At 45.1% G+C, this 115,343-nt stretch carries 97 protein-coding genes and 1 riboswitch (2 of these 98 only partly in view); of the genes, 80 read left to right on the top strand and 17 right to left on the bottom strand.

The features are described from left to right. From HGO97_RS05640 to HGO97_RS05565, 16 genes are all read left to right on the top strand, one after another. Positions 1-857, top strand: the 3' portion of a protein-coding gene (locus HGO97_RS05640; RefSeq protein ID WP_216240209.1) for a CPBP family intramembrane glutamic endopeptidase. The gene continues 82 nt to the left of window position 1, outside the view; the window shows 857 of its 939 coding nt (coding positions 83-939); its start codon lies beyond the left edge, outside the window; its stop codon occupies positions 855-857. A 126-nt stretch (positions 858-983) separates the two neighbouring features. Beyond that, positions 984-1,322: a type II toxin-antitoxin system RelE/ParE family toxin gene (locus HGO97_RS05635; protein ID WP_216240208.1), complete on the top strand. Its 339-nt coding sequence runs from the start codon at positions 984-986 to the stop codon at positions 1,320-1,322. A 19-nt stretch (positions 1,323-1,341) separates the two neighbouring features. Continuing rightward, positions 1,342-1,641 carry a helix-turn-helix domain-containing protein gene (locus HGO97_RS23985; RefSeq protein ID WP_216240207.1) on the top strand — a complete coding sequence of 100 codons (300 nt, stop codon included), beginning with the start codon at positions 1,342-1,344 and terminating at the stop codon, positions 1,639-1,641. Between the two features lie 229 nt (positions 1,642-1,870). Beyond that, complete coding sequence (locus HGO97_RS05625; protein ID WP_216240205.1) at positions 1,871-2,269, top strand: hypothetical protein; 399 nt, start codon at positions 1,871-1,873, stop codon at positions 2,267-2,269. Between the two features lie 867 nt (positions 2,270-3,136). After that, positions 3,137-3,844, top strand: coding sequence for a LytR/AlgR family response regulator transcription factor (locus tag HGO97_RS05620; RefSeq protein ID WP_168866553.1), 708 nt, complete (start codon positions 3,137-3,139; stop codon positions 3,842-3,844). Next, positions 3,844-5,127, top strand: coding sequence for a sensor histidine kinase (locus HGO97_RS05615; protein ID WP_168866555.1), 1,284 nt, complete (start codon positions 3,844-3,846; stop codon positions 5,125-5,127). Before HGO97_RS05620 ends, HGO97_RS05615 begins: the two co-directional genes overlap by 1 nt. Further along, positions 5,124-5,543 (top strand): DUF3887 domain-containing protein, encoded by a 420-nt coding sequence (locus HGO97_RS05610; protein ID WP_168866552.1) that lies wholly within the window; start codon positions 5,124-5,126, stop codon positions 5,541-5,543. The genes HGO97_RS05615 and HGO97_RS05610 overlap by 4 nt, the downstream gene beginning before the upstream one ends. A gap of 18 nt (positions 5,544-5,561) precedes the next feature. Beyond that, entirely contained in the window at positions 5,562-6,590 is a 1,029-nt protein-coding gene (locus tag HGO97_RS05605; RefSeq protein WP_216240202.1) for a CPBP family intramembrane glutamic endopeptidase, read from the top strand. Positions 6,591-6,768: 178 nt separating this feature from the next. Continuing rightward, the gene (locus tag HGO97_RS05600; RefSeq protein ID WP_216240201.1) at positions 6,769-7,494 is read left to right on the top strand and encodes a hypothetical protein; all 726 of its coding nucleotides are present in this window, start codon (positions 6,769-6,771) and stop codon (positions 7,492-7,494) included. Positions 7,495-7,572: 78 nt separating this feature from the next. Then, complete coding sequence (locus HGO97_RS05595) at positions 7,573-8,328, top strand: ATP-binding protein (protein ID WP_216240199.1); 756 nt, start codon at positions 7,573-7,575, stop codon at positions 8,326-8,328. Between the two features lie 30 nt (positions 8,329-8,358). Continuing rightward, entirely contained in the window at positions 8,359-9,546 is a 1,188-nt protein-coding gene (locus tag HGO97_RS05590; protein WP_216240197.1) for a 2-hydroxyacyl-CoA dehydratase family protein, read from the top strand. Continuing rightward, on the top strand, positions 9,547-11,085 hold the full coding sequence (locus HGO97_RS05585; protein ID WP_216240196.1) for a 2-hydroxyacyl-CoA dehydratase family protein: 1,539 nt from the start codon (positions 9,547-9,549) through the stop codon (positions 11,083-11,085). It abuts the gene before it with no gap. Between the two features lie 18 nt (positions 11,086-11,103). Next, complete coding sequence (locus tag HGO97_RS05580) at positions 11,104-11,913, top strand: acyl-CoA dehydratase activase (protein WP_216240195.1); 810 nt, start codon at positions 11,104-11,106, stop codon at positions 11,911-11,913. A 2-nt stretch (positions 11,914-11,915) separates the two neighbouring features. Further along, positions 11,916-12,086 (top strand): hypothetical protein, encoded by a 171-nt coding sequence (locus HGO97_RS05575; RefSeq protein ID WP_216240194.1) that lies wholly within the window; start codon positions 11,916-11,918, stop codon positions 12,084-12,086. Positions 12,087-12,122: 36 nt separating this feature from the next. After that, positions 12,123-14,819, top strand: a complete 2,697-nt coding sequence (locus HGO97_RS05570) for an FAD-dependent oxidoreductase (RefSeq protein ID WP_216240193.1) — start codon at positions 12,123-12,125, stop codon at positions 14,817-14,819. A 62-nt stretch (positions 14,820-14,881) separates the two neighbouring features. Then, positions 14,882-15,256, top strand: coding sequence for a hydrogenase maturation nickel metallochaperone HypA (locus HGO97_RS05565; RefSeq protein ID WP_246597312.1), 375 nt, complete (start codon positions 14,882-14,884; stop codon positions 15,254-15,256). A gap of 254 nt (positions 15,257-15,510) precedes the next feature. Here HGO97_RS05565 and dltD read toward each other — a convergent pair whose 3' ends face one another. The 5 genes from dltD to HGO97_RS05540 all read right to left on the bottom strand — a co-directional run bounded on the left by dltD (position 15,511) and on the right by HGO97_RS05540 (position 20,507). Then, a complete protein-coding gene (dltD, locus tag HGO97_RS05560; RefSeq protein WP_216240192.1) occupies positions 15,511-16,674 on the bottom strand; it encodes a D-alanyl-lipoteichoic acid biosynthesis protein DltD in 1,164 nt (387 codons plus the stop codon). A 4-nt stretch (positions 16,675-16,678) separates the two neighbouring features. Continuing rightward, complete coding sequence (dltC, locus tag HGO97_RS05555; protein ID WP_216240191.1) at positions 16,679-16,909, bottom strand: D-alanine--poly(phosphoribitol) ligase subunit DltC; 231 nt, start codon at positions 16,907-16,909, stop codon at positions 16,679-16,681. 23 nt (positions 16,910-16,932) lie between these two features. After that, complete coding sequence (dltB, locus tag HGO97_RS05550; protein ID WP_216240190.1) at positions 16,933-18,087, bottom strand: D-alanyl-lipoteichoic acid biosynthesis protein DltB; 1,155 nt, start codon at positions 18,085-18,087, stop codon at positions 16,933-16,935. Continuing rightward, entirely contained in the window at positions 18,084-19,673 is a 1,590-nt protein-coding gene (gene dltA / locus HGO97_RS05545) for a D-alanine--poly(phosphoribitol) ligase subunit DltA (protein ID WP_216240189.1), read from the bottom strand. Before dltA ends, dltB begins: the two co-directional genes overlap by 4 nt. A gap of 279 nt (positions 19,674-19,952) precedes the next feature. Beyond that, positions 19,953-20,507: a TetR/AcrR family transcriptional regulator C-terminal domain-containing protein gene (locus tag HGO97_RS05540; protein ID WP_216240187.1), complete on the bottom strand. Its 555-nt coding sequence runs from the start codon at positions 20,505-20,507 to the stop codon at positions 19,953-19,955. Between the two features lie 296 nt (positions 20,508-20,803). Between HGO97_RS05540 and HGO97_RS05535 the strand changes: the two genes are divergently transcribed. Continuing rightward, on the top strand, positions 20,804-22,327 hold the full coding sequence (locus HGO97_RS05535; protein WP_216240185.1) for a DUF5060 domain-containing protein: 1,524 nt from the start codon (positions 20,804-20,806) through the stop codon (positions 22,325-22,327). A 153-nt stretch (positions 22,328-22,480) separates the two neighbouring features. Here HGO97_RS05535 and HGO97_RS05530 read toward each other — a convergent pair whose 3' ends face one another. Then, entirely contained in the window at positions 22,481-23,491 is a 1,011-nt protein-coding gene (locus tag HGO97_RS05530) for a LacI family DNA-binding transcriptional regulator (RefSeq protein ID WP_216240183.1), read from the bottom strand. 237 nt (positions 23,492-23,728) lie between these two features. Between HGO97_RS05530 and HGO97_RS05525 the strand changes: the two genes are divergently transcribed. The 4 genes from HGO97_RS05525 to glpK all read left to right on the top strand — a co-directional run bounded on the left by HGO97_RS05525 (position 23,729) and on the right by glpK (position 28,528). Beyond that, on the top strand, positions 23,729-25,129 hold the full coding sequence (locus HGO97_RS05525; protein ID WP_216240182.1) for an L-fucose/L-arabinose isomerase family protein: 1,401 nt from the start codon (positions 23,729-23,731) through the stop codon (positions 25,127-25,129). Positions 25,130-25,194: 65 nt separating this feature from the next. Next, positions 25,195-26,019, top strand: coding sequence for a transketolase (locus tag HGO97_RS05520; protein WP_216240181.1), 825 nt, complete (start codon positions 25,195-25,197; stop codon positions 26,017-26,019). Then, positions 26,019-26,951 (top strand): transketolase family protein, encoded by a 933-nt coding sequence (locus tag HGO97_RS05515; protein WP_216240180.1) that lies wholly within the window; start codon positions 26,019-26,021, stop codon positions 26,949-26,951. Before HGO97_RS05520 ends, HGO97_RS05515 begins: the two co-directional genes overlap by 1 nt. 98 nt (positions 26,952-27,049) lie before the next feature. Then, the gene (gene glpK, locus HGO97_RS05510; protein WP_216240179.1) at positions 27,050-28,528 is read left to right on the top strand and encodes a glycerol kinase GlpK; all 1,479 of its coding nucleotides are present in this window, start codon (positions 27,050-27,052) and stop codon (positions 28,526-28,528) included. Between the two features lie 154 nt (positions 28,529-28,682). On the opposite strand, the gene HGO97_RS05505 is transcribed toward glpK, so the two are convergent. The 6 genes from HGO97_RS05505 to HGO97_RS05480 form a co-directional block, all read right to left on the bottom strand. Then, on the bottom strand, positions 28,683-29,060 hold the full coding sequence (locus HGO97_RS05505) for a helix-turn-helix domain-containing protein (RefSeq protein WP_216240178.1): 378 nt from the start codon (positions 29,058-29,060) through the stop codon (positions 28,683-28,685). A gap of 162 nt (positions 29,061-29,222) precedes the next feature. Then, positions 29,223-30,659: a M20 family peptidase gene (locus HGO97_RS05500; protein ID WP_216240177.1), complete on the bottom strand. Its 1,437-nt coding sequence runs from the start codon at positions 30,657-30,659 to the stop codon at positions 29,223-29,225. Between the two features lie 28 nt (positions 30,660-30,687). Next, entirely contained in the window at positions 30,688-31,353 is a 666-nt protein-coding gene (locus HGO97_RS05495; protein WP_216240175.1) for a hypothetical protein, read from the bottom strand. 5 nt (positions 31,354-31,358) lie between these two features. Continuing rightward, on the bottom strand, positions 31,359-32,084 hold the full coding sequence (locus tag HGO97_RS05490; RefSeq protein WP_216240174.1) for a DUF5058 family protein: 726 nt from the start codon (positions 32,082-32,084) through the stop codon (positions 31,359-31,361). Between the two features lie 438 nt (positions 32,085-32,522). Continuing rightward, a complete protein-coding gene (locus HGO97_RS05485; protein WP_216240173.1) occupies positions 32,523-32,849 on the bottom strand; it encodes a branched-chain amino acid transporter permease in 327 nt (108 codons plus the stop codon). Further along, positions 32,846-33,532: an AzlC family ABC transporter permease gene (locus HGO97_RS05480; protein ID WP_216240260.1), complete on the bottom strand. Its 687-nt coding sequence runs from the start codon at positions 33,530-33,532 to the stop codon at positions 32,846-32,848. The genes HGO97_RS05485 and HGO97_RS05480 overlap by 4 nt, the downstream gene beginning before the upstream one ends. Before the next feature lie 157 nt (positions 33,533-33,689). On the opposite strand from HGO97_RS05480, the gene HGO97_RS05475 reads away from it, so the two are divergent. The 31 genes from HGO97_RS05475 (at position 33,690) to HGO97_RS05325 (ending at position 79,324) form a co-directional block, all read left to right on the top strand. Beyond that, positions 33,690-34,241, top strand: coding sequence for a helix-turn-helix domain-containing protein (locus HGO97_RS05475; RefSeq protein WP_216240171.1), 552 nt, complete (start codon positions 33,690-33,692; stop codon positions 34,239-34,241). 169 nt (positions 34,242-34,410) lie between these two features. Next, positions 34,411-35,271 (top strand): AraC family transcriptional regulator, encoded by an 861-nt coding sequence (locus HGO97_RS05470; RefSeq protein WP_216240169.1) that lies wholly within the window; start codon positions 34,411-34,413, stop codon positions 35,269-35,271. A 242-nt stretch (positions 35,272-35,513) separates the two neighbouring features. Then, the gene (locus tag HGO97_RS05465; protein ID WP_216240167.1) at positions 35,514-36,872 is read left to right on the top strand and encodes an MFS transporter; all 1,359 of its coding nucleotides are present in this window, start codon (positions 35,514-35,516) and stop codon (positions 36,870-36,872) included. Between the two features lie 119 nt (positions 36,873-36,991). After that, a complete protein-coding gene (locus tag HGO97_RS05460) occupies positions 36,992-38,173 on the top strand; it encodes a glycoside hydrolase family 5 protein (RefSeq protein WP_216240166.1) in 1,182 nt (393 codons plus the stop codon). 77 nt (positions 38,174-38,250) lie between these two features. Next, on the top strand, positions 38,251-39,897 hold the full coding sequence (locus HGO97_RS05455) for a glycoside hydrolase family 43 protein (RefSeq protein ID WP_216240165.1): 1,647 nt from the start codon (positions 38,251-38,253) through the stop codon (positions 39,895-39,897). Positions 39,898-40,127: 230 nt separating this feature from the next. Continuing rightward, positions 40,128-41,279, top strand: a complete 1,152-nt coding sequence (locus tag HGO97_RS05450) for a double-cubane-cluster-containing anaerobic reductase (protein ID WP_216240164.1) — start codon at positions 40,128-40,130, stop codon at positions 41,277-41,279. Between the two features lie 13 nt (positions 41,280-41,292). Further along, positions 41,293-42,066 (top strand): acyl-CoA dehydratase activase, encoded by a 774-nt coding sequence (locus tag HGO97_RS05445; protein WP_216240163.1) that lies wholly within the window; start codon positions 41,293-41,295, stop codon positions 42,064-42,066. Continuing rightward, positions 42,063-42,557, top strand: a complete 495-nt coding sequence (locus HGO97_RS05440) for a C-GCAxxG-C-C family protein (RefSeq protein WP_216240162.1) — start codon at positions 42,063-42,065, stop codon at positions 42,555-42,557. The genes HGO97_RS05445 and HGO97_RS05440 overlap by 4 nt, the downstream gene beginning before the upstream one ends. A 5-nt stretch (positions 42,558-42,562) precedes the next feature. Then, positions 42,563-43,483: a TDT family transporter gene (locus HGO97_RS05435; RefSeq protein WP_216240161.1), complete on the top strand. Its 921-nt coding sequence runs from the start codon at positions 42,563-42,565 to the stop codon at positions 43,481-43,483. 280 nt (positions 43,484-43,763) lie between these two features. Continuing rightward, complete coding sequence (locus HGO97_RS05430; protein ID WP_216240160.1) at positions 43,764-44,537, top strand: tyrosine-protein phosphatase; 774 nt, start codon at positions 43,764-43,766, stop codon at positions 44,535-44,537. 45 nt (positions 44,538-44,582) lie between these two features. After that, positions 44,583-45,686, top strand: a complete 1,104-nt coding sequence (locus HGO97_RS05425) for an AraC family transcriptional regulator (RefSeq protein WP_216240159.1) — start codon at positions 44,583-44,585, stop codon at positions 45,684-45,686. A 163-nt stretch (positions 45,687-45,849) separates the two neighbouring features. Continuing rightward, entirely contained in the window at positions 45,850-47,220 is a 1,371-nt protein-coding gene (locus HGO97_RS05420; protein ID WP_216240157.1) for an MFS transporter, read from the top strand. Positions 47,221-47,273: 53 nt separating this feature from the next. Further along, the gene (locus tag HGO97_RS05415) at positions 47,274-49,955 is read left to right on the top strand and encodes a family 78 glycoside hydrolase catalytic domain (protein WP_216240156.1); all 2,682 of its coding nucleotides are present in this window, start codon (positions 47,274-47,276) and stop codon (positions 49,953-49,955) included. 43 nt (positions 49,956-49,998) lie between these two features. Further along, positions 49,999-50,961: an alpha/beta hydrolase gene (locus tag HGO97_RS05410; protein ID WP_216240155.1), complete on the top strand. Its 963-nt coding sequence runs from the start codon at positions 49,999-50,001 to the stop codon at positions 50,959-50,961. 291 nt (positions 50,962-51,252) lie between these two features. Beyond that, positions 51,253-51,825 (top strand): RpiB/LacA/LacB family sugar-phosphate isomerase, encoded by a 573-nt coding sequence (locus tag HGO97_RS05405; protein ID WP_216240154.1) that lies wholly within the window; start codon positions 51,253-51,255, stop codon positions 51,823-51,825. 32 nt (positions 51,826-51,857) lie between these two features. After that, positions 51,858-54,518, top strand: coding sequence for a glycoside hydrolase family 3 protein (locus tag HGO97_RS05400; RefSeq protein WP_216240153.1), 2,661 nt, complete (start codon positions 51,858-51,860; stop codon positions 54,516-54,518). Positions 54,519-54,598: 80 nt separating this feature from the next. Further along, complete coding sequence (locus HGO97_RS05395; protein WP_216240152.1) at positions 54,599-55,816, top strand: AraC family transcriptional regulator; 1,218 nt, start codon at positions 54,599-54,601, stop codon at positions 55,814-55,816. Positions 55,817-56,035: 219 nt separating this feature from the next. Further along, complete coding sequence (locus tag HGO97_RS05390) at positions 56,036-58,531, top strand: glycoside hydrolase family 2 TIM barrel-domain containing protein (protein ID WP_216240151.1); 2,496 nt, start codon at positions 56,036-56,038, stop codon at positions 58,529-58,531. Between the two features lie 14 nt (positions 58,532-58,545). Further along, positions 58,546-60,141 carry a sulfatase-like hydrolase/transferase gene (locus HGO97_RS05385; protein ID WP_216240149.1) on the top strand — a complete coding sequence of 532 codons (1,596 nt, stop codon included), beginning with the start codon at positions 58,546-58,548 and terminating at the stop codon, positions 60,139-60,141. A 14-nt stretch (positions 60,142-60,155) separates the two neighbouring features. Next, positions 60,156-62,960 carry an alpha-L-rhamnosidase gene (locus HGO97_RS05380; protein ID WP_246597311.1) on the top strand — a complete coding sequence of 935 codons (2,805 nt, stop codon included), beginning with the start codon at positions 60,156-60,158 and terminating at the stop codon, positions 62,958-62,960. A gap of 1 nt (position 62,961) precedes the next feature. After that, positions 62,962-64,617, top strand: a complete 1,656-nt coding sequence (locus tag HGO97_RS05375; RefSeq protein ID WP_216240148.1) for a sulfatase-like hydrolase/transferase — start codon at positions 62,962-62,964, stop codon at positions 64,615-64,617. Continuing rightward, positions 64,598-66,430, top strand: a complete 1,833-nt coding sequence (locus HGO97_RS05370) for a family 43 glycosylhydrolase (RefSeq protein WP_216240146.1) — start codon at positions 64,598-64,600, stop codon at positions 66,428-66,430. Before HGO97_RS05375 ends, HGO97_RS05370 begins: the two co-directional genes overlap by 20 nt. Before the next feature lie 45 nt (positions 66,431-66,475). Further along, positions 66,476-67,798: an MFS transporter gene (locus HGO97_RS05365; protein ID WP_216240144.1), complete on the top strand. Its 1,323-nt coding sequence runs from the start codon at positions 66,476-66,478 to the stop codon at positions 67,796-67,798. Between the two features lie 486 nt (positions 67,799-68,284). Further along, positions 68,285-69,109: an SGNH/GDSL hydrolase family protein gene (locus HGO97_RS05360; RefSeq protein WP_216240142.1), complete on the top strand. Its 825-nt coding sequence runs from the start codon at positions 68,285-68,287 to the stop codon at positions 69,107-69,109. A 59-nt stretch (positions 69,110-69,168) separates the two neighbouring features. Next, positions 69,169-71,082: an FAD-dependent oxidoreductase gene (locus HGO97_RS05355; RefSeq protein WP_216240141.1), complete on the top strand. Its 1,914-nt coding sequence runs from the start codon at positions 69,169-69,171 to the stop codon at positions 71,080-71,082. Continuing rightward, entirely contained in the window at positions 71,082-71,894 is an 813-nt protein-coding gene (locus HGO97_RS05350) for a succinate dehydrogenase/fumarate reductase iron-sulfur subunit (RefSeq protein ID WP_216240139.1), read from the top strand. The genes HGO97_RS05355 and HGO97_RS05350 overlap by 1 nt, the downstream gene beginning before the upstream one ends. Further along, positions 71,875-73,683, top strand: coding sequence for an FAD-dependent oxidoreductase (locus HGO97_RS05345; RefSeq protein WP_216240138.1), 1,809 nt, complete (start codon positions 71,875-71,877; stop codon positions 73,681-73,683). Before HGO97_RS05350 ends, HGO97_RS05345 begins: the two co-directional genes overlap by 20 nt. Then, positions 73,667-74,458 carry a (Fe-S)-binding protein gene (locus tag HGO97_RS05340; protein ID WP_216240137.1) on the top strand — a complete coding sequence of 264 codons (792 nt, stop codon included), beginning with the start codon at positions 73,667-73,669 and terminating at the stop codon, positions 74,456-74,458. The genes HGO97_RS05345 and HGO97_RS05340 overlap by 17 nt, the downstream gene beginning before the upstream one ends. Positions 74,459-74,588: 130 nt before the next feature. Then, a complete protein-coding gene (locus HGO97_RS05335) occupies positions 74,589-75,968 on the top strand; it encodes an MFS transporter (RefSeq protein ID WP_216240136.1) in 1,380 nt (459 codons plus the stop codon). After that, entirely contained in the window at positions 75,968-77,497 is a 1,530-nt protein-coding gene (locus tag HGO97_RS05330; protein ID WP_216240135.1) for a sialate O-acetylesterase, read from the top strand. The genes HGO97_RS05335 and HGO97_RS05330 overlap by 1 nt, the downstream gene beginning before the upstream one ends. A gap of 78 nt (positions 77,498-77,575) precedes the next feature. Then, positions 77,576-79,324 carry a sulfatase gene (locus HGO97_RS05325; RefSeq protein ID WP_216240134.1) on the top strand — a complete coding sequence of 583 codons (1,749 nt, stop codon included), beginning with the start codon at positions 77,576-77,578 and terminating at the stop codon, positions 79,322-79,324. A 97-nt stretch (positions 79,325-79,421) separates the two neighbouring features. On the opposite strand, the gene HGO97_RS05320 is transcribed toward HGO97_RS05325, so the two are convergent. The 4 genes from HGO97_RS05320 to HGO97_RS05305 all read right to left on the bottom strand — a co-directional run bounded on the left by HGO97_RS05320 (position 79,422) and on the right by HGO97_RS05305 (position 82,921). Then, positions 79,422-80,303, bottom strand: coding sequence for an Rpn family recombination-promoting nuclease/putative transposase (locus HGO97_RS05320; RefSeq protein ID WP_216240133.1), 882 nt, complete (start codon positions 80,301-80,303; stop codon positions 79,422-79,424). A gap of 334 nt (positions 80,304-80,637) precedes the next feature. Continuing rightward, a complete protein-coding gene (locus HGO97_RS05315; protein WP_216240131.1) occupies positions 80,638-81,750 on the bottom strand; it encodes an anaerobic sulfatase maturase in 1,113 nt (370 codons plus the stop codon). A gap of 11 nt (positions 81,751-81,761) precedes the next feature. After that, on the bottom strand, positions 81,762-82,340 hold the full coding sequence (locus tag HGO97_RS05310) for a chromate transporter (RefSeq protein ID WP_216240129.1): 579 nt from the start codon (positions 82,338-82,340) through the stop codon (positions 81,762-81,764). Then, positions 82,337-82,921, bottom strand: coding sequence for a chromate transporter (locus HGO97_RS05305; RefSeq protein ID WP_216240127.1), 585 nt, complete (start codon positions 82,919-82,921; stop codon positions 82,337-82,339). Before HGO97_RS05305 ends, HGO97_RS05310 begins: the two co-directional genes overlap by 4 nt. A 180-nt stretch (positions 82,922-83,101) precedes the next feature. On the opposite strand from HGO97_RS05305, the gene HGO97_RS05300 reads away from it, so the two are divergent. The 20 genes from HGO97_RS05300 (at position 83,102) to HGO97_RS05205 (ending at position 105,435) form a co-directional block, all read left to right on the top strand. After that, positions 83,102-83,965, top strand: coding sequence for a LysR family transcriptional regulator (locus HGO97_RS05300; RefSeq protein WP_216240125.1), 864 nt, complete (start codon positions 83,102-83,104; stop codon positions 83,963-83,965). 218 nt (positions 83,966-84,183) lie between these two features. After that, positions 84,184-84,870, top strand: a complete 687-nt coding sequence (locus HGO97_RS05295) for a transaldolase family protein (protein WP_216240123.1) — start codon at positions 84,184-84,186, stop codon at positions 84,868-84,870. Positions 84,871-84,924: 54 nt separating this feature from the next. Continuing rightward, entirely contained in the window at positions 84,925-85,782 is an 858-nt protein-coding gene (locus HGO97_RS05290) for an NAD(P)-dependent oxidoreductase (RefSeq protein WP_216240122.1), read from the top strand. Between the two features lie 28 nt (positions 85,783-85,810). Beyond that, entirely contained in the window at positions 85,811-86,476 is a 666-nt protein-coding gene (locus tag HGO97_RS05285; protein ID WP_216240120.1) for a DUF4867 family protein, read from the top strand. Between the two features lie 198 nt (positions 86,477-86,674). Beyond that, complete coding sequence (locus tag HGO97_RS05280) at positions 86,675-88,411, top strand: solute:sodium symporter family transporter (RefSeq protein WP_216240118.1); 1,737 nt, start codon at positions 86,675-86,677, stop codon at positions 88,409-88,411. A gap of 14 nt (positions 88,412-88,425) precedes the next feature. After that, positions 88,426-90,435: an alpha-glucosidase gene (locus HGO97_RS05275; protein WP_216240116.1), complete on the top strand. Its 2,010-nt coding sequence runs from the start codon at positions 88,426-88,428 to the stop codon at positions 90,433-90,435. Continuing rightward, complete coding sequence (locus tag HGO97_RS05270; protein WP_216240114.1) at positions 90,432-91,184, top strand: sulfite exporter TauE/SafE family protein; 753 nt, start codon at positions 90,432-90,434, stop codon at positions 91,182-91,184. Before HGO97_RS05275 ends, HGO97_RS05270 begins: the two co-directional genes overlap by 4 nt. A 15-nt stretch (positions 91,185-91,199) precedes the next feature. Then, complete coding sequence (locus tag HGO97_RS05265; RefSeq protein WP_216240111.1) at positions 91,200-92,333, top strand: glycerol dehydrogenase; 1,134 nt, start codon at positions 91,200-91,202, stop codon at positions 92,331-92,333. A 22-nt stretch (positions 92,334-92,355) separates the two neighbouring features. Next, the gene (gene dhaK / locus HGO97_RS05260; RefSeq protein ID WP_216240108.1) at positions 92,356-94,122 is read left to right on the top strand and encodes a dihydroxyacetone kinase subunit DhaK; all 1,767 of its coding nucleotides are present in this window, start codon (positions 92,356-92,358) and stop codon (positions 94,120-94,122) included. A 29-nt stretch (positions 94,123-94,151) separates the two neighbouring features. Then, positions 94,152-95,492, top strand: a complete 1,341-nt coding sequence (locus HGO97_RS05255) for a fucose isomerase (RefSeq protein WP_216240105.1) — start codon at positions 94,152-94,154, stop codon at positions 95,490-95,492. 71 nt (positions 95,493-95,563) lie between these two features. Then, on the top strand, positions 95,564-96,514 hold the full coding sequence (gene hpfH / locus HGO97_RS05250; RefSeq protein ID WP_216240103.1) for a (2S)-3-sulfopropanediol dehydratase activating enzyme: 951 nt from the start codon (positions 95,564-95,566) through the stop codon (positions 96,512-96,514). A gap of 44 nt (positions 96,515-96,558) precedes the next feature. Beyond that, positions 96,559-99,078 (top strand): (2S)-3-sulfopropanediol dehydratase, encoded by a 2,520-nt coding sequence (gene hpfG / locus HGO97_RS05245; protein ID WP_216240101.1) that lies wholly within the window; start codon positions 96,559-96,561, stop codon positions 99,076-99,078. A gap of 56 nt (positions 99,079-99,134) precedes the next feature. Then, positions 99,135-100,283 carry an iron-containing alcohol dehydrogenase gene (locus tag HGO97_RS05240; protein WP_216240099.1) on the top strand — a complete coding sequence of 383 codons (1,149 nt, stop codon included), beginning with the start codon at positions 99,135-99,137 and terminating at the stop codon, positions 100,281-100,283. A gap of 184 nt (positions 100,284-100,467) precedes the next feature. Then, positions 100,468-101,703: an ROK family transcriptional regulator gene (locus HGO97_RS05235; RefSeq protein WP_216240097.1), complete on the top strand. Its 1,236-nt coding sequence runs from the start codon at positions 100,468-100,470 to the stop codon at positions 101,701-101,703. Between the two features lie 252 nt (positions 101,704-101,955). After that, positions 101,956-102,120: a hypothetical protein gene (locus tag HGO97_RS05230; protein WP_216240095.1), complete on the top strand. Its 165-nt coding sequence runs from the start codon at positions 101,956-101,958 to the stop codon at positions 102,118-102,120. Continuing rightward, the gene (locus HGO97_RS05225) at positions 102,113-102,424 is read left to right on the top strand and encodes a type II toxin-antitoxin system RelE/ParE family toxin (RefSeq protein ID WP_216240093.1); all 312 of its coding nucleotides are present in this window, start codon (positions 102,113-102,115) and stop codon (positions 102,422-102,424) included. Before HGO97_RS05230 ends, HGO97_RS05225 begins: the two co-directional genes overlap by 8 nt. A 453-nt stretch (positions 102,425-102,877) precedes the next feature. Next, positions 102,878-103,081 carry a helix-turn-helix domain-containing protein gene (locus HGO97_RS05220; protein ID WP_216240091.1) on the top strand — a complete coding sequence of 68 codons (204 nt, stop codon included), beginning with the start codon at positions 102,878-102,880 and terminating at the stop codon, positions 103,079-103,081. A gap of 103 nt (positions 103,082-103,184) precedes the next feature. Then, positions 103,185-103,308, top strand: a riboswitch (FMN riboswitch). Positions 103,309-103,505: 197 nt separating this feature from the next. Continuing rightward, complete coding sequence (locus tag HGO97_RS05215; RefSeq protein WP_216240089.1) at positions 103,506-104,132, top strand: ECF transporter S component; 627 nt, start codon at positions 103,506-103,508, stop codon at positions 104,130-104,132. A gap of 212 nt (positions 104,133-104,344) precedes the next feature. Beyond that, positions 104,345-104,797 carry a LytTR family DNA-binding domain-containing protein gene (locus HGO97_RS05210; RefSeq protein ID WP_216240087.1) on the top strand — a complete coding sequence of 151 codons (453 nt, stop codon included), beginning with the start codon at positions 104,345-104,347 and terminating at the stop codon, positions 104,795-104,797. Continuing rightward, a complete protein-coding gene (locus HGO97_RS05205) occupies positions 104,794-105,435 on the top strand; it encodes a DUF4318 domain-containing protein (RefSeq protein WP_216240085.1) in 642 nt (213 codons plus the stop codon). The genes HGO97_RS05210 and HGO97_RS05205 overlap by 4 nt, the downstream gene beginning before the upstream one ends. A 131-nt stretch (positions 105,436-105,566) precedes the next feature. Here the strand turns inward: HGO97_RS05205 and HGO97_RS05200 are convergent, their stop codons facing one another. Further along, complete coding sequence (locus HGO97_RS05200) at positions 105,567-106,916, bottom strand: MATE family efflux transporter (protein ID WP_216240084.1); 1,350 nt, start codon at positions 106,914-106,916, stop codon at positions 105,567-105,569. A gap of 241 nt (positions 106,917-107,157) precedes the next feature. On the opposite strand from HGO97_RS05200, the gene HGO97_RS05195 reads away from it, so the two are divergent. From HGO97_RS05195 to HGO97_RS05160, 8 genes are all read left to right on the top strand, one after another. Beyond that, entirely contained in the window at positions 107,158-107,634 is a 477-nt protein-coding gene (locus HGO97_RS05195) for a pyridoxamine 5'-phosphate oxidase family protein (RefSeq protein ID WP_216240082.1), read from the top strand. Between the two features lie 157 nt (positions 107,635-107,791). Beyond that, positions 107,792-108,214, top strand: coding sequence for a bacteriohemerythrin (locus HGO97_RS05190; RefSeq protein WP_216240079.1), 423 nt, complete (start codon positions 107,792-107,794; stop codon positions 108,212-108,214). 217 nt (positions 108,215-108,431) lie between these two features. Continuing rightward, positions 108,432-109,199, top strand: coding sequence for an ABC transporter ATP-binding protein (locus HGO97_RS05185; RefSeq protein ID WP_216240077.1), 768 nt, complete (start codon positions 108,432-108,434; stop codon positions 109,197-109,199). Between the two features lie 18 nt (positions 109,200-109,217). Continuing rightward, complete coding sequence (locus HGO97_RS05180) at positions 109,218-111,857, top strand: extracellular solute-binding protein (RefSeq protein WP_216240075.1); 2,640 nt, start codon at positions 109,218-109,220, stop codon at positions 111,855-111,857. A gap of 114 nt (positions 111,858-111,971) precedes the next feature. Then, on the top strand, positions 111,972-113,066 hold the full coding sequence (locus HGO97_RS05175; protein WP_216240073.1) for a 2-aminoethylphosphonate--pyruvate transaminase: 1,095 nt from the start codon (positions 111,972-111,974) through the stop codon (positions 113,064-113,066). A 61-nt stretch (positions 113,067-113,127) separates the two neighbouring features. Beyond that, positions 113,128-113,901 carry a phosphonoacetaldehyde hydrolase gene (phnX, locus tag HGO97_RS05170; RefSeq protein WP_216240072.1) on the top strand — a complete coding sequence of 258 codons (774 nt, stop codon included), beginning with the start codon at positions 113,128-113,130 and terminating at the stop codon, positions 113,899-113,901. Between the two features lie 63 nt (positions 113,902-113,964). After that, positions 113,965-114,627 carry a LemA family protein gene (locus tag HGO97_RS05165; protein ID WP_216240071.1) on the top strand — a complete coding sequence of 221 codons (663 nt, stop codon included), beginning with the start codon at positions 113,965-113,967 and terminating at the stop codon, positions 114,625-114,627. Between the two features lie 239 nt (positions 114,628-114,866). Beyond that, positions 114,867-115,343 carry the 5' portion of a cell wall hydrolase gene (locus tag HGO97_RS05160; protein ID WP_216240070.1) on the top strand. The gene runs 228 nt beyond the window's last position, so the window shows 477 of its 705 coding nt (coding positions 1-477); it begins with the start codon at positions 114,867-114,869; the stop codon falls past the right edge of the window.

Raw genomic sequence — 115,343 nt, 5'->3', positions numbered from 1 at the left:
TTGGTATCTTAATTCATTTCAAGATATATAGCGACATAAGCATGATTTCCAAATATATGATGTTAACACCGGCTGCCGGTGTTGCAATAGGGAAGATGGCATCGAGCAAACAGGAGAAAACAATCCGCAGCTTTTATCTTGTTCTCATTATAACACTGGCGGCGGCTACATGTATTATGCTTGTGGGGATTTTGGGTGACGTGAAGGATACGGTGCTGACAATAGCTTTAGTTGGTGTATTGGTCATTTCTTCTTTGATTCTTTTAAGTCATGGGTGGGAGTCGTGTCCCGAGTTAGATCTGGGACGGAATGGGCGAAAAGGAGCGAAGTATTTACTCCTTTATACAGTGGTCTCAACCATTGCAATCAGTGTCATGCAGCGTGGTAATTTAGATTATAGTAAACTATTTTTCAGCCTTTTAGTCTTAGTTCCCTCCTTTTTGTTTCAGGGGGCGCTATTCTTAGGGGAAGAGTTGGGATGGCGCGGATATTTGCAGCCATTTTTACAGAAAAGAATTGGAAAGCGTATGGGGGTAATAGCAACGGGAATCATCTGGGAGTTATGGCATATTCCGTTTTTCTATGCAGGAAAGTGGGATTGGAGAATCACTGCAATCCGCTTTATATTAGTAATGGCACTTTCAATATTCCTAGGTTACGTTTATATGAAAACCCAAAATATCTGGATACCTGCAATGATCCATTGTGCTCATAATACGATTTTTTCTTTTATGTCGGTAGATATCACTCGTTTTGTAGTCGGGAATATTATTCTGTCGTGTATTTGGGGGATGTTTCTGTTTACAAGTGAATATCACAGAGAAGCAGGGGAGAAACATACCATTTTTCGAAATTAATGTGAACACAGAACAAGCAAAGCAGTCTGCGCTTATTTACCGCTATCTTTCCTCATTTAATTGATTGATATTACAACATAAAAGTTGTATGATGCAAATGGGAATGGCAATCGCAGTGGTAAATAAATGATAATACATAGTTATACTTCATCAGGTGGTAAAGATTATATTTTAGACTATATAAGAGGCTTGCTTAGGGATGAAAAGATTGATGGTTTTTCAGTTTTGGAAGAATTAGAAAATGACCATTTAGATTCATTAGTGGTAAAGCCCTGGAGGGGCAAAGTTTGGGAAGTTTATTTTAGAAAGCATAATAGAATCTTTTATATCACAGTAGACAGGCAGAATGTCTATCTTCTGCATGCCTGTAAGAAGCAAAAGAATAAGACAGAGAAAAAGGACGAAAATGTGATAATAAAACGAGCCAAGGATTTAGAAAAAGTTTTGCATAAGAGGTTCTTATAATGAAATGGAGGGAATAAACGTGCCATATACAAAAATCAATGTGAACAAATGTATAGAAGAGGAAAAGAAAAGAGATAAAGACTTTGCTGATGCATGGGAGAAGAGCCGTCCTGAGTATAAACTGTTAGGTGAATTTATCAGGCTCAGGAATGAACAGCACATGACTCAGGCCATGCTGGCAAAGGAATCAGGCAGCAGACAACAGGTAATATCACGGATTGAAAAGAGGGAAAGCAATCCCACGTTGAAAACGTTCTGCAGGTTATTGGACATACTTGGATATGAACTACGCATTGTAAAAAAGCAGCAAAATGGTTAAATATATTAGGTAAAAGAGCGGATGATTGATATCCGCTCTATTCACTTAAATCTTGTATTTGCATTTTTTCTTATTTGAATGATTATTGTTGACAATTTGTCAGAAAAGTGAAACAATCTTTAGACAAGGAAGTGGTATGAATGCTTTTAATTCTTGAAAGCGTGATTTAACTAGAAAGTGTTATGTTTGGAATATTCATTCCAGATCATCGTAAAAAAACAGGCTGTTCGTGTCAGGAGCTTTTATTGCAGTGCTCCTCATTTTGACCAGTGTAATGCATAATAATGCGTTAATCTGGGCGCTGTTTATTGTGGGGCATATTATTTTACTGAATATATATTTCATAAGTTATTATAATTTAACAAATCAAATTGAAAAACAAGATTTAAAAACTTTATTAAGGGAGTATGTAAAAATACCGACTTGTCTTTATCTGTTCTTGATTCTGGCTGTTTTATATGCATTAATAGAGAAAACACATTCTGATGATTATCTCTCCGCTGCACTTATACTGCTGATAGTCTTTGCCTCGGGAATTTTTAATTTTGTAGAAAATAAAACAATTAATAAATTGTCTGATGGACAGATTAAAAAAATGGAACTGCAGGAATTAAGACAGTATATATAGAAAAAATGCTCTTGCAGGGGTATATTCTATTATTTTTTCTATATCAATAGGTACTCTTTATATTTGTATGCTTGATGATTCTATGAATGAAAATATCGTTGTATTAATATTCATTTTGGAACTGATAATAAATATGACAATTTATAAGGTATGTTATCATAAAGTAAAGGTCAGATTCTTGGCTGATGGTGAATACCAATATCCTAAATGGCAGCTGATTGTTCCTAAAAGAATTGGCATAGGAGTTACATTTAATTTTGAGTGTCCTTTCACTTATATTATACTGGGGATTGTGGTTGTAGTAGTCATAATATCACTCTTATAATTCATAAATGCAGAGGTGGTTACTAGAGCATATTAGAGCAGTCAAAAAAGTATTGAAGAATTTCAAAGGTAGGAAAAAATAATATGATAAAAGCAGTTTTCATGGATTATACAGGGACAATGGTGCAGGAATACGGCCGATTCTTGTGAGTAGAGAACAGGTACGGGAGTATCCGGAGTGACGGTGGTGCGGACACTGAATGAGATTGAATTGTAGAATATAACATGTGAATATCAGAGAGGAGCGGAGGGGAATTCTCCGCTTTACCCTATATCCAACTCTTAAAATTTAATAAACTGTCTGGATTCACTTGCACTGTTGTATTCAGGAAACGTAAAAATATCCCGGTAAGAATCAGGTTAAACGAATAGACCAATTCTTACTGGGATATTTTATTGGCAAGTCATAGTATAAAGGTTGTCATTTCGTTTTGTCATTTAATACCCTGTTTTTGTCAATCATGATTCCGATATTTACATTTCCCACAACTATGTTAAACTAAAAAACAAAGAAAAACAGCGTGAGGAAAGGGAGAAAAGTTTATGTACAGAGTCGCCGTATGCGATGATGATAAGACAACAACAGAGGAAACTGCGGCTTTGATTCGGGAGTGGGATTCTTCGATTTGGGTGGAGTGTTTTTATTCAGGGGAGGAGCTGCTGAAGGATTACAGTTCTTATCATGCAGTGTTTTTAGATATTGATATGGAGGGGATGAACGGGATAGAGACAGGGCTTCGGATACGTAAGCAGGATAAAGAGGTGAAGATCGTCTATCTGACTGCTTACCGTGATTATGTGGCTGGGGCGTTCAAGGTGCACGCATTTCAGTATCTGCTAAAGCCGGTGAACAGGCAGGAGGTCCGCCAGGTCTTAAAGGATATCTTTGATTATTTCTACCAGCCCAAAGGGGATGTTCTGGATTTCCAGACGGGGCAGGGCTTGTTATGCCTGCCGGTAGATCAGATCTATTATTTTGAATACCTGAGCCGGAAGGTGCAGATTGTTGCGGCGGACGGCAGATATACTATGCAGGAGAAGATCGGGAGTGTGGCGGAGCGGATGAAGCCCTTTGGATTCTCCATGCCGCATCAGAGCTTTGTGGTCAATATGCTGCATGTGAAAAATGTGCTTACAGGCAGAATCCTTCTGGATAATGGGATGGAGATTCCACTGGCACAGAAAAAGCAGAAGGTATGGAAGCAGGAGCTGCTTACCTATCTTGCAGGAAGATTGGAGGGGAACCGGTGATGGATACAGTAATTGCATATGTGATAACTATAATTGATATCGTGATTTTGATCGGCTGTGCACTGAGTATTATGCATGTGGTCCCCAGTAATGTGGAAGCAAAACGGTGGAAGAAAGTGATTGCCTGGATTATATATGGGGCTTTAACATGGATTCTTCCAGCGTTTGTCAAATGGGACCCGGCAACGGTAGTGGGACTGACCCTGTGGTCACTGCTGATGGCATATTTTCTCTATTTCCGCAATAGCCTGGGAATGGTGTGTCAGGTCATTTATAATGTCCTTCTGGTAGCGGCACAGTATCTGGGGAGTCTTGTGTCATCTGGCATTTATAGTGTATTCCCACTGGATAATCAGATTTTTTTCTACTTATTTATGATTTTGAGATGGATTTTTCAGATCGGTGCAACATTTATCTTATGGAAAGTGGTCCGAAAGCGGTTCACGGATATGGAACATATGAAAATGCGCGGAATGGTTCTTGTGCCCATATTCAGTCTTGCCCTGTTCTTTCTGTATGTGATCTCCGGCGAGGTATTTTTTGTCAGATACGGAACGGGATGGTTGATCGTGTTTACGGTACTGCTGGGGGTACTGAATCTGTACTGCCTTTATTTCTGGTATGATGTGGAGAAGAACCGGGAGTTCAAGCACAGGCTGGAGCTGATGCAGCAGCAGAAGGATATGACGGTTCAGTATTACGAGGAGATGGAGCGCAATTATAATGAATCCAGACGAATCATCCACGATATCAGGAATCATCTCCATGCGATCGAGCAGAAGTATAAGATTGAGGACCGGAAGTATATCGAGGATGTACACGATATGCTGAATTCTATGGGAATGAAGTTTTATACGGAAAATAAGATGCTCAACATCGTTTTGAATGATAAATTGAAGGCGATTCCCGTGGAGCAGGTGGACTGCAACCTGGGGGGCATCGGACTGGAGTTCATCTCCGATATCGATATTACAACGATCTTCGCCAATCTGCTGGTCAATGCGGTTGAAGCAGGGGCGGGACATAGGGACTTCTGGATAAAGATCCGGGGAGAGGCAATCCAGGATTTTACCATCGTGAAGATCAGCAATCCGCTTTTTGTGCCTTATAAAGAAGGCAGATCCGCCAAGGCCGGACATGAAGGAATCGGACTGCAGAATGTACGTCAGGCGGTGGAAAAGTATGACGGGCAGATGGAGATACAGGCAGATGGAGATATTTTTTCGGTAACAATATTGTTTGCAAATAAGAATGGAGAGACGAAATGGGAAGCTTTAAGATGATGATAAAAGTGGGATTCCTGGCAGTTGTGATTTTACTTAACATGGGACTGCTGGGATGTCAGAACAAGGAGACGGAGTTGTCGGATAAGTTCGATGAGGAGACAGTAAAAAGCGAGGCGATGAAGGCAATCGAGCTTTTTAATGAGAGAGATTATGAAGGAATCTGTGAAATGGGGACGGAAGAGTTTAAGGAAATTTTATCTGTAGAAGGATATCAGGAGCAGTGTGACCCATTCCTGGATAAAAGGGGAGCATTCAAAGAAATCGAGAAGACCGTAGTCATGGGGAGTAAGGATAAGAAAAGTGGAGCTGATTATGCGGGCATCGTGATGGTCGGTGCCTATGAGGATGGGAAGATTCAGTTTTCGATTGGATTTGATGAGGATATGAAGCTGATCCAGTTTTTGATTAAATAGTAGAGTGGAGGAATTGAAATGTTATCTAAGCTTGAGAAGAAGCAGTTATTGATCTATGTGATCGTGGCATATGGAGTCACGTTTCTGTTGGGGCTGGTGATGTGGTACGGGTTTGCATCGGGGGAGGATGTCAGTGTATTTCCGAATGCCCAGATGCTGTATCCGGCAGCAGGAGTCATGCTTGCATACCTGATTACGAAAAAAGGGGACGGCGGGATTCCGAAGAGGTTCTATCTTTCGTATCTGATCATCACGCTGCTGATGGTTCTGTGTGCAGTGGTCAGTGTATTTGCAGGCGATATGCAGTGGAATCTTTGCAGCCAGTTTATCCTGATTGCAGGCAGTATCGTGTGTGGAATCCTGATGCTGACAGAAAAAAAGGAAAAGCGTGCGGCTGTCGGACTGCGGTGGAAGAAGGGCAAAAGCTCAGTATTGTGTATCCTTTTGTTTGTGGGACTGTATTTACTGCGCACAGCAATTTCCTATGGTTTATCCGGGCAGCTCTGGGTGATGGGAGAAATCGCAAAAAATCCGACGACATGGATCCTGCTGTTTACCATACTGATCAACTTCTTCTTTGTATTTATTGCATTCTTCGGTGAAGAATACGGATGGAGATATTTTCTGCAGCCGCTTCTGCAGAGGCGTTTTGGAAAACGTGCGGGTGTGATTCTTCTGGGAGTTGTGTGGGGACTGTGGCATATGCCGGTGAACTTCTTCTATTATACGCCTGACAATGGGTTTTATGGGATGGTGGGACAGCAGATCACATGCATTACCCTGGGAATCTTCTTCGCGTACGCCTACATGAAGACGCAGAATATCTGGGTGCCTGTGATTCTGCATTTCCTGAATAATAATCTGGTTCCAATCGTGACAGGGACTTTCAGTGCAGAGGTCATCCATAACCAGAGTGTCGAGTGGGCGGCACTGATTCCGGCGCTGATAGTGAACGGTGTGATTTTTGGAGGTTTCATTCTGGCAAAGGTCTTCAGAAAAGAGGATGGTCAGGGAGAAAAACAGGAGAAAATCTCTGTGGAAATGTAGAGACTGTAAAGTTGAAATAAGGACAGATTAGAGTGAAAAAATATGGAACGAATCTATGAGAAAGTCCCAAAAAGGGACGAATTTGCAGATTCGTTCCTTTTTTGTGCAATTATCACGTGTTAGCATAAAATTAGAAGGTAAATTCGGTAAATATGCTTAAGATTATAAGGGGGCTGGAATGGAATTATATGACGGAATGATTCAGAAGACAAGGGAATATTTATCGGCAGATACTCCCCGTAATTATCTATATGATGAGAGAAAATGTTGGGGTGAGACGACGTCCGGAGAGATGATCATGCTGCGCGATGCAGCGTTCGAGCTGGGCGGTGGAAGCTGTGAATCGGTGAATTATACCTGTGTGACTTCGAATCAGGAACTGGTGAAGGAAAACGGAATCTTCCTATATGGACCGGAACTGAGAGAGCTTAGGGAAGACACTTCGTTTGCAAGAATCGTGTTCTTAAATGTGAAGGAGGATGCACTGGATGAGGCGGCGGGGGACGATGCGGCTTATCGGTTTATCCGGGAACTGGAGTATGTCAGGTATCATATTTTCCCAAAGGGATATATGGTCAGGACCTCTGCAAAGAACAGCCGGGAGCAGGCGAGAGTCAGCAGGGATGCCATAAAAGCAGGGATCAGTTTTGAACGGCTGGGCGATAGCTATATCCGGAAATATCTGGAGAACCCAAAGGTCAGAAAGGTGCAGGTGATTTTTCTTGTGGGAAAGGAAAAGCTGCAGCTATTTGTGGAAGAAGCTGTGAAGGCGGATACGGTGACGGAGGCGCTGAATCATATTTTAAAGGGGATGCCCATGAACTGCGGAAGCTGTGACTTGCAGGTGATCTGTAACGAAGTGGAAGGGATGCGCGCACTGCACCAGGGGAACAGGAACAGGTAAAAGAAAAGCAGGAATCAGTAAATGTAAAGCAGGAACAGGTAAAAGGAGAAGTGTGGACAACAGGGAAAGGAGAGTAATATGGAGGGAAATGCGAAGGTAATTGCCGTCACCGGGAAGGGCGGCGTAGGTAAGACATCTCTTGCGGCAGCGCTGGTTCGGAGCCTGACGGAGAAGTATAAGGAGGCAAAGATCCTGGCCATCGATGCGGACCCGGCTGTGGGGCTGGCAACGGCACTGGATGTAGAAGTGAAGGAGACGCTGGATGATATCCGTCTTGAGATCACGGAAGGGGTATCGGAAAAGCTGAAAGAGACACAGGATATTTTATCAGAGGCCAGATTTCGTCTGCTGGACATGATGGATGAAAAGGACGGATTTGCATTTGTTGCAATCGGGCGGCCGGAGTCTTCGGGATGTTATTGTGCAATCAATTCTTATCTGCGTGATGTCATTTCCATGCTGGCCGGGCAGTTTGATTATGTGGTAATTGACGGGGAGGCGGGAATCGAGCAGGTGAACCGGCGTGTCATGGAGCAGGTAACCCATCTTCTGCTAGTGACGGACCAGAGCAGGAAGGGAATGCAGGTGATCGAGACGATCAAAGAGGTAGCGGACCGGCTGGTGATGTACGATAAGCTGGGCGTGGCAGTGAATAGGATCACACAGACAGTGATTCCGATGGAAAGCCCGTTCCCGGAGGCACCGTTTATCCAGATCGGGAATGATGAGGCGCAGATCGTCAATGATATCCAGGGAAAGAGCGTATTTGAACTGCCTGCGGATTCAGAGCTGATGAAAGGGGCAGGACAGATTCTTGAGGCCCTGGAACTTTAAAATAAAAAAGAAAAGGAGGCGATTGAATTTATGAAAGATTTGAAACATCTGTATGAACTGGAGCAACAGCTGGAGGAGAGCAACAACGACCTTGTGAAGAAAGCATGCGGGGAAGGGAAGATTGCGGTGGGAGATGTGTGCAGCATGATCCCGGAAGTGCTCTTGAACCTGCCAGGCTGTTTTTCCGTGCGTCTGCGTGCACCGCGCACCGGGTCCATTGAGATCGGGACATATTATATGACCAGCCTGCTGTGCGAGTACTGCCGTGCCCTGGTGGAGCGTGCGGTGGAGGGAGGCTATAATTTCCTGGACTGTATCCTTGCGCCGGATGCCTGCGCGGCGATGAACCGCTGTGTGGAGAACATGGAGCTTTTAAAGACATGCGAGAAGGAGAAGTTTTTCATTACATATTCGGATGTGCCGATGAAGTCTGATGAGACGGCATTGAAGCACTATGTCAAGCAGATGCGCCTGCGGGTATTGGAGCCGCTTCATGATGTCTATGGAATCGACATTTCTGACGCAGCTCTTCTGGAAGCGGTAAAGCAGCATAACAGGATGTGCCGCCTGATCCGGGAACTGGGAGAGTTCCGAAAAGAAGAATGTCCGAGGATCACAGGGTACGAATTTTATGTATTCTGTCTTGCAACGTATTGCTGTCCAAAGGACGAATTGATCCCGATTCTGGAGGAGACGCTGGAAGAAGTGAAGAACCGGGAGCCGGATGAGGAGAAGCCATACAGGATCAGAGTCGTCCTGGCGGGTTCTGAGATCGATGATCTGGATTTCGTGAAGCTGATCGAGGACAACGGGGCCATGGTCGTGGCAGACAGACACTGCTTTGGGTCCTTCCCGGGACGTGACGAGATCGAGCTCCATGAGGGCGAGGATATGCTGACCCAGATCTGCCGTCATTATCTGGTGACAGGGCAGTGTCCGAGATTCATGAACACGGAGAAAATCAATGAGCGTAAGGAGTATGTAGACCAGCTTGCAAAAGAATACCATGCGGACGGAATCATTTACGAGCAGATGAAGTTCTGCGATTACTGGGGATACGAGAGAATGGCGGCAAGCTACATCATGCATGAAGAATACGGCTATCCGGTGCTTTCCATTGACAGGCCTTATGTGGTCGGCAGCTCAGGGCAGCTTCGGACCAGAGTCCAGGCCTTTGTGGAGAGTGTGGAAATCAAGAAGATACAGGGGGGAAGATAGATGGGCAAGAAAATTAACAGTGAAAAACTGGGCAGCCTTTACTATGGAAAAAAGACGAAAAAACGCCGTGAGTGGCGTGGTGTTTCCGATACATGGTATGACTATACCCGCTGGCTTCACAACTGGTCGGTGATGGCAAAGTTCATGGCAAAGCCTGCCAATCTGAAAGGATTTTTCCGTTACCGCTGGATGGGAAATTATCTGGCAGTGCCGGATTTTGTAGACCGCCACACAGAGGGCTTACGGGGACCGCAGCTGAGGATCGCGCACCAGGAATTCGACTTTATCGTGGAGCATGTGTGTGACACGATCGGCAATCTGTTCCGTGCGGACCCGAAATGCGGCAATGATGAGGAATTCAATAAGAAGATCGTTGTGTTTGATGAAAATATGATGTCCCAGATCATGAATGGTTTCCCGAACCTGCATATGGTCTGCCGGGAGATTCCAATCGTGTATACCCCTTCTACGGTTGCACAGGAGGGTGTTCTTCACTATATCGATGTGGCTGAGGAATTCGGGCTTCCATCTGACGTATGTCCGATGCCGGCCGCAGAATTGGGCTGTGCGATCGATGACGATTATCCGCTGGTCGGTGTCTGTGCGGTGAACTGCAACACGACCTGCGACGGAAGTCTGATGGGAAATGGAGTGGAGGCAAGAAGATTCGATATCCCGACCTTCCAGCTTGCAGTCCCAATCCGCCATATGCAGCAGAGTGTGCAGGAATATGGAGCGGAGGAGATTGCGAACTGTATCAAGTTCATCGAGGACCAGACCGGGGAGAAGTTCGACTGGGACCACTACTTCAAATGTATGGAGACATTTAACGAGGAGACGAAGCTGTTTCGGGAGTGGCTGGATATTTCCAGAACCAACCATCCGCAGGTCATCGGTAATAACGTGGCACTGTACCGGGATGCTTATTATCAGGTGGGTGGCGGAAGAGACCCGCGTTTCCTGGAAAATGACCAGAAGATTACGGATCTGGCTTACAAGGGATATGAGAAGAAGGTTTCCTGCGTATCAGAGGTGCGCCACCGGGCAGTCCTCTGGGGCGTGCAGGCACAGTATTACACGGCATTCCCGATCTGGCTGCAGAACTGCTGGGGCATCCTGCCTCTGATCGACATGCTGAGCCTGACGTCCACGGAGCTTTACAGCACTACGGATAAGCAGCAGGCGCTGTATGACATGGCAGATCTGTATATGAAGATGAATATGAGAAACCGTTCCAATGGCGGTTATGAAGTGGGCGTGGATGACCTGTGGAGGTTCTGTGAGGAATTTCATGCGGATATGGTCATCATGTATGAGCATATCGGATGCAAGGCGGTGGCCGGATATCACGGGATCTTTGAGGAGCAGGCAAGAGAGAGGGGCATCCATCTGATCTGGGTGACACATGGCCTGATGGACCCAAGAAAAGCAGGGCGCAAGGATATGCGAGATGAAGTGAACCGTTATATGAGGACGGTGCTTCGGGAAGAGCCGCTTGATCCATCTCTGGAGGAATTCCAGGATGATAATAACTGGTAGGAGAGGAGCTGACTGAGGATGAAGAAATATTTTGGCGGATGTGATGTGGGGTCTACCTACACAAAATGTGTCATATTGGATGAGGACGGAAAGATGGTCGCCCACACTACCATGAAAAGTAAGATGAATTCGGAGAAGAGCGCCAGGGCGGCCATGGAAGAGACGCTGGCACAGGTCCCTGACCTGAACTCCCCGGAAGATCTGGCTTATCTGATCGGAACCGGATATGGAAGGAATAAAGTACCTTTTGCCCAGGAAAATATCAGCGAGATCAGCTGTCATGCCATGGGCGTGCATGTGACAGACCCGAAGGTAAGGTCCATCATCGATATCGGCGGACAGGATATCAAAGGAATCGCAATCGATACGGATGGTACGGTGAAGAATTTTGCCATGAATGATAAATGTGCGGCAGGAACCGGACGTTTCTATGAGACCATGGCAAATGCATTCGAGATGTCCCTGCCGGAGTTCTCCAAGCTGTCCCTGACAGCAAAGAACGTCATTCCGATTACCGCGCAGTGCACGGTATTTGCGGAGAGTGAGGTCATTACCCTGGTAGGAGAAGGCAAGCCGACGGACGAGATCGCGGCAGGAATCCAGCGCTCCGTGGCGAAGAGATGCTTCATCATGGCAAAGAAGGCCGGGGCAACAGACAGTGTGACGCTGACCGGAGGATGTGCGAAGAATGACGGGCTGAAAAAGGCCATCGAGCAGGTACTGAAACTAAAGGTTGTGGATCTAAAGACTGACCCGCAGCTGATGGGAGCCCTTGGGGCGGCAGAGTATGCAAGACAGAAAGGTCTGGCGAAAGGGAAAGGAAGATGACGATGAAGAAACGTGTCTGTAAGATTTTAAAAACGGTAGTTGTCGTTTTTGCAGTGCTGTTCGGGCTGAGTGTGGTCGTTTATTATTTCAACCTGGATATGAAGATGGCAGCACAGCTGCAGAAGATCATGGATAAAGTATACGATAGAAGAAAGAGGGACCGCCGGCTGTAGAGGGTGAACAGCAGGGCAGAGGGAAGGAGTGGATATATGAGACCGCTGATTATGAAGCTGGCTACGAAGATCAGTGTCGAGGCCAAGTCTTATACGGGAATTACGGTCAATGACCCGGAATACAGGATTCTGGAGCCGGTCGTGACTGATGAGATGGCGGAGGTGGCGCTTGCCACAAGAGTCCGTAAGAATATGACGGTAGAGGAGATCGCCGCACGCTGTAAGAAGCCGCTGGAGGAGACGAAACGGATTCTGTGGGACCTGGCTGTGGCGGGTGTCATCCGGGTACATAATGAGAATGGCACGGATTATTATATGCTGCCGATCTGGGTGCCCGGCATCATGGAGATGATGGTAGCCAACCGGGAGCAGGCCGAGAAATATCCGGTGCTTGCAGAATGTTTTGAGGAATATACCCGCAGACGGACCAAGCTGCTGGGACCAAATGTCCCGGTCGGGAAAGGTCTGATGCGTGTCATTCCGGTGGAAGAAGCTATCAATGGAGAGAGCCATGCGGCAAGCTACGAGGAAGTGTCCTCTTATATTGAAAAAGCATGGCGCCTGTGCGTGTCTGACTGTACCTGCCGCCGTTCCCGCCGTCTGATGGGCGAGGGCTGCGGACATCTGGAGACTGACATGTGCATTCAGTTAGATGAGGGTGCGGATTATTTTATCAGGACCGGAGTGGGACGTGAGATTACAAAAGAGGAAGCCTATGAAATCCTGAAACGTGCCGAAGAAAATGGACTGGTGCATGAGATCCAGAACCTGGACGGCGAGGGCAAGACGGTAGCCATCTGTAACTGCTGTACCTGTTCCTGCTTCTCCTTACGTGTCGGGAAGTACTATATGTCACCGGATTTCAACCGTTCCAACTATGTTTCCAAGGTGGATGTGGAAAAGTGTGTGGCATGCGGACAGTGTGTGGAAAACTGTCAGGTCAACGCACTCCATCTGGGAAGAAAGCTGTGTACAAAGACACCAATCCCGGAGAAAGAAGTGGAAACTCCTCACGACCATGTGTGGATGCTGGATAAGAAGAGATGGAATCCGGAATTCCGTTATAACAGAGATGAGATCGATGAAAATGGAACCGCGCCGTGCAAGACGAACTGTCCGGCACATATTGCAGTGCAGGGATATATCAAGCTGGCGGCAAAGGGGCAGTATCTGGATGCATTGGAGCTGATCAAGAAGAACAATCCGTTCCCGGCAGTCTGCGGGCATATCTGCAACAGGCGGTGCGAGGATGCATGTTCCCGTGCAGATGTGGATGAGCCGGTAGCAATCGATGAGATCAAGAAGTTCATCGCAGAGCAGGAATTAAAGGCGGAGACTCGTTTTGTACCGAAGATGCAGAATCCACAGGGGAAAAAGTACGGAAAGAAAATCGCAGTTGTGGGCGGCGGACCTGGCGGATTGAGTTGTGCTTATTATCTGCAGCTGCGCGGATATGATGTAACTGTATTTGAGAAAAACGACCGTCTCGGCGGGATGCTGACTCTGGGAATCCCTGCCTTCCGTCTGGAAAAGGACGTTGTGGATGCGGAGATTGAAGTCTTACGTGAGATGGGCGTGGAGTTTCAGACTGGTGTCGAGGTCGGAAAGGATGTTACGATCCGGGAACTGAGGCAGCAGGGATTTGAGGCATTTTACCTGGCTGTGGGCGCACAGGGCGGCAGACGGCTTGGTGTGGACGGCGAGAATGCGCAGGGCGTGGTTTCCGGTGTGGAATTCCTGCGCAATGTAAATCTCGATGAGAACACAAAGCTGGAAGGCAGGACTGTTGTTGTGGGCGGCGGAAATGTGGCCATTGATGTGGCAAGGACCGCAGTCCGTGCAGGAAGCAGTGAGGTCGGGCTGTACTGTCTGGAGAGTGCAAAGGAGATGCCGGCACAGGCAGAAGAGCAGGAAGAAGCAAAGGAAGAAGGAATCTCTCTGAACTGCGGCTGGGGACCAAAGCAGATCCTGACCGAGAACGGAAAGGTGACAGGAATCGAATTCAAACGCTGTACTTCCGTATTTGATGAGAACCATCGTTTCCATCCACAGTATGATGAAAATGATACAATCACGGTGGAATGTGAGAATGTGCTTGTCTCCATCGGACAGTCCATCCAGTGGGGAACCATGCTGGACGGAACCCGCGTGCGGCTGAACCGCAATCAGACTGCTATGGCTGATGCAAGGACGTACCAGACAGGCGAGCCGGATATTTTCGTGGGCGGAGACGCCTATACGGGACCGAAGTTTGCCATCGATGCGATTGCAGCGGGAAAAGAAGCGGCAGAATCTATCCACCGCTTTGTACAGCCGGGACAGAGCCTGCTGATCGGGCGTCCGGCAGGAGCATATCATGAACTGGATAAGGAAAATGTGGACTGGGACAGCTTTGACCAGACTCCGAGACAGAGACCTGCAAAGCCGGACCCGGAGGAAGCAAAACATACGATGCGTGACCTGCGCGGAACCTTTACTGAGGAGCAGGTAAAGAAAGAGACAGAGCGCTGCCTGGGCTGCGGGGCTACTGTGGTGGATCAGAATGTGTGCGTGGGCTGTGGAATCTGTACGACCAAGTGCAAGTTCGATGCCATCCATCTGGAACGGCGGTATGACGGTCATGAGGTACCTTATGAGCAGCTGATCGTGGGACATATGGCCCCGACGCTGATGAAGAGAGGGGCGAAGATCGTCGCACGTCAGGCAAAGGAACTGGCGGGAAGGAAGAAGTAGATATAAAGAGCCCTTCTGCGCTGGAGAGCAGAGTAGAAGGAAGAGATGAATGGCAGCAGGATATGGGAATGGAGGAAAAGCGGATGCATGAATTGGGGATTGTACTCAGTATCGCAGATAAAGTGCTGGAGATTGCAAAGGAGAATGACTTGACGGAGATTAAGGCAATCACCATGCAGATCGGGGAGATCAGTTCAGTCATTCCCGATTATCTGCAGAAGTGCTTTCCGGCAGCAGTGGAGAGAAGTCCCTTGTTTGAGGGGACCGAATTGAAAATCGAGATTCTTCCGGCCCGGTATCTGTGTCATGTGTGCGGGGAATCCTTTAGCCTAGAGGAGTTCAAGGAGGCGGAAGGATGCCCGTACTGTAAGGAAAAGCAGCTTTTAGAGATGCTGACCGGGCGGGAGTGTTTTATTAAGAATATTGAGGCATATTAGAGAATTAGAATCTGGTCAGCAGGTGATTCCTGATAAAAGAACAATATCCCCATAGAAAACACGGATTACATGACCGTGCCTTCTACGGGGATATTTGCATTACGCAGTTTATATCTTCCGTTTAAAACTGACTATACACAAATGTAGGCGCAGTGGACAGGTTGGCATGTATCACATATAGATACATTGCCATCAGCAGGACATAGAATACGGCTACATACAGTGCAAATTGCAGTTTTGGATGTTGTTTTATTTTAGACGCCAAATTGGTAAAGTACTTCATCTACTTTCACCCAGCCTTTCCATCCAATATGGATTGTGTCTTCCATGAAATGATCGGTGTAATACTCTTCCGAGTAATCCACGACCTGTGTGCCTTTATAGGAATGTGCGATATCCCGCACATTTTTATAGAACTGCTCTAAATCATTTTTGGGGAATTCGGTATAATCATACCATCTTCCATTGACAGGGAGCAGGACCAGCATTGGTTCTATGTTCAGATCTTTACAGACATTGAGGAAACACTTCAGGTCCTCATATTCTGGGGAGGAAGCATAGCTGGAATTTCTACTGCTTCCTTTTCTGCTCTCAAGCTGGGGCTTTACCTTCCACTCGTAATATTTATCCGAAATCTGGAATTCATTATTGGAGGCAGCCTTTTGTCCATCTTTTAATGCCTGTGCTTCCAGGGTGTTCCAGTCAGGCGCTCCTGTATGGTATGCTTTTGTGGAGGGCTTGGCAATGCCGTTTGCCTCAGCGAGCATGAGAATACTCTGCTTTTGCTTTTCTTCCAGAAACCCCTTGTAGAGGAGAAAACGGAGCTTCTCCAGCGGATTACCGGACTTTTTTACAAGAAGATTGTCATATGAGATGATACGCTTCTGTGTTGGCCTGTCGGCGTCTAAGAGGCTTTCTGCACGTCGGGTGATGTATTCCTTTGTTTCTTTAGAAAGCTTAGAGTTCTGCAGCATGTCGATGTAAGAGCTCTCTGAAAAACGGGAAGCAAAGGCGGCCGGCTCAATCCCTGTTTTGCGGAACCATTGCGGGGATACAAGCAGTACGACCTTTCTTTTCTGCATTTGCGGCTCCAGTGCGGCTAATGTGATAGCATGTGAGAGGCACTGATAATGCCCGGTACCGATCAACATCATATTAAGCTGGTTGTTCTTGAATACATTTTGTGGATGATAGGGTGTTTTTTTACCATGTTTAAGTTCCGAGGATCCCATAACAACAAGTGTATTCTGATCGAGATTTTGCTTCATGACCTCAGGGGACTCGAATTTCTGTTTAGCGGTCCAATAGCCGAACTTTGGATTGTGGAAATTCAGGCTTCCTGATGCGTGGATATGCAGACCTAGGATCGTCCCCGCTGCCAGTACCAGCGCTGTCAGAAAGGCCGTTATCTTCTTCATAGAATCAGCTCCTTATTCGAATTGCTGCAATAATCTTATTGGCGGTATTCATGTCAGAGCGCTCTACCTCTGACGGTGGGATGATGATACCGAATTCTTCTTCGATGTCCACTAACAGTTCAGCAAATCCCAGGGAATCCAAAAGGTCCTCTTCAAATAAGTCCATATCAAGGTCTTCCCTTACAACATCATCCTCACAAATTCTTTCTAAAATGTCCAGTACTTTTTCTTCCATAATCATAATCTCCTTTATTTAATTTATTGAAGCATCAGTAGAAATCTCCCCGAAAAGATGTAGAAGCCGAACATGACGGCCTGCATCGTAATGAACCAGGAAATAATCTGATACCAAAGCTTTTTTTTATGTTTCTTGTAAAATTTACTTTTCTTTTGATAGATTTCGGTCCCTGCCAACAAGGTGCCATGGTAGAGTCCATATAATATGTAGGATAGTGTGAGCCCATGCCAACACCCCATGACCAGCATATTGACAAGAAATCCCACGGCAGCGCCGGTAAGCCTTGTCTTGAACCATTTCTTTTTGATGGATGTCATCATAAATCTTGAAAAGATAAAATCCCGGAACCAATGGGAAAGCGTAATGTGCCACCTATCCCAAAAATCCTTGATATCTTTACTGATGAACGGATAGCGGAAGTTGTCCGGGACACATACGCCCAGCATATATCCTGTTCCCACTGCCATCAGGGAGTATCCTGCAAAGTCGAAGAACATATTCAGCCCATAGCAATAGGCATAACCGATATTGGCGTACCATGCGGTTCCATAGGCTGCGGAATCCATCCATTTACCGAAGGCGCCTGCCAGGATAAACTTGTAGACCATTCCAAGCAGGATCTTCATCAGTCCATCTCCGACAAGGTTCAAATATTCACTTCGGCTCCATACCTTGATATAATCATCATGGTAACGTCTGCTCCGGTCAATCGGACCGGAGCTGACGGATGGGAAAAAGAGCAGAAAGCTCAGCGTTTCTACAAAAGAGACCTCGTGGATGACCCCGTCATAGATTTCAATGATCATCTGGACGATACGGAAGGTCAGGTAAGAGATTCCTAAAAATCCGAACCAGCTTAATTGAAACAAGCCGCTTATTTTATTTCCAACAAGAGGTAGAATCGTAAGAAGCACAAATAGATGATAAATCCAGGATTTACGCCCATAAGCTGTACGGAGATGCAGGTAAAGCTTGACCACTGCAATCTCTGCAAGCACAAAGAGTGACAAGTAGAATAGCTGTATAGGGGTGTCCTTTAAAACGGCAGTCACAAGTGCAGCGGATAAAAACAGGGTATAATACCGCAGTGGTTTTTCTAATATTCCAAGTATTACGGCTGGTATAAGTCCGAGGAGAAGCCAGCCGAAAAAGGTGAAATCACCGAAAAAAGTCACGTCGTTTCCCCTCCCAGCCTTTTCCGGTCAGCCTTCCCATTGACTGTCATGGGTATCTGTTCCAGGAAATGTATTTTCTTAGGAATCATATAATCCGGAAGAAATTGTTTCATTTCTTCTTTTAGCTTTTTTGCAGTCTTAAGACGGTTCTCTATCAGGCCTTCATAGACCAGATGGGCAGTCAGGCTTTTTACTTTTCCCTCCTGGATATTGGGAGTGACCACTACGTTTTTGACATCCGCAAGCTTTTGGATATTTTGTTCAATATCCTCCAGCTCGATGCGGTATCCGTGAAGCTTGATCTGAAGGTCAATGCGTCCCTGATAATAGAGCATTCCACCTTTGAGATATCCACAGTCTCCGGTCAAGTAACCGCGGATGGTCTGTCCATCACGTTCGCATTGGAAGAAGGACTTTTGGGTCTGCTCAGGAAGCTGATAGTAACCCGTACTTATGGTGTTCCCGAGAAGAACAATCTCACCGTTCGTTCCTTCTGGGACAGGGTGTCCCTGCTCATCCCAGATTTCGATGAGGGAACCCAGCTTGACTCTTCCGACAGGAAGGACGGGCTCGTTATCCAAAAGCTCCTTGGTAATTGTTACTTCGGTCAATGCTACGGTGGATTCTGTGGGACCATATGTATTGATGATCTTGCCTTTCGGGAAACGTTCCAGAAGCTGTCTTGCTGTGTGGTTCGTGAGCGTCTCTCCACAGAAGAGAAAAAGTCTTAAGTCGGGCATCAGTTCCCCACAAAAATAGGGGTCGGCCAAGCACATATCGGCAAAAGATGGAGTTGACACCCAAATTTGTGCATGTGATTTTCGAAGCGAATCAAGGAGCCACTTATAATCGGACTGTGTCTCTTTATTCAGTGTCCAGAGCGTTCCACCGCAGGCCAGACAGGTATATAGGTCCATGACGGAAAGGTCAAAGGAGAAGGGGGCCTGATTTAGGAAAACGGCTCCTGTTTTTTCCTGTGACGGGTATCCGAGTCCAGCGGACCAGTCAAGGAAATTCGAGAGGCATTCCGCTGAAATCTGTACTCCTTTTGGAGTGCCTGTACTTCCTGATGTAAAGATAATATAAAAGGTATCATTTCCTGTTACAGGAAATAATTCTTTGTCTTTGTGATCATAGAATGCTTCCATGCTGCTGGAAGCCGTATTGACATCGGATTTGCCTGTTATAATGGACTGTATTTTATCTTGGTTTAAAATGACTGGAGAAACAGTCTGAAAAATCTCTTCAGGTGTGCTGCCTGGATTGGTACCAGGGCATAGTATCAGGGGCGGATTGACCGTTTCCGCAATCTTCTGGACTCTCTGTGCCGGCACACTGATATCAATAGGACAGTACGCATGTCCAGCCTTTACGCAGGCAAGAAAGCAGACCAGCATGAGAGCTTCTTTATGTCCGTATACAATAATGGGGACCTTATGATTCTCACAATTGGATGCAATCCAGTGTGCAAGAGCTGTAGAATAGGTGTCCAGATTCCGGTAAGTCAGGACATCGCCGTCTGATATAATAGCAGCCTGGTCTGGTGCAGACCAGGCGTATGATTCAATTGTTTTTAAAATATCCATTGATTTCCTCACCTCTTTTATCTTATGAAGTACCCTCTAAAAACAAGAGAAATATTGCCAAATCCATCCTTGGCTTTCAGGCTGGAAATCATTTCTGAATATTTGGCATTTGAAAAGTATAGCATATAATTATTAAGAATTTATTTAGAGCATCGTTTCTTTTTCTAAAAAAATTATATAAATTCCCGAAAATTAAAAATAAGTCCCTTAAAAATCACAGAACCCTTTTAAGAAGTAAAAAGGATTCTGTGAGAGGTTCAATATGAAAAAAAGCTTGTTCTAGTTTCCGTCTGCAATCCAGGTATCTCTGAGATAGTCCGGCATGGCCTCATAAAAGATGTCAGCCATCTCTTCTGGCGCCAGAACATCCATATCGTTGAGCCATTCCTGTAAGATTCCGACACAGCCATGGCAGTAATGGCTGATGGTATAACGGTCACGTATGGTAAGCTCGGTCTGCCCGGTAGTTGTTAGATAGCATTTTTCTACAATACCAAAAGAATAGGAATATAAAAAGCCTGAGTGGGCATTCTGCCCGGAGGAACGGAAGGCCCGGCGGTAATATCGGGAATCCTCTGAGATGCCGATAAACATATTTAATAGGAATTCTTTCCAGTTCCGGCAGACTCTTTGTCCGATCAGACGATCGGCCAGAGCCATGGAATTAAAGTTCAGGACGTCATATTTGTCATGGAAATGACGGTAAAAGGTAGATTTCGAAACACGGCTCTGCTGGATGATCATTTCTACTGTGATTTTCTCAAAAGGGGTATGGTTCAGTAATTCGTTGAATGCATGAAAGATACGCTGTTTGGTGTAGGAATTGTGATTCATGGCGGCCTCCCAAGGACTGTTATTCGATGTGATTCTTCTTAAATTATAGGTGAAATAAAAGATTATGTAAATAAAATTATTGGAAATATTTACGGAAAAAAGAGAAAGTAAAAACCGAAATTAAGTAAAAATTAAGTAAAATCTACTTAAGTAGAGATTGAAGTTAAGGCATTCAAACAGTATACTACTTAATAATTACTATAATTCCATTTGGCAGATAGAAAATTTTATTTCCATTTGGGAGAATCAGGGATGAATAAACAATGTTTTAAGATGAATCAGAAAACGGAGGGCATATGATGAAGTGTTATGAAATGTTCGAACTTAAGTTGAACGGAGATGAGCCAGAGGGATCCTGGGCGGAAGTGGATTTAAAGGCAACCTTTGAGTGCGGAGATGAGAAGAGGACAGTGAAGGGTTTTTATGATGGAGACGGAGTCTATAAGATCAGGTTTCTTCCACAAAAAACAGGAATCTATCATTGGAAAGCAGAAGGAATTGTACAAGCAGAGGGACAAGAAGAATGTACAGCATCCAAAAAGAGCCATGGTATGGTGAAGGCTGTGGGAACTCATTTTGAATATGAGGATGGGACAAAGTACCTTCCTTTCGGAACAACTATTTATGCGTTTGCACATCAGAGTGAGAATATCATTGAGCAGACGATGGAATCACTTTCGAAAGCACCATTTAATAAAATCAGACACTGTATTTTCCCAAAGCATTACGATTATAATCATAATGATCCTAAGCTCTATCCATTTGAGAAGGATGAGGAGGGAAAATGGGATGTGCATCGCCCTTGCCTTTCTTACTGGACACATTTTGAGGACATTGTTACTAGGCTGGGAGAGATGGGCATTGAGACAGATATGATTCTGTTCCACGCATACGACCGCTGGGGATTTGCTTTCCTTAGTATGGAAGAATGCAAAGTCTACCTTGAATATGTGGTGCGCAGACTTGCAGCTTATCCGTATATTTGGTGGAGTATGGCGAATGAATATGATATTATGTTCAACCATACGATCGAGGATTGGTATGAGTTCGAACGGATCATCACAGAGGAAGATCCATATCATCATTTGTTGAGCAACCATAATTGTATGAAACTTTATGATTTCTCAAGACCAGCAGTGACTCATTGCTGTGTTCAGACGATTGCAATGTACAAGGCAGGGGAATGGCAGAAACGCTATCAGAAGCCTGTTGTGTATGATGAGTGCTGCTATGAGGGAGACCTGCAGCATGAGTGGGGCAATATTTCAGGCTTCGAAATGGTCAACCGTTTTTGGAGTGCCTGCGCAATGGGTGCTTATGTGACACATGGGGAGACATTTTTAGATGAAAATGATGTCCTGTGGTGGGCAAAGGGCGGCAAATTGAAGGGAGAAAGTCCGAAACGAATTGCGTTCCTGAAAGAAATTCTGTATGATCTGCCGTCTTATTTGACACCTTGGGATGAGCCGATCTGGGAAGATTTTTCCAATGCTACGGAGGAGAAAAAAGACGGGGATCAGGAAGACCCATTTTTCCATCTGATGAACTCTCTGGAAGGTGAAAATTTGGAAATTATTCAAATGAAAAGCGCACAGTTCTGCGGATGCTGTGGGGATGACGTGTTCCTGAAATACTATGCGAGACAGTGCGCGAGAGTATCTTCCATCCATCTTCCGAAGGACAAGGACAAAAAATACCGCATTGAGATAATCGACGTGTGGAACATGACCAGAGAGATTCTGATTCAAGAAGCGAGCGGGACGACAGAACTTAAGCTTCCGGGAAAAGAGGGAATTGCAGTGCTGGCGACACGTATTTAACTGTACTCTTGTAATTCCAGAACAAAATGGGCTATAATAAAAATCTCCCATACTAATTGGTGCGGCGTTAAGTATGCTGCGCTAATTGGTATGGGAGATTTTTATTGTTTAAGTTCCCTGTTTTTTGGCTGTTCAAAGGATTTTCCATCCGGTTTATGAAACAGAATTCCTCTCTATCAGTTGTGTCGCAATCTCAATCTTAACCGGCTTGGTCCCCTTTTCATTCAGTATTGTAATCAGCCTTCGCGCGGCCATTTCTCCCATATACTGTTTGGGGACATGTATGGTAGTCAGTGAGGGCTCGATGATACGGCTCAAGGGGATGTTATCGAATCCGACAATGGCAATATCATCAGGGATTGCATATCCGTATTCCTTCAGTGCCTTCATCGCTCCGACTGCTATCAGGTCATTGTCGGCAAAATAACAGGGAGCCAATTCCTCTCCATTTTCCAAAATCTCTCTCATATCCGCATAAGCGCCGTCGATGGACGGGGTAAGGGAGTGTACGATGCTTTTTGATGAGGCCATTCCATAGGATCGTACCGCCTTAAAAAATCCAGAGTTGCGTTCTGCAAAGTTCCCGATGGGATAGGAGGATTTTAAATATCCGGGTTGTTTTTTTGTCTTTTTGATCAGATGGCTTGCGGCCAGATAGGCTCCCTGGACATTATTGATCAAAACATAATTACAATCTACTGTCTCAAAATAGGTATCCAGGAGAACGAATGGAATCGGAAGCTTATTGAATATCTTTAAATCCTCGGGAGTCATCTCGGTTCCCAAAAGTACGATTCCGACACAGTCTGAATACTGAATCTCCTCCAACTGTTCTTCCACATCCCCTTCATCCCCGTAAATATAGCTGATCTTTACTTTATACCCAGATTCTTTACAGCCGAGCACGATTCCATCGGATAATTCGGAAAAGAAAGGGGTATCAGCCACAACGGCACCATGCTTTTTGTACAGCACAAAATAAATATTCCCGGTGACGCTGTGCTTATCGGATATTCGTGAGAAGTCATAGCCATATTCTACAGCGGCATCCATGACCAGCTTGCGTGTGGCGGTGCTCACGCCTGGCTTATGATTCAGAGCCATGGAGACAGCGGCAGCAGAAAGATTCAGTTTTTTAGCGAGTTCTTTTGCGGTGATTGTCATAAGAAAACTCCTTTACTCTTCAATATTAATATTTATCGATAGTTTCATTATGGACCCTGCTCTTAATTATTTCAATGATTAAGTTGAAAATTAAGTGAATTGTACTAAATAATTGGATGAAATTAAGAAAAATGAATTATATACTGCACTTAACAGGAAGAAAACAATGGTGTCAGGCAGAAGTCATGGCTGACAGACGAGGAAAGATACCTATATGAATACGAGGAGGAATTGGATATGAAAAAAATTAAGCTGGGTTTTGCCCCCACAAGGAGAAGTATCTTTAGTGCGCCGGATGCGGTTAAGTTCAGGGGATTGACCGCAAAGCGTCTGGAAGAACTGGGGATTGATTTTGTAGATATTACGGACATCAATGAGGAAGGTCTTCTGTATGATGATCAGGATGTGGAGAAGATCGCGGCCAAGTTCAAAGCCGAGGGAGTGGACGGCCTGATGCTGCCACATTGCAACTTCGGTACCGAATATGTCTGTGCAAGACTGGCGAAAATGCTGAATGTCCCGGTTCTTCTCTGGGGACCGTTAGATGAGCGCCCGGAACCGGATGGAACTAGATTACGTGATACCCAGTGCGGGCTGTTCGCAACAGGAAAGGTGTTGAGAAGATTCCAGATTCCATTTACATATCTGACCAATTGCCGTTTGAATGACCCTGTGTTTGAGCGCGGCGTCAGAGACTTCCTGGCAGTCTGCAACGTGGTAAAGACTTTCCGCAACATCCGCATCTTACAGATTTCCACAAGACCGTTCGATTTCTGGACCACTATGTGCAATGAGGGAGAGCTGCTGGAGAAATTCAATGTACAGCTTGCCCCGGTACCGATGACAGAGCTGGTCGAGGAAGTAAAGGCTGTCAAAGCAGAGAAGACAGAGCTTACAGCAATGATCGCATATATTAATGAGACGATGGAAGTGAAGATTGAACCACATCAGGTGGAAAATGTAGCCGCTCTTGCCGTTGCGATGAAACATCTGGTCACGAAATATGGCTGTCAGGCAGCAGCAATCCAGTGCTGGAACGCATTACAGACAGAGTTAGGCGTGATGCCGTGTGCGGCCAATGCCATTTTGAATGAAGAAGGAATCCCGGTTGTCTGCGAGACAGATATCCATGGTGCAATCACCGCATTAATGGTAGAGGCGGCAGGCATGGATGAAGCGAGAGGATTTTTCGCAGACTGGACCATCCGCCATCCGGACATCGAGAACGGGGAACTTCTGCAGCACTGCGGACCATGGCCGGTATCCGTGGCAAAAGAAAAACCGGAGCTTACTTACCCGCTGGCATTTGAGCATCCGGGTAGCCTGACCGCGGAAGCAAAACATGGGGATGTGACACTCTGCCGTTTTGACGGGGATAACGGAGAATACTCTCTGCTTCTTGGCAGGGCAAAAGGGGTGGACGGACCGAAGGGCATGGGAACCTATCTCTGGGTAGAGGTGGAGAACATCAAACGTCTGGAAGCGAAGATTGTAGAGGGACCTTACATCCATCACTGTGTGGGAATCCACAGAGATATTGTCCCGGTACTCTACGAGGCATGCAAATATATCGGCGTGAAACCGGATCTGTATGACCCAATCGAAGAAGAGGTAAAGGCATACCTCAGGGGCGAGTGATCAGGCATATGTAACATGGGTACCCACTGATAAAGTGTGAGACAGGAAGGAAAGGTGGAAATAGAATGAAGTTAAAAGCGTTGGCATACAAATTGAGACAGGATACCGTGGATCTGATCCGTGCCGGAAAAGCCGGGCATATCGGCGGAGACATGAGTGTCATGGAGATTCTGGTGGAGCTGTATTTTGACCAGATGAATATCAGTCCGGAGAACATGAATTCCCCGGAACGGGATCTCTTTGTTATGAGTAAGGGGCACTCGGTGGAGGCATATTATTCCGTGCTGGCCGAAAAAGGATTTTTCCCGAAGGATCAGTTACATAAAGAATTTAGCCAGTTCGGATCTAAATTTATCGGACATCCGAACAATAAACTGCCGGGAATCGAGATGAATTCCGGGTCCCTCGGACATGGACTTCCGGTCTGTGTCGGCATGGCGAAAGCGGGAAAAATGGATGGAAGACCTTACCGGGTCTATACCGTAATGGGTGACGGTGAGCTGGCAGAAGGCTCTGTGTGGGAAGGTGCGATGGCGGCAAGCCATTACAAACTGGATAACCTCTGTGCGGTTGTCGACAGGAACCGTCTGCAGATTTCCGGGAATACAGAGGATGTGATGGCACACGATGACCTGCATGAGAGATTCAGAAGCTTCGGCTGGCATGTGATCGATTTGGCTGACGGAAATAATATTGATGAATTGAAGGCGGCCTTCGAGGAGGCTAAAACAGTGAAGGGAAAACCGACGGTCCTGATTGCCAACACGGTGAAGGGAAAAGGTTCTTCTGTCATGGAAAATAAGGCATCCTGGCATCATAAAGTGCCGACAGATGAGGAGTATACACAGATCATGAAGGATCTGGAAATGGCAAAGGAGGCTTACAGATAATGGGAAAGACAGCAAATAAGCAGATGATTTGTGAAGTATTGATGGAGCATGCCGCGCAGGATAAAAGTATCGTGGCGTTATGCAGCGATTCCAGAGGAAGCGGCTCCTTTACCCCGTTTGCAGAGACCTATCCCGGGCAGTTCGTGGAGACCGGAATCGCAGAGCAGAACCTGGTCAGTATCGCGGCAGGGCTTGCAAAATGCGGCAAGAAGTCCTATGCAGTCTCTCCGGCCTGCTTTTTATCTACGAGAAGCTACGAGCAGTGCAAGGTAGATGTGGCATATTCCAACACCAATGTGAAGCTGATCGGAATCAGCGGCGGGGTCAGCTATGGCGCGCTGGGCATGAGCCACCATTCCGCTCAGGATATTGCGGCGATGAGCGCAATCCCGAATATGCGTGTCTATATCCCAAGTGATGCTTACCAGACGAAAGACCTGACAGAGGCATTGTTAGAAGATGAGAAGCCGGCTTATATCCGCGTGGGGCGAAATGCAGTGGACCCGGTCTATGAGGAAGGTCAGGTGCCGTTCGTGATGGATCAGGCAACTGTCGTCAAAGAGGGAGAAGATGCGGCAATCATTGCCTGCGGTGAGATGGTAAAACCGGCAAAAGACGCGGCAGAACTTCTGGCTTTGGAAGGAATCCATGTGACCGTGATCGATATGTACTGTGTGAAACCTCTGGATCAGGAGACCGTGATCAAAGCGGCTTCAAAGGTGAAAGGCATTGTGACTGTGGAGGAACATGCGCCATTCGGCGGACTGGGCTCTATGGTGTCACAGGTGGTGGCAGCCAACTGTCCGAAGAAGGTCCTGAATATGTCACTGCCGGATGCACCAGTGATTACGGGGACTTCACGGGAAGTATTTGACTATTACGGGTTAAACGCCAAGGGAATTGCAGATAAAGTAAGAGAAGTAATTGCGTAAAAAGAAACGCGTAAATAGAGAAGTTTACATAGAGAAGCGTAAATAGAGAAGCTTACGTAGAAAAGCAGAAGATGGTGTACGAGTACAGGAGGCATAACATGCAGGAGCAATATATCATCAGTATCGATCAGAGTACACAGGGCACAAAGGCTCTGTTGTTTGACGGGACAGGAAAATTACAGAACCGTTCGGACCTTCCCCACCGCCAGATCGTCAATGAGAGCGGCTGGGTCTCCCATGATCCGGAGGAAATCTATCACAATACTATCCGGGTCGTGCAGGATCTCCTGGAGAAGTCCGGGATCGACCGGAAAAAAGTAGCAGGAGTGGGGATCAGCAATCAGCGTGAGACCTCCCTTGCTTGGGATTTTGTGACCGGGAAACCGGTAGTAGATGCGATTGTCTGGCAGTGTGCACGGGCTGCAGCCATTTGCGAAAGCGTAGAAAACGCGGGATATGAAGAGTGGATTCGTGAGTATACTGGGCTGAAGCTTTCCCCATATTTTCCGGCAGCTAAGTTCGCATGGATTTTGGAAAATGTGGATGGAGCACGGGAAAAGGCTGACCGAAAGGAACTATGTCTGGGAACTGTGGATACATGGCTGATCTATAAGCTGACCGGGGGGAAATCCTTTAAAACTGATTATTCGAATGCATCCAGAACACAGCTATTCAATATACATACTCTTACTTGGGATAAAAAAATCTGTGAGATATTCGGAATCCCGACAGACTGCCTTGCTAAGGTGTGCGATTCTGACAGTTGCTTCGGCATGACAGATTTTGGCAGCGTGCTGCCTCATGAAGTCCCGATTCATGGAGTGCTGGGGGATTCACACGGAGCCTTATTCGGGCAGGGCTGTCTGCGTCCGGGAATGATGAAGACGACTTATGGTACTGGTTCTTCTATCATGATGAATACAGGAGAGCAGCCTGTCATGAGCACTCATGGGGTCGTGACTTCTCTGGCCTGGAAGATGAAGGGAAAAGTGAATTACGTACTGGAAGGCAATATCAACTACACGGGTGCTGTCATTAGCTGGCTTAAAGATGAAGTCCAATTGATCAGTTCTCCGGGAGAGACACAAAGCCTGTGCCTTGAGGCGGAGCAGGATGACGATTTGTATTTTGTCCCTGCATTTACCGGGCTTGGAGCTCCCTACTGGAACAGCCATGCAAAGGGAAGCTTAAGCGGGATCACCAGGACGACCAGACGGGCGGAAATCGTGCGGGCATGCACGGAATGCATCGCTTATCAGATCAGGGATATCGTACAGGCCATGAGCCAAGACGCAGGGCTGGATGCAGTGGAGCTCAGAGTGGACGGCGGTCCGACAAGAAATCAGTATCTCATGCAGTTCCAGAGCGATATCCTGGATGCGGACGTACTGGTGCCGGATGCGGAAGAACTGTCCGGGATCGGGGCAGCTTATGCGGCGGGAATTGCACTTGGAGTATATTCGGATGACGTGTTCGGGCAGATGAGAAGGACACGGTACAATCCCAAGATGGATGAAGAGCGGAGACAGAAGAAAATCAAAGGGTGGAACGAGGCCGTGGGGGCAGTTATAGGATAAATGACCGAGAGGATGCGAGGTCATTCTTTCCATTTTCAGGGGATATCTGGTAGTCATGATATCCCCTCTTTTTAAATTTTATTTCGCTGCTTTTCGTCCGGCACATGCCTGGCAGCCCAGATTCTTCTATTGTGAAGCAGGTGGTAAATTTCCTTTAAAGTAGAAATGCGATTCCGGCAATAATGGCAATCACAAGAAGAAAAACGCCTGCTCCGATCAGATATCTTTTTGTGGTGCTCATCTGATGAACCTGATCCAGGATTTCCGTAACCTCCGCGGACATATCCGTTCCGGCTTTGGAGTTGTGCTGTGAATAAATATCCATTGGATCCGTTTCTTTTCCTTTTAATAAGTAGTCTGTGGTAACTCCGAAAATCTCGCTCAGACGAATGATTTTTTCACTGTCCGGCAGAGTCTGGTCTGTCTCCCATTTTGAAACGGCCTGTCTTGTTACGTTCATCAGAGAAGCGAGTTCTTCCTGAGAAATTCCTTTTACATTTCTTAAATGAATCAGTTGTTTTGATACGCTCATATGTAAGTCCTCCTTCATATTTCAGTCGTCCCTGACTGTACCTAAATCATAGTCTTTCCTCTGGTTGCAAACCACCTACCGTACACACTCAATCAGGCAACTTAGAGTTGCAGGACCTTGAAATATAGCGTTTTTATGGCATTTCTCATAAGAAAACACAAGTTAACACTTCTGCATGAGCCGTACATAGAATTCCACTGTCTTCACGAGCGTCTCAATCGGCACCCGTTCGTTATTACCGTGTATCATGCCGCGTTCTTCCTTCGAAAGCTTCATTGCTGAGAACTTATACACCCGGTCCGTGATCCTACAGTAATGCCAGGAATCGCTGCAGGCCATCATCAAATACGGAGCTACAATGGCTTCGGTCCAGGTATCGGAAACTGCCTGGCAGAGGCGTTTGTATTCCTCGCAGTCTGTATCTGATTCTGTGGAAGGATTCCTGCCCTCGTATACGGTAACCTCGATGTTCGGATTATGGATCGTGCTTTCGAGATAATCTATTGCCGATTCTACGGTATCTTTTCCAAGGAGCCGGAGGTTCATTCCCACGGATGCTTTTGGTGGGATGACATTAAAGGCCTTGCCGCCTTCCATCTTGGTCATGGCGCAGGTAGTGCGCATCATGGCGTTGAGTTCCCCGCCGGAGGAACGGCAGATCTTATCGAACAGCCCCTCAAAACACCATAGGTTTGCGAAAATCAGCTTATATGTGAAACTAGAATATCTTCCCAGCGTATCCAGCATTTCTTTGACAGGTTTCGTGAGCTGGCGGGGGAAGGGGTGATTTTCCACTTCTGTGACTGCCTGTGCCAGCTCCCCGACAATCGTATGTACCGGAGGCATGGAGGCATGGCCGCCGCCGCTTTTGGCGTGGAATTCGATGTTGGTCAGCCCTTTTTCCGCAATCCCGATCAGGGCACATTCACGGTCTACCCCAGGGAATACATTTTCCACCACCGCGCCGCCTTCGTCTACAACAAGTGCAGGGCGGATGCCGCGTTTCTCGAATAAATCCACAATCGCAGGGCAGGATGGTCCGTTGATTTCTTCCTGTCCGGAAAAGGCAAAGTAGATGTCATTCTCTGGCTGGAATCCTTCCGAGATCAGTTTTTCCGCCGCTTCCATGATCCCGCATAAGGTTCCCTTCGTATCCAGCGTTCCGCGGCCCCAGAGAACGCCGTCCTCTATGACACCGTCAAAGGCAGGCTTCTCCCACTGGGACTCTTCGATGGGAACGACATCGTAATGGGACATCAGGACAACCGGAGCATCCTTACTTTTCCCTTTCCAGCAGTACAGGATTCCAGTCTCTCCTACGAATTCCCGTGAACAGATCTCATGGAGACGTGGAAAAAGCTGAGGGAGCAGGTTCTGAAATTTGGTAAACTCTTCCCTGTCGATTAAGGTGGGATCATTATAGGAAATGGTCTTACAGCGAATCATCTCTACCATATCCTTCACGATTTTTTCAGAATCCAGCGTCACCGCCTCACCGGACGGCTTGTATTCCTCTTTTGGAGTAAAGGACAATGCCCGGATAACGAGCACGGCCAAAAAAAGAATAATCAGAACCAATATAATCCATACAATCATCATAATGCACCTCCTGTTGGATGAGTAATTACTATAGTTTTCCTTTTTTATATAAAATCCTTGCCCCGCCGATTGCAATCAGTGCGCCGACCGGAACCAGAACACCTACGGAGCTGGAAAGGGAAGGTGCAATCAGGAAAAGGACCACCATAAAGACAAGTGGGGCAATGGAAATCTTCCAGTTCTTGCTTACATAGACAACCGCAAGACCTCCGAAGAGGGAAGGCAGAATGTTGTCAAATGCAGGTTTTAAAACAGGTGAGTTCAAGATCGGTGTCAATGGAACCAATAATGCAACCCCTATGGCGATAATCACGGTTGTTACGATAGAAGAGGTGGCAATCGCTATGGTAGAGACGACCTCGCCTTCCTCTGTGCCTGGCTTCACGTTCATATTCTCCATGGCAGTCAGGGCGGCAGGAACCTTTAAGTTCGTCAGGTTGCCTGTTACAAAAGCCAGGTAGGAGCCGGCCGTGCCAAGCATGGGGACGAAGGTCAGCACTTCAATCAGCCCTACTGTCCAGAAAATAGGCGCAACACCTAAAAGCCCTTTCAAAACAGGAGTAAAGCCCGGCCATGCGTCATAATAGATACAGGCCGCAATGGGGAATGAGAAAATCAAGACCAGTGCTGTCAGAATCCAGATCCGGCCGAAAAGGTGTGTCCTGTCCTCGTAAGAATAATTCTGTATTTTCATAACGATCAACCTCCTATCAATGGTGTAAGGAATACAGCAAAGACCATGGCTCCGAGCATACTGATGGGCAGCGCATAATTTTCCAGCCATTTCAGATTGCATTTTTTAATGAGCAGTCCGCAGATTCCCATCAGAAGCGCGGAAAACAGCAGAATAAAAATCGGAATCCAGCCCTTTAAGCCTGAACGGATATCTGCAAAGACCATCCCCAGGAATGCGGAAATCATTCCGAGGAACAGTGCCGTCATCATAATATCGCCCCATTTGCTGTCTTTGTCCTTGATTTTCATAAGGCCGCCCTGAATCTTGCGGATAAACAGCGGGACCCAGATCAATCCAGGAAAAATGCCGAGTGTCATGACCCAGGCGATAGCTGTATACACCTTAGGGTCCGTGACTGTCTCTGACAGTACGACATGTAAAGCATTCGCGGTGGTGGTAGCGGCCGGAAGTTCGTATGTAATGGCCCCGATTACGCTGAGACGGAGCCAGGGCAGCGGAAGCCCAAGGAACTTCGATAGTGTGATGACTCCGAGTAGAATGGATACGGCCGGTGCAAAGGTAAAGACGGCGGTGGAAATGATGGTCTGGCGAATCTTCGCCATATCCATGCCGAGGGTCTTGCCTCTTTTGTATGCCCGGACCAGAAAAAATAGCGACTGACAGATCACAAACAGAATGATGATGCCTGCCAGTATGAATAAAAAAGTGCTGCTGGGATTAAAACTCATGTTTCTCCTCCTTTTCCTGTAAAGACGCTAAATAGCCTGATGTGCATTTGAAGCCTTTATATGACGTGAAACTCTGGGGCATTTAGTGTGTTTAGAATAGTGTACTGACGCGTTGACAATGTAATGTCTAGTTTACTATATATTGTACCATGGATTCAGGGGAAATGGCAGTGATAATACGTAATACAGTTCAGGGATTGCTTGAAGCCGCAGTTTTCCATTCTTCGGATCAATATAAAAAAAGAGCCGATAACCACAACTTGTTTTGTGGGTTATCGGCTCTACGTCTCTGTGTCTGGCTCTTTAACGGACTTAACTTCCAAATCAAGCACACTTTTGGCCGGACGCATAAGACTGCCTCAACCGCTAATGCGTGTTTCCACAGGGCCGGAGTAAATCAATACAGCAATTTGACATTTACACACCCAAAGGGCAATACTATTGAAAACAGGTTTGCACCAAAACCATGTATAGGAGCGTACCTGCCCCAATACTCAGAAGAGTGTTCTTTTTCCATTTATGGAGAATAACGATAAACCCAATCGCCACCAATTCGGGCAGTCCATGAAATGGGGAGTATATGGCATCTTTCAAACAATATACGACAAGTAGTCCTATAACAGCATAAGGGAGAACCGTTCCCAAATATGTAATGTATGGCGGCGGAGTTTTTCCCTCCGGGAAAATTAGGAATGGAAGAAATCTTGTTAGCATAGTACCCAGTACAACAACTAAAATTGTAACTATTCCTTGAGCAGTTGTCATTGTTCCGCCTCCTTCATGTATTTCTTTTTGGTTAGTGTAAAGCATAGCACTATTAGAGCCATCGCCGGTAATATGAAGAGTTCACTACCAAAAAGCAACAGACAGATCAAAGTACAGCCAAGCCCAGTATAAGCGGGACGATGACTTTTGTTTTCTTCCCATTGATTGATGAACATGACAACAAATAACGCTGTCATAACAAACTCAATTCCCTTAGTATTGAAGTGAATGACATATCCCAAAAGTGCGCCCAAGGTTGCCCCGCAAACCCAATAAATTTGATTGAGAGCTGTTACAAAAAACATGAACCAGCCCTTGTCTATATCTGGGGGCGGTGTCACGGTGCAGTTGATTGTAAATGACTCATCGCACATCCCGTAAATCAGATAAAGTTTTTTCCAACCGACATTTTTATATTTTTCCAACATGGAGAGCCCATAAAATAGATGACGAGCATTTACCATCAATGTGAGGAAAAATGCGTATAGAGGATTAAAAGCTGACAGCAGCAAATTCACAGTGACAAATTCCATAGAACCGGCAAAAATAAAAAAACTCATTAACATTGGATAAACAAAGGAGAAACCTTTACTTTTCATAAGGAACCCGTAGGACATTCCCAGGAAAAGGAATCCAATACAAATTGGTATTGTATAAGGCAAGGCGGCCTTAAATGCTTTCATTTTCATTTGCTTTAGCTCCTTATAGTTCTTGATTTTCCGCCAAAAGTCCTCTATAATATTCTGTATTATAGTAGACAACTGTTTGATATACCGAACATGGTGTGTTTTATATTTTACAACTGTTCGATTTATCTGTCAAGTGGCGGGAGGAAATTTTATGGAGCTTGGGAAAATCATAGCGATAAATCTAAATGAATTAAGAACAGAACGGAACCTAACACTGGGCCAATTATCAAAAATTTCTGGAATAAGTAAGGCTATGCTATCCGATATAGAAAAAGGAAACAGTAATCCAACAATCAATACTCTTTGGAAAATTGCAAATGGATTGAATGTACCATATACAAGATTGATGGAGGGGATAGAGAAAGAGGCAACTGTTATCCGCAAATCGGAGCCAACGGTTCAAACTGGCGAAACAGATCATTATCGTATCTATTGCTATTTCACAAATACCCCTGTCCGAAACTTCGAATTGTTCTATGTAGAACTGGATGCACATTCGTCCAACGCGACTATCGGACATTCGGAAAAGGCACAGGAATATATCTACGTTATCCAAGGTGCGCTCGTTCTTCAGACTGAGATGGGGAATCATTTACTAAATGCAGGTGATGCCCTCGTTTTTGACTCGTCTATCAGACATACCTATATCAATAATCAGGACACGCTTCTTACTTTTATTGTTATAAACTACTATCCGAACTAATCTACTCTGGAGACTATGATCGTCTAAAAATCAAAGGGCGCGCAAAAACACTGCCCCTTGTCTAGAAGTTCCGGACACACGCATATAAACACCATCAGATTGATTTATTATACCATGAAGGCTCTTCTTTATAGAATTGAAATCTTGTGATAAACTGATAAAAAGATAAATGAAGCGTAAAGAGGTGAGACCGCTTATGGAACAATACCGACATGAATTTATAGATAAAAATGAGATGTTAGACCTCCATCTGGACTTTTTCATAGACCCGGGACAGACGGTTATCAACAAGCATTTTCACGACTGGATTGAGATCATCTATCTGACCCACGGGGATCTGGAAATACAAGTGAATAATAAGACGACCCAGCTTAAGGTCAATGATTTTGTCGTTATAAATCCCATGAGTATCCACTCGACGAGATGCATGGGCGGGAATACAGCAATTCTTCTACAGATACCGATTTCGTTTCTGGAGAAGTTCATGCCGGATATCCGGGATTACTCTTTTTGTGTGGATCTGGAGTCAAAGGATCCGAAGGTACAGACGAAGCTGGCGAATATCCGCAGTACGCTGCAGGATCTCTGGATCAATTATGAGTTTCAGGTGGAAGGTTATGTATTCCGCTGTTACAGCCTGATCTTTGAGATTATCTATATTCTGGTCCATTCTTTTTCTTATAAGGTAGACAGAAAAGAGCGTCAGAAGAATGAGAAGAATCTGGAACGGATCCAGACGATTATTGAGTATGTGGAGGAGCACTACCAGGAGCCAATCTCCATTCCGGAGATTGCAGGGCTGGTAGGGCTGAATGAGATTTATTTTTCCAGGTTTTTTAAGAACAATATGGGGATGACATTTCTGGAGTATCTGAATATGGTACGTCTGGAAAAGATTTATGTGGATCTGCTGAATACGAATATGCCAATCAAAGATATTCAGGAGAAACACGGGTTTTATAATGATAAGGTCTTCCGCAGGATGTTCAAGGAAGTGTATGGGTGTACACCGAGAGAAGCTCGCAAATAATAAGAATTGTTAACCGATACAGGGAAACACAATAGCAGGTCGATACTTAAAAAGTTAGTATCGACCTGTTTTTTCGTTTGTATAAATCCTTTTATTGCGGGAAATAAATTGCTAGAATATAACCATCAAAGGAATCACGACAGAACGGGCCCAAGAGAAAAAGATTCCTTCCGGTAACCGCTCAGACAGGCATATTTGCCTGACTGAGAAACAGATGAGAGGATCAAGGAGGATTGTTTTAAATGGAACAGGTAAAGAAAAAAGGATTATCCATTTTTGAGCGTTTTGCGTTTGGATGTGGGGATGCAGGCTGCAACATTATATATACAGCAATGACAGGTTTTCTGCTTCTGTACTATACAGATTATGCGGGCGTGAATGCAGGGGCAGTCGGTATCATTATGCTGGTGTCACGTATTTTCGACGGGATCAGTGATCTGATTATGGGAAATATCGTAGACAGGACGCATTCGAAGTTTGGAAAGGCGAGACCGTGGATTCTCAGGATGTGTATTCCATTTGCACTGGCAGGAGTGCTTTTGTTTTCCGTGCCGACGAGCTGGGCTTCCAACGCAAAGTTAGTGTACGTGTTCATTACATATAACCTGGTGTCTACTGTGATCTACACGGCGATCAACGTACCATATTCTTCACTGAACGCACTGATGACGCAGGACCCATACGAGAGAAGTGTACTGAGTGTATTCCGGAATCTGCTTGCAACGGCGGGGTCCCTTTTCATCAATACCTATACATTGAAGTTTGTAGAATTTTTCGGAGATAATGCGGCAGCATGGAGCAAGACGTTCGGCGTATTTGGGCTGATTTCAGTGATTCTGTTCCTGATCAACTTTGCAGGCTGCAAGGAGCGTGTAAAACCGGCAGTCAAAGATGGTGAAGAAAGAAATGTTCCAATCAAAGAGGGATTTATCTCACTGATCAAAAATAAATACTGGATCATCGTGACAATCATGCTGGCTCTGATTTTTATTGCCATGGCTCTGTACGGCGGTGCGACAGTCTACTTTGCAAAGGCAGTGCTGGGAGATAAGAACCTGGTGGCTCCGATTGGAAATGCAGTATATATTGCACAGATCGTGACGATGTTCATTGTTGCTTTCTTCATCAAAAGAATGGGAAAACGAAACGTCATGATTATCGGATGTATCCTGAGTATCATCGGTTTTGGCCTGATGCTTATGACAGATAATTATGCATTGATCATCGCATGCAGCGTTCTTCGAGGTGTTGCATCAGCATGCACGGGTGCTACCATGTGGGCAATGGTTTCCGATACCATCGATTATGGCGAGTGGAAGACAGGAAACCGTACAGAAGGGCTTGTCAACAGTGCGTGCAGCTTTGGCTATAAGATCGGAAACGGACTTGGCTCTGCAATCCTGGGCGGAATTATTTCCATGGGAGGTTATGTGGATTCCGCGACAGTACAGTCAGCGGGCGCAATTTTCTCTGTAAAGCTGGCGTTTGCAATCATCCCAATCGTGATTTACGCTGTGATTATCATCCTGCTCCAGGGATATAAGCTGGATAAGGAATTCGACGGAATCATCGAAGATTTAAAGAAGAGAGCAGAAGGCTAGGGAATAGAGATACGGAAATAGAGATTCGGATATAGAAGTTAAAATATAAAGATTTAGGTATAAAGCTTCAGATATAAAGGTTAGGATATCAAAGTTCGGATATATAGGAGAGGAAAATCATGTATATAAAAGGTGTGAATCTGGGAAACTGGCTTGTACTGGAAAAATGGATGAGCCCGGCTTTGTTCGAGGGAACGACTGCGGAAGATGAGTATTATCTTCCGCGGCAGCTTTCAAAAGAAGTCTATGAGGCGCGGATCAAAGTGCACCGCAGTGAATACATTACCGAGAGAGATTTTGCGATTATCAAGTCTTATGGAATGAATGCGGTGCGGATTCCGGTTCCGTACTTTATCTTCGGAGACTGTGAGCCATTCATCGGCTGTATCGGGGAACTGGATAAGGCGATGAACTGGGCAGAAAAGTATGGATTGAAAGTGCTGATCGACCTGCATACGGTTCCGGGCAGCCAGAATGGTTTTGATAATGGAGGGCTTTCCGGGGTGTGTAAATGGGCGCAGCAGGAGGAAAGTGTAGAGTTTACCTTAAATGTGCTGGAAAAGCTGTCTGAAAGATATGCGCATGCAGAAAGCCTCTGGGGAATCGAAATTGTCAATGAACCGCTGACAAAAGCGGCGTGGGATACATTCAATATTATGGAGCGTTACAAGGCAGTTGATCCTGAGATGGCAGCAGGCAGTGCCCCGGTGGAACTGGATTTTCTGAAAGATTTTTACGTGAAGGCTTATCGTAGAATGAGGAAATATCTGTCCGAGGAGAAGGTGATCGTGTTCCATGATGGATTTGATATCTATGCGTGGAAGGATTTTATGAGGGAAGAGGAGTTTAAAAATGTTGTTCTGGATACGCACCAGTATCTTATGATGGCAGAGAGTGACGGCTGCCCCCAGGAAAAAGAAGCTTATGTGGAATATATCCAGAAACATTATGAGACGGCCGTGGAGGAGATGCAGCAGTATTTCCCGGTGATCTGCGGGGAGTGGTGCCTCTTCAATTCCCAGGCCTGCGGATGTGATACAAAAGGCGGGCAGTCCGTGCTCAATGGCATCGAAGGGGCGCAGACAGAAGCATACAGCGAAGAAGAGAAAAAGGACATCTATCAGGCAGTCTCAGAGGCACAGCTTCGGGCATGGCACAAAGGCAGCGGGTATTTCTACTGGAATTATAAGCTGCTTCTGGATACGGTCAATGAAAATGGCTGGATCGGCTGGGATGCATGGGACTTTGGAAAATGTGTCGCTCATGGCTGGTTTCAGGACGAGATAGAGGAACAAAATTAGAATAGAGAAAAAAGAGGATGACAAAGTGGTAAAACGGACGATAGACGGCCGTTTAAGTAAAACTAGGAGGCATTGTTATGATTAAGAATCCAATTTTACCGGGATTCAACCCTGACCCGTGTATTTGCAGAAAAGGGGACGACTACTATCTGGCGGTCTCAACATTCGAGTGGTTTCCGGGAATCCCAGTCTATCATTCCAGAGACTTAAAGAACTGGGAATTATATACACATGTGTTAACAGATGATGTGAAGGTAGATCTGAAAAAGTTGCCGTCAGCAAAGGGAATCTGGGCACCATGTCTGACATACTGTGAGCAGGATGATTTATTTTATGTAGTGTATGGTGTCATGAATTCTATGAATGCAAGATATTTTGATGTTGACAATTTTGTCATCACGGCAAAGGATATCAAAGGTCCTTGGAGTGAACCGGTGTATCTCCATTCTTCTGGCTTTGATGCCTCTCTGTTTCATGATGATGACGGGAGAAAATGGGTGGTATCCCTGGAATGGGAGACAAGGGAAGGATATGAGAAGCCGGGGGCCATCTGTATGGTGGAGTATTCTCCAGAACAAAAAAGCATTGTCGGCTATCCAAAGAGAGTCTGGAACGGTGGTACAGACCGGGGGTGTATTGAAGCACCGCATCTGACGAAACGAGGAAATTACTATTACATTATGTGTGCAGAAGGTGGGACGGGATATAACCACTGTGTTACCATGGGACGGGCAGAGCATGTCTGGGGACCGTACGAGAAGGACCCAATGAATCCAATCGTGACCTCTGTACCGGGCGATTCTTATGAACGCCATGATCCAGATCATTTAAAGCCGAAATACTATAATCCAGAGTCAGTTCTGCAGAAATCAGGACATGGAAGCTATGTGGAGACACAAAAAGGGGAAGTTTATCTTGTGCATCTGACTTCCAGGCCCTTTGCCCCGGAATTGCGCTGTACACTGGGGCGTGAAACTGCAATTCAAAAGATGGTGTGGACAGAGGATGACTGGCTTAGAATGGCGGATGGAAGTAATCTGGCTAAACTAGAGGTGCAGGAGGCGGACCTTGAGGAATGCCCGATGCCGCAGATTCCTGATTTCGACGATTTTGACCGGGGGGAGCTTGGAAATTGGTATTATGCACCAAGAATCATGCCTCAGTCCTTTGCAGATGTGAAGGCAAGGCCCGGATATGTGAGAATCAGAGGCCAGGAGTCCAGAACTTCGTTAAATAAGGTCAGTATACTTGCCAGAAAACTGACCAGTGTATATGCTAAGATTACAACTAAAATGGAATTTAAGCCGGAAGTACATCAGCACAGTGCAGGATTGATTCTATATTATGACAATATGAATTATATCAACCTGCGGAAATATTACAGCGAGACATTGGGACAGAGCGCACTTTCCATCATCCATCTGGAAAATGGAGAGAAGACGGAATTTTTAAATACCAGGATTCCGGTGGAGGATGTACCAATTTACTTAAGACTAGAGATAAAAGGAAGACAGTCCTGGTTCGAATGGAGTTATGACGGGGAAAAGTATGAGCGGATCGGACGCATTTTCGATACCACAAAATTTTCGGATGAATACTGCAAATATGGAGAATTTACGGGTACTATGGTCGGTCTTACCTGTGCCGACCGAGTGAAGCATCAGCATTATGCAGATTTTGACTTTTTTGAATATGTGGCAGATGAGACAAAAGAAGTAGAATAGAGAGAATGTAAAGCAGCCAGGACAAAAAGTGTCCTGCTGCTTTTTATCTATGCAGTATAAAGAATTCGTTATATAGAAAATTTCCAATATATAGAAATCACCTATAAATCTCTGCTTATATTATGTTTATTGATTAGTGCTTCCGGGCGGACAATGATAAAATATAGACATGCTGTACCCGGGCGGCATCGCGGCACCGGGGCAAGAAGAAATTAATTGGAGGAAACAAAATGGAAGTAATCAAAGATCTGCCAGAGGTATTCGAGGAGTTTGCCGAGCAACGCAAAAATTCATTTCTAGCAGTTAAGCAGTTGAAAGAAAAAGGAATACCGATCGTAGGTGCATACTGTACCTATTTTCCACAGGAAATTGCAATGGCGATGGGGGCTGCCACAGTGGGCCTGTGTTCTACATCTGACGAGACGATTCCAGTAGCGGAGAGAGATCTGCCGAAGAACTTATGTCCGCTGATTAAGTCCAGTTATGGATTTGCAATCACAGACAAATGTCCATTCTTCTATTTTTCAGATGTAGTCGTAGGAGAGACTACATGTGACGGAAAAAAGAAAATGTATGAATACATGTCTGAGTTCAAGGATGTATTTATTATGGAACTTCCGAATAGCCAGAGAGAGGAAAGTCTGAAGCTGTGGAAGAGCGAGATCATCCGTTTCAAAGAATATCTGGAAAAGAAGTTTGATGTGGAAATCACAGAAGACCAGATTCGGGAGGCAATTAAGGTAAATAATGCAGGCAGACGTTCTCTTAAGAGACTGTATGAGGTGATGAGACATGATCCAGCGCCGATTAAGGGACATGATCTATTCAAGGTTCTCTATGGAAGTACTTTTAAGTTCGACAGAAGTGCGATTCCGGCAGAGGTGGATGCACTTGTGGATAAGATTGAAAAAGAGTATGCAGAAGGTGTTATGCAGGAGAAAAAGCCTCGTATTCTTGTGACAGGATGTCCAATCGGGGGTGCTACCGAGAAGGTCATCAAGGCAATCGAGGAGAATGGCGGTATCGTAGTAACCTATGAAAGCTGCAGTGGAGCAAAATCAATTGATAAGCTGGTAGATGAGGAGAATCCAGATGTATATGATGCACTGGCACAAAGATATCTGGAAATTGGATGTTCTGTCATGACTCCAAATCCGAACCGTCTGGAGCTGCTGGGCAGATTGATGGATGAATATCAGGTGGACGGTGTAATTGAAATGCTGCTCCAGGCATGCCATACATATGGAGTGGAATCACGGGGAATCCGCAAGTTTGTGAATGAGGAGAGAGGAATTCCATATATGAGTGTGGAGACGGATTATTCACAGGCTGATATCGGACAGCTCAATACAAGGATTGCAGCCTTTATCGAGATGTTATAGAAGGGTGAAAATCATGGATTATGTAGGAATTGATATAGGATCTACCGCGTCAAAGGTCGTAGCAAGAGGAAGCCGGGATTTTCACTTTACTCTGCCGACCGGATGGAACAGTAAGGAAACGGCACTGATAATCAGGGACAGGCTGTTAGAGGCGGGAATCGATGTCGGATCAGAGGCAACAAAGACAATCGCAACCGGTTATGGGCGTGTGGCAGTAGATTTTGCGGATTATGTCGTAACAGAAATTACATGCCATGCCAGAGGCGGCATCGAATTTGCCGGAAAAGACTGTGCAATTATTGACGTAGGCGGACAGGATACAAAGGTAATCCTCGTAAACCAGGGGATGGTCCAGGATTTCCTGATGAATGATAAGTGTTCTGCAGGGACGGGCAAGTTTTTGGAGATTATGGCGAACCGTCTTGGAATTACATTGCAGGAATTATTTGATATGGCGGCACAGGGAGAGGTGCTGCCGATTAGTTCCCTATGTACTGTTTTTGCAGAGTCTGAGATTATCAGTTATATCGGAGAAGGCAGAAAAAGAGAGGACATTGCTGCGGGCGTTGTAGATTCGGTGGCATCTAAGGTCGCACAGATGGCTCTAAGGCGTGAGCTTCCTGAGAAAATCATGCTGACCGGAGGGTTAAGCGGAAGTACTTATTTTGCAAAAATATTATCAGAAAAGATCGGGAGAAAAGTGCAGAATGCAGAGTACGGCAGATATGCCGGAGCGCTCGGAGCTTCGATCCTGGCAGAAGAAAAGACAAGGAGAAGACAGAAATGAACATTAAAAGAGAAGTAAGTGTAAATAAGGTAAAAAAAGATGCAGAGGAATCTTTTGGTGGATACTACTGCTGTGAGGCAGTGATGGCTTCCATCAGAGACAATTTTGAACTGGATGTGCCGAAAGAGGTAATCGCAATGTCAACGGGAATGGCAGTCGGTGCAGGAAAATCTGGCTGTATGTGTGGTGCATTAAATGGGGGTATCCTGGCATTAGGTATGCTGTTCGGAAGAACGGAGAAAAATGGCCCGACAGATCCACAGGCAGTGAAATGTATGGAACTGACGAATGAGCTTCATGCATGGTTTAAAGAAGCAACCGGGAAAAATTCCGTCTGCTGCCGTGTACTGACCAGAGAGTTTGATACCAGAAATGGAGAACATGCAGCACAGTGTGCACGCTTTACCGGGCTCTGTGCACAGAAGGTGGCAGAGATCATCATCCGTGAGATGGGACTTACCAATACTGACAATATGGCAGAAGAGGCATAGTAAAGATGAAAAATATCATACAGAAGGTTCCGCTGCCGTTATGCGGTGTGATGCTGGGAACGGCGGCACTTGGAAATCTGCTGCAGAGTTATTCGGAAGGAATCAGGTATTTCTGCGGGATAGCGGCAGCATTCCTGCTGATTCTGATCCTGCTGAAATTGATCCTTTTTCCGCAGGCATTTAAAGAAGATATGAAAAATCCGATCATGGCAAGTGTTGCAGGGACCTTTTCCATGGCACTGATGATCTTAAGTACCTATGTAAAGCCATTTATCGGAAAGGGCGCTTACTACATCTGGCTGTTTGCACTGGCACTCCATATCGTGCTGATCGTATTTTTTACAGTGCGGTTCATCGTACATATCCAGATGCCGAAGGTATTTGCAAGCTACTATATCGTGTATGTGGGAATTGCAGTGGCAGCGATCACAGCTCCGGCTTATGAAAAACTGGCGGTTGGAAGCGCTGCATTCTGGTTTGGATTCGTGTCACTGATTGTACTGCTGGTATTAGTCACATACAGATACGCAAAGTTCCGTCAGGTGCCGGAACCGGCAAAACCGCTGATCTGTATCTATGCGGCTCCGGCGAGCCTTTGTATCGCAGGATATGTGCAGTCTGTGGAAGTAAAGTCCAAAGGGCTTTTACTAGGAATGTTGGTCGCAGCATGTGTATTGTATGTGTTTGCGCTGGTGAATGCAATGAAGTATTTGAAGCTGCCGTTCTATCCAAGTTACGCATCCTTTACCTTCCCATTTGTGATCAGCGCGATTGCAGTAAAACAGGCGATGGCCTGCCTTGGAAAAATGGGGATGCAGATACCAGGGATGAGCGTGGTGGTGCTGATTGAGACGGTGATCGCGGTAGTACTGGTCGTGTATACGTATATCAGGTTTATGCAGAAGATATTTGACAGTGCGAAATAGAGACATAGAATAGATAGTTCAATGGAAAAAGAATAAAAATGAAGTAAGGACAGATATGATGGCTTGACAGGCTTATCAGATCTGTCCTATTTTAAATCCCTCTTTTAAATTCAGGAAAAGGCAGCAGCAACCAATATGCTGGTAAAAAGTATACAAATTAGTCAGATAAGTAACATTAGTGCTACTAATGTCAGTTAAAATATGTATAATATTAAAATAGAGCATAAAAAAATATAAAATAAATGAGTGTTAAGAGACTCTATGGAAAGGCGGTATTTTTATGGAACACCAATTTGAAAAGTTAGATAACTTCCGGGATTTAGGCGGGATTGTCACTGCAGACGGCAGAAAGGTAGCATCCAGAAGGCTGCTGCGTTCAGCGGAACTGACGAACCTGACGGATGGGGATATCCGACTGCTTAGTGATGAATATCATGTTGCCAATGTGGTAGACCTGCGGACAGAAAAAGAAAGAGAGACATCACCGGACCGCCTGATACCGGGAGCTGAGCACATCGTGCTGGATTTCTTCCCGGGGGAATCAGCGGCGAATGCAGACTGCAGTGAGGAGCAGATTGAAAAATTGAAGAGTGCAGAGCAGATGCATAAAAATATGATAGAGACTTATACCTCTTTTATACTGGACGAGCAGGTCAGAAAGTCCTTGTATGAATTCCTTATGCTGCTTCTGCGGACCAAAGAAGGTGCGACTCTGTTCCACTGTTTTGCCGGTAAGGACCGGACAGGGATTTCGGCGGCAGTCATTCTGACGGTGCTGGGAGTACCAAAGGAAGAGATTGTAAAAGATTACCTGCAGACAAATGTGCTGCGTGAAGAGATAAACCGTACAATCATAGAGTATATGAGGAATGAGGGTCAGCCGGAAAATGTACTGGAGGCGCTCCAGGCAGGGCTTTGTGTGGAGCAGAGATATCTGGAGACTGCTTTTGCAGCAGCCGACAGAGAGTATGGGTCCTTTGAAAACTATATTTCGAAAGGGATTGGACTTGAGCAGGGGGACTGGGAAAAGCTGCGCGTGATGTACCTGGAATAACTGATACGGAGAAACGATATTACATAAGAAGAAGGGGGGAGTAAGATGAAGGAAGTAACAAAACTTGCTTTGTTCAATACGATAGAAAAGGCGGCTGCAGTAAAGAAGTCCAGCAATGAACAGCAATTTCACCAGGAATATGTAAATTACAGTCCTGAGAAGAATAGAGGAGTTACTTACGAAACGAATGGGTATTCTTCAACGGAAGTTCTTTGGGATAAGGTTTTGAGAATCCCCTCTTCTTATTTTATGACAATTGAATCGTGCGCCCCAAAAGAAGAGGGCTACGAACTGTGTACCTATGTTCCAAGTAAACTTCCAATCCTGCAGAAATGCGGATTATTTGAAAGCCAGCAGGAAGATACCAGGCTGCATAGGCACGATTATTTTGAAATGATATATGTATACAAAGGGAAGCGGGCAACACAGGTTGAGGATCAGGAGGTTATTCTGAAAGAAAAAGAAATCTGTATTTTTGACATGCAGTGTGCACATCTGGATATTCGTATGAGAAGTGAAGGAACTGCATTTTACTGTTGCTTTACAAATAAGCTGATAGACAATTACTTTTTAGAACATCTGAACAACCGGCGCATCAGGGATTTTTTAGGAAGAAAGGATGCGGACAAGTCGGGGGCGAGTTATCTGAAATTGAAGGCAGATCCTAAAATGGCAGAGAAGATAGAACAGGATTTCGATGCAGTTTTTCAGGAGCTGGAAAAATCTGAGCCGGGGTATGACAGGATGGCACAGATTTATACAATGCGGATATTCAATAACCTGAACAGTGGTATGGAATCAGATGTGGTCGTATTCCCGAAAAGACTGCGTGGAACAAAACTGTTTCAGGCGGTATCCAGATATATCAGCAGCCATATTGCGGATGTCAGCCTGGAAAGCCTGTGCAGCCAGTTTCATTATCAGGCGGACTATTACAACAGGCTGATTAAGAAAAATACAGGTCTTACTTATTCAGAATATGTACATCAGTTCAGAATGGAAAAGGCAAAGAACCTTCTGGTCAACACCGAGATGACAGTACAGGAAATCATGCGGTACCTGGGATATTTAAGCCATGCATATTTTTACAAATCCTTTCAGCAGGAGACGGGGATGACACCTACAGAATATCGGAATCATAAAAAATGACACAAAAACTGCATATAGAGATATAAACGGAAAAGTAAAAAAGTCGTGATAGAGTCATGGCTTTTTTTATTTGTCGTATTATTGCGATTTAAAAGTTCATTGAAACGAGTATGATTGCAAATAAATAAAAGATGAAAAATGTTATGGAAGAGAGGAAATGAAAATGGAAAACACTCAAACAGAAGTGAAAGGTTTGGCAACCTGGCGTAAGCTTGCATATGGATTAGGTAATGCAGGAAATTGTTTTATATGGGTTGCTATATCAAGCTTTATCCTGATCTACTGTACCAATATTATAGGAATCGGTGCAGGGCTTGTAGGAACATTGCTTATGGTGGCAAAGGTATTTGATGGAATTACAGACATCTTTATGGGACGTATTATTGATCTTACAAAGAGCCGGCTTGGAAAGGCAAGATTCTGGTATTTTGTAAGCTGTCTGCCACTGGGAATCTGCATGTATTTAATTTTTAATGTACCGGGAAGATTTTCCAGTTCTGCAAAGTATACATATGTATTTATTATATATCTCCTGATTAGCGCTGTTTTTTATACGATGAATACAGTAGCATATTCCACTCTGGTTGCGCTGGTTACAAAAAGCCAAAAGGATCAGACGACGATGAGCAGTGCAAGTATGGTGTGTGGAATGGTAGGAAGTATTCTGATATCGAGTATCACACCGGGACTCGTGGAATCACTGGGGGGAGGTCAGCAAGGCTGGCATTATGTTTCGCTGATCTATTCTGTTATAGGCGTTTTGATCCTATTGATTCCATTCTTTACCTTAAAAGAATTACCGGAAGAGGAATTTGTAGAACAGAGTCAAAAGTCAGAAGTAAAGTTGACTTTTATTCAGACAATAGCGGAATTATTAAAGAACAAATATTTTATCATTATCCTGCTTTTATATCTTGTAGGTTATGCCAACACAGGACTCACCCAGACAATCGGTGTTTATTATGCAACTTATATTCTCGGGAACCCATCACTGCTTGGAATTTTGGGACTCTGTGGAATGATTCCCATGCTTGTAGGAATGCCATTTGCAGTAAAATTTGTAGGTAAAAAGGGAATGAGAAAGGCTTGTATCTTGGGAAATGTGGTGTCATTGGCTGGATGTGTGATTGCACTGCTGGGACAATTTGCAGGTTTTGGAGTTATTCTGGCAGGACTGATTATCAAAGGTGTCGGCATGCTGCCGGGTTCTGCTACATATCTGCCGTTCGTTGTTAAGGCAGATGAGTACAATTATTTAAAAACAGGACATCGTATTACAGGTTCTATGTTCTCCTGCTCCTCCGTAGGAATCAAAATAGGCACTGGACTCGGAACGGCTTTATGTGGATGGCTTCTCGAATGGAGCAGATTTGATGGCACGGCAGCAGTACAGTCTGGTATGGCAAATAGTGTGATTATTGCAATCTATCTTGTGGCGCCGATTATAACAACAGCAATTACAATTCTCTTGTATTATAAGATGGATGTCGATGCGCGCATTGAGAAGATGAGAACAATTAAGATAGCAGATTAAGATTCAGACAACATGGACAGGAAAATGAAAAGAGAGAGGAAAGGATGAAAAAAATGTTAAACTTAAAAAAATTAAAATGTTTACATATGGCGGAGCCAATAGGAATTGATGAGAATCCATATTTTTCATGGCAGATGGAAAGCGATGAGATGGGTGTGATGCAGGCCTCTTATCGGATGATTGTGACAAATGAATCTGGAAAAGTGGTGTGGGATACAGGTATAGTTTTATCAGACAGCTCTACCTATATCAGATATGAAGGTAATCCGCTTGAATCAAGTACAAGATATGACTGGCATGTGGAAGTGACGGATAATCATGGGAATCATGCGGCTGCGGATTCAGTTTTTGAGACAGCACTTCTCGATAAGAAGGAATGGAAAGCAAAATGGGTAAAATCGCCTCTTCCTACACGAGAGCGGGCAGCACATCTTGGAGAACAGCCGTGTGCTTCCCTGTTCAGAAAAGAATTTACTTTACAGAAAAGTGTAAAGAGGGCACGTTTATATGCTACCTGCCATGGAGTGTATCAGCTTACCGTGAATGGAATCCGGCCGGATGACCGTGAATTTGCACCGGAGTGTACTGTATACAGAGAGTATCTCTGCTATCAAACGTATGATGTCACTGAATTGCTTGAACTCGGACAAAATGTGATTGGCATGCATGTTGGAGATGGATGGTATCATGGCTTTATGACAAAGGCCGAGGATGAATCATATGATCCGGCACATGCAGTATTGTTACAGATGGACGTTGTCTATGAAGATGGCAGTATGGAAACGGTTCTTTCGGATAAAGGCATAAAGGTTGGGAAAAGCGCTGTATTATGTTCTGATTTATTTGCCGGCGAAATCTATGATGCGAACCAGATGCTATATGGCTGGGATAAGCCCGATGCAGATTCGAAAACAGATTTTGCAGAATGGGAGAATGCAATCGAGGCAGACTTTGGCTATGCGAATCTAAGAGCACAGCTTGGACAGCCTGTCCGTCCAGTTATGCTGCTTCCGGTAAAAGAAATCCTTGTTTCACCAAAGGGAGAAAAGATCATTGATTTTGGTCAAGTGATCGCGGGAAGAGTGCGCATGCATGTCAATGTACCGAAGGGGACTAAAATTGTGATCAGCCATACAGAAGGTCTGGACGCACAAGGTAACTTTTTTGATAATAATCCAACTGCAGACCAGCGGATTGAGTTTATTTCGGATGGCAGGGAGCAGGTCTATGAGCCTCATTTTACATTCCAGGGGTTCCGCTATATTACAGTATCGGGTGTGGATGAGCTTCGGGCAGAAGATTATACGGCAGTAGTATTAAGTTCAGAAAAGGACGATATTGGGACATTCTCCTGCTCAAATGTGGATGTGACCAGGCTTTATGAAAATACTCGCTGGTCCCAGAGGGCAAATATGCTGTCTATTCCGACAGACTGCCCGCAGCGTGAAAAAGCAGGATGGACAGGAGACATACAGGTGTATACGAAAACGGCACTTTTGAATGAGGATATCACTCCATTTTTAACAAGATGGCTTGAAAATCTGGCTGTGGAGCAGAAGGATAACGGATCTGTACCATTTGTCGTGCCTCTTGCAGGGGCTTATATCGGAATGTATAAGGGATATGAGCAGCAGTTTGGTACACCGGATGCGGTAAGCCCAGCAGGCTGGGGAGATGCTGCAGTATTAATTCCATATTATATGTATCAGGTAACAGGAAACACAGAAATTTTGAAAAAACAATATGATTCTATGAAGAAATGGTGTGATTTTGTGCTGGAAACTGCACGTAAGAACCGCCCAGAGGATAGTACTCTCTCGGATGAAATAGAGCAGTATCTGTGGAATACAGGGCATCATTATGGAGAACATCTGATTCCAAGTTATTCAAAGGATGGATATGGGGAGAAGACATTTGAAGCAATCCGGGTTTCTACAAAATATGTGGCGCCGATTTATTGTTACTATTCGTTGACAGGTATGTCCGAAACAGCAGAGATACTGGGATATAAAGAGGATGCGGCATATTACAGTGATAAGGCCGAAAAAGTAAGGGATGCTTTTTCAAAAGGTGTGATCGATGAGGAGGGGAATATGCCAGCCGAATTGATGGGAGCTTATGCAATGCCGATTTATTATGGCCTGGTACCAGAGAAACTTAAGGATCATTTTGCAGAGAAACTTGTGCAGATCCTGAATGAAAATAATGGCTGTCTGGATACAGGATTCCTTGGTATGCCGGCTTTACAGGATGCACTCTGTAAAATAGGCAGGACTGATCTGGCTTATGATCTGCTGTTTCAGGAGCAGGCACCATCCTGGCTGTATGAAGTCAGGCACGGGGCAACGACGATCTGGGAGAGCTGGTTTGCACTGGATGAGGATGGGACTCCGTTCTGTTCACAGTTGGGGGATTTTGTATTTACAATGAGTCTGAATCACTATGCATTCGGATGTGTGGATGACTGGATTTTCAGAAATGTAAATGGAATTGACAGACTGGAACCGGGATATAAGAAAATACTTATCCGTCCGCAGCTGGATGATCGATTATCATGGGCAAAAAGGTCGTTCAATTGTGAATTTGGAGATATTGTGACAGAGTGGGAGAAAAAAGCTGGAAAGTTCCAGATGAAAGTGTCTATACCGTGTAATACCACAGCCGTGATCGTGATGCCGGATGGTACAGAGTATGAAAAGGGAAGCGGGACATATGAGTTTTGCTGTGCCTGCTGATTGATGTAGAAAGAGAGTGAAGATAATGGATAAAATCACGGAGATGTTAACATTTAAACAGATACATGAGTTACCGGAGTTTGCAGGATGCGCAGATTATATCGTGCCTGTTGGAGGTGAGCAGGCGCAGCAGATGGCAAATACGCCGCTGTCCTTTTTTGCTCAGATTGGGTGGAGCCCGGAGGCAATGGCGTACGGGTTTGGAAGACTTCAGGAAATTTGTGCACAGGGCAAGCGCGTTTATTATCCTTTGTATGAAGGAAAAGATTTGGAGAAAGAGCCTGCACTAAGGGAAAGATTTCTGATTCACTTTCCAGTGGAAAAGAAAACCGGATTTGTGGTTACCTGTTCGGGCGGTGCATATATCGGAGCTGCGTCCATGATAGAAGGCTACCCTTCCTGTAAGGAAATCAACGATCTCGGATATCACGCATTTACAGTGAATTACAGAGCAGGGGTGAATGCCAAGGCACCCAATCCGATAGAGGATCTGGCTGTGGCAGTAAGGTATATTCTGGATCATGCAGAGGAGCTGAATGTGGACCCCGAGAATTATGCGGTTGCAGGATTCTCTGCAGGAGGTCATTTGGCAGGCTGCTTCGGAACAGAGGCTTTAGGATGGAAAAAATATAGTCTTCCAAAGCCTGCGGCAGTAATACTCGCTTACCCGGTCATTACAATGCAGCAATATACGCATGAGGACAGCCGGAAGAATTTCCTGCAGGAAAAAGCTGGTGATATTGCAATGCAGAAGAAATATTCAGTGGAGGAACAGGTAACAGATTCCTATCCACCAACTTATGTATGGCAGTGCGAAAGGGATAATACAGTACCAGTCGAAAATACACAATTATTGATACAGGTATTTGAGCAGTATCATGTACCACATGTATATCGTACCTTTGACAGTGAATGGCATGGCTGGGGATGTGGAAAAGGGACGCTGGCGGAAGGCTGGGTGAAGGAAGCAATACACTTCTGGGAAAAATACCGGCAGAAAGCATGATGAGAAGAAAAATGCAGAATTGCTATCGCAGCAGAACCAGATGTAAAAAGTAAATAATGCTTTTCACAGTATAATGAGTCCGGATAAATGAAGATAAACTTATCCGGGCTTATTATGTGTATCTGGCAGAAGTGATATAAATGGAGAAAAAGTGAAGTAAAGAAACACACATGCTCTAAAAGCAACAAACATGATATTTGCAAATCTGCAAATGCTTATAATAAAACCAGATAAATGTAACTAACTAATATTATGTGTTTTTGCAAGCTGGTAAAGAAGGAGTTAAAATCAATGAAGACAATCAAAGATAAGCAGATACTGGTGGGAGCAGATTTCGCAGGTTTTCCACTAAAAGAGGTGGTAGTAGAGCATTTGAAAAATAAAGGATGGAACGTAACAGACATAGGTGTCAGGAGTGCCGATGAAGAAGAGCCGGAGATGTTCCATAGGATCGGACTCAAAGTCGGGGCTAAGATCGCTGAGAAGGAATTTGAAAGAGCGCTTTTGTTTTGTGGAACCGGAATGGGAATTCATATTGCTGCCAGTAAATGCCCGGGTGTACATGCAGGTGTAGTGGAAAGCGTCCCGGCAGCGCTGCGGGCAATCACAGGAAACGGGGTGAATGTCCTGGCAATGGGAGCATTTTATGTAGCGCCGCAGATGGCAAAGGACATCGTAGATGTATATCTGAATGCGGAGCTTGGAAGTGGCTATGAGTGGTGGCCTAATTTTTACGAATTCCATAAGCTGGCAATTGACGAGCTGAATGAATTTGATTATGAGGAATTTAAAAAGAACGGATTCGAAATAAAGAGACTGGGTGATTATCCACTTTCCCTGATGGATAAGCCGGACAATCTTTAATAAATAGAGAATGAAAAAAGGAGGATTTATAAATGGGAATGGAAGAGTTTTTTGCACAACTGCCAAGAGGAAAAGAGGATAAACCGCTGTTACTGGAAATGGGACCGTCAGTCTATGATTTCCACGATATTGACGGGCTTTATTTTATGCTGGACCGAAATCTGTCGGGCTGCCTGATCATGATGTGGGCGAAGCCGATGAACCCGGAAGCTGCAGGCAGGATCACCCTTGATGGCAAGGAAATTCCACGCTATGTTATCAAACCGATGGCAGAAATGGGCGGTATGTGGATTCTGGGAATTCCGCTGCGCGGCATGGTGACTGAGTATAGCAGGGAATATAAGCTGCATGTAGAAGGATTTGAAGATACAGACGGAAATGAAATGAATCCGCAGGATTTTGTGGTGAAGGGCATTGATAAGACAGAGCCGGATGCAAAGTACGAGGAGCATGAAAAAATTGCACGCCAGGCGGCAGCCGAGGGAATCGTATTACTGGAAAATAAAAACGGTATCCTGCCTGTAAAGGAGGGAATCACCCTCAATCTGTTCGGCAAAGGTATCCACCAGTTTCGAAATGGGGCGGTAGGAGCCGGTAAGATCTCCCCGCGCTACAGCGTGAACCTTGCAGAGGCAATCCGTGAGAGCGAGTGTTTTTCGCTGAACGAAGAACTGGCAGAGTTCTACAGCTGCGATGAAGATGAAATCCCGGATGGTGAAATCCTTAAACGTGCAAAAGAGAAATCGAATCTGGCTGTCATGCTTCTGACAAGGGCTGCCGGAGAGAATATGGACCTTTCCACTGCAAAGGGGGAATATTATCTTTCTGAAAAGGAAGAGGCACTGCTTAATACACTGGCAAAGGAATTTGAACATACGGTTGTGATCTTAAATGTAGGGTATCCGATCGATGTCAGCTTTGTCACACGTTATGGAATCGATGCACTTTTGTACTCCGGATTCGGCGGCATGCTGGGAGGCCCTGCGATTCTTGATGTGCTGTCCGGAAAAGTGAATCCGTCCGGAAAACTGCCGGATACATGGGCAAAGGATTACTTCGATATTCCGGCAAGCCGCAATTTTTATGACTGTGTGGATAAGCCAAGGCTGAACGCGGAATGTGATACTTACCTGGATACATATTATGAAGAAGATATCTATGTGGGATACCGTTATTTCACCACATTTTCTAAAAAGGCCGCTTATCCCTTCGGCTTTGGGCTCAGTTACACGACATTTACTGTGGATGCACAAGTCATGGGATTTGACGGAGAGGAACTGAGATTACAGGTCAAGGTAAAGAACACTGGAAATGTTCCCGGAAAAGAAGTGGTACAGGTTTATGCAGGCAAACCGGATGGAAAGCTGGAAAAGCCGGAGCGGGAGCTGATATACTTTGAGAAGACGAGAGAGCTTGGACCATGTGAAGAGCAGGAGTTCCAGATTACGGTTCCGGCTAAGCATCTGAGTTCTTACAGTGAAAAAGCAGCGGCTTATATTGTCGAGGCGGGCACATACAATGTATATGTTGGAAACAGTGTAGAAGCTCCAGCATGTGGAAATTTTAAAGTGCCGGAAGAATTGCTTGTAAAACAGGTGGTGAACAGGATGGTTCCGCCGGAAGAGATTCGGGTGCTTTCGAAATATGCGCCAAAGGAAACCTGGCCGGGTGGAGAAAAATCAGGCGTATGCGAGGGAAAGACTACATTTAAGCCTTACACTTTGAGACAGGAATATCCTGTTGCCAGAACGGCAGATTCAAAAGGAGGATCAGATACCCTGCAGCAGGGGCATGTCACATTCGAGGATGTCAGAAAGGATCTGTCAAAGGCAGAGGCATTTGCCGCACAGATGAGCATAGAAGAGCTCGCACGTGTCTCCGTCTGCGGCTCCGCAGGCTGGGGGATGGAAGGAATCGGTGAAGCAGGACACGTTGTCGGAATCGAAGGGTATGATATGCCTGAGTTTTTGGTATCAGATGGGAACAGTGGTGTCAATCTGAACGTAAAGAATATCGGAATGCCTTCAGGAGTGACTCTGTGTGCGTCCTTTAACAAGGAACTCTCAGAGCAGGTTGGACGTGTGATTGGGGAAGAGGCAAAAGAACTTGGAATGCCAATGATTCTTGCACCAGCATTTAACATTCACAGGAATCCATTAAATGGCAGGCAGCCGGAATATTTTTCCGAAGATCCTTATCTGGCAGGTATGATGGCGGGATATTACTGCCGTGGAATGGAAGGGGCAGAGGTCGCATCCTGCATCAAGCATTTGATTGCCAATAACTGTGAGAGCAGCAGGAAGAGGAACCAGAGTATTGTGACAGAACGTGCAATCCGGGAGATTTATTTCCGTGCATTCGAGATTGCCATGGAGGTACATATGCCGGCGGCAGTGATGACTGCATATAATGCCTGCAACGGACAGCCGACCTCTACAGATGCGGACTTGATCCTGGGGCTTTTAAGGGAAGAAAATGGGTTCGATGGATTTGTCATGACAGACTGGACCTCCTATGATACGGCAGATATTGTAGAGATGGTGCAGGCGGGCAATTGCTGGATCACTCCGGGTTCTCTGGATGATACTTTCACGGCACAGATCGTGGAAGGGGTCAAAGATGGACGGATTGAGAAGGCTCGGCTTATAGAAAATGTAGCATGGATTATCCGCGTGATGGCGAAATTTGCATAAGATCTGTGAAAGATGAAAAGAGTTTACCTTTTTGCCGGGAGAAGATATAATAAAAGCATCTCAAAGTGGAGGTGACAGTGTTGAAATCGGAGTACTTTATTCTGGAAAAGCTGTACAATAATTGCGGGATACCAGTCTGTGTTTATGATGGGGAAGAATGCCTGGTACATTTCCCGAACAAAGATGAGGAAGCGGGACTTTTTCAGTATGACAGAATGTTTTTGCATGAGGTCTGCCGGGTGGCGGATGCGAAACAGCTCCCGACAATTTATGTAGAAGAGATGAAGATATTTTTCGGGACTTATATAGATCGAAAGGGATATTATCATATCTGGGGACCGGCTGCGCTTGAAAATCTGAACCAGGTGCAGTTAACAGGATATAAGCATAAGCATCATATTCTGGAGAAGGAATACGGTATTCTGAAGTCTTCACACGAGATTCTGTCCAATATCCTTACGATTGCCTATTTTTCCTATAAAGGAGAGGCAGTTGAGGAAACAGAAATTTTGTTGGAATGGAAGGATGGCGAAGAAAAATATGCCGTTGGTCCTGCTGACATAGAAAAACTGCAGCTGGAAAAGTCAGAAATGAACCGGATACACAACAGTATTGAGTATGAGAATAAGTTTGTCGGAATTGTGGAATCCGGGGATGTGGATGCCATGAAAAAGCTGATGCAGGTAAACAGCAGTGATGTCGAGGGTATCGGCGTTGTCGCAGAGAATGCATTGAAGCAGATGGAATATCTGTGTGTATCTTCTATTATGCTTGTATCCAGAGCTGCGATCCGTGGTGGGATGAACCCGGAGGAGTCTCACGACCTGTCTGATCTCTATCTGAGAAAGCTGGAAAAGTGTAAAACGGTAGAAGAGCTGGGCATGGTCGGAGCGAAGATGCAGCTGGATTATACGGAGCGCGTGAGAGCGGCACGGGAACGGAGAAAAGGGAATATCTATGTGGAAAGATGCAAGGATTATATAGGGGTTCACCTGCGTCAGCATTTCCAGATCCAGGAGCTGGCGGAGGATATTGGGGTGAACCGTTCCTATCTGTCCAGAGTCTTTACAGAGCAGGAGGGCATGTCGATCCGGGATTACATCGCAAGGGAAAGATGCAGACATGCGGCAAATATGCTGTGTTATACGGACTATAGTATCTCCATAATCGCAGAGTATTTCTGCTTTGCAACACAGAGCCACTTTGGAAAACAGTTTAAAAAGATATATGGGATGACGCCGAATGAATACCGGAAGAAGAAACGGTATATTGAAAGCTATAAACATATAGATAGATAAAAGACAATGAGGATGAAAATCTTACCGGGGATTTTCATCCTCATTTTTTTCCGGCGGGAGCATTTATTCATCCTCAGAAAAATGGAAATAGCGATTGTTCCACACATGTGCTAAAAATGTCACGTCCGTGATATTGAACCCCTTCAATTTCGCATAAGATAAACGCATACAATAAAACTGCAGCCCTTTACTATTTGGGGAAACGAAAGGAGAGCATATATGTTAAGAGAAAAGTGGAATACAGGCTGGAAGATCAGTAAATCGGGGGACAGCCCGATGATGGCTGCCGTATCAGGCATGCAGGGAGAGGAAGAAAGCCTGATTCTTCCGCACGATGCCATGATTCATGAAAAGAGAACGAAAGAAACAAAAAATCAGCATCAGACAGGATTTTATCCGGGTGGATGTTATACATATACAAAAACTTTTGATGTGCCGGGAGAGTGGAAAGAAAAGACAGTCAGGATTGAATTCGAAGGCGTTTATACCAATGCAAGAGTGTTTATCAATGGCGACTATGCGGGCGGACATCCATATGGCTACACAGAATTCAGCATCTGTGCCGATGATTTTTTGAATTATGGAAGCATGAATATGGTACAGGTTATAGCAAATAACAGCGCAGAGGAAAACAGCCGCTGGTATTCCGGCAGTGGAATCTACAGGAATGTCAATATCCTGGTCGGAAATCAGATCCACATCGAGGAAAATGGTGTAAGGATTTCTACACCAGAGATAGAAGAGGACCTGGCAGTGGCAGAAGTCGAAGTAGACATCCAGAATCAGGGAACTGAGAAAAAGCGGGTAGAGCTTCAACTTAGAATTACGGATAAAAATAATAACGTCGTCGGGCAGGAGAGGGTTCCAGTTACGATGTTTGCCGGAAGTAAGGAACATACAAGGAGCAGAATTCAGATCGAAAGCCCTCTTTTATGGAGCTGTGAGACACCAGATTTATACGAGTGCCATGCGGTGGTTATGGACGGTGATACAGTGGTGGATGAAACAAAAGAGACATTCGGTATCCGTACACTTTCCCTGACCGCGAAAAAAGGATTGCGCATCAATGGAAAAGAAGTGAAACTGCGCGGCTCCTGCATCCATCATGATAATGGTGTGATAGGAGCATGTACGCTGGAAAAGGCAGAGCAGCGCAGGATAAGACAACTGAAAGAAGCAGGCTTTAACTGTATCAGAAGTTCTCATCATCCTGCCAGCCGTGCTTTACTTGATGCCTGTGACCGGGAGGGAATCCTTGTATTAGATGAATTGTTTGACTGCTGGACCCGCTCAAAGAACAATAACGATTATGCGCAGTATTTTACAGAGTATTGGGAAAAAGACGCAGAGCATCTGGTAGCTAAGGATTATAACCATCCTTCTGTGATTATGTATATCTCAGGGAATGAGATTCAGGAAGCAGGGACTGCCAAAGGAGCACAGCTCAACAGGATCGTTACGGAAAAATTCCATTCACTGGATGCTGCCCGGTACGTGACTGTTGCAATCAACGGACTGCTTGCATGTATGGACCGCATGGGAGATATTATGTGCGATATTACAGGCATGACAATGGAACAGATGATGGCAATGCAGGCTCAGGCAGAAGCCCCGTCATCCGATGCAGGCAGTGATGCGGCAAATGGAAGTACAGATCTGATGAAAGGACCGATGGCAGATGCATTTGCGGCAAACCATATTCTGACAGAAACGTTGGAGGAATTCTCCAGTGTGACGGATCTGGTCGGCTATAATTACCTGACCTCCCGCCATGAGATGGAACACGAGTTATATCCGAACCGTGTAATTCTGGGGACAGAGACGCTTCCGTCAGATATCGTCAGACTGTGGAAGATCGTAAAGGAAAACCCACATGTAATCGGGGATATGACCTGGACAGGATACGATTATCTCGGCGAGGCAGGCTCCGGGGTATTCTATTATGACGGGCGTCAGGGCTTTATGCCGAACTGGCCGATCTCCGTTGCCTATATGGGGGATATTGACATTATTGGTTACAGAAGACCGATGAGCTATTTCAGAGAAATCGTGTTCGGGCTGCGCAAAGAACCATTTATTGCAGTGGAACGCCTGAATCATTATGGAGAAAAGCCGATCCAGTCTGCATGGATCTGGAAGGATGAGATTGCAAGCTGGACCTGGGATGGATACGAAGGAAAGCCGGCAGTTGTAAATGTATATTCCGATGCGGCGGAAGTGGAGTTATTCTTAAACGGAAAATCTCTTGGACGCAGACCGGCAGGCGAAGAAAATGACTATATGGCTTCTTTTGAGACGGTTTATGAAGCAGGAAAATTAGAAGCAGTCAACTACCGGAAAGGTACAGAAGCCGAGAAAAACTGTCTGATCAGCGCAGCAAGTGAAGTAGAACTCTGCGTGGAAGCTGACAATAGAGTGTTGAAGGCAGACGGTGCGGACCTTGCTTATCTGACTGTATCTTTGAAGGATGCACAGGGGAATCTGAACCTTCAGGCGGTCAAGGAGGTCACTGTTACCGTGGAAGGTGCGGGTACATTGCAGGGATTCGGAAGTGCCGATCCTGCTACGGAAAATTATTACGACAATACGACCTGGGAGACTTATGACGGATATCTGCTGGCTGTGGTACGCGCAGGGATGCAGGCAGGGGAGATCAGAGTAAGTTTTGAAGCACCTGGATGCGAGAAAAAAGAGGTAGTGCTTGAGGTTCAATAAGTGAGGAGAGACGGATGAGCAAAAGACCAAATATTATCTATCTATTAAACGACCATCAGGCATTTTATGGTCATGACAGGGATTTTGGACCAAAGATACAGCGCCCGTATTTTGAGCGGCTCGCCAGTGAAGGGATTGTTTTCAACAGGGCATATTGTGTTTACCCTCTCTGCGGTCCGGCACGCCGTTCTATGCTGTGCGGTCAGTACCCTCACAATCATGGAGAGTGCGGCAATGATAAGGACGTACCGTTTACGGACGATACGTATCTGGACATTTTGAAAAAGGAAGGATATCAAAGTTATTATTTTGGAAAATGGCATGCAGGCCCGGGAACTGCGTATGACCACGGGTGCGAGGGGTTCTGCCTTCCGGGCTACAATAATCCATATATTCAGCCGGAGTACGAGGTTTACCTGAAACGTAAGCATCTGGAATTCCCGAAGGTGCGAATTGAACACTCCTACTTTAAGCAGTTTAACCTGAAAGAATATTTGATGAGCCAGGGACAGCCAACAGATATGGTAGACGATGCCATGGAAAAATCCGTAAATGAAAATATGGTAAAACAGTTTGGTCCGGGTCAGACACCGGGTGAGCTTTATGAACAGAAGTATCTCTGGTCGAATGAGCCATGCAGCGGAATTATGCAGGGACCGAAGGAGGCGCATGAGTCCTTCTTTCTGGCAAGCCTCGCCTGTGACCAGCTGGAAAAGATCGCCCAGTCAGGGGATAACCGCCCGTTTGCACTCAGGGTGGATTTCTGGGGACCACACCATCCTTATTTTCCAACGCAGGAGTTTGCAGATATGTATGACTCAAAGGATATTCCTGAATACCCCAGTTTTTCCGAAAACGTATTTGACAATAAAAAGCCGGAAGTCTACCAGATGGAAACAAATGGAGGAATCAGTGAACACGACAGGCTGATCTATCCGAATCCCGTTCCGTGGGAGGTATGGCAGAAGGATCTTGCATTGGAGTATGCACAGACAACACTGGTAGATGAAGCAGGTGGTATGATTCTGGATAAATTAAAGGAGCTGGGGCTGGATGACAACACGCTGATCATCTGGACGACAGACCACGGTGATGCAATTGCAAGTCACGGAGGGCATTTTGATAAAGACTGCTATATGCCTGAAGAAATGCTGCGTGTTCCAATGGCAATGAAGTATCAGGGAGTGATTCCATTCGGACAGGTCAGCAACGAACTTGTCAGCAATCTGGATGTGGCACAGACAATGCTGGATGCGGCGGGGGCTGCTTTTACAACGCCCGTCGATGGCATTTCCCTCATGCCTGTTGCCAGTGGCAGAGAGAGGAATGTAAGAGAATATGTGGTCAGCGAAACTTATGGACATAAGTATCCACATTTGGGAAGGGCGCTGATGACGCAGCGGTATAAGTATGTCTACAATGAGGGACAGATCGAAGAACTGTATGATCTGGCCGTGGACCCATATGAACTACGCAATCTTTATGATGAGCCAGAATATCAGGAGTTAAAGGCGGATATGAGGGAGAAGCTGATTGAGTGGGGGAAAAAGTACAATGACCGTGATTTGCTGGAGAGCCTGAAGAAAGAAAATGCAGGTTCCCCTTCATGAGAACGTTATTACATATGGGAGGTAATAAAAGTATGTTAAATCTCTATGATTTAAAAACAGAATACAGAAAGAACCCTCTTGGAATCGATTTAGAAAGTCCGAGATTTTCATGGAAATTGAAATCAGACCAGAAAGATACAGTTCAGAGAAGCTATCAGATTGTAGTAAAATCCGAGGCAGAGACTGTATGGGATACCGGAAAAATCGAGAGTGACCAGTCGATCTGCATCCCATATCAGGGAAAAGCTTTTAGGAAAGGAACACGTTACACTGTGCAGGTGAATGTGGAGGATAACCATGGGGATACAGCAGTAGAATCTACCTGGTTTGAGACTGGTCTTATGGGATACCAGAACTTTGCAGCAAGCTGGATCACTCATGGGTTTGAGGATGGGCTGGAACCATGTGCTGTGTTTGTAAAGAAATTTTACACGGAAAAACAAGTCAAGTCCGCACGGATCTATGCTAGTGCATTAGGAATCTATGAGTTGGAATTAAATGGGGGAAAAGTCGGGGATGCCTACTTTGCCCCTGGATGGACGAGCTACCAGAAGCGGATTCAGTACCAGACTTATGATGTTACAGAGCAGTTAAAGAATGAAAATGAAATAAGAATGACCGTCGGAAACGGATGGTACAAGGGGATTCTGGGATTTTACAATCAGGGCGACCATTACGGAAAAAGAACGGCAGTAATTGCCCAGATAGAAATTCTGTATACAGATGGCAGCAGAGAGCAGATTGTTACGGATGAAAGCTGGATGAGCACGACAGGAGCCAGAAGATATAGTGAGATCTATCATGGGGAAGTCATTGATTACAGCAGAGAAAATGAAGAGTTAAGACCAGTCCAGCTGTATGACCAGGCAAAGGAAGTGCTGACAGCCCAGGAGGATGAACCGGTCAGGATTACAGAGCAGATTCCAGCAAAAGAGCTCATTGTCACTCCGAAAGGGGAGGTTGTCATCGACTTCGGACAGAATCTGACAGGAGTTGTTAAGGCGCATTTAAAGTACCCTAAGGGGACAAAGGTCACGATTCGCCATGCAGAAGCACTGGATGAAAATGGAAATTTCTATACTGTAAATCTTAGAACGGCGAAAGCAGAGGATACCTTTATCTGCAGTGGAAAAGAAGATGTGTTTATGCCGATTTTCACATTCCATGGCTTTCGGTATATTCAGATTCTGGGACTTGAAGAACTGCCGGGACCGGAAGACTTTACTGCCTGCGTGATCCATACAGCGTTGGAGCAGACCGGGGAGTTTTCCTGTTCGAATGATCTGGTCAACAGGTTATGGAAGAATATTGACTGGACCATGAGGAGCAATTATCTGGACATTCCCACAGACTGCCCGCAGCGTGACGAGAGACTGGGCTATACGGGAGATGCGCAGATGTTCATTTCTACAGCAGCCTGCCATAAGAATATCGCACTCTTTTTCCAGAAATGGCTGAGAGATCTGAAATACGAACAGTCACTTGGCATGGGGGTTCCTACATCGGTTCCCAATATTCTTGGACCGTCCGGCGGAATCGCGATCTGGCATGATGCCGCGACCGTGGTGCCATGGACGATGTATCAGGTGTACGGTGACATACGTTTTCTGGAAGAGCAGTTTGACAGCATGGTCTCCTGCGTTGAATATACGAAAAATACTGCCGGGGAGGATGGCCTGATCCATACAGGGCAGCAGCTTGGAGACTGGATCGCAATGGATATGGACAGAGGACCGTATATTCCGAGAGAAGGAGACGTATGGAATCTGGAACTGAATGAGAAGACAGGTTCAACAGATTTATATTACATAGCAAATATTTATTATGCTTATTCTGCATATATTACGGCCCAGTCAGCAAAAATCCTGGGAAAGGAAGCAGAATACCGGAGATACCAGGAATTGTATGAGTCTTTGACTACGAGGATACGTTCAGAGTATATGACATCAACTGGGCGTCTTGTAAGCGAGACACAGACAGGATGTGCCATGGCTCTGCATTTTGGGCTTGCACAGGGAAAAGAAAGAGAACGTGTGCTGGATACGCTTTTGAAGAACTTAAAGACCCACAAGAATCATCTGACGACCGGATTTGTGGGCACACAGTTCTTATGCAAGGTGTTATCGGAAAACGGTGCTCATGAAACTGCGGGAAGTGTTTTTCTGAAAGAGGACTGTCCTTCCTGGCTGTACAGCGTCAGGCTGGGAGCGACTACGGTGTGGGAATTATGGGACGGAGTGAAGCCGGACGGCAGCTTTAATAAGTATGAGATGAATTCTCTGAACCAGTATGCACTTGCTTCTATTGGAGACTGGATCTTCCATGATTTGTGCGGTCTTAAGATGATAGAGCCAGGGTATCAGAAATCCATGGTGAAACCAAGGCTGATCAAAGGAATCCCAGAGATGAAGGGAGAAATTGAGACTGTTTATGGAAAGCTGTCCTGTGAGATTTCCTGCATGGACCATAAGTACACCATTGATATATCCGTGCCGGAGAATACAACCGCTGTTATAAGCCTGCCTGAAAAGGAGGAGTTTACAGCAGGGTCAGGACATTATCACTATGAATATGAGACAGAAAGCTCCTTTGTAAAAGAGAAATATGATATGGAGAGCAAGTTCGGGGAAATTCTGGAGAATCCGATTGCACATCAGATGCTTACCCAGTATGCACCGGAGCTTATGGCAAATGAGATGTTCCTGCAGTTTGCGATGGAACATACGTTAAATGATATGAATGAGATGCTGCCGCCGGAGGCAATGCAGTTGATGCAGATGATACTGGCACAGTGCAATGCGGCTGAGAAAGGAGATTAGAGTGAGCAAAGAAGATCCTCGAAGAAGACCAAATATTATCATATTAAACCCGGATGAGATGCGCTCGGATTCCTTAGGGCATCTGGGCAATCCGGCAGCCCATACGCCGCGGATGGATGCCCTGGCGAGGGAGGAAGGCGTGTCATTTTCCAATGCATTTTGCCAGAACCCGGTGTGCGTTCCAAGCCGCTGCTCCTTTTTGACTGGTCTGTACCCGCATACCAGAGGACACCGTACCATGCGTCATCTTCTGCACCAAGAGGAGAAGAGCCTTTTTTCAGAGCTGAAAGATGCAGGGTATTATGTATGGATTAACGGACGTGGCGATCTGTATGCGGGACAAGTGGAGGGGCTGGATAAAAAACATGCAGATGAAGTCTATTTCTATGATAAAAATGAGAAAATCACGCCTGTGAATCCATTGACAATGAAACAGGTGGAGGCGCAGAAAAAGGAGAAAAGGAATCCTTACATGTGTTTCGAGGGAGTCGTTGAGATGGACGGAGGACCAGATGTGCCGCATACGTTGGGAGCCATAGATGCCATCCTGAATAGAACAGAACCAAATAAGCCGCTGTGTCTGTTTTTAGGATGGATGAATCCGCATCCGGAGTACCGGATCGAGAAAAAGTACCGTGATCTGATTGATGCGGACAAGATTCCTGACAGAATTGACTATCAAAGCTGTGTTGATAAATCGCTGATGCTGCAGAAAATCCATGAACTTTCTAAAACAGAAGATGTAACTGAGGAGGAGTGGAGAGAACTGAGAGCCGTCTATCTGGCACAGTGTGCAAAGGTGGATGAGATGGTCGGGATGGTGTGTGATGCCCTAAAAGAGGTGGGAGAGTATGATAATTCGGCTATTTTCATACTTTCTGACCACGGTGATTTTACCGGAGACTACAGTGTTGCAGAAAAGGCGCAGAATAGCTTTGAGAACTGTCTGGTCAAAGTCCCTCTTTTGATCAAGCCGCCAAAATGGGAAAAAGCAGATCCGGGTGTGAGTGAAAGTCTGACGGAACTGGTTGATTTTTACGCTACTGTGTTGGATTATGCGGGCGTAGAGCCGTCAGAGACACATTTTGGATATACCCTGCGTCCGGTTATTGAAGACAGGTCCATGCCAAACCGTCAGTATGTATTCTGTGAAGGTGGAAGAAATCCGGGAGAGACACATTGTGACGAGTGGCATTCAAAAGGCGGCAGGGGACCGGCAGTCGGCTCTTCCTTATATCCGAAGGTGACTGCTCAGAAGGATGATAACTGCCATGAGAAAGGTACGATGATTTTTGACGGAAGAATAAAATATATCCACCGTCCGTCAGGAAGAGACGAGCTTTACGATCTGTTTGAAGATCCGGGAGAATGCCGTAATATCATAGCTTCTGCGGATCAGGAGCTTTTGTACAGGCTGAAATCCAAGATGCTGGACTGGTATCAGCAGACCTGTGATATCGTTCCTAAAAAGCTTGATGAAAGAAATTCTTTTGAACAGACATGGACTTTTGTCAGAGGAATATGTCCTCCCGGAAAGGAAGAGAAGGTGAGGGAGTATCTTAAAACAGGTGTAGAGTGGCCGGATGCTCTCCGGTATTGTGTTGAATTATGGATGCAGATAGGAAAGGAAGGAAATTATGATGAAACATTATTGTAACCCAATGAATCTTGAGTATCGTTACCAGTTTTACAGGAAAATTGTACAGGGGCAGGAGCCGGAACCTTTTAAAGTATACAGGGAGGCTGCGGACCCGTCATTGATTTTGTTCAAGGACACCTATTTTTTGTTTCCGTCCATGACACTTGGCTTTTATACAAGTCAAGATCTATATGACTGGGAATTCCATGAATTCCTGGGAGATATTCCGATATATGATTATGCACCGGATGTCAGGGTAATGGGAGAGTATCTGTATTTTTCTGCATCTGGGATGGACAAGAATTGTTCTTTTTACAGGACGAAAGATCCCAGAACAGAGAAATTTGAAGAAATTCCCGGTACGTTTCCATTCTGGGATCCGGCACTTTTCGTGGACGATGACAAAAGAGTCTATTTTTACTGGGGATGCTCCAACCGGACACCAATCTATGGAGTGGAACTGAACCCCGAAACAATGGCCCCTCTTTCAAAGGAGCTGGAGTTGATTCATCCGCATCCGGAATGCCGGGGGTATGAACGGTTTGGTAATGATCATATCTCACCGAAGTCAGAGGAACAGATAGAAGCCGAGGTAGAGGCAATGTTAGCCGGTATAAAGCAGCAGGCAGCTGCCCAGGGGCGCGGTGAAGACATTGGTATGACGGAAGAAGAAGCCAGGGCGATGCTTAGGGCATATATGGGAAACAGTCCTTATATTGAAGGGGCCTGGATGACAAAACACGAGGGCAGATATTATCTGCAGTATGCGATACCAGGTACAGAATACAATGTTTATGGAGATGGTGTGTATGTCAGTGACCAGCCATTAGGACCTTTTAAGCCGGCAAGAAATAACCCATATTCCTATAAACCAGGCGGATTCATCACTGGCGCCGGACATGGGTCTACTTTAGAAGATAAGAAGGGGGCATTCTGGCATATAGCATCCATGAGGATCAGCCATAATGAAAACTTCGAGCGTCGTTTAGGGCTGTGGAAGGCAGGCTTTGATGAGGATGGCGAGTTATACTGCGATCAGCGCTTTGGTGACTGGCCGATTGCCATGGAAGGGAACGCTTTTGACGATCCTGACTATATGCTGCTTTCCTACGGGGCTTCCGTGAGCGTTTCTTCAGGAGAAGGGGAGAAAAATATCACAGATGAGGATATCCAGACATTCTGGAAAGCAGAGGAGAGCGAATCAGGGGCATGGGCAGTTGTCGATTTGGGGCAGCCGGAGCAGGTAGCGGCAGTCCAGATTAATTTTGCAGATGACGGGGTTCGTAAAGAACTGCCGGAGTCAACGGAGAGATTTTTGAATTTCTATGAAGAACGCTGGATCGATCCAAAGAAACAAAAGACCAGATGGCTTCTGGAAGGATCTTTGGATGGTCAAACATATGAAATACTGACTGACAAGAGGAATGTGGAGACAGACTACGCCCATGACTTTATTGAATTTGAACAAACAAAAGAATTGCGTTATATCCGATTGACAGTTGAGGCACTTCCTTATCAGCAGACGGCAACGGTATCAGGTATTCGTGTCTTTGGAAACGGAAAAGGGGCTCTGCCGCAGGGGGCACAGGATGTTCAGATAGAATATGATGGAAAAATGGACATGAAGGTGTGCTGGAATGCTGAAAATACAGTCGGAGCAGTTGTGCAATGGGGATATGCCCCAGAGAAGCTTTATCACAGCCGGATGGTCTATGGAAAGTGTGAGGCTTGTGTAGGCGCGATTGTAGAAGGCGAGCCTGTTTATGTAAGAGTGGATACCTTCAATAAAAAAGGGATTACAAAAGGAAATGTTATAACGGTGAATGAATAAGGCCGCATAGAGAGAAAATAAAGAAAGATCAGAGGGCACTTCATAATGAGTAAAAAGGAAAAGAACCCGGAAAAACTGGGAGTATTAAAGTTTTGGGGCTGGCAGATGCGTGCAGTGTCAGCGGGCAGCATTGTAGTTGTAATGGGGTATTTAAGTATTTTCTGTACCAATACGCTGATGATGTCTCCAGCGCTGGTTGGTACATTACTGATGGCTTCCAAGATATTTGATGGAGTTACAGATTTAATCGCCGGATATGTGATTGATAAGACGCATACAAAATTAGGAAAAGCAAGACCTTATGAATTTTGTGTGATCGGTGTCTGGCTCTGTACCTGGCTTTTATTTAACTGTTCGGAAGAATGGTCTATGACTGTCAAATCAATTTGGATCTTTGTGATGTATACTTTTGTAAATTCCGTATTTGCGACATTTTTGAGCACAAATCAGACGGCTTATATGGTACGTGCATTTGATACACAGTCCAAAATTGTAAAGGTGAATTCCTATGGTGGAATCGTAGTAACAATGGGATGTGCGGTTGTATCCATGTCATTCCCGGCATTGATGGCAAAGATGGCAACCTCAGCAGGCGGATGGTCTGAATTAGTCGGAATCTATGCACTCCCGCTGGCAGTGATTGGAATGGGGCGTTTCTTTTTTGTTAAAGAGACTGTGCAGGTAGAAGAGACTGCTGACAAGCTCAATCTTAAGAGTATGTTTAAAGTCTTAAAGACAAACAAGTACATATATGTTGCGTTTGCAATTGGTGCACTTTACAATCTGACACTCGGATTAAACGCGCAGACATACTACTTTACAGATGTTGTGGGTAATATTGGAAAATTGACGATGATTGCGGCGTTATCAATGCCAATGCTGATTGTCATGTTTATCTTCCCCATCATATTGAAAAAGCATTCCATTGCACAATTGATGGCTTTTGGCGGAGTAGTGGGAATTATCGGTGGAATCCTGAATTTTCTTGCAGGTTCCAATATGGCACTGCTTATGGCAGGTGGTGCGTGTATCGCCTTTGCAGGGCTTCCGATTGCCTATTTAAGCGGACTGTTGATTCTGGATTGTGCAGCCTTCAATGAAAAATGCGGAGAGCCGCGTATGGAAGGTGTGATGTCAGCGTTCCATAGTTTTGCGTCTAAGATTGGACAGGGAGTCGGTGCAGCTATGCTTGGAGGAATTTTAAGTGTCTCAGGATATAACGGCGCTGCAGCAGTACAGTCAGACAGTGCCCTTATGGGAATTCGTATTCTGTATGGTATTATTCCGGCCGTAATTTTTCTGCTTGTAGTACTGGCAGCAAGGTCCTATAAGCTGGATAAGGTCCTTAAAGGGGAAATTGCAGCCTAGACGTTGTACCAGTATTCCATCCGGCTGTTTGGTATCAGTGTAGAGGAATATGCAGGCATGATCACGCTTATCAGGAAGTATTGAAAAACTGGAATCATTATTTTTTCCAGCGCAATATCAGCTACTTTTTCAGGAGGCCGGTCGTATTCTGCGGAAAGAGCATTTGGAAATCGCCGGAAACCCATGGGGAAATCTTGGATATCGTGGAGAATTTAATGGAAATATTACAGATTATTTCTTTTTGTGGATTCCGGTTAAAAAATAGGCGTGGAGCATTTTTACAGCTCCACGCCTATTTTTTACTCTAATATGTTTTTCCTTAAGCGAAACTTTTACTACAGGTTTAAACCTGTCTAACGTGTTTTGGACAGAAAAAATTTATTAGCAAACGGGTGATAAAAAAGTAACGACTGCGCTATTTAACGCACCAGTCTGTCCTTATAATGTCAGCATAAATAATTTAAAGAGAAAGAGAGTGACAAGTGTATGGAAAGGAAAAAAAGTAAGAAAAAGATTGTTATCACTGTAATTGCAGTACTGATTCTGGCATTTATTCTGCTGAATATAGTTCTGCTCGGAGCAATGGGAGGTGCTGGTCCGTTCGCGTTTATCAAGAAGAACAAGTTGAAAAATCATCCGGGAAACGCACCGGTCTACCATCTGGAATCAGTGGAGGTGAAAGAGGACAGCCCGCTAAAAGGGAAGTCTCTCTGCTTTCTTGGTTCATCAGTCACATTGGGAGCACAGTCTTTGGATGTTTCCTTCGCGGATTACATAGGAAAAAAGGACGGCTGTAACTATGTAAAGGAAGCGGTAAGCGGAACAACACTGGTAGACAGTGGCTCTAACTCCTATATACAGAGAATGAAGAATAATATCAGTAAAGATGAAAAATTTGATGCATTTATTTGTCAATTATCTACGAATGACGCAAGTAAGAAAAAGGAACTGGGAACGATCAGCAGCTCGGAGAATCTGGAGGATTTTGATACCTCTACGGTTATTGGAGCAATGGAATATATCATAGTATATGCCCGGCAGACGTGGGACTGCCCCGTGATTTTCTATACGGGCACAAAGTATGACAGTGAGATGTATCAGCAGATGGTAGATGCACTGCTTAAACTGCAGGAGAAATACGATATTGGTGTGATTGATTTGTGGAATGATGCAGAGATGAACGCAGTATCTGATGAGGACTATGAACTTTATATGGCAGATTCCATCCACCCGACACAGGCAGGATACCGTGACTGGTGGACTCCTAAGATGGAAGAATACCTGTATTCATACTTAGCTGATCAGAAGTAATCATAGAAAGCTGGTCATGTATTTCAGAAAGAACAAAAATGAAAAAGGAGAAAAAACACATGGCAAAATCAAGAAGGGACTTCTTACAAGGCACTGCCAGCCGGGGGGACAGCTTTCGTGCAGAGCCCAAAACAGAAGCGGTCTGTTCTAAGAAAGCAGACGTGGAAAAGAAAAAGCAGGTCCAGTTCCACCATTGTGATGTGCTGGTCATTGGCGGCGGGATTGCCGGTATGGAGGCAGCACTGCGTGTAGTAGATCAGGGAAAGACAGCCATTATTGTCGATAAGGGTGTATTCGGGCATTCCGGGACATCGGGAATGAACTGGGGACATACTTATCAGAGCATGGAATTTGCCCCGGATGATGATGCAACGATTGCAAATACCATCGCAGTCATGGACATGGTCTGTGAGGGACTGCTCAACCAACCGTATTTCTATCATTTGCTGAAAGCGCATAAAGAAGAGAAAATCATTGCAAATGGACTGAAATATGGCAGCATCCCACTCTATAACGAGGACGGGACTGTTCTGAGCCATAATGAGGTGAATCCACAATTCCCCGTTACACATGACCAGGGATTCTGGCCGAGGATGATGGCACAGTGGTGTCAGCGAAACAGTAATGTGACGGAGATCATAGACCAGACTTACGTTGTTGATATCCTTCTCTCATCAAAAGGCCGTGCAGCCGGTGCTGTTGCAATTGATCTGGTTCACGGAACCCCGCACATATTCCGGTCAAAGGCAACGATCATGGCAACGGGGAGTTACTGCTGGATTACAGGATGGAACGGCATGGGGGCGGAGTCCATGGCTGGAAAAGAGAATACAGGAGACGGGATCGCGATGCTTTTAAGGCATGGAGTGCCTATGGCAGATATGGAGCAGTTCTGCGGAGATGCTTCACAGTGGACACCTGCGGGGGTACGCCAGACCATGGGAAACTTCAACTTTGACGGCAGCCAGACTCCGAAGGATATGATTTTCGATGCCAATATGGTGCCATGGTCTAAATTGCTGGAAGGGCACAGCCCTCTGGTAAATATGGGTGCATCCATGAGGATTTTCTATGGGCTGAGACTGAATGGGAGGACCACCGAAAACGGCGGATGTTACATTGATAAAGCATGTGCTCCTGTGGCGCCGCGTTATTTCCGAAGGGTGGAGGAACGGCAGAAGGAGCTGCTGGGATATGAGCTTCCTCAGTACGTGGAAGTCGTTCCGGAGACTTGGGACAGTGCGGGATGCCCGCGCCAGTTATCAGAAACATCCGAAACGATGATTCCGGGAATGTTCTTTGCAGGCGCGGCCCCCGGAGGAGTTGGCGGGATGACACAGGTGGCGGCACAGTCAGGCGGCTGGATCGCGGCAAACGGTGCCGTCAAGACAGCATCCCGGATTGAGATGCCGGATGTTCTGGACGAAGAAATCCAGGCAATTATTGAGAAAGCTTATGGCTATCTTGAGAAGAAGCCGGTGAATCCGATCCGTGCAAGCCAGGTCATGCATAAAATCCAGCAGACCTACTGGGACAGGACATACGGACCGCTTAAGGATGAAGCAAAAATATTAGCAATTATCAAGGAACTGAACCGTATCAAGGAGGAAGATCTGCCAAGGATGTGGACTGCAGATGACTCCTACCGGATGAACTGTGAATGGCGGGACTGCTTTGAGGCTGAGAACATGCTCTATTGTGCCCTTGGCGCGTCCTATGCCGGTCTGATGAGAAAAGAGAGCCGGGGATTCCATATGCGGACAGATTATCCAGACCCGGATAACCAGACGGGACTGCGCAATACAGTCGTCAAGTTAAATGAAAATGGAGAATGGGAGACAGAGTTTGCACCGAAATTTGACCAGCTGATTCCGTCCGCAGTTCTCGCACAGATGGTTCCGACAGATATCGGCCTGAACTCATTTGCGCCGGAACCAAAGAAAAATGCCGGGAAAGAAAAGGAGACAGAATAATGGGTGAGACAATTATTGCAAAGGTATTCCGCTATGATCCGTCTAAGGATAAAGCCCCCTACTATAAAGAATACACAGTGCCGTGGCAGGCAGATGAGAGCGGATTTATGACGGGGCTGCAGGTCCTGCATTACATATATGAAAACATAGAGCCGATCGCCTACGATTATAACTGCCGTGGCAGTATCTGTGGAAGATGCTCCATGGTGATCGATGGGAAACCGGGGCTGGCGTGTTACACAGCGCTGCAGCCGGGACATCATACATTTGAGCCTTTGGAAGGACAGCCGATTATCAGAGACCTTATGATTGACCGTAAGCCCGTCATGAAGAAATTCGTAGAGACAGAGGTTGCAAAGAAAACGTTGAATCCGGTCGAAAAATCCGAAGATATTGAGTATGACCTTTACTGGAATACCCTGGAACGTTTGAATAACTGCCGGGAGTGTATGCTGTGTTATGACGTATGCCCTGCACTTAAGATCAACGACCATGATTATATCGGACCAGGTGCGATGATGCAGGTCGCCTTCCGCCATCTTGACCCACATGATGAAGCAGACAGAGTACAACAGGCTGTTTTTTCCGGTTTGTGGAAATGTGTTCTGTGTGGAAGCTGTGAACTGGTCTGCCCGGCACAGATCCCACATGTGAAGTTACTTACGATACTGAGAGATGAGGCTAAGAAGCGGGGAATGAAACCAGAGGGAAGCGACAACTATAACTTCTGGAAGAATGATCCGACAGAAGATGGACAGGCAGAAGATAATCAGACAAGAGAGGAGGGAAGCAATGAATACGGTGAGATTTAGTGAAAATGTACTTTGCAGCGCGGAGAAGATCGTGAAGGAATGCATGGGAGCCGAGGAATCATTCTGTAAAAGCAGATGTCCGATGCATACGGATGTAAAAGAATATGTAAAGAAGATTGCAGACAGGGATTATGAGGGAGCAGTCAAAGTAATCCGGGAAAAATTGTTCCTTCCGGGTACCCTGGGCAGAATCTGCGCCCATCCATGTGAGGAAGCATGCAGAAGAGAAAAGGAATTCGGTCAGCCACTTTCCATAGCAGCCCTGAAACGATTTGCGGCAGATAAAGCGGATGAAGAATCTCTCTGGGATGTAACGACAGGTGAAGATACCGGAAAAAAGGTTGCTGTCATCGGTTCGGGTCCGGCAGGAGCACAGGCAGCTATCGATCTGAGGAAAGCCGGACATGAGGTAACAATCTATGAGAAGGAAGAAAAGACAGGAGGCATGCTGCGTCTTGGAATTCCAAAATACAGGCTCCCCAGAGAAATCGTAGAGAAGGAATACCGCTATCTGGACCGTCTGGGAATCAACTTTCAGATGGGAGTCACAGTAGGCAGAGATATTTCTCTGCGTGAGCTGCGTAAGCAGTATGATGCCGTCCTTTTGGCAAACGGTGCGCAGAAAGGGAGCATCGTAAAAGTACCCGGATATGATGCCGATGGAGTCTATACAGCAACAGAATTTCTCAAAGAAATCAGTCTTACAGACCGCTTTGACCGGGCAGGGGAGCGGATCGTCATTGTAGGGGGCGGGGATGTAGCTATGGACTGTGCACGTTCTGCCCTGCGTCTGGGAGCAGCAAAGGTATCTCAGTGTTCGCTGGAGAGCCTGGAAGAACTTCCTGCCTCTACAAAAGAGAAGGATCAGGCAGTGGAGGAAGGCGTACTCTGTAACTTCGGCTGGGGACCCGCAGAGATTCTTGCGGAAAATGGCACTGTGAGAGGCATCAGGCTGCAAAAGGTAAAGTCTGTATTTGACGAAGAAGGCAGATTTCATCCGCAATATGAAGAGGAAACAAAGGTGATAGAGGCAGATACGGTGATCATGGCAACAGGACAGCTTGTGGAGGATCTTACAGATGGAGCTGTGGCGCAGGGACAGGGCGGAAGATATCAGGTCGATCCCAGGACCCTGGCTGCGCAGACAGAAGGTGTATTTGCTGCAGGAGATGCTGCAGGCGGGAAAATCGTGATTGAAGCCATGGCATTGGGCAGAAAAGCTGCGATCAGTATAGATCGTTTTCTGAACGGACGTGATCTGGCAGAGGAAAGGGACTTTGACTGTGAGTGGAATCACGAGACGAAACTGGATGTACCGCTGCCGGAGGGGACAAAAGATCTTCCAAGGGTCCAGGACAATCTGCGCCCGGTTCAGGAGAGAATCCTGGATTTCGAGCCGGTAGATCTGGGACTTACAGAGGAGCAGGCGGTGGAAGAAGCAGCACGCTGTCTAAGCTGTGAGTGCAGGCTGTGCATGAAGGAATGTACGATGTTAAGTGAATTTGGCAGATGCCCGAAGGAAGTCTTTGATCCGGTCCTGAAAACAGGGCAGCTGGATATACTGCAGACATATTCCTGCAACGACTGCGGGGAATGTACAGTCGTGTGTCCGCATGAACTGCCTGTAAGAGAAGCCTTTATGGAAGCACGTAAAGACTTTGTAAAAGCCAACCTGGGAGAACCACCGCTTAGCGGGCACAGACCAGTCAAGATCCATCAGGCGCTCGGCTTCTATTCCATGTATACGACCAAAGTTTGCGGAGGTAAGAAAAATGACAGCAGCAATTGATAAAGAAATACATTATGGATTTATGCCGGGATGTAGTTTTTCTTCTTATCATCCAGAGGCAGTGATAAAGACAGCCGCTTATTTAGATTCTGTACTGCCGAAGTTTTCTGCAGTCCTAAAGTGCTGTGGGAAGCCGACTCGTGATATGGGACAGTACGATCTTTTTAAAGAAAGGTTTGCAGGATTGATCAGTGACCTGGAAGATGTGGATATCGAGGAAATGATTTTTGCCTGCCCGAACTGTAAGGCAGTCTTTGAGAAGGAAAGTTCGGTCAAGTCATATTCTCTTTGGGAAATCCTGCCCTTGACAGGGCTGCCAAAGGAATTAAGAGGAAAGGCAAAGGACAGTGACATGGTATTTACCATCCATGATTCCTGCTCAGCGCGCCATGACAAAGAGACACAGGATGGAATTCGATGGATTTTGAGGGAGCTGGGATATCAGTATGTGGAGTCTGCATACAGCAGAGAAAAGACCAAATGCTGCGGCTATGGAGGCATGGTAAATCCGGTGAATCCCGGACTTACAAAAAAAGTGATGCAGCGGCGTGCAGAAACTCTGGAAAACAGGCCGGCTGTCACTTACTGTTCCACCTGCCGTTCGGCACTTATGCAGGCAGGACTCAGGGCATGGCATATCCTGGATTTGATCTGGGGACCCGTTGTATATGCGCAGGATGAACCGAAGCCTGATATTTTACAGACTCCGGCAGATGTGTGGCATAACCGGTATGTAACCAGAAAAGGGCTGTCAGAAGCGTTAGGTATAAAGTAGATGAAAAGATATTAAATTGGTAATATTCGAACTAAAAAAGTAACAACAGTGATAGTTGAAAGGGGCAATTTTTATTACTCTTGTTACAGACAAATGAAATACATATGAGATTTAAGGAAGGGAGATTCACATGAAACCACAAACAAAAACAAAGCCCAAAAACAGAATGTACGCATTCGCTTGGAGCACGAGAGGTTTTTCACTGGGAGTAAACTCTTTGCTGTTAATGCAGGCGACTTTTTATGCAACTCAGAGTTTGGGGCTTTCAGCAGGGCTGGTGGGTACACTGTTCCTGGTCAGCAAGATCTTTGATGGCGTCACAGATTTAATAGCAGGATATATTATTGATAAGACCCAAACAAAGTGGGGAAAAGCAAGACCTTATGAGCTGTTCCTGATTCCAACGTGGATATTGACAGTTATCTTCTTCAGTACGCCGGCATCGATGGGCACAACAGGGAAGATTATCTGGGTGTTTGTATTGTACGTATTGATCCAGGCAGTCTGTGTTACATTCTTAAGTGCATCTGAGACAACATTTCTTGCCAGATCCACGACAGATGATGAACTTCGGGCAAAGGCTCTGACAGTAGCAGGTATCCTTGCAATGCTTGTCCCGACAATCGCAAGCATTATTCTTCCGCAGTTGATCGCAAAATGGGGATCACAGCCGGGCGGATGGACAAAGATCATGCTTGTATATGCTGTTCCACTTACTATCGTTGGTCTGTTCCGTTTCTTCTTTATTAAAGAAGAGGTGGAAGACGAAACCGCAGGTGTACAGAAAAAAGATGACATTACACTGAAAGAGGGCTTAAAAGCCATTGCTAAAAATAAATATCTATTCCTTTTTGTAGGTGCAACCTTTATCTGTGCAGTGAATAATAACCTTATTTCAGGTGTTGGGACTTATTTCTTCCAGTATGTAATGGGAGATATCGGAAAAATGTCTCTGATTGGTATGCTTGGCCTGCTGACCCCATTCACACTGCTAATCTTCCCAATGACTGTGAGAAAAGGGTATGCAATGAACTTTGTAAAACTTGGACTTATTTTGGCAGTAGTTGGTAATATACTGAAATATTTTGCAGGCTCCAATATGACTCTGGTTTTGATTGGCAGCATCATTGCGGCAGTTCCAGGTTCCTCTATGCTGCAGATGATCGGAAGTCTGTTCATGATTCAGTGTATGGACTACGGCGAGTGGAAGACAGGAGTCAGAGTCGAGGCTATGATGAATTCCGTAAATGGATTTGCATCCAAGGTAGGTGCAGGTATTGCCAGCGGTTTCTTAGGAGTTCTGATGGGAGCAACAGGATTTGTCAGTGGAGCACCAACACAGAGTGCGGGAGCGACTACAGCAATCCAGATGGGATATTCTGTTATCCCGGCAATCTTCTGTGTACTCATGCTTGTAATCCTTCATTTCTATGATTTGGAAAAGAAACAGGGAGAAATCAGGGCAGACCTGGCTAAGAGAGCAGAGGTGGCTCAGAAGGCGGCAGAGTAATGATACAGTTAGCAGAAATTTTTCAGGACGGCATGGTTCTGCAGAGGCGGAAAAAGGTATCTGTATGGGGAACCAGCAGCCTGGCTCAGCAGATTAAGGTGAGATGGAATGACGAGGTATTGTTAGAGACAGAGATCGGGGAAGGGGAGTTTAAGATTTCCCTTCCAGAAATGGAGGCAGCATTCCAGGGTGAACTCCATCTCTCTGGGTCCTGTGGTGATCACGTTGTATTAAAAAATGTGGATATCGGAGAGGTATGGATCGCAGGCGGACAGAGTAATATGGAATTTACCCTGCAGTGCGATAAAGATGGTGAACAGGCGATAGAAGGCGCAGCTGATGAACATTTCAGATATTATGAGGTCGGGAGATATTCATTTGAAGGCGAGGCAGAAGAAGGATTAAAGGATGCTTCTCATTGGGATAGATGGCTGCCCTTCCAGAAGGAATATGCACCTTGGTTTTCAGCGGTAAGTGTCTATTTTGCTAAGAAACTGAGAATAGAACTTAAGATTCCGGTTGCAGTTATTGGCTGTAACTGGGGCGGCACCCCGGCTGTATCGTGGATAGCAGAGGAAGAATTAAGCGGCGATTCAGAACTGAGAGGACTGGCAGAGGAGTATAATAGGACAGTCCAGAGTCTGGACATGGAAAAGTATCTGGTCCAGGATCTGAAAAAGAGAAAACATGCATCCAGTCCGGAAGTTACATCAAAGGTAGATCTGTTAATGAAAGAGGAATGCCTGAAAGCACCTGGATTTTTCACAAAGCTGATTGGAAAATGGTATGCAAAGTTTCAAGGAGCCGGCCCTCATGATGAGAAACGTCCGGGAGGATTGTTCCAGACAATGGTCAGCAGGATTGCAGGTTATGACTGCAGGGGCGTGATCTGGTATCAGGGAGAGGCAGATGCAGACCACCCATTTCTATATAAGAAATTGTTCGAAGGTGTGATCCGTTCCTGGCGAAAAGCCTGGGAAAAAGAACTTCCATTCCTGTTCGTGCAGCTTGCACCGTTTGAGGCGTGGCAGGGATGCAGCGGAGAAAATTTCCCGGTACTGCGTCAGCAACAGCAGGAAGCAGAAGATGAAATAAAAGATTGCTGGATGGCATCTATCATGGATGTGGGGAGCCGGTTTGATATTCACCCAAAAGAAAAGCAGCCGGTAGGTGAAAGGCTGGCATTGCTTGCATTGGGGAAGATGTATGGTCAGGATAAGCTCTGTGAAGCCCCGCGGATTTCAGCGATAGAAAAGCAGGAAGGTATCATCCGGGTCGAATTTAAAGATGCCGGAGATGGTCTAATGCTGAAGGGAGAGTTGGATGGACTTTTTACTGTAACAAGTGAAGAACGGGTAATTGGATGTGGGGTTGAGATAGAAGAAAATTGTGTATATTTACGTTCTCCTGAGCTGACAGAAGATAAAAAGGTGGTCGTTGAATTTGCCTATATGCCATACTGCCAGATGACACTCTATGGCAGTACCGGACTGCCGGCACGCCCATCTGCACCCGTAGAGATTTTATAGTAATTTCAGGAAGGACTTTTCTTCCTTTTATAAAGAAGCGCAATGATTTATCGGATATAGGATAGGAGATAGAGAAAAATGAAAGCGATTATGGTAATGTTCGATTCCCTGAATCGGAAAATGCTAGAGCCTTACGGATGTGACTGGATTCCGACACCTAATTTTCAGCGGCTGGCCGACCGTGCGGTAACATTTGACTGTAATTATGTCGGCAGTATGCCATGTATGCCGGCCAGAAGAGAACTGCATACAGGAAGGCTGAATTTCCAGCACAGAAGCTGGGGACCTTTGGAGCCGTTCGATGACTCCATGCCGGAAATCTTAAAGAACAACGGCATCTATACACATCTGACAACAGACCATCAGCATTACTGGGAGGATGGCGGTGCGACATACCATCACAGATATTCTTCCTTTGATCTGAACAGAGGGCAGGAAGGGGACCCGTGGAAAACCAGTCCGGAGCTTATAGATGCAACGGCTGAGAGAAAGCTGGTCGGCAGGGTCAATTATTTTGATAAAGCAAACCGCGAGTACATCGACAGTGAAGAGAAAATGCCGCAGGCAAGGACTTTTCGGGCTGGGCTTGATTTCTTAGAAAAGAATCATGAAAAAGATAACTGGTTCTTACAGATTGAGACCTTTGACCCACATGAGCCGTTTTTCACACAGAAGGCTTATAAAGAGCAGTTTGCACATGAGTATCAGGGAGAAATGGGAGACTGGCCGCCGTATTATTTTGTGACAGAGGGTGAGGATTCTGTCAGACATATGAGGCTGGAGTATGCATCACTGATTACGATGTGCGACCATTATCTTGGCAAGGTTCTTGATAAGATGGATGAGTATGGTCTGTGGGAAGATACGATGCTGATCGTGAATACAGACCATGGCTTCCTTTTGGGAGAGCATGACTGGTGGAGCAAGTCGATCATGCCTGTTTATGAGGAGATTTCCCATACGCCTCTGTTTATCTATGATCCGGTGAGCAAGGCTGCGGGAGAGCGCAGAGAGGCTTTGACGCAGACCATAGACCTGCCTGTGACGATTTTAGATTTCTTTGGCATGGAGATTCCAAAGGATATGCAGGGAAAATCCCTGTTCCCGGTCATCAGGGAAGGGAAGAAAGTACGGGAATATGTGATATTTGGCTATCATGATGGACACTGCAACCTGACGGATGGAAACTGGGTATACATGAAGGCTCCTCTCGATGGCAGTGAACTGTACGAATATACGCTGATGCCGACCCACATGAACAGTCGTTTCCCGGTATCAGAGCTTCAGGATATCGGACTGCAGGAGCCATTTTCATTTACGAAGGGCACCAGGACGATGAAAATCAGTGCAAAAGCGGGAATGAATGATGCAATCAATTTTGGCACCAAGCTGTTCTGTCTGGAATCTGATCCGAAACAGGAGCATCCGTTGATGGATATTGGAAAGGAGACTGAGCTGGCGAATGAAATGGTCAAGCTGATGCGGGAGAATGATTGTCCGGTCGAGCGGTATGCGAGATTTGGATTCCCGGAACAAGGCGAGGTGACCGAAGAGCACATTCTGGCAGCAAGAAAAGCTGAGACAGAAGACCGGATTCCCGAGGGATTAAAAAATCTGGAGTGGGAACGCGGAGCAGTGAATATGTACCATGTGGTGAAACGATTCCTTGGCGAGGGGGCTGTAAAGGCACAGGAGCTTCTTGTCCAGAAGGCAGAAGAAAATGTAATCACGAGATCCTCTGTCGGAGCATGGATGAGCGAGATCGCGCCGGATGGACTGAAAGATATGCTGTGGTATTTTGCAGCATTGGCAAGCCGGACGGAATAAGGTACAGCAGGTAGAATGAAGCAGATAAAACGGACAGATCGTGGAAAGCTTAAGAGGCTTTTTAAGTATCTGTCCGTTTTATAATTAGAATTTAAAACTATTTAAGGATTTCATTTACCTTATCTATCGTAAGGTTACATAACGCAGCTATTTCTTCCGGTTTTTTTCCCTGCATATAAAGTTTAAAGACCTGGCGGGCACGCTGCTCCCCCATCTGTTCACCCATTTTTAGACCGATTTTTTGTCCAATCTCTTCCCCAGCCTTGCGGCCTCTTTTTTCAGCGCTGCTGATCTGTGTATTATAATCTTTCAAAGCCTTCTCACGGGCTTCATACTCAAGCCTTTTCTGTTCATCAGCACTCAGATTCAACAGGGTCTGATATGCCTCATCGAGATATTCGTTTGTCTTTGCCATACGCTCAAACTCCTCTCTTTTTTTCCCGCTGAAGAACTTCATCCATGCAATGATATCTTCGCCAGTCTTAACTTCCGGCGGGAGCTTCTTTAACTCTAAGATCTGAAGTTCCATTTTATCGGAATAGATACGGTGGGTCTTATCATCGCAGAGATGTATGCATCGGTAACATTCATCATCATCCGGAAAATGGATAAAATCCAGGATACTTACATGGATACATTTCTGCAATTTGTCATAGGATTCGCCCTTTTTAATCTGGCTGGCAAACATTTTGCTTAAGTAGAACAATACCCGTTCGTCCCAGTATTCAAAATATTTCACCTGCATTTCCAGATTCATCTGCGTGCCATCCATAAGCAGAATCCGGACATCCATAATCCCTAGTTTGTCATCCGCAGATTCTTTAGGAAGCAGCGTTGGCAGAAGAGCCGTCTCACGAATATCTTCGGGGTGGACCTTAAGCAGCGCAGCAATAAATCCTTTCCTGACCTTTGCATTCTGCATGAGCTCTTTAAAGCAGAAGTCTACAGTGGGTAACATAATAAAGTTGTCTTTTGTCATAAATCTCCTTTCCTGTGCAGAAAAACGATATCCCCATCCCTCAAAGCACCTGTGTAAAGAAGCTTTTAAAGGGGCTAAAGGGGAAAAACACATGATGAAAAGGAGTGATTCTGATTTGCTATTATCATATCATGAAAAATCAATATGTAAAAGAGAAGAATTCCCTAATGGTCGTATATTTCGTTACTTTCTGCGTAAAAAAATGTTAGTTATTGGAAACAATCGGCGAAATGCCGACTAGAAAAATGAAAGGCGACTGCCTTACGATGTTTCTGAACTGAGTATATCATGTGATTATCAGAAGAGCAATTAGGCAAAGTGACGAATTTGGAAATTAGCGGATTTTCCCGCCAATTTCCATAATTCTCTCATAGCACTTATCAAAGAACATCCGGTACCCTTCACAGAAATAGTTTTCATACAGACCTGTATTCTGATTAAAATCTCGGTTTCTCTGGCACCCGCCTCGACAGAGCCGGTAATATTTACAGTCTTTGCATTTTGCATCTAATTTCATAGAACGCTCTACAAATCCAATTTCTTTACGCCGCTCATTAATATGGTCCATTTTATGCTCGTTAAAGTTCCCGAGACAGTAGTCATCCAGCATATAAAAATCGCAGGGATAGACACTTCCGTCTGCTTCCACTACATTCTGGATTCCGCAGGTCCCCCTCTGGTCGCAGGATTCTGCCATATAGCCCGCAGCCAGTCCGACATAATTTTCAAACTGACGGATATAAGGCTGACAGCCACGTTTTAAATCTTCATACCATAAGTCAAATAATGTAGTCAGGAACTGTCCGTATTTTTCCGGCGAAAGGGAATAAGGTGTCCTTCCATGCCCTTCATCGAGAGGATCAAGACAGGCAATATACTGCTGGTAATTCCAGCCCCGCTTCTGATAGCTGCGGTATATGGCGGTGATGTGATCCGCAATTGCCGGGGTGACAACGGTCAGGATATTGTAATCCACCCCATATTCATCCATAAGCTTTGCCGCTTCGTTGATCCGTTCATAAGTATCACCGCCATTTTTCGTATGACGCAGAGAGTCATGGATTTCTTGTGTTCCATCTACAGAGAGTCCAATAAGAAAATGATTCTCTTTAAAAAATCTGCACCATTCTTCATCAATCACATAGCCATTCGTCTGCAGGGCGTTATGTACCTGAATCTGATTTTTATTATACTGTTTCTGATATCCAACCGCTTTCCTGAAAAAATCCAGTCCCCTTAAGGTCGGCTCCCCGCCCTGATAGGCATAGCTGATCATTCCTTCCGCGCGGAGCATTGTTTTACGGATTATATTTTTCAAAGTCTGCTCGGACATGAATCCGAAAGACTCCTGAGTACGTTTTTGCGCTTCATCACAGTAGAAGCAATAGTCACATGACATATTGCACATACTGGAGGAAGGCTTCATTAAAACACTGATTGCTGGCATGGCGCCACCTCCTATATATGAATCACATGGGTTAGTGTATAATATCCTACTTCAAACCCACCACATAATACCATCACAAGTATCGGATTTAATTTTACCTTACGAAGCAGAACTATTGCAACGATAAAATACACAATCATTCTGATTTCTACATTTCCACTGACAAAAGAAACCGCATTGTTTCTAAAGAAAGCTGACACCAGGATCGTAACGCCTGCATTGGCAATCAATGCCACTACTGCCGGGCGGAGCGCCGAGAGCGTACCCTGGAGCAGGGAGAGGTTCCTATACTTCGTATAGATGAAGGCCAGCATAGTCACGAAAATGCAAGAAGGCAGGATACATCCAAGTGTTGCCACAATTGCTCCTGGTGTGCCTGCAATCTGCGTGCCTACGAAGGTGGCCGCATTGACGGCAATCGGTCCGGGAGTCATCTGTGAAATGGTGACGAGGTCGGTAAACGCATCCAGAGTCAGCCAGTGGTTCAGTGTGACGACCTGCTCCTGGATCAGCGGCATGGCAGCATATCCGCCGCCGAAGCTAAAACATCCAATCTGTAAGAAACTGATAAATAACTTTAGATAGATCATTTTTTCCACCATCCTTTTTCATTGCCTAATGTGCGGATCAGTCCAAACACGGCAACTGTAATAATAATGATCACAACATTGACATTCAGAAAATAGCTGATACAAAAACTGATGACCATAATGACCATATTGATCCAGTCATGTGTTTTCACAACGCCACTTCCCATATCCCAGACAACAGAGGCTATGACGGCACCGACGCCTGCGCTCATGCCGCTTAATACGGCGGAGATATATGGATTGGTGCTGAATGCCTGATAAAATAAGGAAATCACTGATAAAATGACCATTGGTGGTAAGATTGCTCCCAGTACCGAGACAAACACACCCGGAATACCGCATAGCTTGTAACCAACGACGATCGCGCCGTTTACTGCGATCGCACCTGGGGAAGACTGGGCAATTGCCACAAGATCGAGCATTTCTTCTTCATCGATCCAGTGGTAATGGTCCACAAATTTGTCTTTCAGTAAAGTGACGATGACATAACCGCCGCCGAATGTGAATGTACTCAGATATAAGGTTGCAAAGAATAAGGTGAACAGAACATGTTTTTTATTATTCGGATTTAATTCTCTCATGATAATCCCTCCAATTAGTTACAGTATATTCCTGATTGAATTATAAGGCAAATAGTATTATTATATGGTTATATATAATGAATATATTATGAATTTGGGTCCAAAAGGTATTTGCTTTCTATGCTATGTACATATTAATGCATATTATAGAGCACATTTTCACTGAGAAGGAGAAGACAAATGACGTTAAGACATCTGCGGATTTTTCTGGCAGTCTATCAGGAGATGAGTATCACCAAAGCCTCCAAAAAACTGCATCTCGCACAGCCAAGTGTAAGTTTGGCAATCAAAGAATTGGAGGAATTCTATCATATCCGTCTGTTCGACCGAATCAACAGGCGGATTTTTGTGACGGAAAAAGGGGAGGGATTTTACGACTATGCATCTCATATCATTGATTTATTCGATGAGATGGAGAACAGCATGATTTCTCCCGACATGCCGCTTAAGATTTCCATTGGTTCCAGTATTACGATCGGCAGTTATATCGTACCTCAGACAATTGCAGAGTTTCATAAGAAATATCCGGCCTGTGAGGTGAAGGTGAAGATTCAGAATTCCCAGAACATTGTACAGGCAGTTCTAAAGAATGAGCTGGACCTTGGTTTGGTGGAAGATAAGGTTCAGCATGAGCAATTGAAAGCAGTTCCGTTCATGCAGGATGAGCTTTATTTTGTATGCGGGAGCCATCATCCATTGGCAGAAGAGGATTCTCTGACTTTGGAGGACATCTGTGGATATCCATTCTTCATGCGGGAGCCGGGCAGTGCAAGCAGAGAGATTACGGACGGCCTTCTAAAGGCCCACCAGCAAAAGGCCAATATTCAGTGGGAAAGTGTCAGCAATCAGTCTTTGATCCGGGCGGTCGAGGTGAATCCGGGGATTACGGTTCTGTCAGGGAAACTCATTGAGGAGGAAGTGAAAAGAGGGAGCGTTGTGATACTGCCAGTGCACCCGGAAGCTTTCATTCGGAATTTTACATTAATCTATCATAAGAAGAAGTTCATGACACAGGCGCTGGAGGCTTTGGTGTCCTTGTTCTAGGGGAGAAAATGGAGAGTAAAAGCGTAATTATGCAACTTAAACAAAAATGATTAACAAAATTAATTAAAAATGCTGAAAAGAAAATTTGTCTTGTGAAATAGTTGACAGGAATTGGAAATAACGATATACTTTGCTTAAACAAGGGCGGGAAATAAGGCCCTTAAAAATTTAGAATAGTTAATTAATAATTTTAATCAACTAAAATAGGAGGAAGAAAAATGAAGTATTTTCTGGACAGCGCAAAATTGGATGAGATCAAAGAGGCATATCACACATTTGGGATTGATGGAGTGACAACAAATCCGCGTCATATTATGGTGAGTGGAAAACCATTTCTGACAGTTATTCATGAACTTGCAGAGTGGGTAAAGGAAGAGGGAATTGAAGGATATGAGAAGTTCCCGATCTCCGTGGAGATCAATCCACATTTGGATGATGCAGACGAGATGGTCGCAGAAGGAAAGAAAATTGCAGCGATCAGCCCGAACTTTGTAATTAAGATTCCTTGTACACAATCTGGCGTGGAAGCAGCAAGAAGATTAGAAGAGGAGGGCATCCGCACGAATGTCACATTGGTATTCTCCCCAGCACAGGCAATCTGGCCAGGGAAAAACAATTCTCTGTTCGTATCCCCATTCCTCGGTTGGAAGGAAGCAAACGGAGAAGACTGCAAAGCTTATATCCAGAATATCGTAGACATTTACAAAAATTACGGCTTCTATGGAAAGACAGAGATTATCTGTGCAGCACTGCGTACACCGAAGCAGATCGTAGACTGTGCAGTCGCAGGAGCAGATATCGTAACAACAAGTCTTGCAGTATATCAGGACAGCATCAAACATGCATACACAAATCAGGGATTAGATACCTTCCGCAATGCATGGGATAATACAGTAACAGAGTAGTTTCAAAAGCAAGTAATTAAGAATAGAAAGCCGGAACCGGCACAGGAGGTCAGTATGAAAATCGGATTTATCGGACTTGGCATTATGGGCGAGTCTATGTGTGAGAACATTGTAAAAAAACATGATGATACCGTATATGTATTTGATTTTGTAAAAGAAAAGGTAGAGCTGCTTGAGTCAAAAGGCGCAAAGGCATGTAACAGCTCACTGGAGGTTGCCCAGAATGCGGATGTAATCGTATCCATGGTTCCGAAATCAGAGCATTCTATGGCAGTTTATAAGGAAGTTCTTCCGGCTATGGACAGTTCAAAGACCTGCATTGACATGAGCACGATCGACCCGAGCGTATCTGTAGAGATTGCAGAAATGGTGAAAGCCACAGGCGCTCAGTTCGTAGATGCACCTGTTGTGAAATCCAAACCAGCAGCAATCGCAGGAAAATTGGGAATCTATGTGGGTGGCGACGAAGAGGCATATGAAAAAGTAAAACCGATTTTAGCATATATGGGTGAAAATATCATCAGAATGGGAGATAATGGAAAAGGGCTTGTCATGAAGATCTGTCATAATGCATTGGTTTCCCAGATTCAAAATGGTGTGAATGAGACCCTGACTCTTGCAGGTAAGAACGGAATCGATGTGGATCAGTTCACAACTGCGGTATCTTATGGCGGCGGACAGAATTTCTATCTTGACAGCAAGGCGGCTGTGATTAAGAAGGAAGACTACACAACTGCATTCTCTGTTGAAAATATGTACAAGGATGTGAATATCTGCATGAATATGGCAGCAGAATGTGGATTAAATATGCCAGGCGAGGCGGCAGCCAAACAGGTCTATGACAAAGCGATGGAGCTGGGCTATGGTAAGGAAGACTTCTGTGCTACGATTAAGGCAGTACGTCAATCATAACAGGCAGTAAGACAATGGGAGAAAAGCGATGGTAGAGAAGTTAAGCAGTAAAAACAAAATGCCCATTCGAAATGTAACAGACAGCGCATTTGCAAGCTATGGACGGATTGTTACAGGATATGATTTTTCTGAATTGATAGAATACATGGAACAGAAGACCGAAATCCCAGATCAGGGAAATGTTTATGTTGCATCGGTCGGGGAAATGGAACAGACCAGAGCATGTGAGATGATACAGAAAAACTTATATGGCGCGATGCCGGTACAGATTGGGTATTGTAACGGAAGAAATACTACATATAACGGATTCGAGTATCACAAAGGAAGCGAAATCAATGTCGCTGTCACGGATTTTATGCTGGTGCTCGGACATACCTGGGACATCAAAGACAATACGTACTGCGCCGATCAGGCTGAGGTATTCTTTGTCGAAAAGGGAACAGCGATCGAGATGTATCAGACGACGCTTCATCTTTCACCCTGCCGGGTAACGGATGAGGGCTTCAAGGATATCGTGGTGCTGCCTCAGGGGACAAATACACCGCTTAAAGATGCAAAGGACATTTTGGAGCCAGAGAATGTACTGCTGCTTCAGACGAATAAGTGGGTGTTGGCGCATCCTAAGAGAGAGCCTTTGATCAAGCAGGGGGCACATCCGGGATTTCTTGGAGAAAATAAAGAACTGCTTTATTAAAAAAATAGAGCCATAAGAAGGAAAAGAAAATACTGGACATATTTTATACTTATTGACCATTACTGGTTCAATAAGATATACCTTTTCCTACTATGGCTGCTATGAAATATAGTTATTTCAAGATTTATTTTAACATAAAAAAACGAAGAGCGAAATTGTGAGTATGCACAAAAATAGAAAGAACAGGGAGGAAAAACAGTGGAACATTTAGGATTTACACTGGTCACTTTTATACTATTTACGGCACTGGTCGGAGTGATTTCCGGGAAAATCGTTTCGGGCAGTGATAACCAGAAAACTTCAAAAGGATATTTCCTTGCAGGAAATGGACTGGGAGGAACCTTTATTGCCGGTTCTATGCTTCTGACAAACCTTTCAGCAGAAAACCTTGTCGGCCTTTCCGGTCAGTCTTATGGGGCAAATATGTCCGGTATGGCTTGGGAAGCTACTGCTGTAATTGCAACAATTGTAATGGCATTCGTATTTTTGCCATTGTATCTGAAAAAAGGGTATACCACACTTCCGGAATTCATGGAAGAGCGTTATGGAACTCCGATCCGCAGAATGGTATCTGTCTTATTCTTGATCGGTTACCTTTTAGTTGGTATTCCAGTGTGTCTGTATGCAGGTGCAATTGCATTTAACCAGATCTTTGACCTGGGAAGTATTTTTGGAATCAGCTCCGGTACAGCACTTACGATCCTGATTGTATTGGTAGGTATTATCGGTGCGCTTTATGCAGTCGTTGGCGGTATGAAGGCAGTCGCTGTATCAGATACCATCAATGGTGTTCTTCTGGTAGTAGGTTCCGGCCTTGTAGTTATCTTCGGTTTCATCGCGCTTGGAAAAGCGAATGGAGGCGGATTTACAACAGGTGTTGCGGATATCCTGAATAATGCTCCTGAAAAATTAAATGCAATCGGAGGAAAGACAGATCCAGTACCATTTGCATGTATCTTCACTGGTATGCTGCTTGCGAACCTTTTTTACTGGGGCACGAACCAGGTGCTGATCCAGAGAGCATTGGGTGCGAAAAACCTGAAAGAGGGTCAGAAGGGTGTTCTGATTTCTGGTCTGCTCAAGATGATGGTTCCTTTCCTTCTGGTAATGCCGGGAGTCATCGCAGCAAGACTTGTTCCTGGATTAGAGAGCAATGATTTCGCATATCCGACCTTGGTGGCAAGATCACTCCCATGGCCGATTGTTGGTCTATTCTGTGCTGCCCTGTTCGGTTCCATCATTTCTACATACAATTCATTTTTGAATGCTGCAAGTACAGTATTTATGATGGATATTTACAAACCAATTTTCAGACCGGACCTGTCAGAAGAGAAAACAGTAGCGCTTGCTAAGAAGGTTGGATGGGGATTCGCTGTGTTCGCAATCGTATTTACTCCATTCCTGGACGTATTGAGCTCAGGACTGTATGATTTTGGACGAAGCTTTACCGGATTTTACAATATTCCGATCATCACATTGGTGCTTGTCGGAATGTTCTCAAAAAGAGGTTCTTCCCTCGGAGCAGTTTGTGCAACTATATTCCATATCTTCCTGTATTCAGGATATAAGTTCTGGTTCAAGATGATCGATACACCGATTACCAATGCAATCTGCGGAATCAACTACATGCACATTTACGCAATTTCCTTTATCGTGATGCTTGTAATCATCTTTGTATGCAGTAAGATTGCACCGAACGAAAGAGTATTTGATAATTCTATGACACGCAGTGACAACTACGATATGACTCCATGGAAGCACAGAAGCTCCTTTGCAATCTGGCTGGTGTCCTTCCTGGTATATGAATATTTCATGTTCTCACCTGCAGGACTTGCAACACATGACAAGAATTATGTACTGATTATTGGCGTGACAGCAGCGCTTGTGATTGAAACTGTTGTTCTGATACTGAAAGAAAAGAAAAAAAGAGCCTAGAGGAGGTCAGAAGTATGAAGGTTACAGTGGGAAATAATCGTTTTGAACTTGTTTGGAATGGTCAGACAATCTTAGATCATACGGAAGAAAATCCAATGATCTATGTTGGGCATGGTCAGGAAAATGTAGATATGTACAGAGGAAATTACAATATTTCCGATTATGTAGTGGAAAGAAGACCATTAAAGCTGACCAAGGTAGAGGAAAAGGACGGCATGTATCTCCTTGACTTCGAAGGGATGATCGAGGCGGCAGTAAAGACAGAGGACTCTCTGTGTACATTGGATTTCCAGAAGAAGGATGACACAATCAACCGTTTCTGGTTCCGGGTGGCTGCAGATGCAGAGGAAAAATGTTATGGCTGCGGTGAGCAGATGTCCTACTTTAACCTTCGGGGACGGAATTTCCCACTTTGGACTTCTGAACCTGGTGTAGGAAGAGATAAGACAACATATGTGACATGGCGTTCCGATGTGGAGAACAAAGCAGGCGGCGACTATTACAATACAAACTATCCACAGCCGACCTATGTTTCTACCAAGCATTATTATTTACATATGGAATCCACTGCTTATGCAGACTTCAATTTTAAAAATGAGACCTTCCATGAGCTTCAGGTATGGGAAGTCCCAAAACAGATTCGTATCGAGGCAGCGCCTACATTTGTAGAACTGTTAGAGAAGCTTTCCGCCTTTTTCGGAAGACAGCCAGAGCTGCCGGACTGGGTATACAATGGCCTGATTATCGGGGTGCAGGGCGGAAACGAACGGTCTTTTGGACTGCTTGACCAGACATTGGATAAAAACATTAAGGTCTCTGGAATCTGGTGCCAGGATTGGTGCGGAAAAAGAGTGACCTCATTTGGAAAGCGTCTTCAGTGGGACTGGAAATATAACAAGGAAATGTATCCTGATCTGCCAGATAAGATTCAAGAAATCCATGAAAGGGGAATCCGTTTCCTTGGATATGTGAACCCCTACTTAGTGAATGACGGAGTTCTCTACCAGGAAGGGAAAGAAAAAGGTTATTTTGCAACAAAGGCAGACGGCAGCGACTATCTGGTGGATTTCGGAGAATTTTACTGTGGTGTCGTGGACCTTACCAATCCAGAAGCATATGAGTGGTTCAAGGAAGTCATTAAGAAGTATACGCTGGACATTGGAATTGACGGCTGGATGGCTGATTTCGGCGAATATCTGCCGACGGATGATATCTGTCTGTATAATGGCGAATCTCCGATGATCGAGCATAACCATTGGCCGGCGCTGTGGGCAAAGTGCAACTATGATGCGGTCTGCGAAAGCAACAAGCTGGGCGAGGTATTGTATTTTATGAGAGCCGGCGGAATCGGCACACAGAAGTATTGTACACTTCTATGGGCAGGAGACCAATCCGTTGACTTTACGATTCACGACGGACTTGCATCTGTCATCTGTGGAGCATTGAGTGCCGGAATGACAGGCTGCGGTTTAACGCACAGTGACATTGGAGGATATACATCCTTATTCGGCAATACAAGGACGAAAGAGTTGTTCCTGCGCTGGATGGAGATGGCAATGTTCACTCCGGTAATGAGGACTCATGAAGGAAACCGTCCTGATACGAATTTCCAGTATTATGAGGATGAGGACACCATGGACCAGATGGCAAGATTAGTTGATATCTATACGATGTTAAAGCCATATACAAAGGAACTGGTAAAAGAGAATTCACAGACAGGTGTGCCAGTGCAAAGACCTCTGTTCCTTCACTATGAAGAGGATGCAAAGACATATGATATTCAGTATGAGTATCTGTTTGGACGCGATATGCTGGTCGCTCCGGTCTATCTGTCAGAACAGAGCGAGTGGCAGGTATATCTTCCAGAAGATCAATGGATTCATCTGTGGACGGGAAAGGAATATGCAGGCGGAGACATCACAGTAGATGCACCGATCGGATATACACCTGCATTTTATAGAAAAGATTCTGCCTATGCAGAACTGTTTGAGAGCATAAGGGAGAAATATGGAGTGACAAGATGACATATGCAGTATTTTTTATCGTAATTCTACTGACCAATATCATACAGGGCATTACAGGCTTTGCGGGAACGATTCTCGCAATGCCGCCCAGTATTATGCTTGTCGGGTACAGCGTGGCAAAGCCGATTTTAAATGTACTTGCTATATTTTCGGGGGTATATGTCTTTATGACCCATGGAAAGCATGTGAACTGGAAGGAACTGCGGAAAGTAGCGGCAGTCATGATATTAGGAATTGCCGCAGGAATCTTCCTCAAATCGCTGTTCGTGGGAAAGGAGAGCCTTTTATATAAGTGCCTCGGCATATTTGTGATTGTCCTGGCGGTCCAGGGCTACTACAGACAGATAAAGCCGAAAATGGAGACACCAGAAAATGTACCGGGCATGGGGAAAAAAGGAACGATCCAGTCATATTCCCTTCTGGTGGGAGCGGGAATCGTACATGGAATGTTCGTGTCCGGAGGCCCGCTGCTGATTGGATATTTATCCAAAGTGATCAAGGACAAGGTGAGTTTCAGAGCTACGATATCTACGATATGGATTATTTTGAACACCATCATTTTATTTGATGATATACATGCCGGATTCTGGAATGCAGAGCTTATCAAGCTTACGTTGATCGCACTCCCATTTTTGATCGTAGGAATGGCAATTGGCGCCAGACTTTATAAAAGTATGAGCCAGATGCTTTTTATGAAGCTTACATACGTACTTCTGTTTATTTCAGGAATCTCGCTGTTGGTAAAATAAGGAGAGTTTTAAATTATGAGAAAAGCATATATATGCCCTACAAAGTATGTTCAGGGCGAAGATGAAATTTTAAATTTAGGATATTTTATAAAGACATTCGGAACATCCGCTCTTTTAATCGCACACCCAGATGATGTGAATCGCGTGAAAGCAAAATTGGATGCGACTGCCGAAAAGTTCGGCGTGACATTTGTAGAAAGCGGATTTCATGGCGAATGCTCCAGACAGGAGGTCTTAAGACTGCAGGAGCTTGCAAAGGAGAAAAATTGTAATTGTACGATCGGCCTTGGCGGCGGAAAAGCCATCGATACCGCAAAATGTGTTGCCGAGGGAGATGCACTGATCATCGTTCCGACAATTGCTGCGACAGATGCACCGACAAGTCATTCAGCAGTTCTTTACACACCAGAGGGAGCATTTGATGATTATGCATACTTCAAGCAAAGCCCAAGTGTCATACTGATTGATACGACAGTCATTGCAAATGCACCGACAAGATTCCTTGTTTCTGGAATGGGGGACGCACTTTCTACCTATTTTGAGGCCCGTGCAAATGTGCAGTCTTACACAAAGGTAAATGCGGGACTTCCATGTGGTTACAGAGAAGGTGTATGCGGTGAGGCCAGAGGCACAAATGCAGCGTTCGCACTTGCAGAATTATGCTATCAGACCTTGATGACAGATGGGATCAAAGCAAAGATCGCTTCAGACGCCAACATGGTGACTCCTGCCCTGGAAAATATCATCGAGACGAACATTCTGTTATCTGGAATCGGATTTGAGAGCGGCGGATTGGCAGCAGCACATGCGATTCACGACGGCCTGACGATTCTGGAAGGAACTCATAAATATTTCCATGGTGAGAAGGTGGCATTTGGAACACTTGCACAGCTCGCGCTGGAAAACGCACCTGAAGAAGAGATTCGGGAAGTTCTTGACTTCTGTACTGCAGTCGGCCTTCCAATCTGCCTGGAGGATATCGGTGTGGACCAGATCAGCCAGGAGGAGCTTATGGAGGTCGCTGCGAAGGCATGTATTCCAGAAGAGTCTATCTATGCGATGCCATTCCCGGTAACAGTCGAATCAGTCGCTGCAGCAATCCTGACCGCAGATGCAATCGGGAAAAGCTATAAAGCCGGGAGTTTTTAAGCAGGGGAGATAGGAGTTCTTTATGAAAAAGATTATAAATAAACCGGAAACTGTTGTGATTGAAATGTGCAGCGGAATCGCAATGGCACATCCGGAAGTGGAATTTGTTGAGAAATATAAGATCATTAAAAAGAGAGACATCAATCCGAATAAGGTCAGCTTGATCAGTGGAGGCGGAAGCGGCCATGAACCTGCGCATGCAGGATTTGTTGGAAAAGGAATGCTGGATGCAGCGGTGTGCGGAGATGTGTTCGCCTCACCGTCACAGATTCAGGTATATCAGGCAATTAAGGAGACTGCAAGTGACAAGGGAACCCTTTTGATCATTAAGAATTACAGCGGTGACATGATGAATTTTAAGAATGCTGCATACTTGGCATCCGAGGATGGCATTGCTGTTGATTATGTGAAGGTGGATGATGATATTGCGGTACAGGACAGCTTGTACACGGTAGGACGCCGCGGGGTGGCTGGAACTGTTCTTGTGCATAAGATCGCAGGTGCTGCAGCAGAGGCTGGAAAGAGCCTGGCAGAAGTGAAGGCAGCAGCTGAGAGTGCCATCGCCAATGTAAGAAGCATTGGATTTGCCTTCAGCTCCTGTACAGTGCCGGCAAAAGGAACACCGACCTTCGAGATCGATGAGACAGAGCTGGAATATGGAGTAGGAATCCACGGCGAGCCGGGAATCAAAAGAGAAGAGATCGTCAGTGCAGATGAGCTGGCAGAAAGAATGACAAATGCACTTACAGAGGAATTAAAGCTGACGGATGGGGACGAGGTCACACTGCTCGTCAATGGATTTGGAAGTACTCCACTCATGGAGCTGTATCTGTTAAATAACTCCGTTTCCCGCGTATTGGCAGAGAAGAATGTGAAAATCTACCGGACATTTGTTGGAAATTACATGACAAGCATTGATATGCTGGGCGCGTCCGTATCTATTATGAAGATGAACGATGAACTGAAAGAATTACTGGACAGCGAAAGTGATGCTCCGGCATTTAAGGTGTCTGGACCCGTGGAAAGTGTTCCTTACGTGAACATGAAAGCCAAGAGTCAGGAGAACCGCGAGGTACATTATGGAATGGATACAGAGGAATCCTGTGCAGTGATTCGAAATCAGAAAATCAGTCTGGACAATCTCGTCTATATCGTGGATAAAATGAGTGACTGCATTATCCGCAACGAGGTCCCATTCTGTGAGCTGGACTCTCATGCAGGGGATGGGGATTTCGGCATGAGTGTGGCAAAAGGCTTCAAACAGCTAAAACGCGAATGGCCGGAGATTCTTGAACATTCAAAGGATACCATCGGCAACTTCTTAGATGCCTGCTCTATGGTAATCATGGAATACTGTGGAGGGGCTTCCGGTCCGATCTGGGGTTCTGCTTTCCGCGTAGCGGGCAGAAGTGCAGGCAGCAAAACAGAGCTGACTACAGAGGAATTTGCAGCAATGCTTCAGGCTGCGGCAGCGGGAATTCAGAGCACTGGGGAACGTTCCTTTGGACGCGGTGCAGTAGTCGGCGATAAGACCTTGATCGATGCACTTGTTCCTTGTGCAGATGCCTGGTCAGAAAACGCTGGAAAAGCTGCGGGGGTAAAAGAGCTTTTTGCTCTTGGAGCTCAGGCTGCTGCTGCGGGCGCAAAGGCGACAGAAGATATTGTTGCCAGAATGGGACGTGCAGGAACAGTCGGTGACAGGAGCCTGGGATATCCAGATGCAGGGGCTTATGCATTGGGCGTGATTTTCACAGAGATATCAGAAAGTCTGACAGAGGAAAATGAGTAACTTTATAGGAAAAGAAGGTGGAATTTATTATGTCAAAATTTCAAGTTGCGTATATTCCAGTCGGGGTACCTACGTTTCATTTAGAGAGTGCCCAGGTGGAATTTGAAAAATCTATAAAAACAATATCATCTATTACAGAGGATGGTGTATACCCGGATAAAATGCTTCTGAGCATCGATGATTTATGCAGTTTTCTGGATATGATCGATCCGGGACTGGTCATCCTGCAGAATATTACTTTTGCGAACTCAGCTTATGCAAGTGAGGTTCTGAAGAGATTTTCCTGCCCGGTATTACTCTGGACACTGCGTGAACCAGTGATCGACGGCGGCCGGCTTCGCCTCAATTCTCTGACAGGGGCATATTCAGCAGCAAATGCACTGATGTCTTTTCGGGATGGTAACTTTGAATATATATTCGGTGGTCCAGATGAGGAAAAGGTGAAGGCAAAGCTTCAGGCAGCAATAAAGGCAGCCAAGTTAAAGCAGGATCTGACACAGCTAAAAATGGCTTCGGTCGGACACACACCGCAGGGCTTCGGTTTCGGACGTGCACTGGACATTGATATGCTGAACACATTTGGTGTAACATTGGATTCAATCGAAGCAAGAGAATTGATCGACCAGGCCAAGGCATACACAGACGAGGACTGTGAAGAATACTTAAAAGAAATGAAGGGTTGTACAGTTGGTCTGGAAAAGACGCCGGATCAAAATCTGAAAGATTTTGCAAGGCTTTGTAAGGCGTATAAGGACTATGTCGTGAACAACAATATAGGAGCACTTTCTTCCCGCTGCTGGCCTGATTTCTTTACTGCGTTTGGTACTCCGGTCTGTGCAGTGCTGGCAATGCTCAATGACCTGGGGGTTGCGGCAAGCTGTGAGGCGGATGCATATGGTGCATTATCCATGTATATGGGAATGAACCTGACAGGGAATGCGGTCTTCTTCGGTGATCCAGTATCCTTGGATGAGGAGGAGAACACGATTACATATTGGCACTGTGGAACAGCAGCCTGCTCCTTGGCTCATCCGGCAGAAGGCGCACAGATCGGCGTTCATCCGAACCGCAAGATCGGACCTGCTATGGATTTTGGATGTAAGCCATGTGAAAAAGTCACCATCTTCCGTGTGGGAAGAAAGGCAGACGGAAGCTTCCGTTTCTTCCTGTCATCAGGGGAGGCTCTGGACAAACCGAAACAGTTTATCGGAACGTCTGTTGTTGTAAAAACAAAGAATGCATCGATCGATGTTGTGAATCAGAGTGTCCTCGATGGATGGGAGCCGCACTTTGCCGTGATCTACGGAGATGTAAAGGCTGAACTTGAGATTTTGGGACATATGCTGGGTATCGAAATCTGTGAATACTGATGTAATGCAAATCCCATACTTTTCTTCTGGTATGGGATTTCTTATATGGCAATGGAGGAGAGAAACATAAAATGGCACAGCAGGGAAATGTATTTAATATTCAGCGGTTTACCATTCATGACGGACCGGGAATGCGCACAGAATTATTTTTAAAGGGATGCCCGCTGCGGTGTGAATGGTGCAGTAACCCGGAAAGCTGGACATCCTCTGTACAGCCGGGGGTATATAAAACGAAGTGCATATCCCAGAAAAAATGTGGGATGTGTAAGGAGGAATGTCCAAAGGAGGATGTTCTGCAATTCGTCAGAGGAAAGCTTACTTCCATTGACCGCAGTAAATGTACGAATTGCCTTGCCTGTTATCAGGCCTGTCCGTCGGATGCAATCAAGCAATGGGGGAAATGGATGTCTGTCGATGAGTGTATGAAGGAGATTAAAAAAGATCTCGGATACTATGAACGCTCTGGCGGAGGGGTCACTGTGTCAGGCGGGGAGCCCCTGCTTCAGAGCGATTTTGTGGCAGAGCTTTTTAGCAGGTGCAAAGACGAAGGAATCCAGACGTGCCTTGAGTCCACATTCTGCACAGAATGGGAGGAAGCAGAAAAGGTCCTTCCGTATACGGATATCGTGATCTCGGATTTGAAACATATGAGTTCCGAGGTCCACAGGAAATATACAGGGGTAACGAATGAACGGATTTTGGATAACCTAAAAAGACTGGCTGACGGGCATAGAGAGCTGATCCTGCGGATTCCGGTGATTCCAGGAGTCAATGATGACAGAGAGAATATAGAAGCAGCGGCTGATTTTATTATCAGAGAGCTGAAAGGAAATGTCAGGACACTGCAGCTTTTGAGCTTTATGCGTCTGGGAGAGGAAAAGTACCAATCCCTGGGCATCCCATATAAGATGGAACATGTCAAGATCAACAGGAAGTCCTTTCAGAAACATGTGGAGGAGCTGGCAGACTATTTTAACAGCAGAGGAATCCACTGCCTGGTCGGCACAAAAGAGAAGCAGTAATATAAGCTGCATGAAAATATTATTATGACAAAGGAGGAACATCCATGAGTTTAATTCATACAGATGCATGCGGAACGGAGCCTTTTGACAAGACATATAGTCTGGGCTATCAGGTACATCATAAGGACTGGTCTCCGTTTCCGCGTGTCAACCATCTTAGACAGACCTTTCTTGACCGTCCTTATGAAATCGATGTGGAAAGATTAAGACTGGTCACAGAAGCATATAAGGAACATGAGGGAAGCCCGCGCAAGCTTCAGTGCGCATATGCTTTTGAGAATGTTCTGCTGAACACGCAGTTATTTATTTATGACGAGGATTTGATTGTGGGTGAGATTGCAGCACCGGCAAAGGCATCCCCTATTTATCCCGAATTTTCCGTACACTGGATCATAGATGAAATTCTCCACTCCCCATTTGAGGAAAGGGAGCATGACCAGTTCTATATCCGAAACGAGGAGGAAAGACAAGAAATCCTTGAATTATGTGCATATTGGGAAGGCAGGACTGTTGCGGATCTGATTGAGTCCAGACTGGATGAGGATCAGATAAAAGGGTCTGAGGCAGGAAAGAAAATCTTCCAGACCAATCTCTATCATTTTGCGGGCACAGGACATCTGGCAATCGATTACGCGAAGCTTTTGAGAGTCGGGTATAACGGATTGATTCAGGAGGCAGAGGAGCATCTGGCAAATCTGGATATGAGAGACCCGGAATATGCAGACAAGAAAGAATTTTATCAGGCCATGATCATCATGCATAAGGCTGCCAAAAAGTACATCCTGCGTTATGCTGAGCTTGCAAAGGAACAGGCAGAGAAAACAGCAGATGCAAAAAGGAAAGAAGAATTATATGCAATAGAAAAGAACTGCCGCCAGATTGCAGGAGGTCCGGCCAGGACCTTTTGGCAGGCAATGCAGCTATTCAACCTTGCAACAACATTGATCCAGGTAGAGAGCAATGGGCATTCCATTTCTTATGGACGAATGGACCAGTGGCTATATCCATATTACGAAGCGGATATGAAGAATGGGACCATCACCAAAGAGTTCGCCCTGGAATTGATCGAAGTGGAATATGTGAAGATGAATAATCCGACCAAGTTAAAGGATAAGGGCAGTATGGCGGTCCGCAACGGAAGAGGGTTCGGCGGTGAGAGCCTGACGATCGGTGGTGTGGACCGGGACGGAAAGGATGCCACAAATGATCTGACCATGCTGATGCTGGAAGGGTCCGCACATACCCGGATGATGAATCCCTGGGTCTGTGTAAGGATGCATGAAAAGACACCATATGAGCTGAAGGTAAAAACGGTGGAATGTATCCGTGCCGGTTATGGACATCCGAAGCTTTTCAATGATGCTTCCGCAATTAAGGGCATGCTGCGAAAGGGCATGACGCTGGAAGAGGCAAGGGATTACTGTGTTGTCGGCTGTGTGGAGATCAGTCTTCCGGGAAAAGAGTATGGCTGGCATGACGCAGCGTACGTGAATACTGCGAAGATGATGGAAATGGTCTTAAATGGTGGACGCTGCCTTGACTGCGGTCCGCATTGTGCAAGGTGGGAACGCTGCGGTGCTCTTGGAAAACAGATCGGACCGGACACCGGAAGCCTGGCGTCATACAAGAGCTTTGACGAGGTGTTAGAAAGTGTAGACAAACAGTTTGAATACTGGACCAATCAGATGTGCAGCAGCCTGTGCATCATTGATAATGCACACAGGGCCAGAAAGCCGCTGCCGTATTTGTCCGCATTTTATGAGGACAGCATGGCATCCGGCAGGGACCTGACAGAAGGCGGGGCAAAATATAATGGAATCGGACCACAGGCCAGCGGAATTGCGACCTGTGCAGATTCACTGGCGGCGATTAAGCAGCTTGTATTTGACGAGAAGCGCTGTACCGGAGAAGAGCTGCTTCAGGCTGTGAAGGATAATTGGAAAGGGCACGAAAAGCTGTATGCGCTTGTCAATAGTTCGAAGGTACATCATTATGGCAATGATGATGATTATGCGGATGAACTGTTCAAGTTCATGTTTGAGTGCTACTGCAGACATATCCGTGGAAGGAAGAATCCAAGAGGCGGAGAGTTCAGCCCAGGGGTCTATTCTGTCAATGCAAATGTAGCCATGGGGATGAATACCAACGCTTCCGTGGACGGAAGGAAGGCCGGGGAAGCAATTTCTGACAATATGGGACCTGTACATACGGATGGCGGTTCCCACGATCTGAATGGTCCTACGGCAATTGTAAATTCTCTTGCAAAAGTGGATCACAGTCTTGCGACCAATGGCACACTGATGAATCTGAAATTTTCACAGGAAGCAGTTGCCGGTGTGGAAGGAAGAGATAATCTGATCAGCTTTATTGAGGAATATATGGCGAAAGAGCCGATGCATGTCCAGTTTAACATTATGAGCTCAGAAACAATGCGCGCGGCACAGAAGAAGCCGGAAGACTACAAAGACATGCTCGTGCGCGTTGCAGGGTATAGTGCATATTTTGTAGAACTTGGGAAGCCGCTGCAGAAGGATCTGATTCAGCGGACAGAATTGCACTTTTAGAGAGCATCAAGAGAGTAATAAAAGGTAGAGCCGCAATTTGAAAAGGAGAGAAAATAATGAAGGAATTCAATTTTAAAATACCACAAAATATCCAGTTCGGAATGGGAAGTCTGAAAAAGCTTCCTGAAATCCTAATGGAGAATCAATCAGACCATGTCTTCCTGATTTCTGACAGGGGACTGGAGAAAATCGGAGTCGTAAAGAAAATACAGGATATCATAGAAGCAGGTGGAATAAAATGCACCTCCTATCTGGATGTGATTCCCAACCCAACGGTCACGATTGTGAATGAAGCGACTGCGCTCTATAAGGAGTGCGGGGCAACGAGTATGGTAGCACTTGGCGGAGGCAGTTCTATGGATGTGGCAAAGGCGGTCGGAGTACTTGCCAAATATGGCGGGGAAATCACTGATTATGAGGGGAATCATAAAGTTCCGGGGCCGATTGTACCGATGATTGCGATTCCGACGACTGCTGGAACCGGAAGTGAAGTGACAGCATCTGCCGTGATTACAGACGAATCCAGAAATTATAAACTGTCTGTATTCAGTTATGAGAATCTTCCGAAATATGCAATCCTGGATCCAGAACTGATTATGACTGCACCTGCATCCATTGCTGCTTCCTGCGGGGTAGATGCATTGATTCACGCAATGGAAGCATATATTTCGACCAACGCATCTCCATTTTCAGATGCTATGGCTGAAAAAGCAATGGAATTGATCGGAGGAAATATCCGCCGTTTCGTAGCCAACAGGAAGGATGAAGAGGCCGCATGTGCTATGATGGCAGGCTGCAATTTTGCAGGTATTGCTTTCGCATGGGCAAGGCTGGGAAATGTGCATGCCATGAGCCATCCGGTCAGCGCATACTTCAATGTTCCTCATGGGGTAGCAAACTCGATTCTGCTTCCGACTGTGATGGAATACAATGCCCTGGCAGATCATGGACGTTATCAGGTCATTTATAATTATATTTGTGAAGGGGCCAAAGTAACAGAGGACTTTAGGGCAGAGATGTTAGTAGAAGCGCTGAAAAAGCTGAATAGAGACCTTGGAATCCCAGAGACACTCTCAGAGGTAGGAGTGAAAGAGGAGATGATTCCTGCCATGGCAGAGGATGCGATGAAGAGTGGAAATATCCCGGCCAACCCAAGGCAGACAAGCCTGAAAGATATCATTGCATTATATCACAAGGCATTATAGATTCAGGTGAAAAAGGCGGTGCGAAGGTGCACTTTTTAAGAGTATGGAATTTGATCGGGCTGCAGGAAGCGGGGAAAGCAATCCCGAATTCTTAGTTTTCATTTAGTTTGTTCCATGATATAATTTTTCTATAAAATATCAGTTTACCGGTAAGACGGGAAATTAGTTCGAGGAGAAGATGAGTATGGCACGGCAGGCGGGCATTAACCTGGAAAATGTAAAAATCAGAAATAAATCAACGGTTTTAAAATTACTGAATCGAAAAGGTGCGATGTCCAGAAAGGATATTGCAAAGGAGGTAGGGCTGACGCCCGCTACCGTGACAGTACTTTGTACAGAGATGATCGAAGAAGGAATCCTGCAGGAAAAGGGAGAGATGCAGGAGGAACGGCGCGCAGGCAGAAGGAAAATCTTGGTGGATATAGCATATGGATGTAAATGTGTCGTTGCAGTCAGCATTGAAAGTAAAAAGACCTATATCTCTGCCTGCGACCTAAAAGGGAACCTGATCAGTGGAAAAATCATAAAAACAGATACATCTATTGCGCCAATAGAGTTCCTTAAGATCATTGAAAAAGAATGTAAGGTACTGCTGTGGGAGAATGAAATAGAGCAGCGCAGCGTGCTCGGTATGGGCATCTGTATTCCTGGAATCGTAGACCGGAACCGTGGTATCAGTATCCGTGCATACGGGATATGGAAGGAAGAGGTAAGGATCAAAGAGATCATGCAGGAAGCTATGTCCTGCCCGGTGATCGTGGAGAATAATATCAAGGCATTCGCAGAAGGAGAGCTTTTGTACGGTGCCGGACGGACTGGGGACAATCTACTGTTCGTAAAGTGGGGGCCGGGTGTAGGTTCTGCAATTGTAACACAGAACCAGATTTATGAGGGAAAGGATCACAGGGCAGCAGAAATCGGCCATTATATCATTGAGCCAAACGGAGAGCTCTGCCACTGTGGAAGACGCGGATGCCTGGAAACGAAAGTTTCGACGGAGGCCATTATAAAGCGGATTCGGTCCATATATTCAAAGGAACATACTCCACGCCTCTATGAGAATACAGGTGGTGATATCGAGCTGATTTCAGAAAGCAATTTTACGGAATGGGCAGAAAGTGGAAATGAACTGGACATGTCTGATGAAGAGGTGGTAAAGATTCTTCATAAGAGCATAGAGCGTTTGGCCAGGACCATTGTAAATATGATGACCATCCTGGCACCGGACAGTACGATTCTATTCGGATTCATGCTTGAGAATGAAGAGATACGGAAGATATTTATGGAGTACTGCCAGCAGTATGATAGTACCTACACAGAAGAATATATCCAGAAATCAGAATTAAGCCGGAAAATCTACTATATAGGGGCAACTGCTATTGTAACGAGACAGTATTTCTTTGAACCGAAGGACTCTTGATGTAACGCTGATAAGCTGCGGGAAACCGCAGCTTTTATTTTGTATATGTTAAAAACTTTACATTAGGCATTGCTCAAAATCTGGAGAATTTAGAGATAAAACAGAACCGGATTAAGGTGATAGATTCGACATTATGTGGAATGTCTGGAGGGGAAGAAGCGAATGAAGAGAAAGTAGTGGATATTTGGCGGTGGATTAAGTATAATAAATATAAACCAGATAACTTAATTCAATTTAGAAAGATGTGATCGTATGATAGCAGTTAAAGAAAAGGATGCTAAAAATATTAAATATACCAGTAAGTTAGAGTTATACCGTCTGATTGGAGAAGGCTACAGGGCCATGGAAGAAGGTCGGGAAAGTACAATAGAGGAAGTGGAAGAACGAATTCGGCAAAGGAGAGCAGAGCGTGTCTAAAGTTGTGGTTACTGAGCCTGCGGAATATGATTTGGTAGAAATAGAATATTATATTCATGTCCATTTATGTAACCCGGAGGCAGCTTTACGCATTGTTGATGGAATCTTGAATAAAGCGAAGCAACTCAGCTACTTCCCCAAGGAACATCCATATGTGACAGATGATTTGCTCGGCAGGGTAGGAATCCGAATGACTACTTTTGATAATTATAATATTTTTTACTATTATGATGAAAAGATGGACACAGTACATATAATTCGCATCTTATATAATAAGGCAGACTGGAAAGATATTCTGAAGTAAAAATTATTTACTGATGTGTCGAGAAAGTAAAATTTTTTGAAAATTGAATAACATTAATATGCAAGGGTAGGGTCATCACACTAAGTTTATGTAGTGTGATGACCTTGCTTTTATGTCATTTTTTATAATATAGTATTTAATGAACTATAAGCATATGTAAATGGATAAAAGTCTCTCGTCCATATCTAGTCAATTCCGCAACTTCATAAATTATTCCCAGAACAGTTTCAATTTCATATTCAGTTATGGATTTGGACATTAATTTGTATCTTATAATAGGTATCTCCCATGGAAAAAATATAGCCCAGTTATGGCTGATATAATTATAGCCCAAAAACGGGTAATATTCAAGCGGAGAGAAATAAATTTGAATACCTTATTTTGCCGAATAGGGCAACAAAAAGGATTTGACAATTTATAAATGGGGAATACTCAATGAAGGGAGTGTATTTCATGATATCTTATGAACCGTTTTGGAAAACTTTGAAAGAAAAGCACATATCACAATATAAATTGATCAAAAAGTTTGGTGTATCTGCGGGGCAGTTGTCTAGGATGCGTGCGAATGAGTATATTTCGACTCATACAATAGATGAACTTTGTAAAATCATAGATTGCCGCGTTGAAGACATTATGGTTTATATAAAGGATGAGTAAAATTTACTTGCAAGTAACATCTAAAGAAACAATCGGTAATAACCACCAAAAAATTCGCTTGCATAACGATTTGTAATGAGTTATAATGACCTGTAGAACAGAATGAATTCTTCGGGGTCGGGTGCAATTCCCAACCGGCGGTATAGTCCGCGACCTGCTGTTTTTACAGTGGCTGAACTGGTGAGATTCCAGTACCGACAGTAAAGTCTGGATGAGAGAAGAAATTTATGCCATGAAAAGCGTATTTTTAAGCCCCGGGTGTATATCCGGGGCTTTCTTTTTTGGAATTTGAAGGAACAAAAGTGACGACAGCTCTTGAGCGTCATACCGATAGTTCCCCATCTTACGCGGCTTAAATGATTTCCAAGAAGATTTTCTTTCTTTTCAATTCAAATTATTTTAATTTTAAAGGAGAGAAACAATTATGAGCACAGAGACAAATGTAGTATCAAGGACACAAAACAGGTTTGGAATCCGCACAATCGCACAGGTGAGCATGCTTTCTGCGATTGCGACGGTATTAATGCTATTTGAGATTCCGCTTCCGTTCGCACCTGCGTTTTACGAGATTGATTTTAGTGAGGTGCCAGTGCTCGTCGGGTGCTTTGTGATGGGACCTCTTGCCGGGGCGGTCATTGAGCTGGTAAAGATTCTTTTGAACCTGGTGATCAATGGAACGATGACTGCGGGGGTAGGTGAGGCAGCGAACTTCTTGATCGGCTGCGCCCTATGTGTTCCGGCGGGATTGATCTATAAGAGAAACCGCACAAGAAAGACCGCAATCATAGGGATGCTTACAGGAACCGTATTCATGACGATCATCGGATGTGTACTGAATGCATATATCCTGCTTCCCACATATGCAACTGCGTTCGGGATGCCGCTCGACTCCCTGGTGGAGATGGGGACGGCTGTGAACTCACATATCACGAGCCTTTCTACCTTCGTATTATTTGCAGTTGGTCCGTTTAATTTACTGAAAGGGGTATTGGTATCTCTGATTGTATTTTTGATTTATAAAAAAATCAGTCCGATTTTCAGAATGAGATAAGGATAAAAGAAAAAGTGAGCATTTCCTGGAAACGATCCTATATTGGGAGGACTTCCAGGGAATGCTTTTTATTATGATGTCAGAACCATTGTTTTGTCCTCTTACCGGCTCCTAACAGCCACTGGGCGGATAAGAGTAGACATTTATTTTTGTTTTGGATAAGATAAAGAAAAAGAAGGAATCCAGATTCCATACATCAGGAGGTAATGCATATGAGGGTGGAGATAGAGAAAATAGAAAGTAAGATACCGGAATCTGTGAAGCTGATGGTACATGAGGAGACGGAGAGTATTCATCGGCTGGCAGAGTTCATAGAACAGGAGAACTTCAGATATATGCTTCTGTCCTGCCAAAAGGATGACAAGATCTATCAGGTTCAATGCAGGGAGATCTATTATATTGAATCCCTCATGGAAGTCCAATATATCCATATGAAGGATGAAATCTATTGTACAAGAAGGCGTCTGTATGAACTGGAAAGGATTCTCCCGCCGGAATTTGTTCGAGCATCCAAATCGGTCCTTTTGAATATGGCGAAGGTGAATCAGTATAAACCGATTGCCGGCGGTATCATGATGGCAGAGTTCGAAAATGGTGACGGTACTTATATATCGAGAAAGTATTTAAAGGGCCTGCGGGCTAAGATTAAGGAGGGATTGTTATGAGGACAGAACAAACTGCAGAGGATAGGAAAGAAAGACTGCTTTATGGGTGTTTATTGGGCTTGATTTTATTCGCAAGTTCAGCAATATATGTCAGTGTATTCGTAGGTACCGAGATGGCAAAGGCCATGCTGCCTTATACCCCGGCTGCACTTGTGGGATATCTCGTTCTAGGTATTTTGCTGATCTGGGCGTATACAAAGCCACATAAGGGAGAGATGGGGGTATGGTTCAACGGAAGCGCTGCAGTCTACATCATTGATCTTGTTGCCGGCGCGGTTGTATTTGTATCCTTCTTTCTTCCTCGATTCATACGGTATATGATTCTGATCAATGTGGCCATCATTCTTCTGTGCTGGTTCTTAGATTACCGTTACTTTGTAAAGGTAGCAAAGGAACTGAACGGTGGAAAGAAAAATATAAGCCTGGTCGTAGATATTCAGGATTGTCCGCGGAGCGAAGAAGCCTTTTGCAGAGAGATAGAAGACTATTGCCGGAAAACTGGGAAAAAGCTGGAATTTATTAAACGAGGGAAACAGGCAGAGATTAGGATGGACGGAGAGTTATATACAGTAGAACTGGATTCCTTTTATTCCTTGTTCGGTCCGATGTACGCATTAAAATTCAAGCAGAGACGCTAGAGAGTATTTGAAGGTGGATGCTTAAACGTGTATGCTATCATTTTATGGGGCTTCTGCTCGTATTTCCAGATTAAAATCAAATATCGAGTTATAAAACTGCCCTCTGTCGTACCACAGACAGAGGGCAGTTTTTATATCCTGACTTTTTTTATCTTATACAGATAATAGAAGATGAATAAAATAGCGGTGGAAATCCAGGTGATCGGATAACTGAAAATAATGACCGGGATGGTCGGACGGATTTTCAGTGCACCGATGACCCAGACGACTCTCAGCAGGCAGACACCGCACATCGTGAGGATCATAGGAATGACCACATCACCGATACCGCGCAGAGAACCGGAGAGTATTTCAATAAATGGGAACACGATATACCATGGTGTGATCAGAATCAGCATTTCAGAACCGATTCGGATGACCTCGGCATCATTGGTAAAGAGGCGGAATAACAGCACACGGGCAAAAATCAGGAAAATCACCAGGATTCCTGACACAATGAAGTCGATTCCCAGACAGACACGTGTACTCTTTCTGATTCGATCCATCTTCCTGGCGCCATAGTTCTGTCCCACAAAGGTAGTGATGGAAATACCGAAGGCGCTGCTGACCATCCAGAACACTGCATCCAGCTTCCCATATACGGACCAGGCAGCCGCTGTATCAGTTCCGAATCCATTTAATGCGGCCTGTATAATGACATTTGTGATGCTATACATAACAGATTGAAAGCCTGCTGGCACTCCAATCCGAAGCTGAGATTTCAGGACGGAACTGTGAAGGCGGATCTGGCGGATAAAAAGCTTTAATATCCCTTCTGACTTCATCAGCTTGTGTGTGACCAGAGCGGCACTGCATGCCTGGGATATCAGGGTGGCAAGAGCAACACCGAGTACTCCCATGTGGAAGATCACAACAAAAACAGTATCCAGGATGATATTCATGAAACAACAGAATATCAGATAATATAGGGGATGTTTGGAGTCCCCGATAGCCCGCAGGATACTGGAGCCCATATTATATATGAAGACGAATAAAATCCCGGCAAAATAAATGCGCAGGTAGAGGATGGAATCCGCCATGATTTCCTGTGGAGTATGCATCCAGGTCAGCATGGAGGGAGCCAATATAATTCCCAGGACGCTGATCACGATGCTGCCCGCAATGGAAAATGCATATGCGGTATGTAGACTCTGCCGTACAGAACGTTCATCCTGTGCGCCGAAGAACTGGGCGACCACTACGCTGGCACCGGAAGAAAGCCCGGTGAAAAATCCAACGATCAGGTTAATAATCTGTGTGGAAGAGCCGCCGACACTGGCAAGAGCTTCCTTCCCCACAAAATGCCCCACGATAACGGTATCTATTGTATTATATAGCTGTTGAAAAAATGTTCCGAACACAATCGGAAAAAAGAAAAGAAGAAGCTGTCTCCAAATGACACCTTCTGTGATTTGATTCACATTTTGATTTGTCTGTTTCATCTTATAAACCCTCACTCAAACCTTAAAAATTCTTTTGTAGACCCCAATAACTAGATAACTGCTGTCAAGTCCCCAACCATGACAACGCTACTATATCATGAAAAATTAAAACTGTCGATAGGTTCAAGAAACGAAAATAAAGAAAATAAATGTGTAAGATCAGAAGGGAAAAAAGAGGATATTGGAGTATGCCTCAGGATGTGTTATCATAAGAAAATAGAAAAGATAGGAGGTCGTAGAAATGCCGCGAATGAGAAGAAGAGACCGTGAGATAGACACAAGAGAAGAGATGCTTCAGGTATTGGATACTTGTAAAGTTGTGCGTATCGCAATGTATGATGAGGATGGAATCTATATTCTGCCTATGAATTTTGGATATACATATGAAGCAGATCGGCTGGTATTCTATCTTCATGCAGCTCTGGAAGGAAAAAAGCTGGATTTATTAAAGGCGAATGCGAACGTCGGATTCGAACTGGACTGTGATCACGAACTGATCGAGGGAAGGGTGGCCTGCCAGTATGGCTACCGTTATGCGAGTATCGTAGGAAAGGGGAAGGCTGAGATCATAGAGGACCCGCAGGAAAAAATCAAGGCACTGACGGTATTGATGAAATGTCAGACTGGGAAGGATTTTGAATTCAACGAGCGGCTCGTCAGTATCGTATCTGTTATCAAGATTACGGCAGAGGATTTTGGTGGAAAACGCCGCGAGTAGCCTAGACAGTGATGATAAATCTGATAAAAATTCAGGAAAGTGCTGGAATAGTCTTGGCTAAAGCAGGAAAATGTGTGATACTATAAATAACGGCCTTAGGGCAGTATAACTTTCTGGCTGGTGACATTAAAAACATTGTATTACAGGAGGAAATGATATGAGAGCAGAATTTGATGAAAGTTTAGTAACTGGCAATGAAATGATAGATTCCCAGCACCAGGAGCTGATCGGAAAGATCAACAAGCTGTTGGACAGCTGTGAGACAGGTAATGACAAGCTTGTAGCGATCAAGACATTGGATTATCTGGCTGACTACACAGAATTCCATTTTTCAGAGGAAGAGAAGCTTCAGGCAGAGATCGAATATCCGGGCATTGATAAGCATAAAGAAGAGCATGAGAAGCTCAGGACAGTAGTAAAAGAGCTGTATGAGATGCTGGAGGAGGAAGAAGGACCGTCAGAGGCATTTGTGGAGCAGGTGAACAGGAATGTGATCCAATGGCTGTACAGCCATATTAAGGGCTTCGACCGCTCTGTAGCAGAATATAAGAACATGAGAAATAATAACGAGCGACTTTAATTTTATCAAGAAGCAGTAACAAAGAAAATAGAGGTCTAAAAGAAAAATCTGGTAGGTCATGCTTACCAGATTTTTTACATTTCTTTACATTCTTAACGATTCTTTTACGTAAGTTTGAACTCCCCTTGATTGTTTCCCATACCTTCCATTGCTATAATTTCACTGTTCCCAAAAGTAAATATACTGCCGTTGCAGTAAAACGAAAGGAAGTTAACAGATGTTGAAATTAGAGCATATAAAAAAGTCATATGACAAAGTTACGATTTTAAACGATATCAATTTGGAAATCGAAGATGGAGAGATTGTTTCCATATTAGGTCCTTCAGGATGTGGAAAAACTACGCTTTTGAACCTGATTCTGGGGATAACTGATGCGGACAGCGGTAAAATCATCTTCCAGGGGGAGGATATCACGAATGTACCTATGGAAAAGCGCGGCTTTAATATTGTTTTTCAGGATTATGCCCTATTTCCAAATCTGAATGTATACCAGAATATTGTTTACGGGCTGAAAAATAAGCCAGGAATCACAACAGAGGAGGAACTTGGGGAGATGATAGAGCTGCTCGGTCTAAAAGAGCACTTAGATAAGAAAATCGACCAGCTTTCAGGAGGGCAGAAGCAGAGGGCGGCACTTGCAAGGACGCTGGTGATGAAACCGAAGATTCTGCTTTTGGATGAACCATTAAGTGCACTGGATGGAGTCATCAAGGAGTCGATCAAAGCGAAAATAAAGCAGATCGCCCGTGAGTATCATCTGACAACAATTATTGTCACTCATGACCCGGAGGAAGCCCTGACACTGTCGGACCACGTCCTGATTATCGATCAGGGACGCATTTCACAGTATGGAAAGCCAGACGAAATCGTGCAGACTCCGCAAAACGGATTTGTAAAAGAGTTCATCCTGCGGCAGTTAGAAATTAAAAAGAATAATATCTATTCCCTGTTTACCGGTTTCATGCCTGACAGTATGGTCTCATAGGGGGCAGGGCGGATGTTCATGAAAGTTAAAAATAAAGAAATCAAGGGTATCTTTGTCATAGTGACGGGAATCTTCCTGGTCTTTCTAATGTTTCCAGCCTTCCGGCTTTTGGTGAAGTCCTTCTGGGGGCAGGATGGTGCGACCATGGAGTTCTACATATCCGTCCTGACAGAGAAGGGGTTCCTAAAGGCGCTCGGCAACAGCTTTCTGGTCGCAGGGACGAGTGCTCTTGTGACAACGGTAATCGCATTTTTTATGGCATACACAATCCACTATACAAATGTGCATAGGCGGTTAAAGGCCCTGATTCGGGGGACTGCGTTTTTTCCGATGCTGCTCCCTACGCTGACATATGGATTTGCCATCATCTATTCCTTTGGAAAACAGGGACTGCTCACAAAGCTGGCAGGCCGCCAATTATTTGAGATTTATGGATTTAACGGTCTGCTGCTGGGCTATGTCATTTATACGCTGCCTGTCTCTTTTATGCTTTTAAATAATACAATGGGATATCTGGATAAAAAATTCATGGTAGTGTCTCAGATAATGGGAGACGGTCCGCTGTCTACGTTTCGGAGGACCATCTTAGGTCCGCTGGCGGGAACCTTAGCGGCATCCTTTATCCAATCCTTTTTTCTTAGCTTCACGGATTTTGGAATTCCGGCCTCTGTGGGAGGGAAATTTGATGTGATCGCCAGTGTGCTCTACAGCAAGATGCTGGGTAGTATTCCAGACTTTAACAGGGGGAGCGTGGTTGCGGTGATGATGCTGGTTCCATCAGCAGCCAGCATTCTGATCCTGCATGTTTTAGAAAAGTATAATGTCAGATACCATAAAATATCTGTGATAGAGATTCGAAAAAATAGAAGCAGGGATTGGATATGTGCAGCCGTAAGTCTTCTGTTCTGTGTAGGGGTACTTTCCATTTTTGCAGTTATTTTCCTGATTCCGTTCGTCGGGGACTGGCCGTACCATCTGGAATTTTCACTGGATCATATCCGGGCCGTATTCCAGGATGCAGGGCTTCTGAGTGTCTATCAGAATTCACTTTATGTGGCGGTGCAAAGTGCTTTGTTTGGCACAGTTCTGGCATATGGAGCGGCACTGATCACGGCCCGGAGCACGGTGAGCGGGAAGATGAAGCAGATCATCGAGGGAATTGCTCTGGTGACGAATACCATTCCGGGAATGGTACTTGGATTGGCATTTTTATTCTGTTTTTCGGGAACTGGGCTGCAAAGCACATTTACGATTTTGATTTTATGTAATATCATCCATTTCTTCTCAACGCCGTATCTGATGATGAAGAGTTCCCTGGCGAAGATGAATGCGTCCTGGGAGACAACGGCGATGCTGATGGGGGATAACTGGGTGAAAACAATCTTACGGGTAGTGACGCCCAATGCAATGTCGACCATCCTTGAGGTGTTCAGCTACTATTTTGTGAATGCGATGGTCACAGTGAGCGCTGTAGTATTCCTGGCAGGTGCAAGGACAATGGTAATTACAACAAAGATCAAGGAATTGCAGTACTATAACAAATTTAATGAGGTATTTGTTCTGTCATTGTTGATTTTATTCACCAATCTTGCCGCAAAAGCGATTTTTCAGTTTTTAGCGGCTGGAAAATTTAGAAAAAAGGAGAAAAAGAATATGAAACGTATGAAAAGGGTAGCCGCAGCAGGGCTTGCGGGGGTATTAGGATTGGCTGTCATGTTCTCGGCAGCAGGCTGTGGGAAGGCGGCAGAATCTAAGGAACAGGTCGTGATTTATTCGAATGCAGATGATGAGGCAGTAGAGGCGATGAAGGCTGCTTTAGATGAAAACGGATATGAGGGACAGTATATTTTCCAGACCTTCGGAACCTCTGAATTAGGAGGAAAACTGCTGGCTGAGGGAGCAGATATAGAAGCAGATCTGGTGACCATGAGTACCTTTTATGTGGAAAGCGCCCAGGAGCAAAAGGGGATGTTCTGCGACTTAGATTTTGAAAAAAATACGCTGGATGAATATCCTGCATATTGTACACCGATCACCTCCCAGGAAGGCACAATCATCGTAAATACAAAGCTTTTAAAAGAAAAAAAATTAGCGGCTCCAACGTCTATAAAAGACTTGGCAAAACCGCAATTTCAGGATATGATATCGGTAACGGATATTGCATCTTCATCGACTGCATGGCTGTTGATTCAGGCACTTGTTTCTGAATATGGACAGGACGGTGCCAAAGAGGTTTTAACAGCGATTTATGAGAATGCCGGAGACCATATTGAGGAGTCTGGTTCCGGGCCTCTAAAGTTAGTGCGTGCGGGGGAAGCTGCAATCGGATTTGGCTTAAGACAGCAGGCGGCAGCAGATAAGGAAAAAGGACTTCCAATCGACTACATAGACCCACAGGAGGGGAATTTTACTTTGACAGAGTCCCTGGCCGTGGTCGATAAGGGGGAGAAGAGTCATGAGAAGGCAATGGACATGGCGGAATGTATCATGAAGAACGCCAGAAAAGATTTGCTTTCTGTTTATCCAATTCCGCTTTATGAGGGAGAAAGTGTGGACAGTTCCAAGATGTCCGGCAATCCAAGAGTATTTTCAGAGAAGCTGACAGTCGATTTATTGAAAGAACATCAGGAATTGTCTGAAAGCTGTAAACCGGAATAAAGCAGACCTGGAAAAGCAGATCTATGAAGATACCAAGTGTGTAGGAGAGCAGGAGAGAATCGGCCGCAGGCAGAAGAGCCGGCAAAAGTGAAAGAGTGAGAGGAGATTTACAACATGAAGAACTACAAATTATTGACCCCAGGGCCATTGACAACGACGGATACGGTAAAGCAGGAGATGCTGTTTGATCATTGCACATGGGATGACGACTACAAAGTGATTACCCTGGAGATACGTAAGAAGCTTCTGGAGCTTGCACATGTATCAGCGGATGACTATACGGTCGTTCTGATGCAGGGAAGCGGAACCTTTGGGGTTGAATCCGTGCTGACCAGTGTGGTAGGGGATGAGGACAAGCTTTTGATTATTGCGAACGGTGCTTATGGCGAACGTATGGAAGGAATCGCAAAGCATGCAGGCCTTTCTTATATGATTCACCATGAGGTATATTACAAAGTTCCAGATGCGCAGAAGATTGCTGCGATTCTGGATGAGAATCCGGATATCACACATGTATCTATGGTACACAGCGAGACGACATCAGGAATCCTGAATGATATCGAGTCCGTTTCCAAGGTGGTAAAGGAACGCGGCAGGACCATGATCGTGGATGCTATGAGCAGCTTCGGCGGGGTAGATATTCCGGTAGGAGACTGGGGAATCGACTTTATTGTCAGCAGTGCAAATAAGTGTATCCAGGGTGTACCGGGATTTTCCTTCATCATTGCCAATAAGGAAAAGTTAATAGCAAGTAAAGGGAAGGCAAGAAGCCTGTCTCTGGATCTGTATGATCAGTGGGAGACCATGAATCAGGATGGAAAGTGGAGATTTACTTCACCCACTCATGTTGTCCTTGCATTTTCACAGGCATTGAAGGAGATGGAAGCAGAGGGCGGCATTCCGGCAAGGCATCAGAGATATGCAGAGAATAATAAGCTTTTGATCGAGAAGATGGCAGAACTTGGAATCCATCCATATATTGACGCAGAACATCAGGGACCGATTATTACTACATTTTTCTATCCCGAAAACCACAAGTTCACATTCCAGGAGATGTATACATATATCAAAGACCGAGGATATGCTATTTATCCGGGAAAAGTGACGGAAGCTGAGACTTTCCGTATAGGAAATATCGGTGAGATCTATCAAGAGGACATCTTGAAATTAATCGAGATTCTGACAGAGTTTTTGGAGAAATATAATTAAAAAGATCGGACTGCTAAAAGGGAAAATAGCCGAATTTAGAATAACACAGGGAGATGGGAACATGAGTAAAAAGATTGAAGCAGTGATATTTGACTGGGCAGGAACCACAGTAGATTATGGTTGTTTTGCACCGGTACAGGCATTTATGGAAGTATTTTGTAAGGCAGGGGTAGAGCCTACGATGGCAGAAGTCAGAGAGCCCATGGGGATGTTAAAGAGGGACCATATCAAGACGATGCTTGGGATGCCTAGGATTCGAACACTTTGGATCGAAAAGTATGGAAGCGAACCGGGGGAAGCGGATATTGACGGATTGTATGATTCCTTTGAGGAGAATCTAATGTCGATTCTGGACCGTTTTGCAGAGCCTAAACCGTATGTACTTGAGACCGTGGCAAAGCTGCGTGAGAGAGGAATTAAGGTAGGGTCCACAACAGGCTATACAGATGAGATGATGTCCGTAGTCGTGCCAAAGGCAAAAGAGGCAGGATATGAACCAGATGCATGGTTTTCACCAAATTCTGTTGGGAATGCGGGCCGTCCTTATCCGTATATGATTTTTAAGAACATGGAGGTTCTGGGAATCCATTCTGTGGATAACGTAGTGAAGGTGGGCGATACTGTTTCCGATATCAAGGAAGGGAAAAATGCAGGGGTATTCACCGTCGGAGTGATAGAAGGGAGTTCTGAGCTGGGACTGACCCAGGAGGAATTTAAAGGACTCTCTGAGGAAGAGAGAAGAAGTTATGTGGAGACAGTCACAAAGCGGTTCAAGGATGCAGGAGCGGATGCGGTGATCAATAATATGAGCGAATTATTATCCGTATTGGATTGACAAAGATGACTGGAATGCTATGATTAGAATAGAGAATAAGCAGAGCAGAAGAGGAGGGGGCTTATGAATTTTATTCAACGACAGCATTCAGTAGTGAAGTTTTTGATCTATCTTGTCATGATATTTGTAGGAGGGTTTATTCTATCCGTTATTATCGGGGTCATGGAGAGCCGCGGAGGTGAGATGGATGACTGGGCCTTTACGGTTGCTTATGCGATCGCAATTGTAGCGACCTTTGTTCTGGCAGTGGTGACGGAGCATAACGGGCTGTTTGCGTTGAAGGAACGCGCACTTGCCATGCGCAAGGACATTTCCATCGTTCAGGCAAAGACTGAAAATGTGCTTTTCCAGCTTGAGGGACTTATGATGACCCATATGGAGCATGAGAAGCAGATGTATATCCAAAAGGATTTTTCCTATGAGAACAACGAAGAGGGCAAGGGAAAGAAAAAGAAGATCAGGACGATAGGCGAGGTGAGGAACAGTATCAGACAGTATCCAGAGCTGCGTTCGGACGATGATGTCATGCGTCTGTTCAACGAGATCATAAAGTGCCAGAATGAGCTGATGACACAGAAGACTTCATATAACAGCGTTGCCTCCCAGTATAATGCAGGGATACAGAAGGCGCTGGCTAAGAGGATGAAGAGACTATGGCATTTGGAGCGGTTGGAGTATTATGATGAGTCACCCGATATCCTGGTTGAGGAAGAGATAGAAAGCTAATAGAAAAGAGCAATATTAAAATCAGTATGGTGATCAGCGGCCATACTGATTTTTTTTTAGAAGAAAAAAGAAAAAACAGGAAGAAATAAAAAAGTTGACAAGAATAAATTTTTATAGTAGAATGTCGCTTGTAACAATTTTGTAATATCTGTAATATTTCCGAAAAGATAAGCATATATTTTATTACAAGCTTATTACAAAGACGTAAAGATATTGCAACAAATCAGGAGGGTAAGTATATGTTACAAGGGAAAAAATTTATATCAGTATTGTCAGCAGTTACAGTATGTACTATGTTTTCTGCAGGCTTTACAACACAGGCGGCATCTTCTATGCCAGAGGCATACACAATTACTACTGTAGATAAAGGGGAGAACACAGAAGCAATTGGGGAGATTCCAGCTTTGGAACTCAAAAAGACAAAACAAGCTGCAGTTGGTGCAAAGGCAGAATATGATGCCGAGCAGCTCAGGATAAAGAAGGAACAGGAAAGGCTTGCAGAAGAGGCCAGACTTGCAGCGGAGGAAGCGCAGAGGGAAGCCGAAGAGGCTCAGCGCTTGGCAGAGGAGGAAGCGGCACAGGCAGCAGCGGCAGAGGCAGTGAGCCAGACTGCACCAGGAGAGCAGGAGCTCCTTGCATCGATCATCTTTTGTGAGGCTGGGAATCAGCCTTATGAGGGGCAGGTAGCGGTCGGAGCGGTCATTATGAACCGTGTC

The sequence above is a fragment of the Faecalicatena faecalis genome (genome assembly GCF_012524165.2).
GTDB lineage: Bacteria > Bacillota > Clostridia > Lachnospirales > Lachnospiraceae > Faecalicatena_A > Faecalicatena_A faecalis.
The sequence above is the reverse complement of the archived record's forward strand: the minus strand, read 5'-3'. Positions and strand labels throughout refer to the sequence as shown.

Bases quoted from the DNA above. Each gene is read 5' to 3' on its own strand.
- HGO97_RS05165 (WP_216240071.1), top strand. From the start codon at position 113,965: ATGAATTTTATTCAACGACAGCATTCAGTAGTGAAGTTTTTGATCTAT.
- HGO97_RS05605 (WP_216240202.1), top strand. From the start codon at position 5,562: ATGTTATCTAAGCTTGAGAAGAAGCAGTTATTGATCTATGTGATCGTG.
- HGO97_RS05455 (WP_216240165.1), top strand. From the start codon at position 38,251: ATGATTAAGAATCCAATTTTACCGGGATTCAACCCTGACCCGTGTATT.
- HGO97_RS05505 (WP_216240178.1), bottom strand. From the start codon at position 29,060: ATGAGCGTATCAAAACAACTGATTCATTTAAGAAATGTAAAAGGAATT.
- HGO97_RS05215 (WP_216240089.1), top strand. From the start codon at position 103,506: ATGAGCACAGAGACAAATGTAGTATCAAGGACACAAAACAGGTTTGGA.
- HGO97_RS05230 (WP_216240095.1), top strand. From the start codon at position 101,956: ATGATAGCAGTTAAAGAAAAGGATGCTAAAAATATTAAATATACCAGT.
- HGO97_RS05370 (WP_216240146.1), top strand. From the start codon at position 64,598: ATGATGAAACATTATTGTAACCCAATGAATCTTGAGTATCGTTACCAG.
- HGO97_RS05190 (WP_216240079.1), top strand. From the start codon at position 107,792: ATGAGAGCAGAATTTGATGAAAGTTTAGTAACTGGCAATGAAATGATA.
- HGO97_RS05205 (WP_216240085.1), top strand. From the start codon at position 104,794: ATGAGGACAGAACAAACTGCAGAGGATAGGAAAGAAAGACTGCTTTAT.
- HGO97_RS05535 (WP_216240185.1), top strand. From the start codon at position 20,804: ATGATGAAGTGTTATGAAATGTTCGAACTTAAGTTGAACGGAGATGAG.
- HGO97_RS05450 (WP_216240164.1), top strand. From the start codon at position 40,128: ATGGAAGTAATCAAAGATCTGCCAGAGGTATTCGAGGAGTTTGCCGAG.
- HGO97_RS05540 (WP_216240187.1), bottom strand. From the start codon at position 20,507: ATGAATCACAATTCCTACACCAAACAGCGTATCTTTCATGCATTCAAC.
- HGO97_RS05580 (WP_216240195.1), top strand. From the start codon at position 11,104: ATGAAGAAATATTTTGGCGGATGTGATGTGGGGTCTACCTACACAAAA.
- HGO97_RS05585 (WP_216240196.1), top strand. From the start codon at position 9,547: ATGGGCAAGAAAATTAACAGTGAAAAACTGGGCAGCCTTTACTATGGA.
- HGO97_RS05490 (WP_216240174.1), bottom strand. From the start codon at position 32,084: ATGAGTTTTAATCCCAGCAGCACTTTTTTATTCATACTGGCAGGCATC.
- HGO97_RS05380 (WP_246597311.1), top strand. From the start codon at position 60,156: ATGGGAGGTAATAAAAGTATGTTAAATCTCTATGATTTAAAAACAGAA.
- HGO97_RS05340 (WP_216240137.1), top strand. From the start codon at position 73,667: ATGACAGCAGCAATTGATAAAGAAATACATTATGGATTTATGCCGGGA.
- HGO97_RS05390 (WP_216240151.1), top strand. From the start codon at position 56,036: ATGTTAAGAGAAAAGTGGAATACAGGCTGGAAGATCAGTAAATCGGGG.
- hpfH (WP_216240103.1), top strand. From the start codon at position 95,564: ATGGCACAGCAGGGAAATGTATTTAATATTCAGCGGTTTACCATTCAT.
- HGO97_RS05570 (WP_216240193.1), top strand. From the start codon at position 12,123: ATGAGACCGCTGATTATGAAGCTGGCTACGAAGATCAGTGTCGAGGCC.
- HGO97_RS05305 (WP_216240127.1), bottom strand. From the start codon at position 82,921: ATGAGAGAATTAAATCCGAATAATAAAAAACATGTTCTGTTCACCTTA.
- HGO97_RS05495 (WP_216240175.1), bottom strand. From the start codon at position 31,353: ATGAAAATACAGAATTATTCTTACGAGGACAGGACACACCTTTTCGGC.
- HGO97_RS05415 (WP_216240156.1), top strand. From the start codon at position 47,274: ATGTTAAACTTAAAAAAATTAAAATGTTTACATATGGCGGAGCCAATA.
- HGO97_RS05440 (WP_216240162.1), top strand. From the start codon at position 42,063: ATGAACATTAAAAGAGAAGTAAGTGTAAATAAGGTAAAAAAAGATGCA.
- HGO97_RS05475 (WP_216240171.1), top strand. From the start codon at position 33,690: ATGGAGCTTGGGAAAATCATAGCGATAAATCTAAATGAATTAAGAACA.
- HGO97_RS05445 (WP_216240163.1), top strand. From the start codon at position 41,293: ATGGATTATGTAGGAATTGATATAGGATCTACCGCGTCAAAGGTCGTA.
- HGO97_RS05525 (WP_216240182.1), top strand. From the start codon at position 23,729: ATGAAAAAAATTAAGCTGGGTTTTGCCCCCACAAGGAGAAGTATCTTT.
- HGO97_RS05335 (WP_216240136.1), top strand. From the start codon at position 74,589: ATGAAACCACAAACAAAAACAAAGCCCAAAAACAGAATGTACGCATTC.
- HGO97_RS05315 (WP_216240131.1), bottom strand. From the start codon at position 81,750: ATGCCAGCAATCAGTGTTTTAATGAAGCCTTCCTCCAGTATGTGCAAT.
- dltC (WP_216240191.1), bottom strand. From the start codon at position 16,909: ATGGAAGAAAAAGTACTGGACATTTTAGAAAGAATTTGTGAGGATGAT.
- HGO97_RS05405 (WP_216240154.1), top strand. From the start codon at position 51,253: ATGAAGACAATCAAAGATAAGCAGATACTGGTGGGAGCAGATTTCGCA.
- HGO97_RS05235 (WP_216240097.1), top strand. From the start codon at position 100,468: ATGGCACGGCAGGCGGGCATTAACCTGGAAAATGTAAAAATCAGAAAT.
- HGO97_RS05255 (WP_216240105.1), top strand. From the start codon at position 94,152: ATGTCAAAATTTCAAGTTGCGTATATTCCAGTCGGGGTACCTACGTTT.
- HGO97_RS05295 (WP_216240123.1), top strand. From the start codon at position 84,184: ATGAAGTATTTTCTGGACAGCGCAAAATTGGATGAGATCAAAGAGGCA.
- HGO97_RS05500 (WP_216240177.1), bottom strand. From the start codon at position 30,659: ATGATGATTGTATGGATTATATTGGTTCTGATTATTCTTTTTTTGGCC.
- HGO97_RS05355 (WP_216240141.1), top strand. From the start codon at position 69,169: ATGGCAAAATCAAGAAGGGACTTCTTACAAGGCACTGCCAGCCGGGGG.
- HGO97_RS05485 (WP_216240173.1), bottom strand. From the start codon at position 32,849: ATGACAACTGCTCAAGGAATAGTTACAATTTTAGTTGTTGTACTGGGT.
- HGO97_RS05530 (WP_216240183.1), bottom strand. From the start codon at position 23,491: ATGACAATCACCGCAAAAGAACTCGCTAAAAAACTGAATCTTTCTGCT.
- HGO97_RS05460 (WP_216240166.1), top strand. From the start codon at position 36,992: ATGTATATAAAAGGTGTGAATCTGGGAAACTGGCTTGTACTGGAAAAA.
- HGO97_RS05520 (WP_216240181.1), top strand. From the start codon at position 25,195: ATGAAGTTAAAAGCGTTGGCATACAAATTGAGACAGGATACCGTGGAT.
- HGO97_RS05290 (WP_216240122.1), top strand. From the start codon at position 84,925: ATGAAAATCGGATTTATCGGACTTGGCATTATGGGCGAGTCTATGTGT.
- HGO97_RS05325 (WP_216240134.1), top strand. From the start codon at position 77,576: ATGAAAGCGATTATGGTAATGTTCGATTCCCTGAATCGGAAAATGCTA.
- glpK (WP_216240179.1), top strand. From the start codon at position 27,050: ATGCAGGAGCAATATATCATCAGTATCGATCAGAGTACACAGGGCACA.
- dltA (WP_216240189.1), bottom strand. From the start codon at position 19,673: ATGGATATTTTAAAAACAATTGAATCATACGCCTGGTCTGCACCAGAC.
- phnX (WP_216240072.1), top strand. From the start codon at position 113,128: ATGAGTAAAAAGATTGAAGCAGTGATATTTGACTGGGCAGGAACCACA.
- HGO97_RS05180 (WP_216240075.1), top strand. From the start codon at position 109,218: ATGAAAGTTAAAAATAAAGAAATCAAGGGTATCTTTGTCATAGTGACG.
- HGO97_RS05590 (WP_216240197.1), top strand. From the start codon at position 8,359: ATGAAAGATTTGAAACATCTGTATGAACTGGAGCAACAGCTGGAGGAG.
- HGO97_RS05410 (WP_216240155.1), top strand. From the start codon at position 49,999: ATGTTAACATTTAAACAGATACATGAGTTACCGGAGTTTGCAGGATGC.
- HGO97_RS05620 (WP_168866553.1), top strand. From the start codon at position 3,137: ATGTACAGAGTCGCCGTATGCGATGATGATAAGACAACAACAGAGGAA.
- HGO97_RS05430 (WP_216240160.1), top strand. From the start codon at position 43,764: ATGGAACACCAATTTGAAAAGTTAGATAACTTCCGGGATTTAGGCGGG.
- HGO97_RS05275 (WP_216240116.1), top strand. From the start codon at position 88,426: ATGAAGGTTACAGTGGGAAATAATCGTTTTGAACTTGTTTGGAATGGT.
- HGO97_RS05350 (WP_216240139.1), top strand. From the start codon at position 71,082: ATGGGTGAGACAATTATTGCAAAGGTATTCCGCTATGATCCGTCTAAG.
- HGO97_RS05320 (WP_216240133.1), bottom strand. From the start codon at position 80,303: ATGACAAAAGACAACTTTATTATGTTACCCACTGTAGACTTCTGCTTT.
- HGO97_RS05470 (WP_216240169.1), top strand. From the start codon at position 34,411: ATGAAGCGTAAAGAGGTGAGACCGCTTATGGAACAATACCGACATGAA.
- HGO97_RS05365 (WP_216240144.1), top strand. From the start codon at position 66,476: ATGAGTAAAAAGGAAAAGAACCCGGAAAAACTGGGAGTATTAAAGTTT.
- HGO97_RS05285 (WP_216240120.1), top strand. From the start codon at position 85,811: ATGGTAGAGAAGTTAAGCAGTAAAAACAAAATGCCCATTCGAAATGTA.
- dhaK (WP_216240108.1), top strand. From the start codon at position 92,356: ATGAAAAAGATTATAAATAAACCGGAAACTGTTGTGATTGAAATGTGC.
- HGO97_RS05175 (WP_216240073.1), top strand. From the start codon at position 111,972: ATGAAGAACTACAAATTATTGACCCCAGGGCCATTGACAACGACGGAT.
- HGO97_RS05185 (WP_216240077.1), top strand. From the start codon at position 108,432: ATGTTGAAATTAGAGCATATAAAAAAGTCATATGACAAAGTTACGATT.
- HGO97_RS05400 (WP_216240153.1), top strand. From the start codon at position 51,858: ATGGGAATGGAAGAGTTTTTTGCACAACTGCCAAGAGGAAAAGAGGAT.
- HGO97_RS05385 (WP_216240149.1), top strand. From the start codon at position 58,546: ATGAGCAAAAGACCAAATATTATCTATCTATTAAACGACCATCAGGCA.
- HGO97_RS05345 (WP_216240138.1), top strand. From the start codon at position 71,875: ATGAATACGGTGAGATTTAGTGAAAATGTACTTTGCAGCGCGGAGAAG.
- HGO97_RS05240 (WP_216240099.1), top strand. From the start codon at position 99,135: ATGAAGGAATTCAATTTTAAAATACCACAAAATATCCAGTTCGGAATG.
- HGO97_RS05515 (WP_216240180.1), top strand. From the start codon at position 26,019: ATGGGAAAGACAGCAAATAAGCAGATGATTTGTGAAGTATTGATGGAG.
- hpfG (WP_216240101.1), top strand. From the start codon at position 96,559: ATGAGTTTAATTCATACAGATGCATGCGGAACGGAGCCTTTTGACAAG.
- HGO97_RS05565 (WP_246597312.1), top strand. From the start codon at position 14,882: ATGGGAATGGAGGAAAAGCGGATGCATGAATTGGGGATTGTACTCAGT.
- HGO97_RS05600 (WP_216240201.1), top strand. From the start codon at position 6,769: ATGGAATTATATGACGGAATGATTCAGAAGACAAGGGAATATTTATCG.
- HGO97_RS05595 (WP_216240199.1), top strand. From the start codon at position 7,573: ATGGAGGGAAATGCGAAGGTAATTGCCGTCACCGGGAAGGGCGGCGTA.
- HGO97_RS05425 (WP_216240159.1), top strand. From the start codon at position 44,583: ATGAAGGAAGTAACAAAACTTGCTTTGTTCAATACGATAGAAAAGGCG.
- HGO97_RS05330 (WP_216240135.1), top strand. From the start codon at position 75,968: ATGATACAGTTAGCAGAAATTTTTCAGGACGGCATGGTTCTGCAGAGG.
- HGO97_RS05480 (WP_216240260.1), bottom strand. From the start codon at position 33,532: ATGAAAGCATTTAAGGCCGCCTTGCCTTATACAATACCAATTTGTATT.
- HGO97_RS05310 (WP_216240129.1), bottom strand. From the start codon at position 82,340: ATGATCTATCTAAAGTTATTTATCAGTTTCTTACAGATTGGATGTTTT.
- HGO97_RS05200 (WP_216240084.1), bottom strand. From the start codon at position 106,916: ATGAAACAGACAAATCAAAATGTGAATCAAATCACAGAAGGTGTCATT.
- HGO97_RS05195 (WP_216240082.1), top strand. From the start codon at position 107,158: ATGCCGCGAATGAGAAGAAGAGACCGTGAGATAGACACAAGAGAAGAG.
- HGO97_RS05300 (WP_216240125.1), top strand. From the start codon at position 83,102: ATGACGTTAAGACATCTGCGGATTTTTCTGGCAGTCTATCAGGAGATG.
- dltD (WP_216240192.1), bottom strand. From the start codon at position 16,674: ATGAAGAAGATAACGGCCTTTCTGACAGCGCTGGTACTGGCAGCGGGG.
- HGO97_RS05435 (WP_216240161.1), top strand. From the start codon at position 42,563: ATGAAAAATATCATACAGAAGGTTCCGCTGCCGTTATGCGGTGTGATG.
- HGO97_RS05210 (WP_216240087.1), top strand. From the start codon at position 104,345: ATGAGGGTGGAGATAGAGAAAATAGAAAGTAAGATACCGGAATCTGTG.
- HGO97_RS05465 (WP_216240167.1), top strand. From the start codon at position 35,514: ATGGAACAGGTAAAGAAAAAAGGATTATCCATTTTTGAGCGTTTTGCG.
- HGO97_RS05615 (WP_168866555.1), top strand. From the start codon at position 3,844: ATGGATACAGTAATTGCATATGTGATAACTATAATTGATATCGTGATT.
- HGO97_RS05220 (WP_216240091.1), top strand. From the start codon at position 102,878: ATGATATCTTATGAACCGTTTTGGAAAACTTTGAAAGAAAAGCACATA.
- HGO97_RS05270 (WP_216240114.1), top strand. From the start codon at position 90,432: ATGACATATGCAGTATTTTTTATCGTAATTCTACTGACCAATATCATA.
- HGO97_RS05610 (WP_168866552.1), top strand. From the start codon at position 5,124: ATGATGATAAAAGTGGGATTCCTGGCAGTTGTGATTTTACTTAACATG.
- HGO97_RS05360 (WP_216240142.1), top strand. From the start codon at position 68,285: ATGGAAAGGAAAAAAAGTAAGAAAAAGATTGTTATCACTGTAATTGCA.
- HGO97_RS05420 (WP_216240157.1), top strand. From the start codon at position 45,850: ATGGAAAACACTCAAACAGAAGTGAAAGGTTTGGCAACCTGGCGTAAG.
- HGO97_RS05265 (WP_216240111.1), top strand. From the start codon at position 91,200: ATGAGAAAAGCATATATATGCCCTACAAAGTATGTTCAGGGCGAAGAT.
- HGO97_RS05635 (WP_216240208.1), top strand. From the start codon at position 984: ATGATAATACATAGTTATACTTCATCAGGTGGTAAAGATTATATTTTA.
- HGO97_RS05575 (WP_216240194.1), top strand. From the start codon at position 11,916: ATGAAGAAACGTGTCTGTAAGATTTTAAAAACGGTAGTTGTCGTTTTT.